The organism is Maricaulis maris MCS10, from assembly GCF_000014745.1.
GTDB classification, from domain to species: Bacteria; Pseudomonadota; Alphaproteobacteria; order Caulobacterales; family Maricaulaceae; genus Maricaulis; species Maricaulis maris_A.
In genome coordinates this window covers 2170755-2282703 of the sequence record NC_008347.1, presented here as the reverse complement: position 1 = coordinate 2282703, position 111949 = coordinate 2170755, and the positions used below count along the sequence as shown (strand labels likewise).

Annotated in this window: 111 protein-coding genes, 1 tRNA gene and 2 other RNA genes (2 of these 114 only partly in view); 75 read left to right on the top strand and 39 right to left on the bottom strand. The window is 63.7% G+C overall.

Features of this window, described 5'->3' with window-relative positions:
- A protein-coding gene (locus MMAR10_RS10875; protein ID WP_011644034.1) for a succinylglutamate desuccinylase/aspartoacylase family protein crosses the window boundary here: on the top strand, positions 1-248 show its end. 790 nt of this gene lie to the left of the window's left edge; only the last 248 of its 1038 coding nucleotides appear in the window; its start codon lies beyond the left edge, outside the window; it ends in the stop codon at positions 246-248.
- Positions 249-628: 380 nt separating this feature from the next.
- Here MMAR10_RS10875 and MMAR10_RS10865 read toward each other — a convergent pair whose 3' ends face one another.
- The 3 genes from MMAR10_RS10865 to MMAR10_RS10855 all read right to left on the bottom strand — a co-directional run bounded on the left by MMAR10_RS10865 (position 629) and on the right by MMAR10_RS10855 (position 1970).
- A complete protein-coding gene (locus tag MMAR10_RS10865) occupies positions 629-1165 on the bottom strand; it encodes a fasciclin domain-containing protein (protein WP_011644033.1) in 537 nt (178 codons plus the stop codon).
- Between the two features lie 193 nt (positions 1166-1358).
- Positions 1359-1763 (bottom strand): type II toxin-antitoxin system HicB family antitoxin, encoded by a 405-nt coding sequence (locus MMAR10_RS10860; RefSeq protein WP_011644032.1) that lies wholly within the window; start codon positions 1761-1763, stop codon positions 1359-1361.
- A gap of 15 nt (positions 1764-1778) precedes the next feature.
- On the bottom strand, positions 1779-1970 hold the full coding sequence (locus tag MMAR10_RS10855) for a type II toxin-antitoxin system HicA family toxin (RefSeq protein WP_011644031.1): 192 nt from the start codon (positions 1968-1970) through the stop codon (positions 1779-1781).
- Positions 1971-2465: 495 nt separating this feature from the next.
- Between MMAR10_RS10855 and MMAR10_RS17065 the strand changes: the two genes are divergently transcribed.
- Positions 2466-2612: a hypothetical protein gene (locus MMAR10_RS17065; protein ID WP_190273915.1), complete on the top strand. Its 147-nt coding sequence runs from the start codon at positions 2466-2468 to the stop codon at positions 2610-2612.
- A 40-nt stretch (positions 2613-2652) separates the two neighbouring features.
- Here the strand turns inward: MMAR10_RS17065 and MMAR10_RS10850 are convergent, their stop codons facing one another.
- Positions 2653-6225: a hydantoinase B/oxoprolinase family protein gene (locus MMAR10_RS10850; RefSeq protein WP_011644030.1), complete on the bottom strand. Its 3573-nt coding sequence runs from the start codon at positions 6223-6225 to the stop codon at positions 2653-2655.
- A 152-nt stretch (positions 6226-6377) separates the two neighbouring features.
- Between MMAR10_RS10850 and MMAR10_RS10845 the strand changes: the two genes are divergently transcribed.
- The 28 genes from MMAR10_RS10845 (at position 6378) to ligA (ending at position 36844) form a co-directional block, all read left to right on the top strand.
- Positions 6378-7079: a molecular chaperone DjiA gene (locus tag MMAR10_RS10845; protein WP_011644029.1), complete on the top strand. Its 702-nt coding sequence runs from the start codon at positions 6378-6380 to the stop codon at positions 7077-7079.
- 58 nt (positions 7080-7137) lie between these two features.
- Complete coding sequence (locus MMAR10_RS10840) at positions 7138-7464, top strand: hypothetical protein (protein ID WP_011644028.1); 327 nt, start codon at positions 7138-7140, stop codon at positions 7462-7464.
- A gap of 109 nt (positions 7465-7573) precedes the next feature.
- Complete coding sequence (locus MMAR10_RS16310; RefSeq protein WP_049755719.1) at positions 7574-8809, top strand: hypothetical protein; 1236 nt, start codon at positions 7574-7576, stop codon at positions 8807-8809.
- A gap of 39 nt (positions 8810-8848) precedes the next feature.
- Positions 8849-9763 carry a DMT family transporter gene (locus tag MMAR10_RS10830; RefSeq protein WP_011644026.1) on the top strand — a complete coding sequence of 305 codons (915 nt, stop codon included), beginning with the start codon at positions 8849-8851 and terminating at the stop codon, positions 9761-9763.
- On the top strand, positions 9760-10434 hold the full coding sequence (locus tag MMAR10_RS10825; protein WP_011644025.1) for an N-acetylmuramoyl-L-alanine amidase: 675 nt from the start codon (positions 9760-9762) through the stop codon (positions 10432-10434). Before MMAR10_RS10830 ends, MMAR10_RS10825 begins: the two co-directional genes overlap by 4 nt.
- A 51-nt stretch (positions 10435-10485) precedes the next feature.
- An RNA gene (gene rnpB / locus MMAR10_RS16565) (RNase P RNA component class A) lies at positions 10486-10874 on the top strand.
- 319 nt (positions 10875-11193) lie between these two features.
- Positions 11194-11652, top strand: a complete 459-nt coding sequence (locus MMAR10_RS10820; RefSeq protein ID WP_041636939.1) for a division/cell wall cluster transcriptional repressor MraZ — start codon at positions 11194-11196, stop codon at positions 11650-11652.
- Entirely contained in the window at positions 11652-12656 is a 1005-nt protein-coding gene (rsmH, locus tag MMAR10_RS10815) for a 16S rRNA (cytosine(1402)-N(4))-methyltransferase RsmH (protein WP_011644023.1), read from the top strand. Before MMAR10_RS10820 ends, rsmH begins: the two co-directional genes overlap by 1 nt.
- The gene (ftsL, locus tag MMAR10_RS10810; RefSeq protein WP_011644022.1) at positions 12653-13036 is read left to right on the top strand and encodes a cell division protein FtsL; all 384 of its coding nucleotides are present in this window, start codon (positions 12653-12655) and stop codon (positions 13034-13036) included. Before rsmH ends, ftsL begins: the two co-directional genes overlap by 4 nt.
- Complete coding sequence (locus tag MMAR10_RS10805; RefSeq protein ID WP_011644021.1) at positions 13036-14790, top strand: peptidoglycan D,D-transpeptidase FtsI family protein; 1755 nt, start codon at positions 13036-13038, stop codon at positions 14788-14790. Before ftsL ends, MMAR10_RS10805 begins: the two co-directional genes overlap by 1 nt.
- The gene (locus tag MMAR10_RS10800) at positions 14787-16238 is read left to right on the top strand and encodes a UDP-N-acetylmuramoyl-L-alanyl-D-glutamate--2,6-diaminopimelate ligase (RefSeq protein WP_011644020.1); all 1452 of its coding nucleotides are present in this window, start codon (positions 14787-14789) and stop codon (positions 16236-16238) included. Before MMAR10_RS10805 ends, MMAR10_RS10800 begins: the two co-directional genes overlap by 4 nt.
- Positions 16231-17655 carry a UDP-N-acetylmuramoyl-tripeptide--D-alanyl-D-alanine ligase gene (locus tag MMAR10_RS10795; protein WP_011644019.1) on the top strand — a complete coding sequence of 475 codons (1425 nt, stop codon included), beginning with the start codon at positions 16231-16233 and terminating at the stop codon, positions 17653-17655. Before MMAR10_RS10800 ends, MMAR10_RS10795 begins: the two co-directional genes overlap by 8 nt.
- A gap of 7 nt (positions 17656-17662) precedes the next feature.
- Complete coding sequence (gene mraY, locus MMAR10_RS10790) at positions 17663-18766, top strand: phospho-N-acetylmuramoyl-pentapeptide-transferase (RefSeq protein WP_011644018.1); 1104 nt, start codon at positions 17663-17665, stop codon at positions 18764-18766.
- Between the two features lie 11 nt (positions 18767-18777).
- Entirely contained in the window at positions 18778-20202 is a 1425-nt protein-coding gene (murD, locus tag MMAR10_RS10785) for a UDP-N-acetylmuramoyl-L-alanine--D-glutamate ligase (protein WP_011644017.1), read from the top strand.
- Positions 20203-20228: 26 nt separating this feature from the next.
- Positions 20229-21326 (top strand): putative lipid II flippase FtsW, encoded by a 1098-nt coding sequence (gene ftsW / locus MMAR10_RS10780; protein WP_049755804.1) that lies wholly within the window; start codon positions 20229-20231, stop codon positions 21324-21326.
- The gene (gene murG / locus MMAR10_RS10775) at positions 21323-22429 is read left to right on the top strand and encodes an undecaprenyldiphospho-muramoylpentapeptide beta-N-acetylglucosaminyltransferase (RefSeq protein WP_011644015.1); all 1107 of its coding nucleotides are present in this window, start codon (positions 21323-21325) and stop codon (positions 22427-22429) included. The genes ftsW and murG overlap by 4 nt, the downstream gene beginning before the upstream one ends.
- Positions 22426-23832 (top strand): UDP-N-acetylmuramate--L-alanine ligase, encoded by a 1407-nt coding sequence (murC, locus tag MMAR10_RS10770; RefSeq protein WP_011644014.1) that lies wholly within the window; start codon positions 22426-22428, stop codon positions 23830-23832. Before murG ends, murC begins: the two co-directional genes overlap by 4 nt.
- A complete protein-coding gene (gene murB, locus MMAR10_RS10765; RefSeq protein ID WP_011644013.1) occupies positions 23829-24776 on the top strand; it encodes a UDP-N-acetylmuramate dehydrogenase in 948 nt (315 codons plus the stop codon). The genes murC and murB overlap by 4 nt, the downstream gene beginning before the upstream one ends.
- Positions 24773-25363: a hypothetical protein gene (locus MMAR10_RS10760; RefSeq protein ID WP_011644012.1), complete on the top strand. Its 591-nt coding sequence runs from the start codon at positions 24773-24775 to the stop codon at positions 25361-25363. The genes murB and MMAR10_RS10760 overlap by 4 nt, the downstream gene beginning before the upstream one ends.
- 17 nt (positions 25364-25380) lie before the next feature.
- Entirely contained in the window at positions 25381-26328 is a 948-nt protein-coding gene (locus tag MMAR10_RS10755; RefSeq protein ID WP_041636936.1) for a D-alanine--D-alanine ligase, read from the top strand.
- Positions 26329-26447: 119 nt separating this feature from the next.
- Positions 26448-27224 carry a cell division protein FtsQ/DivIB gene (locus MMAR10_RS16305; RefSeq protein ID WP_049755717.1) on the top strand — a complete coding sequence of 259 codons (777 nt, stop codon included), beginning with the start codon at positions 26448-26450 and terminating at the stop codon, positions 27222-27224.
- Positions 27221-28552 (top strand): cell division protein FtsA, encoded by a 1332-nt coding sequence (gene ftsA, locus MMAR10_RS10745; protein ID WP_011644009.1) that lies wholly within the window; start codon positions 27221-27223, stop codon positions 28550-28552. Before MMAR10_RS16305 ends, ftsA begins: the two co-directional genes overlap by 4 nt.
- A 104-nt stretch (positions 28553-28656) precedes the next feature.
- Positions 28657-29052 (top strand): hypothetical protein, encoded by a 396-nt coding sequence (locus MMAR10_RS10740; RefSeq protein WP_011644008.1) that lies wholly within the window; start codon positions 28657-28659, stop codon positions 29050-29052.
- Between the two features lie 140 nt (positions 29053-29192).
- Positions 29193-30824 (top strand): cell division protein FtsZ, encoded by a 1632-nt coding sequence (gene ftsZ / locus MMAR10_RS10735; protein ID WP_011644007.1) that lies wholly within the window; start codon positions 29193-29195, stop codon positions 30822-30824.
- A gap of 192 nt (positions 30825-31016) precedes the next feature.
- Positions 31017-31913, top strand: coding sequence for a UDP-3-O-acyl-N-acetylglucosamine deacetylase (gene lpxC, locus MMAR10_RS10730; protein ID WP_011644006.1), 897 nt, complete (start codon positions 31017-31019; stop codon positions 31911-31913).
- A gap of 232 nt (positions 31914-32145) precedes the next feature.
- On the top strand, positions 32146-32976 hold the full coding sequence (locus MMAR10_RS10725; RefSeq protein WP_011644005.1) for an outer membrane protein assembly factor BamD: 831 nt from the start codon (positions 32146-32148) through the stop codon (positions 32974-32976).
- A gap of 27 nt (positions 32977-33003) precedes the next feature.
- Complete coding sequence (gene recN, locus MMAR10_RS10720; RefSeq protein WP_011644004.1) at positions 33004-34701, top strand: DNA repair protein RecN; 1698 nt, start codon at positions 33004-33006, stop codon at positions 34699-34701.
- 37 nt (positions 34702-34738) lie between these two features.
- Positions 34739-36844 carry an NAD-dependent DNA ligase LigA gene (ligA, locus tag MMAR10_RS10715; protein ID WP_011644003.1) on the top strand — a complete coding sequence of 702 codons (2106 nt, stop codon included), beginning with the start codon at positions 34739-34741 and terminating at the stop codon, positions 36842-36844.
- A gap of 14 nt (positions 36845-36858) precedes the next feature.
- Here ligA and MMAR10_RS16300 read toward each other — a convergent pair whose 3' ends face one another.
- The 3 genes from MMAR10_RS16300 to MMAR10_RS10700 form a co-directional block, all read right to left on the bottom strand.
- Complete coding sequence (locus MMAR10_RS16300) at positions 36859-38577, bottom strand: ATP-binding protein (protein ID WP_011644002.1); 1719 nt, start codon at positions 38575-38577, stop codon at positions 36859-36861.
- A 156-nt stretch (positions 38578-38733) separates the two neighbouring features.
- A complete protein-coding gene (locus MMAR10_RS10705) occupies positions 38734-39264 on the bottom strand; it encodes a hypothetical protein (RefSeq protein ID WP_011644001.1) in 531 nt (176 codons plus the stop codon).
- Complete coding sequence (locus MMAR10_RS10700; protein ID WP_011644000.1) at positions 39264-41102, bottom strand: aminopeptidase P family protein; 1839 nt, start codon at positions 41100-41102, stop codon at positions 39264-39266. Before MMAR10_RS10700 ends, MMAR10_RS10705 begins: the two co-directional genes overlap by 1 nt.
- A gap of 188 nt (positions 41103-41290) precedes the next feature.
- Here MMAR10_RS10700 and MMAR10_RS17060 point away from each other — a divergent pair, with 188 nt between their 5' ends.
- Entirely contained in the window at positions 41291-41452 is a 162-nt protein-coding gene (locus tag MMAR10_RS17060) for a hypothetical protein (RefSeq protein WP_190273914.1), read from the top strand.
- Here MMAR10_RS17060 and MMAR10_RS16295 read toward each other — a convergent pair whose 3' ends face one another.
- Positions 41453-42922: a LytTR family DNA-binding domain-containing protein gene (locus MMAR10_RS16295; RefSeq protein ID WP_011643999.1), complete on the bottom strand. Its 1470-nt coding sequence runs from the start codon at positions 42920-42922 to the stop codon at positions 41453-41455. It lies immediately after the preceding gene.
- Positions 42923-43013: 91 nt separating this feature from the next.
- Here MMAR10_RS16295 and MMAR10_RS10690 point away from each other — a divergent pair, with 91 nt between their 5' ends.
- Positions 43014-44048 (top strand): serine hydrolase domain-containing protein, encoded by a 1035-nt coding sequence (locus MMAR10_RS10690; protein ID WP_011643998.1) that lies wholly within the window; start codon positions 43014-43016, stop codon positions 44046-44048.
- Positions 44049-44051: 3 nt separating this feature from the next.
- On the opposite strand, the gene MMAR10_RS10685 is transcribed toward MMAR10_RS10690, so the two are convergent.
- Together MMAR10_RS10685 and MMAR10_RS10680 are read right to left on the bottom strand one after the other, a co-directional pair.
- A complete protein-coding gene (locus MMAR10_RS10685; protein WP_011643997.1) occupies positions 44052-44912 on the bottom strand; it encodes a 50S ribosomal protein L11 methyltransferase in 861 nt (286 codons plus the stop codon).
- Positions 44913-45194: 282 nt separating this feature from the next.
- The gene (locus tag MMAR10_RS10680) at positions 45195-47486 is read right to left on the bottom strand and encodes an ATP-dependent helicase (RefSeq protein WP_011643996.1); all 2292 of its coding nucleotides are present in this window, start codon (positions 47484-47486) and stop codon (positions 45195-45197) included.
- Between the two features lie 102 nt (positions 47487-47588).
- On the opposite strand from MMAR10_RS10680, the gene MMAR10_RS10675 reads away from it, so the two are divergent.
- On the top strand, positions 47589-48335 hold the full coding sequence (locus MMAR10_RS10675; protein ID WP_150099759.1) for a hypothetical protein: 747 nt from the start codon (positions 47589-47591) through the stop codon (positions 48333-48335).
- 1173 nt (positions 48336-49508) lie between these two features.
- Here MMAR10_RS10675 and MMAR10_RS10670 read toward each other — a convergent pair.
- The 4 genes from MMAR10_RS10670 to MMAR10_RS10655 form a co-directional block, all read right to left on the bottom strand.
- The gene (locus MMAR10_RS10670) at positions 49509-49844 is read right to left on the bottom strand and encodes a GIY-YIG nuclease family protein (RefSeq protein WP_049755803.1); all 336 of its coding nucleotides are present in this window, start codon (positions 49842-49844) and stop codon (positions 49509-49511) included.
- Between the two features lie 297 nt (positions 49845-50141).
- A complete protein-coding gene (locus MMAR10_RS10665) occupies positions 50142-50495 on the bottom strand; it encodes a hypothetical protein (protein WP_011643993.1) in 354 nt (117 codons plus the stop codon).
- Between the two features lie 108 nt (positions 50496-50603).
- Positions 50604-51134 carry a hypothetical protein gene (locus MMAR10_RS10660; RefSeq protein WP_011643992.1) on the bottom strand — a complete coding sequence of 177 codons (531 nt, stop codon included), beginning with the start codon at positions 51132-51134 and terminating at the stop codon, positions 50604-50606.
- Between the two features lie 65 nt (positions 51135-51199).
- Complete coding sequence (locus MMAR10_RS10655) at positions 51200-52807, bottom strand: chloride channel protein (RefSeq protein WP_233353823.1); 1608 nt, start codon at positions 52805-52807, stop codon at positions 51200-51202.
- Between the two features lie 135 nt (positions 52808-52942).
- Between MMAR10_RS10655 and MMAR10_RS10650 the strand changes: the two genes are divergently transcribed.
- The 3 genes from MMAR10_RS10650 to MMAR10_RS16290 are packed head-to-tail and all read left to right on the top strand — an operon-like array spanning position 52943 to position 54379.
- Positions 52943-53257: an ArsR/SmtB family transcription factor gene (locus tag MMAR10_RS10650; RefSeq protein ID WP_011643990.1), complete on the top strand. Its 315-nt coding sequence runs from the start codon at positions 52943-52945 to the stop codon at positions 53255-53257.
- Entirely contained in the window at positions 53250-53687 is a 438-nt protein-coding gene (locus MMAR10_RS10645) for an SRPBCC family protein (protein ID WP_011643989.1), read from the top strand. The genes MMAR10_RS10650 and MMAR10_RS10645 overlap by 8 nt, the downstream gene beginning before the upstream one ends.
- 59 nt (positions 53688-53746) lie before the next feature.
- Complete coding sequence (locus tag MMAR10_RS16290) at positions 53747-54379, top strand: hypothetical protein (RefSeq protein WP_011643988.1); 633 nt, start codon at positions 53747-53749, stop codon at positions 54377-54379.
- On the opposite strand, the gene MMAR10_RS10635 is transcribed toward MMAR10_RS16290, so the two are convergent.
- Positions 54376-54639, bottom strand: coding sequence for a ribbon-helix-helix domain-containing protein (locus MMAR10_RS10635; protein WP_011643987.1), 264 nt, complete (start codon positions 54637-54639; stop codon positions 54376-54378). The two genes, MMAR10_RS16290 and MMAR10_RS10635, sit on opposite strands and share 4 nt — an antisense overlap.
- Before the next feature lie 69 nt (positions 54640-54708).
- Between MMAR10_RS10635 and MMAR10_RS10630 the strand changes: the two genes are divergently transcribed.
- Complete coding sequence (locus tag MMAR10_RS10630) at positions 54709-55377, top strand: DNA-3-methyladenine glycosylase I (RefSeq protein WP_011643986.1); 669 nt, start codon at positions 54709-54711, stop codon at positions 55375-55377.
- 132 nt (positions 55378-55509) lie between these two features.
- A complete protein-coding gene (locus MMAR10_RS10625) occupies positions 55510-55773 on the top strand; it encodes a hypothetical protein (protein ID WP_041636934.1) in 264 nt (87 codons plus the stop codon).
- Positions 55774-55799: 26 nt separating this feature from the next.
- Here the strand turns inward: MMAR10_RS10625 and MMAR10_RS10620 are convergent, their stop codons facing one another.
- Positions 55800-55979, bottom strand: a complete 180-nt coding sequence (locus tag MMAR10_RS10620; RefSeq protein WP_011643984.1) for a DUF4169 family protein — start codon at positions 55977-55979, stop codon at positions 55800-55802.
- A 63-nt stretch (positions 55980-56042) separates the two neighbouring features.
- Positions 56043-57437: a class II fumarate hydratase gene (gene fumC / locus MMAR10_RS10615; protein ID WP_011643983.1), complete on the bottom strand. Its 1395-nt coding sequence runs from the start codon at positions 57435-57437 to the stop codon at positions 56043-56045.
- Between the two features lie 171 nt (positions 57438-57608).
- On the opposite strand from fumC, the gene MMAR10_RS10610 reads away from it, so the two are divergent.
- Positions 57609-57947: a RusA family crossover junction endodeoxyribonuclease gene (locus MMAR10_RS10610; protein ID WP_011643982.1), complete on the top strand. Its 339-nt coding sequence runs from the start codon at positions 57609-57611 to the stop codon at positions 57945-57947.
- 52 nt (positions 57948-57999) lie between these two features.
- Positions 58000-58701, top strand: a complete 702-nt coding sequence (locus MMAR10_RS16285; RefSeq protein ID WP_011643981.1) for a hypothetical protein — start codon at positions 58000-58002, stop codon at positions 58699-58701.
- On the opposite strand, the gene MMAR10_RS10600 is transcribed toward MMAR10_RS16285, so the two are convergent.
- The 5 genes from MMAR10_RS10600 to ssrA all read right to left on the bottom strand — a co-directional run bounded on the left by MMAR10_RS10600 (position 58702) and on the right by ssrA (position 61922).
- Positions 58702-59919, bottom strand: coding sequence for an MFS transporter (locus MMAR10_RS10600; RefSeq protein WP_011643980.1), 1218 nt, complete (start codon positions 59917-59919; stop codon positions 58702-58704).
- Positions 59916-60413, bottom strand: a complete 498-nt coding sequence (locus MMAR10_RS10595; RefSeq protein ID WP_011643979.1) for a PaaI family thioesterase — start codon at positions 60411-60413, stop codon at positions 59916-59918. The genes MMAR10_RS10600 and MMAR10_RS10595 overlap by 4 nt, the downstream gene beginning before the upstream one ends.
- A complete protein-coding gene (locus MMAR10_RS10590; protein ID WP_011643978.1) occupies positions 60410-60907 on the bottom strand; it encodes an SspB family protein in 498 nt (165 codons plus the stop codon). The genes MMAR10_RS10595 and MMAR10_RS10590 overlap by 4 nt, the downstream gene beginning before the upstream one ends.
- A gap of 152 nt (positions 60908-61059) precedes the next feature.
- A complete protein-coding gene (locus tag MMAR10_RS10585) occupies positions 61060-61383 on the bottom strand; it encodes a hypothetical protein (protein ID WP_011643977.1) in 324 nt (107 codons plus the stop codon).
- A gap of 181 nt (positions 61384-61564) precedes the next feature.
- Positions 61565-61922: a transfer-messenger RNA gene (gene ssrA / locus MMAR10_RS16690) on the bottom strand.
- Between the two features lie 339 nt (positions 61923-62261).
- Here ssrA and MMAR10_RS10580 point away from each other — a divergent pair.
- Entirely contained in the window at positions 62262-63740 is a 1479-nt protein-coding gene (locus tag MMAR10_RS10580; RefSeq protein WP_041636933.1) for a methyl-accepting chemotaxis protein, read from the top strand.
- A 56-nt stretch (positions 63741-63796) separates the two neighbouring features.
- Here MMAR10_RS10580 and MMAR10_RS16280 read toward each other — a convergent pair whose 3' ends face one another.
- Positions 63797-64852: a DUF3667 domain-containing protein gene (locus MMAR10_RS16280; protein WP_011643975.1), complete on the bottom strand. Its 1056-nt coding sequence runs from the start codon at positions 64850-64852 to the stop codon at positions 63797-63799.
- 308 nt (positions 64853-65160) lie between these two features.
- Here MMAR10_RS16280 and MMAR10_RS10570 point away from each other — a divergent pair, with 308 nt between their 5' ends.
- Both MMAR10_RS10570 and MMAR10_RS10565 read left to right on the top strand, forming a co-directional pair.
- Positions 65161-65745, top strand: a complete 585-nt coding sequence (locus tag MMAR10_RS10570; protein ID WP_011643974.1) for a thymidine kinase — start codon at positions 65161-65163, stop codon at positions 65743-65745.
- Positions 65746-65908: 163 nt separating this feature from the next.
- Entirely contained in the window at positions 65909-66277 is a 369-nt protein-coding gene (locus MMAR10_RS10565; protein ID WP_011643973.1) for a VOC family protein, read from the top strand.
- Positions 66278-66460: 183 nt separating this feature from the next.
- On the opposite strand, the gene MMAR10_RS16275 is transcribed toward MMAR10_RS10565, so the two are convergent.
- Positions 66461-67105, bottom strand: a complete 645-nt coding sequence (locus tag MMAR10_RS16275; RefSeq protein WP_011643972.1) for an NrsF family protein — start codon at positions 67103-67105, stop codon at positions 66461-66463.
- 1 nt (position 67106) lies between these two features.
- Positions 67107-67649 (bottom strand): sigma-70 family RNA polymerase sigma factor, encoded by a 543-nt coding sequence (locus MMAR10_RS10555; protein WP_011643971.1) that lies wholly within the window; start codon positions 67647-67649, stop codon positions 67107-67109.
- Between the two features lie 169 nt (positions 67650-67818).
- Here MMAR10_RS10555 and MMAR10_RS10550 point away from each other — a divergent pair, with 169 nt between their 5' ends.
- From MMAR10_RS10550 to MMAR10_RS10535, 4 genes are all read left to right on the top strand, one after another.
- The gene (locus MMAR10_RS10550; protein ID WP_011643970.1) at positions 67819-68112 is read left to right on the top strand and encodes a DUF2282 domain-containing protein; all 294 of its coding nucleotides are present in this window, start codon (positions 67819-67821) and stop codon (positions 68110-68112) included.
- Between the two features lie 70 nt (positions 68113-68182).
- Entirely contained in the window at positions 68183-69040 is an 858-nt protein-coding gene (locus MMAR10_RS10545; protein WP_011643969.1) for a DUF692 domain-containing protein, read from the top strand.
- Positions 69030-69788, top strand: coding sequence for a DNA-binding domain-containing protein (locus MMAR10_RS10540; RefSeq protein ID WP_011643968.1), 759 nt, complete (start codon positions 69030-69032; stop codon positions 69786-69788). Before MMAR10_RS10545 ends, MMAR10_RS10540 begins: the two co-directional genes overlap by 11 nt.
- Positions 69785-70354, top strand: coding sequence for a DoxX family protein (locus tag MMAR10_RS10535; RefSeq protein WP_011643967.1), 570 nt, complete (start codon positions 69785-69787; stop codon positions 70352-70354). The genes MMAR10_RS10540 and MMAR10_RS10535 overlap by 4 nt, the downstream gene beginning before the upstream one ends.
- Positions 70355-70612: 258 nt before the next feature.
- Here the strand turns inward: MMAR10_RS10535 and MMAR10_RS10530 are convergent, their stop codons facing one another.
- Both MMAR10_RS10530 and MMAR10_RS10525 read right to left on the bottom strand, forming a co-directional pair.
- On the bottom strand, positions 70613-71467 hold the full coding sequence (locus MMAR10_RS10530; protein WP_011643966.1) for a MipA/OmpV family protein: 855 nt from the start codon (positions 71465-71467) through the stop codon (positions 70613-70615).
- 142 nt (positions 71468-71609) lie between these two features.
- Complete coding sequence (locus tag MMAR10_RS10525) at positions 71610-72452, bottom strand: LytTR family DNA-binding domain-containing protein (RefSeq protein ID WP_011643965.1); 843 nt, start codon at positions 72450-72452, stop codon at positions 71610-71612.
- A 540-nt stretch (positions 72453-72992) separates the two neighbouring features.
- Between MMAR10_RS10525 and MMAR10_RS10520 the strand changes: the two genes are divergently transcribed.
- From MMAR10_RS10520 to MMAR10_RS10445, 16 genes are all read left to right on the top strand, one after another.
- Positions 72993-73850 carry a thymidylate synthase gene (locus MMAR10_RS10520; protein ID WP_011643964.1) on the top strand — a complete coding sequence of 286 codons (858 nt, stop codon included), beginning with the start codon at positions 72993-72995 and terminating at the stop codon, positions 73848-73850.
- 11 nt (positions 73851-73861) lie between these two features.
- A complete protein-coding gene (locus MMAR10_RS10515) occupies positions 73862-74218 on the top strand; it encodes a phosphoribosyl-ATP pyrophosphohydrolase (protein ID WP_011643963.1) in 357 nt (118 codons plus the stop codon).
- Complete coding sequence (locus MMAR10_RS10510; RefSeq protein WP_011643962.1) at positions 74215-74736, top strand: dihydrofolate reductase; 522 nt, start codon at positions 74215-74217, stop codon at positions 74734-74736. The genes MMAR10_RS10515 and MMAR10_RS10510 overlap by 4 nt, the downstream gene beginning before the upstream one ends.
- 131 nt (positions 74737-74867) lie before the next feature.
- Entirely contained in the window at positions 74868-76007 is a 1140-nt protein-coding gene (gene hflK / locus MMAR10_RS10505; RefSeq protein ID WP_011643961.1) for an FtsH protease activity modulator HflK, read from the top strand.
- Positions 76004-76882 carry a protease modulator HflC gene (gene hflC / locus MMAR10_RS10500; protein WP_011643960.1) on the top strand — a complete coding sequence of 293 codons (879 nt, stop codon included), beginning with the start codon at positions 76004-76006 and terminating at the stop codon, positions 76880-76882. Before hflK ends, hflC begins: the two co-directional genes overlap by 4 nt.
- A gap of 217 nt (positions 76883-77099) precedes the next feature.
- Positions 77100-78479, top strand: coding sequence for a Do family serine endopeptidase (locus MMAR10_RS10495; RefSeq protein ID WP_011643959.1), 1380 nt, complete (start codon positions 77100-77102; stop codon positions 78477-78479).
- A complete protein-coding gene (gene miaA / locus MMAR10_RS10490) occupies positions 78476-79402 on the top strand; it encodes a tRNA (adenosine(37)-N6)-dimethylallyltransferase MiaA (protein ID WP_011643958.1) in 927 nt (308 codons plus the stop codon). The genes MMAR10_RS10495 and miaA overlap by 4 nt, the downstream gene beginning before the upstream one ends.
- Positions 79403-79485: 83 nt before the next feature.
- The gene (gene ilvC, locus MMAR10_RS10485) at positions 79486-80490 is read left to right on the top strand and encodes a ketol-acid reductoisomerase (protein WP_011643957.1); all 1005 of its coding nucleotides are present in this window, start codon (positions 79486-79488) and stop codon (positions 80488-80490) included.
- A 62-nt stretch (positions 80491-80552) separates the two neighbouring features.
- Positions 80553-81077 carry a hypothetical protein gene (locus tag MMAR10_RS10480; RefSeq protein WP_011643956.1) on the top strand — a complete coding sequence of 175 codons (525 nt, stop codon included), beginning with the start codon at positions 80553-80555 and terminating at the stop codon, positions 81075-81077.
- A gap of 63 nt (positions 81078-81140) precedes the next feature.
- Positions 81141-81878, top strand: a complete 738-nt coding sequence (locus MMAR10_RS10475; protein WP_011643955.1) for a TVP38/TMEM64 family protein — start codon at positions 81141-81143, stop codon at positions 81876-81878.
- 169 nt (positions 81879-82047) lie between these two features.
- Positions 82048-83088 carry a rod shape-determining protein gene (locus tag MMAR10_RS10470; RefSeq protein WP_011643954.1) on the top strand — a complete coding sequence of 347 codons (1041 nt, stop codon included), beginning with the start codon at positions 82048-82050 and terminating at the stop codon, positions 83086-83088.
- 36 nt (positions 83089-83124) lie between these two features.
- Positions 83125-84129, top strand: a complete 1005-nt coding sequence (gene mreC, locus MMAR10_RS10465; RefSeq protein ID WP_011643953.1) for a rod shape-determining protein MreC — start codon at positions 83125-83127, stop codon at positions 84127-84129.
- Entirely contained in the window at positions 84126-84647 is a 522-nt protein-coding gene (gene mreD / locus MMAR10_RS10460) for a rod shape-determining protein MreD (protein ID WP_011643952.1), read from the top strand. The genes mreC and mreD overlap by 4 nt, the downstream gene beginning before the upstream one ends.
- Positions 84648-84659: 12 nt before the next feature.
- Positions 84660-86534 (top strand): penicillin-binding protein 2, encoded by a 1875-nt coding sequence (mrdA, locus tag MMAR10_RS10455; protein ID WP_011643951.1) that lies wholly within the window; start codon positions 84660-84662, stop codon positions 86532-86534.
- On the top strand, positions 86534-87691 hold the full coding sequence (rodA, locus tag MMAR10_RS10450; protein ID WP_011643950.1) for a rod shape-determining protein RodA: 1158 nt from the start codon (positions 86534-86536) through the stop codon (positions 87689-87691). The genes mrdA and rodA overlap by 1 nt, the downstream gene beginning before the upstream one ends.
- A 114-nt stretch (positions 87692-87805) precedes the next feature.
- Positions 87806-89158, top strand: coding sequence for a sodium-dependent transporter (locus MMAR10_RS10445; protein WP_011643949.1), 1353 nt, complete (start codon positions 87806-87808; stop codon positions 89156-89158).
- Here the strand turns inward: MMAR10_RS10445 and pip are convergent.
- A complete protein-coding gene (gene pip, locus MMAR10_RS10440; RefSeq protein WP_011643948.1) occupies positions 89155-90120 on the bottom strand; it encodes a prolyl aminopeptidase in 966 nt (321 codons plus the stop codon). The genes MMAR10_RS10445 and pip overlap by 4 nt on opposite strands.
- A gap of 114 nt (positions 90121-90234) precedes the next feature.
- Between pip and MMAR10_RS10435 the strand changes: the two genes are divergently transcribed.
- Together MMAR10_RS10435 and MMAR10_RS10430 are read left to right on the top strand one after the other, a co-directional pair.
- Entirely contained in the window at positions 90235-90894 is a 660-nt protein-coding gene (locus MMAR10_RS10435) for a hypothetical protein (RefSeq protein WP_150099757.1), read from the top strand.
- The gene (locus MMAR10_RS10430; RefSeq protein WP_011643946.1) at positions 90894-91496 is read left to right on the top strand and encodes a class I SAM-dependent methyltransferase; all 603 of its coding nucleotides are present in this window, start codon (positions 90894-90896) and stop codon (positions 91494-91496) included. Before MMAR10_RS10435 ends, MMAR10_RS10430 begins: the two co-directional genes overlap by 1 nt.
- Here MMAR10_RS10430 and MMAR10_RS10425 read toward each other — a convergent pair.
- From MMAR10_RS10425 to MMAR10_RS10415, 3 genes are read right to left on the bottom strand one after another with little or no spacing between them, the layout of a single operon-like run.
- Positions 91456-92553 (bottom strand): hypothetical protein, encoded by a 1098-nt coding sequence (locus MMAR10_RS10425; protein WP_011643945.1) that lies wholly within the window; start codon positions 92551-92553, stop codon positions 91456-91458. The two genes, MMAR10_RS10430 and MMAR10_RS10425, sit on opposite strands and share 41 nt — an antisense overlap.
- Positions 92553-93272, bottom strand: a complete 720-nt coding sequence (locus MMAR10_RS10420) for a class I SAM-dependent methyltransferase (protein WP_011643944.1) — start codon at positions 93270-93272, stop codon at positions 92553-92555. Before MMAR10_RS10420 ends, MMAR10_RS10425 begins: the two co-directional genes overlap by 1 nt.
- A gap of 3 nt (positions 93273-93275) precedes the next feature.
- Complete coding sequence (locus tag MMAR10_RS10415) at positions 93276-94571, bottom strand: glycosyltransferase family 4 protein (protein ID WP_011643943.1); 1296 nt, start codon at positions 94569-94571, stop codon at positions 93276-93278.
- Positions 94572-94717: 146 nt separating this feature from the next.
- Here MMAR10_RS10415 and MMAR10_RS10410 point away from each other — a divergent pair, with 146 nt between their 5' ends.
- From MMAR10_RS10410 to MMAR10_RS10390, 5 genes are read left to right on the top strand one after another with little or no spacing between them, the layout of a single operon-like run.
- The gene (locus tag MMAR10_RS10410) at positions 94718-95890 is read left to right on the top strand and encodes an MFS transporter (protein ID WP_011643942.1); all 1173 of its coding nucleotides are present in this window, start codon (positions 94718-94720) and stop codon (positions 95888-95890) included.
- 19 nt (positions 95891-95909) lie between these two features.
- Entirely contained in the window at positions 95910-97055 is a 1146-nt protein-coding gene (locus tag MMAR10_RS10405; RefSeq protein ID WP_233353822.1) for an ABC transporter permease, read from the top strand.
- Positions 97052-97825 (top strand): ABC transporter ATP-binding protein, encoded by a 774-nt coding sequence (locus MMAR10_RS10400; RefSeq protein WP_011643940.1) that lies wholly within the window; start codon positions 97052-97054, stop codon positions 97823-97825. The genes MMAR10_RS10405 and MMAR10_RS10400 overlap by 4 nt, the downstream gene beginning before the upstream one ends.
- A 2-nt stretch (positions 97826-97827) precedes the next feature.
- The gene (locus tag MMAR10_RS10395; RefSeq protein WP_011643939.1) at positions 97828-98778 is read left to right on the top strand and encodes an MlaD family protein; all 951 of its coding nucleotides are present in this window, start codon (positions 97828-97830) and stop codon (positions 98776-98778) included.
- Positions 98775-99404, top strand: a complete 630-nt coding sequence (locus tag MMAR10_RS10390; protein ID WP_011643938.1) for an ABC-type transport auxiliary lipoprotein family protein — start codon at positions 98775-98777, stop codon at positions 99402-99404. The genes MMAR10_RS10395 and MMAR10_RS10390 overlap by 4 nt, the downstream gene beginning before the upstream one ends.
- Positions 99405-99435: 31 nt before the next feature.
- Here MMAR10_RS10390 and MMAR10_RS16270 read toward each other — a convergent pair whose 3' ends face one another.
- Together MMAR10_RS16270 and MMAR10_RS10380 are read right to left on the bottom strand one after the other, a co-directional pair.
- A complete protein-coding gene (locus MMAR10_RS16270; protein WP_049755713.1) occupies positions 99436-101484 on the bottom strand; it encodes a hypothetical protein in 2049 nt (682 codons plus the stop codon).
- Between the two features lie 172 nt (positions 101485-101656).
- Positions 101657-101926 (bottom strand): hypothetical protein, encoded by a 270-nt coding sequence (locus tag MMAR10_RS10380; RefSeq protein ID WP_011643936.1) that lies wholly within the window; start codon positions 101924-101926, stop codon positions 101657-101659.
- Between the two features lie 168 nt (positions 101927-102094).
- Between MMAR10_RS10380 and MMAR10_RS10375 the strand changes: the two genes are divergently transcribed.
- Positions 102095-103267 carry a DUF418 domain-containing protein gene (locus MMAR10_RS10375; protein WP_041636931.1) on the top strand — a complete coding sequence of 391 codons (1173 nt, stop codon included), beginning with the start codon at positions 102095-102097 and terminating at the stop codon, positions 103265-103267.
- On the opposite strand, the gene maiA is transcribed toward MMAR10_RS10375, so the two are convergent.
- Positions 103264-103911, bottom strand: a complete 648-nt coding sequence (maiA, locus tag MMAR10_RS10370; protein ID WP_011643934.1) for a maleylacetoacetate isomerase — start codon at positions 103909-103911, stop codon at positions 103264-103266. The genes MMAR10_RS10375 and maiA overlap by 4 nt on opposite strands.
- Positions 103912-103914: 3 nt before the next feature.
- A complete protein-coding gene (locus MMAR10_RS10365; RefSeq protein ID WP_011643933.1) occupies positions 103915-104559 on the bottom strand; it encodes a fumarylacetoacetate hydrolase family protein in 645 nt (214 codons plus the stop codon).
- A gap of 84 nt (positions 104560-104643) precedes the next feature.
- Between MMAR10_RS10365 and MMAR10_RS10360 the strand changes: the two genes are divergently transcribed.
- Positions 104644-105120, top strand: coding sequence for a MarR family winged helix-turn-helix transcriptional regulator (locus MMAR10_RS10360; protein ID WP_011643932.1), 477 nt, complete (start codon positions 104644-104646; stop codon positions 105118-105120).
- On the opposite strand, the gene MMAR10_RS10355 is transcribed toward MMAR10_RS10360, so the two are convergent.
- Complete coding sequence (locus MMAR10_RS10355) at positions 105117-105614, bottom strand: paraquat-inducible protein A (protein ID WP_041636930.1); 498 nt, start codon at positions 105612-105614, stop codon at positions 105117-105119. The genes MMAR10_RS10360 and MMAR10_RS10355 overlap by 4 nt on opposite strands.
- A 285-nt stretch (positions 105615-105899) precedes the next feature.
- Between MMAR10_RS10355 and MMAR10_RS10350 the strand changes: the two genes are divergently transcribed.
- The 3 genes from MMAR10_RS10350 (at position 105900) to MMAR10_RS10340 (ending at position 110283) form a co-directional block, all read left to right on the top strand.
- Positions 105900-106409, top strand: coding sequence for a hypothetical protein (locus MMAR10_RS10350; protein WP_011643930.1), 510 nt, complete (start codon positions 105900-105902; stop codon positions 106407-106409).
- A gap of 31 nt (positions 106410-106440) precedes the next feature.
- On the top strand, positions 106441-108456 hold the full coding sequence (locus MMAR10_RS10345; RefSeq protein WP_011643929.1) for a TonB-dependent receptor plug domain-containing protein: 2016 nt from the start codon (positions 106441-106443) through the stop codon (positions 108454-108456).
- A gap of 123 nt (positions 108457-108579) precedes the next feature.
- A complete protein-coding gene (locus MMAR10_RS10340) occupies positions 108580-110283 on the top strand; it encodes a methyl-accepting chemotaxis protein (RefSeq protein WP_011643928.1) in 1704 nt (567 codons plus the stop codon).
- 93 nt (positions 110284-110376) lie between these two features.
- On the opposite strand, the gene MMAR10_RS10335 is transcribed toward MMAR10_RS10340, so the two are convergent.
- From MMAR10_RS10335 to MMAR10_RS10325, 3 genes are all read right to left on the bottom strand, one after another.
- Complete coding sequence (locus MMAR10_RS10335; protein WP_011643927.1) at positions 110377-111495, bottom strand: alpha/beta hydrolase; 1119 nt, start codon at positions 111493-111495, stop codon at positions 110377-110379.
- 213 nt (positions 111496-111708) lie between these two features.
- Positions 111709-111784 (bottom strand) — tRNA-Lys (locus tag MMAR10_RS10330).
- Positions 111785-111938: 154 nt separating this feature from the next.
- Positions 111939-111949, bottom strand: the final stretch of a protein-coding gene (locus tag MMAR10_RS10325) for a streptogramin lyase gluconolactonase family (protein WP_011643926.1). The gene runs 1096 nt beyond the window's last position; 11 of the gene's 1107 nt are visible here — the last part of the coding sequence; its start codon lies beyond the right edge, outside the window; the stop codon is at positions 111939-111941.

The following is a 111949-nucleotide window of genomic DNA, read 5'->3' as shown; positions in this document are numbered from 1 at the left end:
GTGGCGAGCATGTCGAGGAAGGCACGCTGATCGCCACCTTGTCCGACCCGCTGGGGACGACCGAGGTCGAAATCTCTGCCCCGTGTGACGGCCTCATCATCGGCCGTACCGTCCTGCCCATCGTCAATGAGGGCGACGCCGTCGTCCACATCGCCGAGATCATCAAGCGCCGCAATGAAGAGCCGATGGTCCAGCTCGGCGAAGCGCTGAGCAATGATCCGCTGTTTGACGAGGACGAGATTATCTAGCGGGGTGGGTGGGGGTGCCTCGTATATAAACAATGTTTGTCATCCCTGATGGACGCCCGGCGCAGGCCGGGCGAAAGTCAGGGACCTAGCTGGTGGCCGACACATGGGTCCCCGCCCTGCGTCCCGCCTCCGCGGGACTTTCGGCGGGGATGACAAACAGGTGAGCCTTGTCGTGGATCGCGCCAGGCGCGGACTGATCCATAGATCGCTTGTCAGCCAGCGGAGACGGCTTTCTCCCGGCAAGCGGTTTGGGAATAATCAGCGCGTACATGGCAGAAAAACGGTAAGCGTCTTCACTTGTTTCCAGTGACCCCGCTGACTCCCCGGTTCGGGTGAGGCGGGCAGGCCGCGATGGCCTGCCCGGTCTCATCGAGGCGATATCAACCGTTCGGGATGATCACGCGGTCGACGATGTGGATCACACCATTCGACGTGGCAATGTCGGCCTGGATGACCTGGGCATTGCCGACGCGGACGCCGTCAGTTGCATCGATCACCACAGTCGAGCCTGACACGGTCTCAACAGCCAGGATTTGACCGGCCAGCTGGTCGGCGGTGATGGCACCGGAGACCACGTGATAGGTCAGCAGGTCGGTCAGTTCGTGCCGGTTTTCCGGCAGCAGGAGACGCTCGACTTCGCCATGGGGCAGGGCTGCGAAGGCAGCATCAACCGGTGCGAAGACCGTGAACGGGCCGTCGCTCTTGAGTGTATCGACAAGACCGGCGGTCTGGACCGCTGCGACCAGCGTGTTGAACTGGCCGGCAGCCACTGCGGTGTCGACAATATCGGCCTGGGCCATCGCGTGGCCTCCGCCGTGATGATCCATCTTGGACTTGACCGGGGCATGGTGGTCCGACGCGAGGGCCGGGGCGGAAATCAGGGCGGTCGACAGGGCGACCAGAGAGACGAGACGCATGTGTGCGCTCCCTTGTTCGAGTGAGTTGAACCAGTGGTGGCCGCCGCCGGTTCACTTGAGGGTCGTCTCATGCATGTGACAGCCAGAGGTACGGTCAGCGCCCGGTTTCGGATCAAACCTGTCCGAAGCTTAATCTTGCGGCTCGGGGGGCGCCGCGGGCGCCTCTTGTTCACGCGCTCCTGCCATTGGTCGACTATGCCGCGATCTCGCGCCGGGCCAGGTCGGCCAGGAAGGCCGAACGCGTGATGCCACGCTCTCTGGCGGTCTCGTCGATGGCCTGAAGCAGGCCGGCATCCATCGTCAGGTTGGCCTTGACCGTGCGGCCGGTCATCGAGACGACCGGGATGGACATCAAAAACGAGCCGCTTGACATGAGGTCGATATAGCCGAGGTCATTGCGGATTTTCTCGTGCACGTCGGCGAGCGAGCTGGGCGCGATCATCGCCTCGTCCTCGAACCATAGGGATAGCGCCTCACGCGCCTTGGCGGGAACCTCGTCAAGCGTATCGGCTGCCGAGAAGCAGCCAGGGAGATCGGGGAAATGGATGCCATGCGCACTGTCACCCTCCTGGGTCACAATGGCGTAGAAATTGGGCATGGTTGAGCCTCCTTCCTAGTCGATCCAACCGGCTTGCCGGTAGATCGCGCGGACCAGGCCGGTCGGCAGGTCCTTTTTGGGGTGCGGCACGACCAGCGTGATCATGCCCTTGCGATATTTGTGGTGCGATCCCTTCGTGGAGACGAGTTCGAAACCGTCTTTCTCAAGCAGCTTGATGAGCTTGCGGCTATTGGTTTCGAATTCCATCAGGATTGCTCCGCGTATGCGTATTAATATGCGCCTTCTGCGCGCCGTGGTCAATCATGAGTGCGCCTAATAATGCGCCTTCTACTCGGGCGATCCGGGAAGCCGGGAGAAATACGGATCAAGGGCGCTAAGCGCGGATCAGGCCTTAAACCACTTGTCAGCCAGCGGGCCGTATCCGCTTCTTGAGGTCAAGGGCGCCGCAGGCGCCGCTTCGCGGGCATGCCCCTTGAGCTCAAGAAGCGGATACGGCTTTCTCTCGGCAAGCGGTTTATGGTGGGGTGAGCGCGGGGCGCCATCCCTTATAAGGGATGAATTTAGGCTCGGATGCTGCGCGCCTGCCCCTTTGCATGGTCTGGCGCTTCCAGAATACAAGTCTATTCAGCATTTTAAGGTGTCGTGCGGGGGTTTTAGTGGCGAGCGGTTTATTCCTTATAAGGGATGGAATGCCTTATAAGGGGGAGGTGGTCTTGGCGAGCGCTAGGCTCGGCCGGGGGTATGGCTGGCTTTTCCGGCTGTACCGACTTGTGGTGGCTTGCGGCCTGTACGGTCTTCACGGTCTGCACCGGCCTGGAACGGCTTGCGGCCAGCACATCCAGCACATCCAGCACCGCCCTGCACCGGCATGTCCGCGCCCTGTACTGATTGCCGGGCGCTATTGTGGTGATCAGCGTTGTACGGGGTCTCAGCCCATCCCGCCACCGCCCGGCGTCTCGATTTCCACGCTGTCGCCCGGCTCAACATCAATGCGGAAAAGGCCGGGCAGGTCCTCGCTTTCACCGCTCGCCCGGATCACGCGCTGTGTGCCACTGAGGGCCTCGCCGCCGCCATCCAGTCCGAACGGGTGCTCCACCCGGCGCGAGGAGAGGAGGGCGACTTCCATGGGTTCCAGAAAGGTCAGGCGGCGCACAGAACCATCGCCGCCGCGCGCCTGTCCGCTCCCACCCGAGCTTGGCCGGATGCGGTGATGCTCGACGCGGACCGGGAAGCGGCGTTCCAGCACTTCCGGGTCGGTCATGCGTGAATTGGTCATATGGGTGTGGATGGCATCGGTACCGGCAAAGGATTTGCCGTCTGCGTCCTTGCCGGCACCGGACCCGCCGCAGATGGTCTCGTAATACTGGTGCCGGTCATTGCCGAAGGTGAGATTATTCATCGTGCCCTGGCTGGCCGCGAGCCTACCGGTGGCGCCAAACAGTGCGTCGACGACCAGCTGGCTGGTCTCGACATTGCCGGCGACCACGGCGGCGGGCGGTTTCGGATTGAGCAGGCAGCCCTCCGGCAGGATCAGCTCGATCGGCTTGAGACAGCCTTCATTGAGCGGGATCGCGTCGCCGACCAGACAGCGGAAGACGTAAAGCACGGCGGCGCGGGCGACCGAGGCCGGGGCGTTGAAATTGCTGGGACGCTGGGGCGAGGTGCCGGTGAAATCGACCACGGCCGAGCGCGCTTCCCTGTCGACCCGGATGGCGACCTTGATCCGGGCGCCGTCGTCCAGCTTCACCGTGTGTGTCCCGTCCGACAAGGCGTCGATCACCCGGCGCACGGCGCGTTCGGCATTGTCCTGGACATGGCCCATATAGGCTCTGACCACGGCCAGCCCGTTGTCCGCGACCAGCCGGTGCAATTCGCCCGCCCCCTTGGCGCAAGCGGCCAGCTGGGCCTTCATGTCGGCAATGTTCTGGGACGGTTTGCGGGCCGGCAGCGGACCGGAGGTCAGCACGCCCAGAACGACGTTGTCGAGGAAGCGGCCCTTCTCCATCACCTTGATATTGCGGAATTGCACGCCTTCCTCCTCGATCGAGGTCGAGAAGGGCGGCATGGAGCCCGGCGCGATCCCGCCGACATCGGCGTGGTGGCCGCGGGCGGCGACATAGAAGATGCGTGTCCCGGTCTCCGGATCATGCACAGGCGTGACCAGGGTGATGTCCGGCAGATGCGTGCCGCCATCATAGGGCGCGTTGACCGCTACCGCGTCGCCGGGGCCGAGATCGGGATGGGCCTCGGCCGCCGACCGGACCGAGGCCGACATCGAGCCCAGATGGACCGGCATGTGCGGCGCATTGGCGACCAGCCCGCCGTCGGCGTCAAAGACCGCACAAGAGAAGTCGAGCCGCTCCTTGATATTGACCGAGTGGGCGGTGCGTTCGAGCGCCACGCCCATCTGTTCGGCGACCGACATGAAGCGCTTGTTGAACAGCTCCAGCCGGATCGGGTCGAGCCCGGTATCGCCGCCGGTCTCGACTGCCGCTGCAGCGCGTTGCAGGGACAAGGTCCCGTCCGCAAGACGGGTTGCGCTCCATCCCCCATCGACGACGATGGTGGCGTTGGGGTCCATGATCAGCGCCGGTCCGAAAGCTGCGCTGCCATCGCCCATCTCATCCAGCATGTGGACCGGCACGTCCTGCCAGTCGCCTCCATCATAAAGGCGGGCCGTGGCGGTAGCCTGACTGGTGTCGCCGGAACCCCGCGGCATGTCGATGGTCCAGTCTCCTGAGCCCGGCGGGGCGCACTCGGCCTCTGCCGTCACCGACTCGATCACCAGCCCGCCTTCCGGGACAAAGCCGAACAGGCGTTCATGGGCGGCGGTAAAGTCGGCTGTCATGGTCGCTGCCGGTGCCTCGGCGACCGGGATGGAGGTGTCCGATCCGGCCACTTTCAGGCGCCATTCCCGCGACACGCGGACGCCGTGACCGGGCAGGCCCTGCGCGGCAAGCGCTTCGCGCGCTTCGTCGGACAGGCGTTCGGCGATGGCGCTGGCGGTGTCGAAGGTGTCAGCGAAATCGGCCTCGACCGCCGCCATGCGGGTCTCACGGATGTCGGCCAGGCCGATGCCGAGTGCCGAGAGCAGGCCGCCATAGGGATGGATCAGCACCGTCTTCATGCCCAGCGCATCGGCGACCCTGCAGGCATGCTGGGCACCGGCGCCGCCAAAGGCGGCGAGTGCATAGCCGGACGGATTGACACCCTGGCCGATGGAGATCTGCTTGATCGCCTGGGCCATGCTCTCAACCGCGACGGCGAGAAAGCCCTCGGCGGCGGCTTCCGGCGTGTCCAGTCCCATCGCCTCGGCGAGCTCAGCCAGCGCCGCACGCGAGGCGTCGACGTCGAGCGGCTGGTCGGAGGTCTCGCCAAAGACATGCGGGAACCAGTCCGGCTGGACCCGGCCGAGCACGATATTGGCGTCGGTGACGGCGGCCGGTCCACCGCGGCCATAGCCGGCGGGACCCGGCATGGCGCCGGCACTGTCCGGCCCGACCCGGGCCCGTTCACCGTCAAAAGTGAGGATCGAGCCGCCGCCCGCTGCCACCGTGTGGACCGCCATCATCGGTGCGCGCAAGCGGTGACCGGCGACCAGCGTCTCCTGGACCCGGTCGTAGGTGTCGCCATCATAGCGTGAGACATCGGTCGAGGTGCCGCCCATGTCGAAGCCGATCACCCGTCCATGGCCGGCCTGCTTCGCCGTCTTGGCCATGCCGACCACGCCGCCGGCCGGGCCCGAGAGGACCGCGTCGCGGGCATGGAAGGCGCCGGCCGGAGCCAGGCCGCCGGAGGATTGCATGAAGAAGAGCGGCGTCCCCTCCAGCCCGCGATCAACCCGGTCGACATAGTCACGAAGAACCGGGGTGAGATAGGCATCAAGAACGGTGGTCGAGGCGCGCGGTCCGATCTTGACCAGCGGCGAGGCGATGGAGGAGCGGATCACGGTGGCAAATCCGGCTTCGCGGGCGAGCGCCTCCAGGCGCGCTTCGTGAGCGTCATTGCCATAGGCATGCATCAGCGCGATGGCGACCGTGGTCAGCCCGTCGGCCCTGGCGGCTTCCAGCGCAGAGCGGGCGGCATCCTCGTCCAGCGGCTCGAGAACCCGCCCGTCCGCGTCCAGGCGTTCATCGACTTCGACAATCCGGTCATAGAGCGGTCGAGGGCGGGTGAGGTCGAGGGCGAATATGTCCGGACGGGTCTGGTCGCCTATGACGAGCAGGTCGGCAAAGCCCCGGGTGACCAGAAAGAGCGTGCGCGCGCCCTTGCGTTCCAGCAGGGCATTGGTGGCAACCGTCGTGCCCATCTTGACCGCACTCACCGGCGCGCCGGCCGACAGGCGGCGCACGCCCTCGGTCGCCGCATCGGGATAGTCCGGGCTTTCGGAGAGGAGTTTGAGCGCGTGCAGGCGTCCGTCAGGCGCCCGACCGATCACATCGGTGAAGGTGCCGCCGCGGTCGATCCAGAATTCCCAAGCCTCCCGTGTGCGCTCGCTCATATGTGTGACCCCGATTTGCATCGCTGCGGAGGTTAAGCATGGCATGGCAAGGTGCAACCGGCTTAAGCTGAGAGCGAACTGCTCAAGGTCGCCGTCGCCCCCTCGCACACATGGCGCGCGCTTCCTACATGGGCGCCCGGAGGGTGACGCATATGGGATTTTGGCGAAATCTGGCCGACCGTATCAGCGGTCGCGATTGCTTCCTGGAATGTGATGGCTGCGACGAGCGCGCGGCCACACACCAGGTCAATGATGCCGATTTCGCCATGGCGCTGATCGGGCTGGGCGCCAAGATGGCCAAGGCCGATGGTGTCGTTTCACGCAGCGAAATCCGTGCCTTCTACGAGGTGTTCAGGCCGCCGCCGGAAGGCCGCGACGCGCTTGACCGGGCGTTTGAACTGGCCATGCAGACCACGCTCGGTTTTGACGGCTATGCCCGCCGTCTGGCCCGCCGCTTCCGGTGCTATCCGGCCATCCTCGAGGATGTGATCGATGGCCTTTTCCATGTCGCCAAAGCCGATGGCACCATCACGCCCGACGAGATGGATTACCTGCAGCGCGTCGCTGACATTTTCGGTTTCTCGGAGACCGAGTTCCGCCGCATCCTGGCCGGCCATGTCGAACCCGACGACAAGGACCCTTATGTGATCCTGGGAATCGAGGCGGGAATCTCCGATCTCGACCTGCGCAAGGCCTATCGCCGGATTGCCTCACAAAATCACCCTGACCGGTTGATCGCTCGCGGAGCTCCGCTCGAAATCCAGCGGCTGGCCGATGAGAAAATGGCAGCGATCAACGCGGCTTACGGTGAAATCCTGTCGCAACGCGGATTGGTCGCACCTCTGGCCAATTGACCTTTGGGGCATTGATGCCAACATATGGGTCTGCGGGGGCGAACACGGAAAGAGGTTCATGACGGACGCTCGACACACATTCGCATCAGGTTTCTCCGGACGCGCCAGCCGGGTGGTACGCGACATTCTCGCGGCCCTCATTGCGCTCGCCGTGGTCGGACTTGTGATCTTCCTCGCTGCCATGCTGACGGCGGCCTTCCTTGTGGTGGCCGGTATCGCCGTACTCGCTGCAGCCGGTTTCTGGGTCTGGCGCAAATTGCGGGGTGGACGGGTGTCTGCCGCCGGTTCGGACACCCAGGACCGGTCATCCGGACCGGAAATCCTCGTCGCCACCCGCGGACCCGAGGGCTGGACCGTGGACGGCGTTGGCCCGTCTTCACGCTGATTGAGCGTGAGCGACGCGTCAAAGCAGTGACCCACAAGATTGTGATTGGGATGATCCGGGCGTCCGGCTAGGGTCGTTTCATGTCAAATCCGACCCGATATCCCGCCCCGTGATCCGCGCATTCCTTTTCCTTGTCGCCATCACCCTTCCGATGATGCTGATCGGCTGTGTGTCGATGGTGTTGCCTCTGGTGCCGACCGAAAATGACGGGTCGCCGGCCCGTCCGGCAATTGATACCAGCGGCCTGGTGCCGGACGAATGGGAGGCCGGGCGAGCGGCCCTGCGCCGGCGTTTCGAGGTAGAGGTCTATGGCGACTGGCCCGGCGTCGCTCCGGCCTCGGTGTCCGATCAAAGACTGGTGGAGGCGGGAGCCTATGACGGCCTGGGGCGGATCGAGGAATGGGACCTCGATCTCGGCACTGTCCAGGCGCGCCTGGTTGTGATCCTGCCGGAAGCCGCTGCCGCGCCGGCACCCGTCATCGTGATGCAGACATTCTGCGGAACCCGGACGGCGCTGGGTGGTCGTGGTGACCTGTCTGCGCCACTCAATCCGGCAGCGCGTGAGTGCAGTGAGGTCAATGGTTGGCAGGGCCATCTGATGACAGGTGTCTTTGGCCGCCACATTGCCGAACCGCCAATCGAGACCATCCTGGCGCGGGGGTATGCGCTCGCCTTCCTGCATCCCGGCGAGATCGTGCCTGACAATCCGGATGATGCCCCTGCGGCGCTGGATGCCTTGATGCCTGGCCGCGAAAGCGGCGCCATCATTGCCTGGGCCTGGGGGTATTCACGCGCCATTGACGCGCTGGAGAGCGATCCGCGCCTTGATCCGGCACGGATGGCCGTGTGGGGGCATTCGCGCAATGCCAAATCAGCCCTGGTCGCCGCAGCTTTTGATACCCGGATCGACCTTGTTCTGGCGCACCAGGCCGGGACTGGCGGCACGACACTGACCCGCAGCTTCGCAGGTGAGAGCGTGGCGCAGATCACCGGGACCTATCCCTACTGGTTCAATGAGCGCTACGCGTCCTACGGCAATAATGAGGACGGGATCCCGCTCGACCAGCACGAGCTGATCGCCCTGATGGCGCCGCGCCCCTTGCTGATTGGCGGAGCCTGGCGCGATGCCTGGTCGGATCCTCAGGGCAGTTTCCGCGCCGCCTTGGGCGCCAATCCGGTTTATGCGCTTTACGGGTCCGAGGGTTTGCGCCAGCCCAGCCTGGGCGCCTTTGACCCGGAAGCCGACATCGCCGTCTTCATGCGGCGCGGCCTGCACGGCGTCCAACCGTCTGACTGGCACGCCTTCCTGGAATTCCTCGACGCGCATTTCCACCATTCGCAATAAGCGCTTGCGAGCAATGGCCTGGGCGTCCATGAGTGTCTCATGCGTCTCAAGGATTTCCTTCTGCTCGTGGCGGTCTGCGTCGTTTGGGGTTTCAATTTCGTGGTCGCGAAGTTCGCCGTGACCGGCGCACCGGGCTGGATGCCGGGCTTTGACGGCGTGCCGCCGATCTTTTTCGCCTTTCTGCGCTTTGCCCTGCTTTATGCCTTCCTGGCCCCCTGGTTGAGGCCGCGCCCGGCCGACATGAAAACGATGATCGGGGTGGCGCTGTGCATGGGCGCGCTGCAATACGCGCTGATGTTCCTGGGCATGCGCTGGGCAACGCCTTCCGGCATGGCGATCGCAGTGCAGATGGGCGTTCCCTTCGCCACCATACTGTCTGTCATTTTCCTCAAGGAGAGGGTCGGATTGCCGCGGATCGCCGGCATGATGCTGGCCTTTGGCGGGGTAATGCTGGTGATCCTGAACCCGGCGGCAATGGACATGTCGATCGGCATGTTGCTCGGCGTCGGTGCCGCCTTCGTGGCGGCGCTGGGGATGATACTGGTCAAGCGCCTGCCCATGGACTCGATCCGCATGCAGGCGTGGATCGGGCTGCTGTCCTGGCCGCCGCTGCTGTTATTGTCACTCACCTTCGAACAGGGGCAACTGGCCTCGGTCGTGTCGGGCGGATGGGCTTTTGGCGCAGCGCTTTTGATCACCGTGGTGCTGGTCAATATTTTCGGGCATGGGGTCTTCTACAATCTGTTGCAGCGCTATGACGCGACCCTGATCGCGCCGATCACCTTGCTGGCGCCGCTGGTCGGCGTGGTGTCGGGCATTCTGCTGATGGGGGATCCGATGGGCTGGCGCCTGTTTGTCGGTGGTGGCCTGACCCTTGCCGGTGTCGGCATTATCGCCTTGCGCCAGAACCAAAAACTGCCTGCCGCCGCGCTGGCCCGGGAGAAAACGCTGTGACGCTGGACGTGATCGCGGTGCCGTCGCCCAATTTCAATGATCGCAAGACACCGATCAGCCTGATCCTGCTGCACTATACCGGGATGGAAAGCGGCGCTGCGGCGATTGCCCGCCTGTGTGACCGCGAGGCCCAGGTCAGCGCCCATTATGTTGTCGAGGAGAATGGCCGGATCCTGCAGCTGGTCGGCGAAGACAAGCGCGCCTGGCATGCCGGCGTGGCGAGCTGGCAGGGCGAGCGCGACATTAATTCTGCCTCGATCGGCATCGAAATTGTCAATGGCGGCCATGATTTCGGCCTGCCGGCATATCCGGCTGTCCAGATCGAGAGCGTGACCGCCTTGGTGGGCGATCTGATGGCGCGGCACGGGGTTACCGCAGACCGTGTGATCGGGCATTCCGATGTCGCGCCGGGCCGCAAGCAGGACCCGGGCGAGCACTTCCCGTGGGACGTTCTGGCCAGGGCTGGGTGTGCCCTGGGGCGCCCGGAGGGCGGCGACCTTGAACGCGATGCACGGGATGATCTCGCGCGGATCGGCTATTCGTTGGAGGCCGGCATTGAGGCCGTGGTCGAGGCGTTCCAGCGCCGCTGGCGGCCGGCCTGCTGTGACGGTGTTCTCGACGACGAGACACGTGGCCTGATAACCGCCGTCGCGGCGATCGCCAGCCGCTGACCGGTGCGTGACGCTTGACGCTCCGCCCCGTCTGGACGATCTAGATCGCGATCAGGTGGCTGGGCGGTCGCGGCAACTGGGCCGGAAACGGTGTTGTCGAGGAAAGTCCGGGCTCCACGGAGGCAAGGTGCCGGATAGCGTCCGGCGGGGGTGACCCCAGGGAAAGCGCAGCAGAGAACAGACCGCCGGGCCTTCGGGCCAGGCAAGGGTGAAACGGTGCGGTAAGAGCGCACCGCCCCGACCGCAAGGAAGGGGGCTAGGCAAGCCCCACCTGGAGCAAGACCGAATAGGGACAGACCGCAGCCTCGGCTGCACGTGCGCCTCCGCATGCTGTCCGGGTAGGTCGCACCAGGTCGTGCGCAAGCACGATCGCAGATGAATGACCGTCGCCCCGGATCTGATCCGGGGGACAAGACCCGGCTTACAGGCCGCCTGATCACTTATTCCCTGCTGGCACAGACGAAGTGGGCCCCGGTTTTGCGGAGTCGCTCGACCGGTTGCTTCGTGCATCTTTTTCCTGATTGGCACAAATCCACACAATTCGGGATTTCGTGGGAATTCATGGGCGTGGCTGGGACCTGCCTGTGGATATTAACTTAATGTTCCGCGTCTGTTCTTCAGTTTTGCATATTTGAATACTTCGATTGGCCTGTTAATCCATGAAAAACGGCCTTCTCGTCATTGTTTCCCATCCAGTCCCATGTTATCCCATAATTAACCATGCGGGGTAGGTTGCAGGGTTTGGGGAGCCAGCAAGGCGTGTTTCTGTCCACCACCATTAACGGCGTCGATGCCAAGGGACGGGTTTCCGTTCCGGCCGATTTCCGTGCTGTGGTGCGAGGCGGCCCCTTTGACGGCATCATCGTCTGGCCGTCCTTCGATGGTCCCTATCTGGAAGGTGGCGGTCAGGCCCTGCTCGAGCGTTACCAGGCGCTGATCGAGGAAATGGACCCCTATGATGATGCGCGCATCGCTTTCGAGCGCGCCATCTTCGGTGCCGCCCGCCCATTGGCTTTCGACGCCAATGGCCGCGTCACCTTGCCCAAGGAATTCGCCGAACATGCCGGCCTCGATGCCAAGGCGACCTTTGTCGGTCTTGGTTCGCGTTTCGAGATCTGGTCTCCGGAGCGGTTCGAAGAACATAAGTCCAATGCCCAGAGTTTTGCCCGTGACAACAAGCGAGCCCTGAAGCTGCCGACCCGTCCGGGAGGGGTGTGATGAGCGTTGCCCCGCACATCCCGGTCATGATGAGTGAGGTCCTGCATGCGCTCGAGCCGCGCAGCGGGGCTTTGTACATTGACGGGACTTTCGGCGCCGGTGGCTATTCGCGCGGCATCCTTTCGGCGGCCGATTGCAAGCTGATCGGCATTGATCGCGACCCGGCCGTCCAGCCCACCGCGACCCAGCTGGTCCAGGCATCCGGAGGCCGTTTTGCCTTCGCCGAAGCACCGTTCTCGGCGATGGGCGAGGTCCTGGCGTCTCGCGGTATCGACCAGGTCGACGGCATCGTGCTGGATATCGGCGTCTCCTCGATGCAGATCGATCAGGCCGAGCGTGGCTTTTCCTTCATGCGCAAGGGCCCGCTGGACATGCGCATGGCGGCGAGCGGCCCGACCGCGGCCGACGCCGTCAACCGTCTGAAAGAAGCAGAGCTCGCGGACATATTTTATGTGTACGGCGAAGAGCGGCGTTCGCGGCGGATCGCGAAATTCATCTGCACGGCCCGTGCCGAGGCAAAAATCGAGACGACGGATCGGCTCGCTGAAATTGTGACGCGCGCAACTGGCGGAAAACATTCGAAAATTCATCCGGCGACGAAAGTCTTCCAGGCGCTGCGAATTTTCGTCAATGACGAGCTGGGTGAACTGGCCCGTGCGCTGGAGGCGTCCGAGCGTCTGCTGGCGCCGTTGGGCCGGCTTGTCGTGGTTACCTTCCATTCACTGGAAGACCGCATGGTCAAGACCTTCCTGCGGAGCCGTGCCGGTCTCGCAGGGGGAGGCGGCTCGCGTTACGAGCCTGCGGTTGAAGCCGGTCCGGCGCCGAGCTTTTCATTGCTGACCCGTCGCGCCGTGTCGGCCAGCGATGAGGAGGCTGCAGAAAACCCCCGTGCCCGCTCAGCCAAGCTGCGCGCCGCCATTCGAAACGAAGCGCCGGCCTGGTCCGACAGCCCGTCGCTGCACACGAGTATTGTTCCGCTTGCCCGTCTGGAGGCCGCGCTATGATCCGCACGCTCAATGCGATTGCGTTCGTCGTTGCCGCAGCTCTGGCGGTCGCGCTCTACATCGCCAAGGCCGAGGCGAAGAGCTCGCAGGAACGTCTCGAGGATATCCAGGCCCAGCTCGTCGAGGAGCGCCGCCAGATCAATGTGCTCAATGTCGAGATCGCCCATCTGGAAGACCCGGAGCGCCTGCGCGCCCTGGCCCGGCGCTATCTCGGATTCGAGCCGCTTGATCCGTCACGGGAGGTGGCCTTGAGCGATCTGCCACTGCTCTCTGATCCGCGTCCCGATGACAGTGGTGTGCGCCGGGATGGCCAGTTTGTGGCCCAGCCGGACGACGCCCTGGCCATGGCCGAGCCGACACAGGCGGGAGGCCCGGACTGATGCGTCTGTGGCCATTCCGCAAACAGATATCCTCTGAAGCCCGCACGCTTGCGCCGCCACCGCTGGCCGAGGCCGCGCCGGCGGACATGTCCCGCCTGCTGCGGATCGAGAGTGATGAAACCCGCGCGATGGACGCCTCGCGCGGGCGTTTGCGTGTGATGGGCCTGTCGCTGGCACTCGGTTTTGCCGTTCTCGCCGGTCGCGCGGTCGAGCTCGCCATAACCGGACCTGCCGATGCGGCGCCGGCCCGGCAAGTGGCCGAGGCGCATAATCGTGGTGATCTGTTCGATCGCACCGGGCAGGTGCTGGCCACGACGCTGGAAACCCACTCGCTCTATGCCGATCCGGCCCTGGTCTGGGATGCCGCCGAAACAGCTGAAATGCTCGCCACCGTCCTGCCGGACGTTGATGTTGAAGGCCTGACCGAAGATCTGGGCTCCCGCCGCCGCTTTGTCTGGGTCCGCCGCAATCTGACACCGCGCCAGCGCCAGGCCGTGTTTGCCCTTGGCTTGCCAGGACTGGAGTTTCGTACCGAGCCACGCCGCGTCTATCCGCGTGGTCGCCTGGCCTCGCATGTGGTCGGCTACACCAATCGCGACATGGACGGTCTGGCCGGGGCCGAGCGCGCCTTCGACGGGGCGCTGATGGCCGGTGATGGCCGTCCCGTCGCCCTGTCGATCGACATGGCGGTTCAGTTCCATGTCGATGAAGTCCTGCGCGCGACCATGACCGAATACCGCGCCCTGGCAGCGACCGGGATCGTGATGAATGTCCGCACCGGCGAAATCCTCGGCATGGTGTCATTGCCCGACTTCGATCCCAACCGTCCCTCCGATGCCAGTCCGGGTGAACGGCTCAACCGTGCCGCCCAGTCGGTCTACGAAATGGGCTCGACCTTCAAGGCCTTCACGGTCGCCGTCGCGCTGGAGGAACAAACCGCGACGCTGGAAAGCCGTTATGATGCGCGCGCACCGCTTGATGTCGGCGGTTACCGGATCTCCGACTATCATGGCGAGGAGCGCTGGCTGACCGTGCCGGAGATATTCACCCACTCTTCCAATATCGGCTCCGGGCACATGGCCCTTGAAGTCGGTGCCGAGGCCCAGCGCGGTTTCATGGGTGATTTGCGCCTGCTAGAGCGCGCGCCGATCGAGCTGGCCGAAAGCGCTGACCCTTTGCTGCCGCGCAATTGGGGGCCGACCGAAACCGTGACCATTTCCTATGGCCACGGCATCGCGGTCAGCCCGATCGCGACCATTGCGGCTTTTGCCGCCATCGCCAATGACGGCGTTTATGTGCCGCCGACCCTGCTGCCCGTGGCTGCTGACGAGACCATTCTGGGCGAGCGCGTGATGCGCTCGGATGTCGCCCGCGACGTGCTGGCGCTGATGCGTGAGAATGTGGTGGGCGGAACAGGCGGCAATGCCGAGGCCGTCGGCTATCTGGTTGCCGGAAAGACCGGAACGGCCGACAAACCGTCGCGCGGTGGCTATGACACTTCAGCGCTGATTTCCTCATTTTCGGCGGTTTTCCCGGCCAATGATCCGCAATATGCGATCCTTGTGCTGCTGGATGAGCCGCAAATGCCCGAACCGACCTATCTTCGTCCGACCGGTGGTCGCGTTGCAGCTCCAGCGGTGGGAGAGATTGTGGCGCGGATCGCCCCCATCCTTGGCGTCGAACGGTCCAATGAGGATCCGGATGCCCGCACGGCGATGGTCCGCGCTGCGCTGATGCCGGAGTTGATCCCGTGACATTGAATGACCTGTTGCTCGATGAAGGCCTGGTTGTTGAAGGCGGCGAACAGACCGTGCGCGGCCTGACGCTGGACAGTCGCAAGGTCGAGCCGGGTTTCGTCTTTGCGGCCCTGCCGGGCGTCAAGGTGCATGGCCGGGATTTCATCCCCAAAGCGCTGACCGCCGGGGCATCCGTCATCCTGACCGATGAGCCGGTCGAGGCGCCGGTCCCGGTGATCGCCGTTCCCGAACCCGCCGCCTTGCTGGCGCGGATGGCGGCACGCTTCTATCCGCGCCAACCCGGGCACATCGTCGCCATCACGGGTACCAATGGCAAAAGCTCGACCGTGGAATTCCTGCGCCAGATCTGGGCCGGTGCCGGTATCGAGGCGGCCTGCCTCGGCACGCTCGGCGTGACCCGCGGCAATTCGGTCGAGGTGACCGGCTATACGACCCCGGATGCCGTCGCCTTGCAGGCGGCGCTGGACCGGTTGGCCGGTGAGGGCGTGACCCATCTGGGCATGGAGGCGTCCAGCCATGGCCTCAAGCAACACCGGATGGACGGTGTGCGCCTGCAGGTCGGTGCTTTCACCAATCTGACTCAGGACCATCTCGACTATCATCCCGATTTCGCCGACTACTTCGCATCCAAACTGAAACTGTTCACCGAGCGCCTGCCGGCCGATGGTCGGGCCGTGATCAATGTCGATAGCGAGTGGGGTGGCAAGATGGCCGCCTCCGCTCGCGAACGCGGCCTCGAAGTTCTCACCATGGGTTGGCGCGGCAGCGATCTGGCGATCCGGGAAATCACCCCTCGTGCGGCCAGCCAGAGCGTTATCTTTGCCTGGAAGGGGCGCGAGCATGCGCTGGACATCCCGCTGGTCGGTGAGTTCCAGATCCTCAACGCGCTCGGCGCCGCGGCCATTGCCCTGTCGGACGGCGTGGCTGAGGCCAGCGTCCTTGATACCCTCAAGGGTTTGGCCGGTGTGCCGGGGCGTCTCGAGAAAGTCGGGGAAACCGCAGCCGGAGCGCCGGTGCTGGTGGACTATGCCCATACCCCGGACGGGCTCGACAAATTGCTGCGCGCCGCACGCCCCCACACACGCGGGCGCGTGATCGTCATCTTTGGCTGCGGTGGAGATCGCGACGCCTCGAAACGGGCCAAGATGGGCGTCATCGCGGCCAACCAGGCCGATCATGTCATCGTCACCGATGACAATCCGCGTTCCGAAGATCCGGCCGCCATCCGCAAGGCGGTTCTGAAAGGGTGTCCGCGGGCCGAAGAAATCGCCGACCGGGCCCAGGCGATCCGGCACGGGGTCGCGATGCTGAAGGCCGGTGACTGTCTGCTGATTGCCGGCAAGGGGCATGAAACCGGACAGACCGTCGGCGATATCGTGCATCCATTCGACGACCGCGAGCAGGGCCGGGCGGCTCTGGTCGCCAGGGAGGCCGCCAATGTCTGAGGCAAGCGCGAACCCGCTGTGGACGTCCGGGCAGGCCATGGCTGCAACCGGCGGCATGCTGATTGGGGAACCCGGCTGGACCGTCAGCGGAATTTCGATCGATACCCGCACGCTGCAACCCGGCGACCTTTTCGTGGCCCTTCAGGACGCTCGCGACGGGCATGATTTCGTGGCGGCCGCGATGGAGAAGGGCGCTTCGGCCTGCCTGGTCGAGCGCGGTGACACCGGGGTCGAGCCGGCGCTTATGGTCAAGGACGCGCTGGAAGGCCTGCGAGCCCTCGGTGCAGCCGCCCGTGACCGATCCGACGCGATCCGCGTCGCAGTGACCGGCAGTGTCGGCAAGACCAGCGTCAAGGAGGCCCTGGCTGCCGTCTTCCGGTCCTCCGGCCCGGCGCATTGGAGCGTCAAATCCTACAATAATCACTGGGGTGTCCCGCTGACCCTGGCGCGCATGCCGCGCGACACCGGGCGGGCGGTATTCGAGCTGGGCATGAACCATGCCGGCGAAATCCGCGACCTGTCCTCGCTGGTCCGCCCCCATGTGGCGTTGATCACCCGGATCGCCCCGGCCCATCTGGAACATCTCGGCTCTGTGGAGGCCATCGCCGACGCCAAGTCGGAAATTTTCGACGGGTTGGAGCAGGACGGAGTCGCCATCTACCCGTCCGATGATCCGCTGGCCGAACGCATCGCCCGCCATGCCCGACATTCCTGCGCGGCCTTCCTGCTGGATTTCGGCACGTCCGCTTCGGCGGCTATCCGGATCGAGGAGTTTGAAACCGGGCTGGACGGGTCACGGGGTGTCGCCAATGTGCTGGGCGTCCGCGCGCCCTTCCGTCTGGCCGCAACCGGTGCCCACTGGGCCTGGAATGCCGGTGCGATCTTCGCGGCGGCGGCCGGAGCCGGACTGGATGCTCGCGATGTGGCCGAAGCACTGTCTGACGTCGGTGCCGAACCGGGCCGCGGCCGTGCCGCACGGATCGCCTTGCCCGACGGCGGCGCTTTCACGCTGCTCGACGATGCCTACAACGCAAACCCGGTCTCGATGGCCGCGGCGATTGCCGCGCTCGGGGCTGCCGATCCCGGTCCCGACGGTCGCCGTATCGCAGTGCTGGGCGACATGCTCGAGCTCGGCCCGGACGAGGACCGCCTGCACGCGGAGCTGGCCGATCATCTCGCTGCCGCCGGTGTCGACTCGGTTCTGACTTGCGGTCGTCGCATGAAGCATCTGCATGACGCCTTGCCCAAGACTGTTCGCGCGGGCTATGCGCAGGATGCGGCCGGGGGGTTGGAACAGGTCAAATCATTGGTGCGTTCGGGGGATGTGGTGCTCATCAAGGGCTCCAATGGTTCCGGCCTCCACAAGATTGCCTCGGTTCTCCTCGACGGTACCGCACTCGGATTGACGGAGGCCTGATCCGCCCATGCTTTATTTGTTGTTCGCGCCGCTGGCTGACGATTTTCAGCTGGCCAACCTGTTCCGCTACATCACCTTCCGGACGGGCGGTGCCCTGATGACGGCGATGCTGATCGCCTTTGTCTTCGGAAAGCCGATGATTGGCTGGCTGCGTCGCAAGCAGGGCAAGGGCCAACCGATCCGCGCCGAGGGTATCGAGCGCCATGTGGTCGAGAAGGCCGGGACGCCGACCATGGGCGGTTTTCTGATCCTGCTCGGCGTGATGGTCGGGACGTTGCTCTGGGCCGATCTGACCAATGCCTATGTGTGGATCGTGATTTTCGTCACCGCGGGCTTCGGCGTGATCGGTTTCATTGATGACTATCTCAAGGTCACCAAGCAGACGACTGCCGGTTTCGGCGGCCGGTTCAAACTGGTGGGCGAGTTCGCCATTGCGTTGATCGCTGTGGTCTGGGCGACCCATACTGCCCGCTCACTGGGTGTCGAACCGGGCATCGAAACCTCCATCGCCGTGCCTTTCTTCAAGGACCTGATGATCAATATCGGGCCGCTCTTTTTCGTCTTCGGTTGTGTCGTCATCGTCGGGTCGGGCAATGCCGTGAACATGACGGACGGTCTCGACGGTCTGGCCATCGTGCCAGTGATGATCGCTGCCGCGACTTTCGGCGTGATCGCCTATGTCGTCGGACGCGTTGATTTCGCTGAATACCTGCAGGTCCACTACACGGCCGGGGCGGGCGAAATCCTGATCTTCTGCGGCGCCCTGATCGGTGCCGGGATCGGCTTTTTGTGGTGGAATGCGCCGCCAGCCATGGTCTTCATGGGCGATACCGGATCGCTGTCGCTGGGCGGCGCGCTGGGAACGATTGCCGTGGCCATCAAGCACGAGCTCGTCCTCGCCATTGTAGGCGGCCTGTTCGTGCTGGAACTGGTCTCGGTGATGGTTCAGGTCGCCAGTTTCAAACTCTTCGGCAAACGGGTTTTCCGGATGGCGCCGATCCACCACCATTTCGAGAAGAAGGGATGGGCCGAACCGACCATCGTCATCCGCTTCTGGATTATTGCGGTGATCCTCGCATTAATTGGACTCGCCACCCTGAAATTGCGCTAGGATAGGTCTCCATGATCCCGATCCACGCATATGAAGGCCGCCGTGTGGCTGTGTTCGGATTGGGGCGCACAGGCATAGCCACGGCAAAGGCACTGGAGGCAGGCGGCGCAACAGTTTCGTGCTGGGACGATGCCGAGCCCTCGCGTGCGCGCGCGGCTGCCGAAGGCCTGACGCTGGACGATCTCAACCGACGTGACTGGGGCGACATTGCCGCCTTGATCCTGTCGCCGGGAATTCCGCTGACCCATCCGAAACCGCACCACATGGTCGAACTGGCCCGGGCTGTTGAAGCGCCGGTGATCGGTGATATCGAGTTGTTTGCCCAGGCATTGGCGGACCTGCCCGAAAAGCGGCGACCAAAGGTAATCGGCATCACCGGCACCAATGGCAAATCGACCACGACCGCGCTGATCGGGCATATCCTGCGCGCAACCGGTCGCAATGTCGTGGTCGGGGGTAATATCGGTGACGCCATCCTGGCCCAGTCGCCGCCGCGTCCGGGCAGTTATTACGTTCTCGAACTGTCTTCCTACCAGCTCGATCTGACGCATACGCTGGCCTGTGATGTCGCGGTTCTGTTGAATGTTACGCCTGACCATATCGACCGGCACGGTGATTTCGACGGCTATTTTCGCGCCAAGAAGCGCCTGTTCGAGATGCAGAAGCCCGGTGGCCTGGCGGTCGTCGGCATCGATGACAATACGACCTCGGCCTATTATTCGGCCTTGCGCCGGCAGCGCCGTGAGGAGGAAGTCATTCCGATCTCGGCCGGACGGGTGTTCGCACGCGGCGTCTATGCGCTGGGCGACCGGGTTTATGACGCGCTGGACTGCGCCTCCCATCCAATTGTTGATCTGGCGAAAGTGCCAACGCTGCCGGGCCGACACAACGCCCAGAATGCGGCGGCGGCCCTGGCGACGGTTCGGGCCTTGGGCGTCGCCGGTCGTGCCGCGGCCGATGCGATCACCACCTTTCCCGGCCTGCCGCATCGCCAGGAGCGCGTCGCCACGATTAATGGCGTCACTTATGTCAATGATTCCAAGGCCACCAATGCCGAAGCCGCCGTGCAGGCACTGGGTTGTTATGAACGTGTCCGCTGGATCATTGGTGGACGGGCCAAGGCGGGTGGTTTGAGCGCCGCGAAGCCGCAATTCCATCGCGTCGCCAAGGCTTATCTGATCGGCGAGGCCAGTGAGAGTTTCGGCCGCGAACTTGACGGCGAACTGCCGAATGAATCCTGCGGCGACCTGGCCGGCGCTATTGCCGCCGCCACGCGCGATGCCCTGGCCGAAGGTGGAAGCGGACAGGTCATTCTCCTGTCTCCAGCGGCGGCCTCCTTTGACCAGTTCGCCAGCTATGAGGCACGCGGCGACATGTTCCGCACGCTGGTCAATGACCGTGTCGCGCAGGGCCATGCACCGGAGGGCGTTGCGTGATCCAGGCTTTCCCGCGGGCACTGGGCATGTGGTGGCGCGGTATCGACCGTACCCTCTTGTTCGTCGTCATTGCCCTGGTCACGACCGGGCTTGTCCTGTCGATGGCGGCCAGTCCGGCAGCCGCCGAACGGCTTGGCCTCGATGACCCGTTTTACTTCCTGTATCGCCAGAGCGTCTTTGCCGGCCTCAGCCTGATCTCCTTGCTGGCCATCTCGGCGCTGTCGCCCAAGGGCGCGCGACGGTTGGCCGTGATCGCATTGATGGGCGCATTCATCCTGATGGCGGCAACCCTGTTCATCGGTCATGAGGTCAAGGGGGCGACACGCTGGTTGCGTTTCGGACCGTTCTCGCTTCAGCCGTCGGAATTTCTCAAACCGGCCTTGCTGGTCACGGCGGCCTGGTTGTTCTCCGAAGAAAAGCGCGGCGCGCCGGTGCCGGGCCGGATCATCGCCTTCGGCCTGTTCGCCGTCGCGATCGGCCTGTTGATGTTGCAGCCTGACTTTGGTCAGTCCGTCCTGTTGACCCTGTGCTTTGGCGGCATCTTCTTTGCCTCGGGCCTGTCCTGGATCTGGGTGGCGGTGTTGGGCGGTTTGGCGGCGTCAGGATCGACGCTCGCCTATTTCACCTTCCCGCACATCGCTTCGCGGGTGGATCGTTTCCTTAATCCGGAAAGTGGTGACACCTATCAGATCGACCGGGCGACCGAGGCCATCTCGCGCGGCGGCATTGCCGGGGTCGGGCCCGGCGAGGGCGAGGTGAAGCATCTCCTGCCAGACGCTCATACCGATTTCATCTTCTCGGTTGCGGCTGAGGAGTTCGGCCTGATGGCCTCGCTGTCGATCATCGGCCTGTTTGCCATCCTGGTGACGCGGGCCTGGATGCAGGTGATGCGGCTGCAAAACGGGTTCGCGCAGTTGGCGGTCGCTGGACTTGCGCTGCAATTCGGACTGCAAAGCCTGGTCAATATCGCCGTAAACTTGAACCTCATTCCACCCAAGGGCATGACATTGCCTTTCGTCTCCTATGGAGGTTCGTCCATGCTCGCCCTTGCATTCGGTGCCGGCCTCCTGCTGGCCTTCACCCGTCGCCGACCCGGCGCCTACACACCGCGCTTCTCCGCATGACACCGCGCCGTTGCCTGATTGCCGCCGGCGGAACCGGTGGGCACATGTTTCCCGCGCGCGCGGCGGCGGAAGCCCTGATCGCGCGCGGCTGGCAGGTGCGTCTGGTCACCGATGCCCGCGGCCTGCGCCACGCGACCGACTTTCCGGCCGTCGCGGTTGACGAGATCCATGCCGCCAGCCCGTCGACGAAGAACCCGCTCAAGCTGGCCAGGGCCGCGCTCGAACTGACCCAGGGCTTTGCCCAGGCGCGCTCGATTGTCGGCAAGTGGAAGCCGGACGTGATCGCCGGTTTTGGTGGCTATCCGGCCTTTCCGGCCCTGGCGGTCGCCCGTTCGATGGGCATTGCCTTCGCCATCCATGAACAAAACGCCGTGCTGGGCCGGGTCAATCGCGTCTTTGCCGCCAAGGCCGGCTTTGTGGCCTCGGGGTTCGAGCGCCTCGACCGCCTGCCGGCCAAGGCGAAGAAACGTCACATCCTGACCGGCAACCCGCTGCGCGCCCCCATCCTCGCCGCGCGGGATGCCGGCTATCCGGCAATTGACGCCGATGGTCGGCTGAACATCCTTGTCCTTGGCGGATCCCTGGGCGCGCGCATCCTGTCGGAAACCGTGCCGCAGGCACTGGCGATGGTCCCGGAAAAGCTGCGATCCCGCCTTGATGTGGTCCAACAGACCCGCGAGGAATCCCTCCCCATGGCACGCGAAACCTATCAAGCAGCCGGCATAGCCGCGCAATGCGAACCCTTCTTTGAAGATGTCGGTTCGCTCTATGCCGCCAGCCATCTTGTGATCGGCCGGGCCGGCGCCTCGACCGTGTCGGAAGTGGCAGGCGTCGGACGTCCGGCGATCTTCTGCCCGCTGGCGATCGCCGCTGATGACCACCAGTCCGCCAATGTTGATGGTCTCGTCCAGGCCGTCGCCTGCGATGTCGTCCATGAGGGCGAGTTCACGGCACAGAAGATCGCGGCCCTCATCGAAACCCGTCTGTCCAACCCTGACGACCTTGCCAGCCGAGCCCAGTCGGCGCGCGCGCTGGGCCGCCCCGATGCCGCCGATGCGCTGGCGCGGGCGGTCGATGGCCTGGTCACCGGAGCTCTCGTATGAAATTCACCGCCCTGCCGTTTGAAGTCGGTCCTGTCCATTTCGTCGGCATTGGCGGCATTGGCATGTCCGGCATTGCCGAGGTCATGCTCAATCTGGGCTACAAGGTGCAGGGTTCCGACATCAAGGCGAACCCGAATGTCGAACGCCTGACCGGGCTCGGTGCCACGGTCGCCATCGGTCACAAGGCCGCAAATGTCGACGGGGCGGGCGCCATTGTCGTCTCCTCGGCGATCAAGCCGGACAATCCGGAACTCGTCGCCGCCCGTGCCGCCAAGATCCCGGTGGTGCGCCGGGCCGAGATGCTGGCCGAGCTGATGCGCCTGAAATTCGCGGTTGCCGTGGGTGGCACGCACGGCAAGACAACGACGACTTCGCTGGTCGCCGTCCTGATGGACGCCGCCGGTGTCGATCCGACGGTGATCAATGGCGGCATCATTTCCGCCTATGGCTCGAACGCCAAGGTCGGCCTGGGTGACTGGATGGCGGTCGAAGCGGATGAGAGCGACGGCTCCTTTCTCAAACTGCGCTCGACAGTGGCCATCGTCACCAATATCGATCCCGAGCACATGGAGCATTACGGCACCTTCGATGTGCTCCGTCAGGCCTTCTTCCAGTTTGTCGAGAACCTGCCCTTCTACGGGTTTGCGGTCCTGTGCACCGACCATCCCGAAGTGCAGTCGCTGGCCAGCCGGGTCGAGGACCGCCGCGTCATCACCTATGGCCAGAACCCGCAGGCCGATGCCCGTCTGGAAAACCTCAAGATGGATCCATCCGGCGCGACCTTTGATGTCCGCTTCCGCCTGCGCGGTCAGGACGAGACGGTCTGGCGTGACATTTTCCTGCCGATGATGGGCGAGCACAATGTGCTCAATGCTGTTGCTGCGCTGGCGACCGCGCGCGAGCTGGGCCTGACCGAGGCCGGCGCCAAGACGGCGCTGGGCCAGTTTGGCGGGGTCAAGCGTCGCTTCACTCGCACCGGTGAGTGGAAGGGCGCGGCGATCATCGATGATTACGGCCATCACCCGGTCGAAATCGCCGCCGTACTGAAAGCCGCGCGTCAGGCCGCGACCGGCAAGGTGATCGCGGTCATGCAACCACACCGCTACAGTCGCCTGCACGACTTGTTCGACGATTTCTCGACCTGTTTCAACGATGCCGACAGCGTGCTGGTGACCCCGGTCTATACCGCCGGGGAAGACCCGATCGAGGGCGCCGACCAGGCTCATCTTGTCGAGAGCCTGCGCTCGCACGGTCACCGCGATGCCGGTGCCACGACCCGTGATGCTGTGGCTGCCGACGTCGCCAAACGGGCCGGTGAGGGCGATGTCGTCGTCTGCCTCGGCGCCGGTGATATCACGCTATGGGCCTATGCCCTGCCGGGCGAGTTGGAGGCGTTGGGGTGACCCTCCTCGCCCAACTCCCCACCGTTCGCGGCAAATATATCGAGGCCGCGCCGCTGAAGGGCCTGACCTGGTTGCGGGTCGGTGGTCCGGCGGATGTGCTTTACCTCCCGGCCGACGAGTCTGATCTGTGCCGCTTCCTGGCGGAGACGCCGGACGAGATCCCGGTGACCGTGCTGGGTGCCGGGTCGAACACGCTGGTGCGTGATGGCGGGGTGCCGGGTGTGGTGATCCGTCTGGCGGGTGCGTTCGCGAAGACCGAGGCGCTGGACGGGTATCGGCTGCGTGCCGGGGCCGGAGCGCTCGACAAGATGGTCGCCAAGGCGGCGGCCAAGGCCGGGATTGGCGGGCTGGAATACCTGGTAGGTGTGCCCGGCACGATTGGCGGCGCGCTGCGCATGAATGCCGGCTGCTATGATCAGGAGACATCCGACGTGGTCGTCGAGGTCATCGCGCTGGACCGGATGGGACGCCGCATCATCGCCTCGCCGGACGAGTTGGCCTACAGCTACCGCCATTGCGAGGCGCCTGAGGACTGGATCTTTACCGGGGCGGTCTTCCAGGGGCAGGCCGATGATCCGGACGCGATCACCAAGCGGATGAATGCCATCACGGCGCGGCGCGAGACAACGCAGCCGATCCGCGAGAAGACCTCCGGCTCGACCTTCGCCAATCCCGATCCGCCCGGCACGCCGAACCAGCGCAAGTCCTGGGAGTTGATCGACAGTGTCGGCGGGCGCGGTTACCGCGTTGGCGGGGCGCATTTTTCCGAGCAACATTGTAACTTCCTGATCAATGATGGCACGGCAAGCGCGGCTGATCTGGAACAGGTCGGCGAAGACGTGCGGGCGCGGGTTCGCCAACAACATGATATCGAGCTGCGCTGGGAAGTCCGGCGTATCGGCCGGGTCTCCGGCGACCAGAAACAAGAAGGGCAAGCGGGATGACCGATCCAGTCGCCGCGGCGATCGAGCCGATCCGCGAGAAATTCGTACAGGCCTACACCCAGTGGCTGCCGGAAATGCAAAAGCATTTTCCCCAGGGCGTCAGCGAGCATCCGTTCGCGATCCAGCATGACAAATCGCTGATCCGGAACCTGTACCGCATTGATTTCGCGACCCAAATCCAGCCCAAGCCGGAATTCCGCGAGTTTCGCTTGCAGGACATGCTGGCTTTCAAGTCCTGGGACGGACCAGTCGAGGGCGTTCATCTTCATCTCCATCCGTTCCGCTGGGACGCGCTGGTGGTCCAGCTGCAGGGCGCGAAATGGGATGAGGCAGCCGTGACGCGCTGGTTTGATCGCTGGTTCGGGATGATGAAAGACACGCCAGTGGTGACCCCCGGTGTCCAGACCGGTGGCTTCATCCACGCCGCCTCGCTGCAGGACGAGATGTTGCATGTCGATCTGGGCACTGCGCCTGTCGAGGCGCTGACCGAATTGCTGGCCATTGCACGCACAACCGGCGCCAGCGCGATCGCGCTCGTTGATCCGGTGGTCAGGCCGACCACACCCAGCGGTGAAGCACTGAACTAGCCGGTCTGCCCGGGTCGATGACCGGTCAGGGCCTCAGCCAGGATAATCTCATGAGCAAGCGTATCGCGGTTTTGATGGGCGGACTGTCGCCGGAGCGGGATGTGTCTCTGGTCACGGGCGCGGCCTGTGCCAAGGGGTTGCGCGATGCCGGCTACGAGGTGGTCGAGATCGATGCCGGCCGTCATCTGTCGCAACAGCTCGCCGACGCCGACCCGGATGTCGTCTTTAACGCCCTGCATGGCGAGTGGGGCGAGGACGGTCTGGTCCAGGGTGTGCTCGAGCATTTCGGCAAGCCCTACACCCATTCCGGCGTGCTCGCTTCGGCCCTGGCGATGGACAAGCAGAAGGCCAAGGACGTGCTGCGCGCGGCGGGCATCCCCTGTCCTGAGGGCATCATCGCCAACCGTTTCGAGGCGGCCAAGGCCCATGTGATGAAGCCGCCCTATGTCGCCAAACCGAATGCACAAGGCTCATCGGTCGGCGTGCATATCGTGCTGGAAGGTGCCAATCGCCCACCCGCCGAGCTGGGTTCGACGGCCTGGGCGCTGGGTGATGAAATCCTGATCGAGCGCTATGTGCCCGGTCGCGAGCTGACCGTGGCGGTAATGGAAGACAGGGCGCTGTGTGTCACCGAGATCAAGCCCAACACGACCTTTTACGACTATGAAGCGAAATACACGGCAGGCGGGTCGGATCATATTTTACCGGCGCCGATTTCCGCCGAAATCGCTGAACTGGCGATGGATTTGGCTGTCAGGGCACACCGGGCCTTGGGATGCCGGGGCATGACGCGGTCGGATTTCCGCTATGATTCGGCAGCCGATACACCATTATGGTTACTCGAAATTAACACCCAACCGGGCATGACTCCGACATCACTAGCGCCAGAACAGGCGCAGTATTGCGGGATCGAATTTTCCGATCTCGTTGCATGGATGGCGGAGAATGCGTCGTGTCGAAGGTGAGGCGTGCCGGATCGCGTAAAGCGGTCCGTCGCAAGACCAAACCCCAGTCCGCCGCGGTGTCCGCACCGCGGCGTTTGCGTAACTGGGCCGAGGCCCAGGTCCGGGGTGTCAGATATCGTATGGCGAATGCAGCCCGTTTCGGCGGGTTGGTCGTGGCTGGCCTGGCGGCTGTCACGGTGGGCGGACTCGCGCTCTTCGGTCAGCTCGACGATGTCGCTTCCTGGGCCGGTGCCCACGTCGAGCGTCAGCTCGCTGAGTCCGGCTTCGCCGTTCGCGCCATTGATGTCACAGGCGCCCGCGGCGAGATGGCCCATGCCATCGTCCAGGCATCCCTGATCACCGACGGCGAGTCCATTTTCTCGATCGATCCGGAAATTGTTCGAAGCCGGGTCGAGGCCATGCCGATGATCCGTCGGGCCCGTGTTGCCCGTCTGCTGCCCGACCGTATCGCCATTGTCGTCGAGACCCGCGAAGCCTTCGCGCTCTGGCAGGTCGAGGGCGGTCTGCACGTAATCGATCGCGACGGGGTCGTGATCGCTGATGCCGATGTCATGAACCCGCCCGATCTGCCGCTTGTCGTTGCCGACGGCGCCAATGAGGCGGCGACCGAGATCGTCGATGCCCTGGGCCATTTCCCGGACGTGGCCGGTCGGGTGGTCGGTGCGGTGCGCGTCGGTGAAAGGCGCTGGAATCTGCGCCTGGAAAGCGGTGCTGATGTGAAATTGCCGGAGAGCGATGTGATGGCCTCGATCGCCATCCTCGCCCGCCTTCAGGCCGAGCGTGGCGTGCTGCGCCTGGCGGCCGAGAGTTTTGACCTACGCGGTGAGGGCGATCTGATCGTCCGTGCCCTGCCTGACCGGGCAGCGGCGGCCGGTATGCGGGAGCGTGAAGCGTGAGTGTGTTTGATCTGTTCCGGTCCCGTCAGCCCAGCGCTGTCAGCGGCTCCAAGGCCCAGGGTGTCTGTGCCGCCCTTGATGTCGGCTCCTCCAAGATTGCCTGTTTCATCGCCCGCACCGATCAGACCATCTCCGGTCCGCGGCCGCGTGTGATCGGTGTCGGTCACCAGTCCTCGCGCGGCGTCCGCGCCGGCGCGGTGGTTGACATGGATGCAGCCGCCGAAGCCATCCGCACCGCGGTCGAGCAGGCCGAGCGCATGGCCGGGATTGCCGTCAACGCTGTCACCGTGACCCTGTCGGCCGGACAGCCGGCCTCGACCCGCCTGGCTGCCGAGATCGACCTGCCACAACGCGAGATCACCGAGCGCGAGCCGCGCCGCCTGCTGGATGGCGCGCTGGCTGAATTTGCGATTGAAGACCGCGTTGTCCTGCACGCCATTCCGCTGTCCTGGTCAGTCGATGATCATCGCGGGATCAAGGATCCGCGCGGCATGTTCGGCAAGACGCTGGGCGTGGAAGTGCATGTCATTACCGCCGCCATCGGCCCGCTGCGCAATCTGTCGACCTGTATCGAGCGCTGCCATCTCGACCTCAAGGGCGTGGTCGCCACACCTTACGCGTCCGGCCTGTCGGCCCTGGCCGACGATGAAGTCAAGCTGGGTGCGACCCTGATCGACATGGGTGCCGGCGCCACCACCGCAGCCGTGTTCGCGGAAGGTGCGCTGCTGCATATTGATGCCGTCCCGGTCGGTGGCTCGCATGTGACATCGGATGTGGCGCGCGGCCTGTCGACGCCGCTGGCCGCCGCGGAACGCCTCAAGACGCTGTACGGGTCGGCTCTGGACAGTCCCGAGGATGACCAGCAGATGATCGAGGTGCCATCGGTTTCCGGTGAAAATGGTGCGCTTTACGACAGTGCGCCGCGCTCCCTGCTCAACTCGATCATCCGGCCGCGGCTGGAAGAGACCTTCGAACTAATCCGCGACCGCCTCGACGCGGCCGGTGTCGGCAAGACATCCGGCCGTCGCCTGGTTCTGACTGGTGGGGGCGCCCAGCTTCCCGGCGCTGCCGAACTGGCCGCGCGTGTGTTTGGCAAGCAGGTCCGTATCGCGGGACCATGCGGTGTCAGCGGGCTGGGCGATGCGGTGTCCGGTCCGGCTTTCAGTGCCGTGGCCGGTGTGGTCCGCCGCGAGACGCGCGGGGCCGCGGAAGCCATTGCCGGACCGCCGCGCATGAGCGGTCTGCCGACCATGCCGCGCCGGGTTCCTGCGGAAGCTGGTGCCGGTCGGGCGTCGTCCATGTGGCGCTGGTTTGCCGAAAGCTTTTGAGCCTTCGGGATCAACCGCTATTTCATAATCAATTACCGACGCGTTTAAGGACTTTCTCGGGTGCGGCCCTTACTTCTCCGACTCTAGGTCGCAAGAAGAGCGCAATGTCTTTCAATCGAGTCACAATCCTGCCTGACCACGCTTGTGTCGAAACCTTCATTGATGGTTATGAGGACTGGGACAGCGCCACCGACATCATCGTCGAAATGGCCGAAGCGGCGGAATCCCGGGGCTGGCGCCGCATCCTGCTCGATTTCACACGGGTGGACCTTCGCATTGCGCGCTCGGAAGCTCAGGACATCGCGAAGTTCTTCAACTCATTCGTGACCCATTCGATGAGTTTTGGTGTGCGATTGCCGCAAACGCAGCGTGATGCCGAGATCATCATGATCTTTGCAAATACCATGCATGAGCTCGGACACGCGGTGACCCTGCTGCTCGACCGGTCGGACCGCGAAATCTGGCTATCCGGCTCGCTTCCCGAGGCTGCAAGCGGCTGACGACATCAGCGGCGGACCCTGTCGGTCAGAATGTTTTACCACCTGAAATGATCATCAGTTTAACCCCTGCTTAAGCGTCTTGGGGCGAAACTTCATGGTGAATCGTTGTTTAACTTCCAGTGCCGAGAACAGGGTCTGTCATGACGCTCAACCTCTCAATTCCCGAAACGACCGAGTTGCGGCCGCGTATTGTGGTCTTTGGTGTCGGGGGCGCCGGGGGGAATGCCGTCAACAACATGATCGAGGCCAAGCTGGAAGGTGTCGACTTTGTCGTCGCCAACACAGACGCCCAGGCCCTGCAACGTTCGCAGGCCGAAAAGCGCGTCCAGATGGGGGCCGCCATCACTGAAGGTCTGGGCGCGGGTGCGCGACCGGAAGTCGGTGAACAGTCGGCCGAGGACTCGATCGAGGAGATCCGCGAGCATCTGGGCGGGGCCCACATGGTCTTCATCACTGCCGGCATGGGTGGTGGCACGGGAACCGGCGCTGCGCCTGTCGTGGCGCGCGCGGCTCGTGAAATGGGCATTCTCACCGTTGGTGTCGTGACCAAACCCTTCCATTTCGAAGGCTCGCGCCGCATGAAGCTGGCCGATTCCGGGATCGATCAGCTGCAGGATCATGTCGATACGCTGATCGTGATCCCGAACCAGAATCTCTTCCGTATCGCGACCGAGAAAACGACCTTTGCCGAGGCCTTCTCCATGGCTGACCAGGTCCTGCATTCCGGCGTGCGCGGTATCACCGATCTGATGGTCATGCCGGGCCTGATCAATCTCGACTTCGCCGACGTCCGCGCGGTGATGAACGAGATGGGCAAGGCGATGATGGGGACGGGCGAGGCCGGCGGCGAAAAGCGCGCCGTGGAAGCCGCCCAGGCCGCCATTTCAAATCCGCTGCTGGACGATGTTTCGATGAAGGGGGCCACCGGCGTCCTGATCAACATCACCGGCGGCTATGACATGACCCTTTATGAGGTCGACGAGGCCGCGAACGAAATTCGCGCTGAAGTCGATCCGGAAGCCAATATCATTGTCGGTTCGACCTTCGACGAAACCATGGAAGGTTCCATGCGTGTCTCGGTCGTCGCCACCGGTATCGACGCGGAAATCATGGTTCAGACCGATCCGCGTGCCCGTCAGCAACGCGGCGCTGCGTCGGCCCAGCAGTCCAATCCGAATGACGCCATCCTGCCATGGAAACGCTCGAATTCTGACCGTCCGGGCCGTGTGGCCAGTGAGCGCGGTGTCGAGATGCGCGCACCCGAACCCCGTATCGCTGAACCGCGCCGGGAAGCGGAGCCGCAGGCTGCCGCACAAACCGAGACCGAGACCAGCGACGAGTTCCAGGTCGAGCCGATGAAGAGGGCTGTCGGGGCCGAAGATCTCTCCGACGCCATCGCCACGAGCCCGATCAGTTCTGATCGCGACCCTTATGTGTCTGAAGTGCGGACGACCCAGACCGACATGCGGGCCGAAGCGCCGCAAGTTGTCCAGGACCAGGCCCGACTGGCCCAGGAAGCAGAACGTTTGAACGCGCGCTATGAAGAACGCCGCGCCTCGGCGCCGCAAGCCGACAGCAAGGAAGAGAAGCGTGGGTTCTCGCTCTTCGGTCGCCGCAAGAAGCCGGTCGAACCTGCTCCGAAAGCCGCGCCGGTCACCAAGACTGCGCCGGTCCAGTCGGCCCAGCGACCGGCGTCCGGAGACCTGTTCGGTGACAGCCTGGAAGAAGGCGATCTGGAAATCCCGGCCTTCCTGCGTCGCCAGGCAAATTGATCAGATCAACTCACTGATCTGACTGAAGAAACGGGCGGCCCATTGCGGCCGCCCTTTTTGCTGCAGCCGCGTAACAAACCGCAACAATGGTTTAATTGAATGCTGGCACCGCCTGTCGTTCACTGCACAGGTCGATGGCTGTCTGGCCATCAAGCGTTTGGGCGTAAACCGTAAGCAAGATGGCGCGTTACAGTGATTAACCGGCACACATTGGCGGCACCTGTTGTGTTCGCAGGCATTGGTCTCCACACCGGCGACCGGGTTCGCATGGTCCTGCAACCGGCCAGTGCCGGCGCGGGCATTGTCTTTGTGCGCTCAGACATCACCGACCGCAACAACCGGATTGCGGCGCGGGCCACCAATGTCAATGAGGTGCGCCTGGGCACCACTATCACCAATGAGGCCGGCGTTTCGGTCGCAACCATCGAGCATTTGATGGCCGCTCTGGCAGGCCTCGGTGTGGATGATGCAGTGATCGAGGTTGAAGGGTCTGAAGTCCCGGTGATGGACGGATCCTCGGCGCCCTTCGTCAAGCTTATCCGCCAGGTTGGACTGAAATCCCATGCCATGCCGCGTCGCGCGATCCAGGTCCTGCGTCCGGTCATGATCGAAGATGACGAGCGCAGCGCCGGATTCCTTCCGGCCCTCAAGCCGTCGATCGAGATCGAGATCAGCTTCGAGCACGCCTCGGTGGGGCGCCAATCCTGTGCCTTCGAGATCGCTCCCGACATTTTCAGCGATGACATCGCCTCGGCGCGGACTTTCGGTTTCCGCAAGGATTACGAAGCACTGCTGGCCGCTGGTCTGGCGCGTGGTGGTTCCATGGACAATGCCGTGGTGCTGGATGATGACGGCATCGCCAATCCGGAAGGATTGCGCTTCAAGGACGAGTTTGTCCGTCACAAGGCTCTGGACGCGCTGGGCGATATCGCCCTGGCCGGTGCTCCGATCATCGGCTGTTATCGCGCCGCCCGTCCGGGCCACGCGATCAACAATGCTGCCGTGCGCGCCCTGCTGGACGATCCGACCAGCTGGAAATGGGTCAGCATGCGTGACGTCGATGCCGGCGCCATGGCGATGGCGCGTTGAGCCCTACCTGATTTCGAGACATGACGAAAACCCGGGCCGCACGCCCTGGCGGGGCGTGGGGTTTGCCGCCTTTCTATTGCGGCAGATCTGTCATTGCGCCCTGATCCGACGGCTTGAACCGTCAGTTTCGCATTCCTCGATGACAGCGCCCTTTTGCCCGAGGCAATCATCCGCTACAAACTTGTCGGAACGGGTGGCCCTTCGGCCGCCAGAGCTGTTGAGCCGTGCTTTCATGACCTTTATGTCGCGTATCGTTGCCCCGCTTGTCCTGTCCGCCCTCTTGGCATCCTGTGCCAGCGGGCCAGATAATTCAGTCGCTTATGTCGAGCGACCGGCGGAGACGATTTACGCCACCGCGTTCGAATCGCTCGACCGCCAGCAATACCCGCTGGCCGCGGCCCGCTTCGATGAGGTGGAGCGTCAGCACCCGTATTCGGAATGGGCACGCCGGGCCATGCTGATGGCAGCCTATGCCAACTACGAATCCAATAATTACGACGAGGCGATTTCCGACGCCCAGCGCTTCATCTCGCTGCATCCGGGCAATCGCAACGCCGCTTATGCCTACTACCTCATCGCGATCAGCCATTTCGAACAGATCATGGATGTCGGGCGTGACCAGGCGGCCACCCAGCAGGCCCTGCTGTCGCTTGAACAGGTTGTGCGCCGTTTCCCGGACAGCCGCTACGCTACCGACGCGCGCCTGAAGATCGACATGACGCGCGACCATCTGGCTGGCAAGGAAATGAGCGTTGGGCGCTGGTATCTGCGCCGCGGCTACCACCTGGCGGCCATCAACCGTTTCCAGAATGTCTTGCGCGAATACGGCAACACATCGCACGTGCCGGAAGCCCTGCATCGCCTGGTCGAATCCTATGTCTCGCTCGGCATTGACGAGGAAGCCCGTCAGGTCGCATCGGTCCTGGGCTACAATTTCCCGGGCAGTGACTGGTATGAGACCAGCTATGATCTCCTCACCCGTGAGGGGATCTCGATCGGCGAATCGATCGAACAGGCCGACCCGTCCTTTATGCGGCGGGCCATGCAGCGGCTGTTTGGCTGATCTGGCCCGGGGGTGCCTACGCACTGAATGCTGCTCTCCCTTTCCATTCGAAATGTGGTCCTGATCGACGCGCTTGAGGCGACGTTCGACGGTGGATTGTGTGCACTGACCGGCGAGACCGGTGCCGGCAAGTCGATCCTGCTTGGCGCTCTGGGACTGGCTGCTGGCGAGCGTGCCGATCGCGCCCAGGTGCGCAGCGGCGCTGACGAGGCCCAGGCTGTTGCCGCCTTTGACCTGCCCGCCGGCCACCCCGCCTGGGGCTTGCTGGACGAGGCCGGCCTGATGGTCGAGCCGGGTGAGCCGCTGATCCTGCGCCGGCGTCTTGGTGAGGACGGCCGCAGTCGCGCTCATATCAATGACCAGGCAGCCAGCATCGGGCTGTTGCGCGGACTGGGCGATGTACTGGTTGAAGTTCACGGCCAGCATGACGGCCGCGGACTGATGGACCCCAAAAGCCACCGCACCTATCTCGATACCTATGCCGGGCATGATGGCAAGCTGGCGACCTGTCGTGCGGCCTGGCGCGAAGTCAGCGCCGCTCGCAAGCAACTCGATGCCCTGGTGGACGCCAATCAGGCCTCGGATGACGAGCAGGACTATCTGCGTCATGCCATCGAGGAACTCGACCGGCTCGATCCGCGTGCCGGCGAGGAGGCGGAACTGGCTGAGGAACGCCAATTCCTGCAAGGCGCCGAGCGCGCCATCGGGGATTTGCAGGACGCCCAGCAGGCTCTCGCCGGTGAGGGCGGAGGCCTGGAGGCGCGTCTGAATGCGGCGCTGCGTGGGCTGGAACGAGTGCGTGATCATATCGGGTCGGGCGGTGGTGAGGCCGGGCCCGCGCTCGAGCGCGCCTCGACGGCGATCGACCGGGCCTTGATCGAATTTGCCGAGGCGGAAGATGCCCTCTCGGACGCCGCCAAGGCATTCGATGTTGAGCCGGGCCGTCTCAATGATGTGGAGGAGCGGCTGTTCGCCCTGCGTGGCCTGGCCCGCAAGCACCATGTCGCCGCAGACGAGCTGGCGGCCCTGCATGGTCGGCTGACCGACCAGCTCGACGGTATCGAGAACGCGTCGGACCGGATTGCCGAGGCCGAAAAGGCCGTGAAGGCGGCCCAGGCGCGGTATGACGACGCTGCCCATGCCCTGTCACGCAGTCGCATGAAGGCCGGCAAGGCGCTGACCGACGCGGTCGCGGCCGAACTGCCGCCGCTGAAAATGGACCGGGCGCGCTTCCGCGTCGCCATTACCTCGGATGATGACCGGGCCGGACCTGATGGCCGCGACCAGGTCGTTTTCGAGGTTGCCACCAATCCGGGATCGCCTTTCGGAGCACTGGACAAGATCGCGTCGGGGGGTGAGCTGTCGCGCTTCGGCCTGGCCCTGAAAGTGGCGCTGGCTGGCGAGGATGACGGTCTGGTTCTGGTCTTCGACGAAGTTGACCAGGGCGTTGGCGGGGCCGTGGCCGATGCGGTGGGTCGGCGGCTCAAGCGGCTGGCCGCCAAGGGGCAGACACTGGTCGTTACCCACTCACCGCAAGTGGCGGCGCTGGCCGATCATCACTGGCAGATCGTCAAGACCGATGACGGGCAGGGCGGCATGCGCACGACACTGGTCAAGCTGGATGGAGCGGCGCGGCGCGAGGAGATTGCCCGCATGCTGTCCGGCGCTGACATTACTGACGCGGCACGGGCCCAGGCCGATGCACTGATGGCCGTGGACGCCTAGACTGCCGCTCCCGAATTGATTCCGCAGGGCAGGACTGATGAGCGCACTCAAGGATGTCGACCAGCTGACCGAGGCCGAAGCACGCGCCGAGCATGCCCGCCTGGCTCGCGAGATTGCCGGGCATGACAAGGCCTACTACCAGTCCGACGCGCCCAAGATTTCCGACGCCGCCTATGATGCGCTACGCCGCAAGCTTGAGGCGATCGAAGTCCGCTTTCCGCAGTTCATTGACCTGCTCAGCCCGACCCAGCGCGTCGGCGCCGTCCCGTCCGGCAAGTTCGGCGAAATCCGGCATGCAGTACCGATGCTGTCGCTGGGCAATGCGTTCAATGACGAGGATGTCGCCGATTTTGTCGGACGCATCCGCCGCTTTCTGGGTCTGGCCGAGAGCGATGTCGTGGCGGTCACTGCCGAGCCGAAGATTGACGGCCTGTCGGCCAGCCTGCGCTATGTCGGTGGCAAGCTTGTCCATGGCGCCACCCGCGGCGATGGCCAGACCGGCGAGGATGTGACGCAGAACCTGCTCACCCTGGACGATATCCCCGACACCTTGCCACCCGGCGACTGGCCGGACGTGGTCGAGGTGCGCGGTGAGGTCTACATGTCGCACGCCGATTTTGCGGCGCTCAATGAGCGTCAGATCGAGGCAGGCAAGGACGCCTACAAAAATCCGCGCAATGCCGCTGCCGGCTCGCTGCGCCAGATCGACCCGAAGATGACCTCCCAGCGCCCCCTGCGCTTTTTCGCCTATGCCTGGGGCGAGGTCTCCGAGCCGCTTTCCGACACCCAGATGGGAGCCGTGGCCCGGTTCGGCGAAATGGGCTTTCCGGTCAATGACCTCATGGCCCGCTGCGAAACGGTCGAGGCTCTGCTGGCGGTCTATCGCGATATCGAGGCAAGACGGGCCGGGCTCGGCTATGACATTGATGGGGTGGTCTACAAGGCAGACCGGCTGGACTGGCAGGAGCGTCTGGGCTTTGTCGCCCGCGCTCCGCGCTGGGCCATCGCCCACAAATTCCCGGCCGAACAGGCGACCACCATTCTGGAAGCCATCGACATCCAGGTCGGCCGCACCGGCGCCCTGACGCCGGTCGCCCGCTTGACGCCGGTCACGGTCGGCGGTGTGGTGGTCACCAATGCGACGCTGCACAATCAGGACGAAATCGAGCGCAAGGATATCCGCGTCGGTGACACGGTGGTGATCCAGCGCGCCGGCGATGTTATCCCGCAAGTCGTCCGCGTGGTCGACCCGGACAGGCCCGGTCGCGGCGAGGCCTTCGATTTTCCCACCGAGTGCCCCGTGTGCGGCAGCCAGGCCCTGCGTGAGCACGACGCCAAGACCGGCAAGCTGGATGTCGTGCGGCGCTGTACGGGCGGCCTCATCTGTGGCGCCCAGCTGAAGGAGCGGTTGAAGCATTTCGTATCGCGCAAGGCTTTCGATATCGAAGGCCTGGGCATCAAGCAGATCGAGGCCTTCCAGGAAGAAGGCCTGATCACCGAGCCGGCTCATATCTTCACCCTCAAGGCCCGCAATGAGGCCGGCGAGATCAAACCGCCATTGCAGGAGCGTGAGGGTTTCGGCGAGACCTCGATCCGCAATCTCTTCACCTCGATCGAGGACAGGCGGACCATCACCCTGGCGCGCTTTCTCAACGCGCTGGGCATCCGCCATGTCGGTGAAAACACATCGGCCCTGTTTGCCCGCACCTATGGCAGCTGGGCAGCCTTCCACGCCGCGGCGGCCAATCTGTCCGATGAGGCCGTGCGCGCTGAGATGCTGGGCATTGACGGTATTGGCAATGCCGCGGTCGAGGCGCTGGAGCAGTATTTCACCGAGGCCCACAATCGGGACCTCCTTGACCGTCTCGTCGCCCAACTCACCATCGAGGATGCCGAAGCCATTGCCAATGACAGCCCGGTGGCCGGCAAGACCGTGGTCTTCACCGGTGCGCTGGAGCGGATGACCCGCGACGAAGCCAAGGCCAAGGCGCAAGCGCTTGGTGCCAAGGTGGCGGGATCCGTATCGGGCAAGACGGATTATCTGGTCGCCGGGCCGGGGGCCGGATCAAAGGCCAAAAAGGCGGCCGAGCTGGGTGTTGAGACGCTGACCGAAGATGAGTGGTTTGACCTGATCGGGGCCTGAGGGCGCCAGTCGCGTCAATAGGTCACCGGACCGGTCTCGGGCGGGAAGGCGCCGGACAGGCGGGCCCGTTGCCATTCGGACAGGACGCCATGCAAGGCGGCCATGGATGTCGGTTTGGGCAGGACGTTCTGGAACAGGCCGGTCGGCAGGATGCTGGCGCGTTGGGACGCCTCCAGCGCTGACACGGCAATGATCCAGGCAGATTTGCCGAGGGGGGTCTGGCGGATCGCCCCGGTCGCTGTCGCACCGTCCATGTCCGGCATCTGGATATCCATGAAGATCAGATCGAACGCCGTTTCGCTGACAGCCTGGATAGCCTCGGCGCCGGAATTGGCCCTTTCGATCGACAGGGGGGTCTCGGCCAGGGCCTGTTCGAGCAATGCCCTCAGCACAATATGATTGGTCGCTACGTCATCCACGGACAGCACGCGTATTGGCTGGGTGAAGTTCGATAGAGCGCCCGGCATGTTGGTGCCAGCCCGCTCGGCCGTGTCAGCCGGCGCGAGCTCGCCCGCTGCCAATGGCAGGTTGAGGGCAAAACAACTGCCGCGTCCGGGCGTCGAGGTGACATCGAGTGTGCCATCCATCAAATGGGCCAGCTGGCGGCTGATTGACAGGCCCAAGCCTGTGCCGCCATAGCGCCGCGTGATCGAGGCATCGGCCTGGTGGAAGGCTTCGAAGATCGCCTCGAGCTTTTCGCTCGGAATGCCGCTGCCGGTGTCAGTGACCTCGATCCGGGTATTCCAAGTCGTAGCGGTCGCACCGGGTGACTGTTCGACCTTCAGCGCTACATGGCCGGTCTTGGTGAATTTGAGCGCATTCGACACGAGATTGTTGAGGATCTGCCGGATTCGCAAGGGATCCCCCTGAAGGACCGGGTGATGCAAGGCGGCAAGATCAAGGTGAAGGTCGAGACCGCGGCTCTCCGCCTCCGGACGCCAGCTCGAGGCTGCTTTTTCAACCAGTTTCCCGAGGTCGAAATCGATCCGTTCCGCCATGACCTGGCCAGTTTCGATCTTCGACTGGTCAAGAATCTCATTGAGCAATTCCAGCAGAGTGGCACCGGAATCCCGGATCAGTTGCAGCCGTTCATCCTGGTCGGGAGACAGGCCGCCGACTTGATGCATAACGTCGGCCATCCCGAGCATGCCATTGAGCGGGGTTCGAACTTCATGGCCCACATTGGCGAGGAATTCGCTCTTCGCGCGCTGGGCCGCCCGGCTGGACGACAGGGCAGCGGCCTGGTCGGCATTGGCCTGCCGCAATTGCGACTCGGCGAGTTTTTGGACTGATCCGAATACCGCAGCCAGGGATATCAGCCAGATGCAGGCGAGCATGAGAGCGACACTGTGGGTCACCAACGGGTATGCAGCCGGAGTGTCCGCAATGTCGGCCAGAGCAATAACGCCGGCAAAGGCCGCGCCGACCACCGGTAGTGCCGCATACAGGCTGCGCGGCCCCCAGAATTGGTAGAAGCCGAGCAGTATGCAGGGCAGATACGCGAAAGCCGGCGGCACGACGCCGCGATTGCCGTAGATGGCACCGGCATAGACGAGTGTCGTGCTGACAGCGATGAAGACCATGGTGATTGAGGGGCGGCGCAGCCAGATGCCGATCAGCCCGCTGGCGGCGAATGCAGCCGCCGCCGCCGCGCCAAGCAGCGCCATGCCGGGGCGGGCCTGGTCCGACAATACAAGCAATGATGTGTTGGCCAGCGAAATAAGTGTGAGCATGGCCGCAAACACCAGAGCGATGCGCGCCCGCAGGGTCGCCTTCAGATCGTCGGATCCGCTACAGCCTATAAGTCGATCGAGGGGTGTCCAGATGCTCAGCGGCCCAACTCCCGTATGGTCGGTACACTAAGCCTCGCAGGGTTAAAGAAAACCTGCCTATTCGACGCGCCGGTACACACCATCGATCGGCAGGTCAGCACCCATCATATCGACATAGCTCAGCATGACGCCGACCAGCCGGTCCCAATCGTCGACCCGGCAATAGCCGCGTTCTTCCTCGTGCTCGGTCACGTCATAGCGGTCGAGGATGGCGGCCTCGACATTCTGGCATTCGGGCGCGTGATAGGTGGCAACCCCGCCGGGGAAGACCCGGATCAGGCCATAGCTCCAATTGTCCTCATCGCGCCGCATGGCGATGTAGAGCCCGTCGGCAATCTCCTTCAGGCGGGCGCCATCATGGGGAAAGCCCTCATCATCGGAGACATAGCGTCCCCAACTGCGCTCGATTTCGCCGGTCCAGGCCGGGCGGTCGAACGGGGTCACGCCGTCGGCCAGATAAGGCGTGTGGCTGTAGACGCCTTCCTCAAGCGGATAATCGGCCTGGCCGCGCGAGATCAGCGCATCCTCCGAATAGAAGCAGCCGCCCAGAAGGGCGGCTGCCATCGCGATGATCGCGGCGGTGCGCACTAGGGCGTCGCTCCCGCCATGGGCTCGGTGGCCCTGATCAGCCAGTCGGCGACATCTCCGTCGACGAGCGGCATGACCTTGCTCCGCACCAGGGCGTGATAGTTGTCCAGCCAGGCGATCTCATCGGCGGTAAGCAGGTGGGTGTCGATCAGGCCCTTGTGGATCGGGGCGACGGTGACCGTTTCGAAGCCGAGCATGGGACGTTCGCCGCCGGGAATGTCGGCGGCTTCGGTGACAACCTGCAGGTTCTCGATCCGGATGCCGAACCCGTCTTCCTTGTAATAACCCGGCTCGTTCGACAGGATCATGCCCGGTTCCAGCGCCACCGAATTGGGGGCCTTGGAAATTCGCTGCGGGCCCTCATGCACGCCGAGGAAGCTGCCGACGCCATGACCGGTGCCGTGGTCATAGTCAAAGCCGGCCTGCCACAGCGGGAAGCGAGCGAGAATGTCCAGCTGGGTGCCGGTCGTGCCCTTTGGGAAGCGGACCATCGACAGGGCGATATGGCCCTTGAGGACACGGGTGTATTGCGTCTTCATCTCGGCCGTCGGATCACCAATCGGCACCGTGCGCGTGATGTCGGTCGTACCGTCCGGATACTGTCCGCCACTATCGACCAGGAAGAGCGAGCCCTTGGCCAGTTTGAGGTTCGAGGCCTCGGACACACGGTAATGGGCAAAGGCCGCATTGCCCTGGGCGCCCGAGATCGTGTCAAAGGAGAGGTCGCGCAGTTCCGGCAATTCCTTGCGCAGGCTTTCCAGCTTCTGCGCCGCCTGGATTTCATCGACCTCGCCGGACTGGGCTTCGGTGTCGAGCCAGTGCAGGAAGCGGGCAATGGCGCCGCCATCGCGGATATGGGCCTGACGCGAGCCTTCCACTTCGGCCGGGTTCTTGGCAGCCTTGGGACGCATCACCGGGTCTTCCAGCGATTGCACCTCGGCACCGCCGGACTTGAGCGTCTCGAACACCCAGGCCGAGGCCGTGGTCGGGTCAACGCGGACGGTCTTGCCGTCCAGCTCGGCGAGGGCCGGGCCGAATTCGCTTTCCGGCCGCACCGCGATCTCATTGCCCAAGTGTGAGCGGGTCTCGTCGGTCAGCTTGTCCGGGTCGACAAAGAAGGTCGCCGTCCCGTCCTTGTGGATCAGAGCGGCAGACAGCGGCAGCGGCGAGCGGGAGACGTCACCGCCGCGCACATTGAACAGCCAGGCAATCGAGGGCGGTGCGGTGATCACGGCCGCGTCTGCACCGCCACGCTCGATGGCGATGCCGATCCGCTGGCGCTTGGAGCTGTGCTCTTCGCCGGAAAACTCGATCGGGTGCGGGATGATGTCGGCCTTGGGCGCGGCCGGACGGTCGGTCCAGGCGACGTCGATCGGGTTTTGCTCAACCGAGACCAGTTCGACACCGGCCCGCATGGCGGCCGTTTCAAGCAGGTCGAGCGCGGCCGGGCTGTGCAGGCGGGCGTCATAGCCGATCTTCTCGCCCTTGCGGCCATTCTCCTCGATCCAGCCATACAGGCCCTGGCCGACCAGATCGCACTGGTCGAACAGCGCGGTGTCGGTCTGCTGGCGCCCCTGGGCGGTATAGCGGCCATCGACCAGCAGTGCGGCACGGTCGGCCATGACAATCGCGGCACCGGCAGAGCCGGAAAAGCCGGTCGCCCACAGGAGCCGCTCATTGCAGTCCGGCAGGTATTCATTGTCGTACTCATCCTCGTGCGGGATGAGGAAGCCGTCCAGGCCAAGCGTGGTAAGCGCGGCGCGCAGCTTGGGCAGGTTCTCGCGGCCATAATGCGGGCCGCCCTTAACGTCGAAAGTCTGGGAAATCATCTGGGTCATGGCCGCAAGGTATGCCCGTCACGGGAGCGGTTCAATGCCTGTGTCCGGGGCGGTGACAGGGGCGCGGCTGACTCTGTTGCGGGCATATGACACGGGCCATGCATTTGCGCAGGCCGGGCTTGCTGAACCGCGTCTTCGCACGCGCGCACTTCCATGGCTAAAGCGCGGGGAAATCACAGGAGTTTCCCATGTTGTACGGGATCGATGACTGGCGCGCCATGAACGCCAACGACATGCTCACCCGCACGATGGATCGCAACCGGTCTCGCGCCGGTGTGCGCACCCTGCCGCGCACCAACGACGTCAACGCCTTCCTCGCCGCCTTCGGCGTCAAGGGCAGGCGCGCCTGATCAGGCTTTGCGACCGGCGAGGCGTTCGCGCAGGCCAGCGACCTCCCGCCGGCTGACGGGTATCTGCGCGCCGGTGGTGAGAACCAGATGGTAGCGACTGCCCACTTCGCTGGTCAGCGCCTCGACATGATCGAGATTGACCGCGTGCGAGCGGTGAATGCGGATGAAGTCGCCCGGCAGGATCTCGAGCAGGCTACTCAGATTGCGATTGTCCAGATGCGTTACGCCGTCCCGGGTGCGGACCTCGGTGTAATTGCCTGCCGCGGTGAGATGGGCAATCTCGGCGCAGCTCAGCCGGGTCAGGCGCCCGGTGGACTGCAATGCCAGGATGGCGGGCGCCGCCGCGGGTTCTGGCTGAAGCAGGTCGGGCCATCGAATGGCGGGTATTGCCAACAGTCCCAGCACAAGCGCATGGACGCCCCGATCGATCAGGTCTGCCGGCAGAAAGAGCGCATAGACCGGTATGGCTGCCATCCCGATGGCCAGCATCCGGGCCTGTGCGTCGCCCCGCCATGCCATCCACAGGGCGGTCGAACCGGTCAGGCAGGCGGTCACGGCCGCAGACCGGGCGTCATAGCCGGTCATCAAGACAAAGCTGGCCAGGGCGGCGAGGCCGGTCACACCAATCCATGCCCGCGCGACCTGGCCGGGTGCGGGCCAGCGCACTTGGGCAAAGCGCAGCAGGGCGGCCCCGAAGACCGTCAGGCCGAACAGGCTGAGCGCCTGGCGGGGCTGATGCCAGTCATAGGGATAATTGATCATCGCGCGGGAAATCTCGGCCAGGCCAGCCAGCGCCAGCCCTGCCAGTGACAGCGTCAGCCAGAGGCCTCTTCCGTCGCCAGTTCGCCGGGCCCGGAGCGCAAAGGCGATCGCCAGCGCCACCAGGCCGGCGCCGAGACTGACCAGCGGCAGATAATAGCGCACCGGTCGGCGGATTTCGGCACTGTAGGGCAGGACGAAGAGGGACTGGACCAGGCTGTAGGGCGTATAGCCGGCCCGATGGCTGGACAGGCGCATCACGAGCTGGTTGCTGTCGGGCCTGATCAGGTCGGCGGGCACCGCAAACAGGCTGTCAATCGGCCCCGCTGTCTCCTCGGCCGCGTCCGCACCGGGACGGCCTTTTTCACCGATCCTCTCGCCATTGAACCACAAGGTGGCCGAGAAGGGGCCTGACGTGCTGATCGCCGGTGGCGGTCCGTCACGGGAGATCGGCACATCATCCCAGACCAGCCAGCCCGCAGTTGCCGGACGCCCGATTGCGCGATAGGCGACCGGTTCGCCCGCAGCAGGATCAGCGAGCAGGGCCGCCAACCCGACATCCGCATCGACATAGCGTACGGACTGCGGCGTGCGGGCCTCGATCCGGGGCTGGGGCGCGGTCAGCAGAAAGACGAGCGCCAGCAGCATCAGGCTGACACTTTCCAGGCCGGGTCGCCGGTCTGCGATCGCTTTGAGCCATCCAGCCATCATGTGAGCCATTCGTCCTTTTGCGATGGTCGAGCCCGGGAATTCACCGCATGTGCCCCCTTTGCCGGGGGGCAAGTCAACTACAGGATCACAGATGTTCATGATTGGAAGTTTTCTGACCGCAAGCGCCAGTGCCGCATCGCTCTGGCTGGGTATGGCCGGTCAGGTTGCTGCGCCCTCGCTTGCCGAGCAGGCCCAGGCGGCCTTCGACCCGCTGGCGCAAACCTATCCTGCGCTCAACGCCACCGTCATGGTGGATGGCGGGATTGTCTGGGAAGCCGAAGGCGGCTGGCAGCGCGATGATGCGGATGGTGTCGACCGCCCCTACAATGTCTATTCGGTGGCCAAGATGCTGACAGCGCTGGCCTATGTTCGTCTTGAACAGACCGGTGGCCTCGATCTCGACACACCGGTCCGGCAGATCGACCCGGACCTGCCGGCGCATTATGACGCCGTCACCTTGCGCGCGCTGCTCGAGCACCGGGCAGGCGTTCGCCACTACACTTCGCGGGCCGACTGGATCAGCTTCTCGGATCGCCGCTGCGAAACCCCGGCCGACGCGCTGGGTCACTTCATCGACGAACCGCTTTCCCAGTCTTCAACCGGCGAAATGGCCTACTCGACCTATGGCTATGTGTTGCTGAGTCATTTGCTGGTGCAGCTGACGGAGACGACGGGTTTTGATGCCGCCATGCAGGTGGCGCTCGGCGACACCTATCTGGCCAGGCGTGATCTGGAAGGTGCCGACAAGGCCAGCAATTGGGTCGATCTCGGGGAGGGCCCGCAAATCATCGACGGCCTGTCGGCCGAGTGCAAATTCGGTGCGGGTGGTCTGCTGGCCAGCTCACGTGAGCTGGCTGCGATGGGGCAGGCCCTGGCCGCGGGTGAGATGATCGAGCTGGCAGGATGGACCGATCTGCCGGGCCCCTGGGCCGGCTATGCGTCCGACATCGATCTGCGTTATGCGGCGCATTCCGGTGGTTCGCCGGGCGGCCGCTCCTTCCTGCTCGTCTATGTCGAGCCACGCGTGTCAGTGGCGCTGGCCGGCAATGCCGACAGCGAAAACCTCCAGGCGCTGTCGATCGAGCTGGCCGACCTGTTCGCCGGTCTGCAAGAGGCCGAAGAGTAGCGCCTAACCCTTTGTCGCGACCAGGGTTTCCCAACCCTCCAGCGGCGGCTGGCGGTGGACGGTGAGTCCGGCGGCCTCATAGGCGGTCCGGACCATGGCTTCCTGTTCGGTCAGCAGGCCGGACAGGATGACCTTGCCACCGGGTGCCAGGATGTCTGCGACGCCGGGCGCCAGTTCGACCAGCGGGCCGGCGAGGATGTTGGCGAAGACCAGCTCGAACTGACGCCCGGCCAGCTTGGCATGGTCGAGCCCTTCGGCGACGAAACAGTCAATGCCGGGCGTTGCGTTCTTCGTGCAGTTCTCGGTGCTTTCATCGACGGCTTCAGGGTCGATGTCCGATGCCAGCACTTCGGCGGCCGGCAGCGCCTTGGCGGCGGCGATGGCCAGGACAGCGGTGCCGCAGCCCAGATCGAACACCGTCTTCGGATCGGCGCCGGCGTCCAGCATTTCTGAAAAGGCGATCAGGCAGCCACGTGTGGTGCCGTGATGGCCGGTCCCGAAAGCCGGTCCGGCTTCGATCTCGATGCCGATCTGGCCGGCGGCAACGGCGTCGCGGTCATGGGCACCGAACAGGGTGAAACGCCCGCCTTCGACCGGCTTGAGGCCTTGCAGTGACAGGCGAACCCAATCCTCTTCCGGCAGTGGCCCGAACTCGACCAGGATATCCTCGGCGAGGCCCGAGGCGCGGCGGAAGGCCGCTTCGTCCGGCATGGACTGAAACAGCACGTCCAGCCGCGCCCCATCGCTCTCCTCGAAGATCGCCCAGCTGAGCGCGACGGCCGGATGGGCCTCGTCGAGCCGTTCGACAACATCGGCAAGGGTGGCAAAATCGGACAGGGCCGTCAGGCGCCAAAGCGTGGTCATGGGCAAGGTCTCCGGATCAGGCGGCGGGTGTGGACGCTGACGGACGGGAAATCAAGCGGGGAGGGGTGTGGGGCGCGGGACCCTGTTCCGCTTTCTGCCCCCGCTCGCGGGGGAAGTGGGCCGGCGCGTCGCGCCGGGTCGAAGGGGGCGAGCGCAGCGAGGAGCGGCCCATGCCGCCTGCGGCGTCACCCCTCCGTCTCGCCCTGCGGGCGATCCACCTCCCCACGCGTGGGGAGGAAAATACCGGCAGGCCTTTCCCCATCAAGGGCGAGGACCTCCCCCCTATGGCAATTCCCGCAAGAAATTCTCCACCACCTTTTTCTCGCCGGCCTTGTCGAATTTCACGGTGTATTTCGAGCCATCGGCCTTTTTCACCGTGCCGTAGCCGAACTTGTCGTGGAAGACGCGGTCGCCGGCGCGCCAGGTGCCTTGGGTGTCGGACCCGCCGCTCTCAATGAGCGTGGCCTTGGCATTGATGGTGGGCGGGGCGGAGCGGCGGCCGGATTGCTGGTTGGCCTGATAGCGTTTCCAGCCCGGGCTGGAATAACTGGACGCCATGGCGTCGGGTTGCTGGCTGACGCTTTCAAAGCCCGGACCGCTGTCATAATAGCCGGTTTCCGAGCGCGCCTCGACATGGTCGACGGGCATTTCATCGATGAAGCGCGACGGGATGACCGTCTGCCAGCGGCCATAGATCATGCGGTTGGCGGTGAAGGTGATGATGGCGCGTTCGCGGGCGCGGGTAATGCCGACATAGGCGAGACGGCGTTCTTCCTCGAGCGAGCGCGTGCCGCCCTCATCCAGCGAGCGCTGCGAGGGGAAGACGGTCTCTTCCCAACCGGGCAGGAAGACGAGCGGGAATTCCAGGCCCTTGGCGCCGTGCAGCGTCATCAGCGAGATCTCGTCCTCGTCCGGCTTGCGATCGGCATCGGTCAACAAGGCGACGTGTTCGAGATAGGCTTCCAGCGTGTCGTACTCGCCCATGGAGCGGACAAGCTCCTTGAGGTTTTCCAGCTTGCCGGCGGCCTGGGGCGTCTTGTCCTCGCGCCACATGGCGGTATAGCCGCTCTCGTCGAGAATGATCTCGGCCAGCTCGTCCAGACGGCTCTGTTCGGACTGTTCGCGCCAGCGTTCCACATCGCGCAGGAAGACGCCCAGCGCCGTGCGGGCCTTGCCGCGGATCTCGTCGGTTCCCAGCATGACCCGGGTTGCCTCGGTCATCGGCACGCCCATGGCGCGGGCGGTGACGGCGATCTTCTGGACGGTGGTGTCGCCAATGCCGCGCTTGGGCGTGTTGACGATGCGCTCGAAGGCGAGATCATCTTCCGGCGAGCGCACCAGGCGCAGATAGGCGTGGGCGTCGCGGACCTCGGCGCGCTCGAAAAAGCGCGGCCCGCCGATCACCTTGTAGGGCAGGCCCAGCATGATGAAGCGGTCTTCAAAGGCGCGCATCTGCCAGGCGGCGCGGACCAGCACGGCGCTGTCGGAATAGGCGCGCTGACCGGAGACCCAGTTCTCGATCTCCTCGGCGACAAAACGGGCCTCGGCCTCGCCATCCCAGATGCCGCGCACCTGGACCTTCTCGCCCTCGGCATCATCGGTCCACAGCGTCTTGCCCAGGCGGGAGCGGTTGGCGGCGATCAGGCCCGAGGCGGCGCCCAGGATATGCGCGGTCGAGCGGTAATTGCGTTCCAGCCGGATCACGGTGGCGCCGGAAAAGTCCTTTTCAAAGCGGAGGATGTTGTCGACCTCGGCGCCACGCCAGCCATAGATCGACTGGTCGTCATCACCCACACAGCAGATGTTTCCCGTCCCCTGGGCCAAAAGCCGCAGCCAGAGATACTGGGCGATATTGGTGTCCTGATACTCGTCGACGAGGAGATAGCGGAACTTGTCGTGATAGAATTTCAGGACGTCGGGATTGTCCTTGAAAATGTGCAGCGTGTGCAGCAAGAGATCGCCGAAATCACAGGCGTTCAGTGTCTTCAGGCGCGACTGGTAGATGCGGTAGAGGTCCTGCCCGCGCCCCTCGGCGAAGGCCCATTTGTCGTCCTCGCCCAGCTGGTCCGGCATCAGCCCGCGATTCTTCCAGCCATCAATCAGGCTGGCGAGATGGCGCGGCGTCCAGCGTTTCTCGTCGATATTTTCGGCCTGGATGATTTGCTTCATCAGGCGCAGCTGGTCGTCAGTGTCGAGAATGGTGAAGGAGGATTTCAGATCCACCAGCTCGGCATGGCGGCGCAGGATCTGGGCCGACACCGAGTGGAATGTGCCCAACCAGGGCACGCCCTCGACCGCCTCGCCAATGATCTTGCCGACCCGCTCCTTCATCTCCCGCGCCGCCTTGTTGGTGAAGGTGACAGCAAGGATCTCCCACGGCCGGGCGCGACCGGTGGCAAGGATATGGGCAAGTCGTGTGGTCAAAACGCGGGTCTTGCCGGTGCCGGCGCCCGCCAGAACCAGGACCGGACCATCCATGGCTTCCACGGCCGCGCGCTGCTCGGCATTCAGCCCGTCAAGATAGGGCGTCGGCGGCGCGGGCCGCGCCATGTCGGAGATGGAAAGACCGGACATGCAATTCCCTGCTGCTTGGACGGCGGGGGCAACCCCTGTTTGTCGAACCGATTCAATCCGTCATACTGACCTGATTGGCGCCCGATCCCAAGGGAGGGATGTGTGATTGTTCGTTTTTTGTTCGCATGGGTGATGCTGGCCTCAGTGGCAGGGCAGGTCGGCGCTCAGGATGCGCCGACTATTGAGATACTCACGGTGCCGGCGGGTTCTGGTGCCGCCCTGAACCCGTTTCACTGCCTTGTCGGGCCGCGCTCCTTTCAGCTGGATGATGAGACGGAATTGATCGTCAGTGCCCAGCGTGTCGCTGGCGATGTGCGTGTGCTGCTGTATGCAAGGCGCGATGGTGAGGTCCGACTGGAGCCGGTCTGGAACGGGTCTGTGGCTACGACCTATGAGACGATGGGCGGTTTGCTCCGCCTGGGGGTCCGGGATTTCAATGCCGACGGGCAGGACGAGTTGGTGATAGCCAATCTCCGCTGGCATGGGGCCGAGCACTGGCTGCTCAGTCAGAGTGAGGATGGCCGGTGGCGGACAATCCTGTCTGCGACCGGCTTCACAGTGCTCGGGGTAGAGAGCCGGGTCGGTCTTGTACAAGAAGGTGGAGTTACCAGCGTCTGGGGGCGAGATGCCTCGGGCGAGGAAACCTGCTGGCATTGGCGCGATGGCGCTTCGATCGATGGGGCGACGCGAACACCGGGGCGTTGCGGTCATGGTGCCGGGCAGGGCGATCTGATTGGCCGACCGCTCGGCACTGTCTTTCTCGCCAGCCCGTCAGGCTGGGAGGAGGCCCTGGCCCGCCTGGCATCAAGACTGGCGGACGCAGGTGCATCCGCAATCTGTGACGGATAGGGCCGCCGCCCCTTTTTGTCGAACCGATTCAATGCGACATACTGGACCGATTGGCGCCCGATCCCAAGGGAGGGATGTGTGATTGTTCGGTTTTTGTTCGCGTGGGGTGGGTGTTGAACAGGCGAGTGGTTGACCCGCTCGTCGGCCCCGGATCTGCGCCCGGCTTTTGCCGGGCTTCGTCCGGGGGAAAAGAGCCGGGTTGTTAGACGCGTCACACACATATTTTTCCCGGACGCGCGCAGCGCGATCCGGGACCAACGGTCGGCACAATGATTGGCAATCCCGGTACTCGAACGATTAGCGGGCAGCTTTCGCCAGGGGGACTTTCGCATGAACTCGGGAACAAAAGTTAGTCTCACCCGAGACAGTATTTGTGCCGCGGAGGAGGCTGGGCTTCCCCATGCGGAGCGGTTGTCGCTCGGGACTGTGAATTCGACCGAAGAGCTGCTTGTGGGGTTGGGACAAGCGTTTGAACGACCGATTTATGGAATTTGGATCGTGATGGCAGGGCAAAGTGAAATTGGCATCCTGCTCGGTCAAAAGGAGCCGTGCTACTTTGTGCAGACTGTTCAGTTGTCCGATTTGCCGAGAGCCGCAGATGGTGCCCTGCAGGTGCATCTTAGATTGGAAACATACAGTCGTTGTGGACTTGAGCAGGAATGTGCTCGCACCGGGGCCGTTCCGGCTAGATGGGCGTCTTGAAGACACGCACCGGGTGACTGCCAAGTTTATGGCGTTGAATTGGCTGCTGCACATCCCGTCGGCCCCGGAACTGCGCCCGGCTTTTGCCGGGCTTCGTCCGGGGGAAATGAGCTGGGTTGATAGACGCGTCACACACAAATTTTTCCCGGACGCGCGCAGCGCGATCCGGGACCGACGTTTAGCTCATCATTGCAGACGAGTCTCAGTGCTCGATGGGTGAGATGATTGGCACCTGCTCGTCGAATTTACCCCGGTTGTCGAATTGAAGGCTCACCTGGCGGAGGTGCCGTCGACCGCCTTGGGTCGGAGCGACTGCTGCACATCCCGTCGGCCCCGGATCTGCGCCCGGCTTTCGCCGGGCTTCGTCCGGGGGAAATGAGCTGGGATGTTGGAAGTTTTGTACACACATTTTTCCCGGACGCGCGAAGCGCGATCCGGGACCGACGTTGAGCTCATCGACTCAGAAAACGCTCAATCTTCGAGGCGGGTCACAATCGGCACCTGTTCGTCGAAATCACCGCGGATGTCGAACCAGAGGTCTTTCCAGCCGGGGTTCATCGCTTCGATCAGGGCGATCTTCCAGGCGCGTCGCCAGCGCTTGATCAGGTATTCGCGGTGGGCGGCGGATTCGAAGCCGTCATGCCATTCGTACCAGCCGAGTTGCTTGATGCCATGGCGCTTGGTGTGACCGGGAATTGCGCCGGTACGATGCTGCCAGGTTCGCCAGATCAGGTCCTTCGTGCGGCCGACATAGAGCGCGCCGTGCGGGCGGCTGAACAAGAGATAGACGGCTTCCGGCGCGAGCATCGTCATGCAATCTATAATTGCTTAATGCGTGATTTATCGCAATGGGAGAGTTTTGCTGCTCGTCCCGTCGGCCCCGGATCTGCGCCCGGCTTTAGCCGGGCTTCGTCCGGGGGAAATGAGCCGGGTTGTTTGACGCGTCACACACAAATTTTTCCCGGACGCGCGAAGCGCGATCCGGGACCGACGTTTAGCTCATCATTGCAGAAAATTCTCAGTCTTTGAGGCGGGTCACGATCGGCACCTGCTCGTCGAATTCACCCCGGTTGTCGAACCAGCCGAGTTGCTTCTTGATTTCGATCAGGCCGCCCGGCGAGGGGCTTCGATTGGCATGTGCTGGATGAAATCGATGAAGCGGGAGCCGAAGGCGCCATTGGCGGCGCGGATGGCTTCGGCGTGTTCGATCAGCCCGGCCATGAAGTGTTCGGCCTCGGCGCAGCAAGCGCGCGCCTTGCCGGCTTCGCCACAGCTGTCCGTGAAGTCGAGGATTTCTTCGGTCACGATGACCAGCTCATTGACCAGCGACAGGATTTCGGGACCGCTGGCGAGGCGCTGGCGCGCCGCGACCAAGGCTTCGACGAGTGCTGTGTATTCACGGATCCGATAGGCGGTGAAGTCGCGGGGTTTGGTGGAGGGCTTTTGTAACTCGATCATCACGCTCACTCGGTCGACGCCCTCTCCGGCGACCATGCAGGTGCGGCGGGACGCTATCGCTCATTTTAGGTCATATAATATGACTCAAAGGCGCGCCAAAGTCACGGCTCAGCCGAACAGCGCGTCCACATTGGCCTGGGCGGCTTCGTCATCGAGTTCATCCTCGGTGTCGGCATGGCCGTTGATGGTTCCCGAAGCGGCGGCAATGAGCGGTTTGATCTCTTCGCTGGCCAGCCGTGAGATATGGGCGCAGGCTTCCGGGCTGGTGGTTTCGCGCAGCACCGCCTGGGCCTTGAGCACCTCGTCATCGATCTGCAGGATCAGGGTTTCCAGATGCGCGCGCACGGCATTCGGGGCCGAACGATAGGCGAGGATGGCCAATTCCTTGTCCTTGAAGGTGGAATTGGCGAAGTGTGTCGGATAGTCGGCCGGCGCCCACTCCAGCACGTCTTCGGCGCAATCGGGCATGTCCGGCAGCATTTCCATCAGCATTACCACCTCGTTGAAGTGGTTGAGATAATCGGTCGCCAGCCCGGTTACAGGGTTGATGTTGGCCGCACGCAGGGCTTCCGCCGTCAGCGGGGATTCCCCGAGGACAGCGCGGCCAGAATCCAGATTTTCATCCCCGGTCAGTCTCATGCCGCGACCATATCTTGGACATTCTTTCCAGTTGGATAACCGTTCTGTCGTCCCGGAGTTGACAGTCAGCGGTGCTCTTCTTCGCTGATTTCTGCCAGGCGCCGGGCATAGGCAGCTTGCGCGTCGGCCTTGGTGATGACGCCGGTGATCGTCTGGGCATCCGATCGCTCACGAACGATGGCGTTGTCCAGCTGTTCCGCGTCGAGAACCGCTAAAGCGCGGCCCAGCGTGTCGTCTTCATAGACGCAAGTGCCATCGGGGCTGGCGGATTCCCCCCAGCTGCCCAGCGGTTCCATGACATCGCGCACACGCACCATCTGCAGGACAAGGCGGCTGGCGCCTCCAGCGATGTCATAACCGCGCCGGCGCATCTGCAGCTGGAAGAGGGAACCGCCCAAGGCCGACTGGGATAATACGGTCGCAAGCGAGACCGCTACGAGCACGGCCACGGAGGCCTCGTAGCTGGCGGTCAACTCGAACACGATCAGCGTGGTCGACAGCGGTGCGCCCAGCACGGCGCCGGCCACTGCCCCCATGCCGATCACGGCGAAAAACCCTGGCCCTGCAGTCTGGTCTCCCGCCAGTACCGCCAGCGACAGCCCGAAGGCTGATCCCAGCATGGCGCCCAGATAGAGGGAGGGCGAGAAAACTCCTCCGGGAAAGCGGCAGGCCAGCGTGATGATGGTGGCGACGGTCTTGAGGACCAGCAACAGCACAACCAGGCTGAATGTGTACTGGCTGGTCAGTGCGTTCGAGGTGGCTTCATAGCCGACGCCGAGGATTTCCGGCGCCATCAGCGCGATCAGGCCGACCGCCAGACCGCCGGGTATGGGCAAGAGCCAGTTGGGCAGGTTGAGCTTGTCGGTCCAGCTGGCGAACAGGGGCGGTAAATGGATGACGCCGCGATTGAAGATGATGACCAGGCCTGCCGCCGCGACGCCGAGAAGGGCCGCCGCCGGGAAGTCCCACAGGCTGGCCGCGGCCATTTCCGGCACACCGAAGACCGGCGCCTGTCCGAAATGGTGTCGCACGATGAGGGCGCCGACGACGCTGGAAGTGGCGACCGGCGCGATCGAGCGCAGGGCGTAATGGCCAAGGACAATTTCGAAGGCGAACAATGCGCCGGCGACCGGGGCGTTAAAGCTGGCCGAGACTGCCGCCGCTGCGCCGCAGGCCAGCAGGATGCGTGAGCCGCGTGCCGCCATGCCCAACCGGCTGCCGAAGAAGGCGGCGAGGGTGGCGCCCAGATGGACTGCCGGACCTTCCCGCCCGGCGCTGGCGCCGCCGCCCAGCGAGATCGCTGACATGACCGCCGAATAGAGTCCGGCTTTCAGATCGATCCGGCCCGATTTCACGGCGCGCGCTTCCAGCACGTCGGCGACGCCAAGGCCGCGCCCGTCGGGCGACAGGCCGAACCGGCGTCCCAGCCCCAGCATGACAGCGATGATGCAGCCAGTGACGAGCGGGATGATCACGATCCGCCAGGCCGGCAGGTCGGAGGCGGCACTGGCGAGCTGCTCCTCGGTCGCACCGAAGGCGAATTGCTCGACGAAGCCGATCCCGAGACGCAGGCCCAGCGTGGCGTAGCCGGCACAGATGCCGACCAGGATGGCCAGCCCCCAAAGGGCTGGTCCGCGGCCGTCGCGAAAGGCCTGTCCGATCTGGTTAATCACTTCATTCCGCCCGAAAGACTCAGCTCGTCTCCCGGTGTGGCGCGGGTTGGCAGATGCGGTCAAGCCGCGGCGGGCTTGACGTGAAACCATTTGGTACCATATAAGCGAAACCAGTTGGTTTCATGAGGGGTGATGATGATTCCCGATCCCGTATTCAAGGCGCTCGCCGATCCGACCCGGCGCTCCATTCTTCTGCTGCTGGCAGACGGAGATCTCACGGTCGGTGAGGTGGCGAGCCGTTTCGACATGACCCGGCCGGCCGTGGCCAAGCATCTCAAAGTGCTTGGCGATGGCGGTCTGGTGACGGTCGAGGCTCGCGGCCGGGAGCGCATCAATCGTCTCAATCCGGAGCCGCTGGCGCAGGTGGCCGACTGGGTCGCCCGGTTCGAGGTGTTCTGGGATCAGCGCCTCGCAGCTCTCAAGAAAGAAGTGGAGACGACACATGACTGAAGCCCGCATTGAAAAATCGGTCTTCCTGAAAGCCAGCCCGCAGCGGGTCTGGGATCATCTGACCCGGCCGGAATTGCTGGCCCGATGGTTCCATCCGTCCGACACCGAGTTGACGGTGGGCAAGGCTTACGCCTTGCTCAGCAATAGCGGCGACGGGTCGAAGGTGTGCTGGGGCGAGGTGCTGGAAGCAGAGCCGCCAACCCGGCTGGTCTACAGTTTCACGCACAATTGGCTGGAGGGGCATGAGACCCGGGTCGAATGGACCTTGTCGGCAGTCGCCAATGGCACCTTGCTGAAACTTGTCCATGACGGGTTCGCCGGCGCAAAAGTCGATGTCTTCGACAGCCTGTGTGACCATGATGCCGGCTGGGACGAGCATTTCGCCAAGCTGCGTGAACGGGTCATGGAAGCAGAAACCGCCACGGCCTGAGTTGGCGCTTGTCCCCCCACATCGAGCCGGTAAGCTGGCGGTTCAATGTGGGGGGTATCATGCGTCAATCACAGATCGTTTCAGCCAGTCTGCTGGCACTCTCCATGGTCGGTGGCGGCGCAATTGCCGCGCAGGACGAAGCGCTCAATAGCCAATACACGCAGATCGACGAGGCCTGCGTGCAAAGCCAACTCCCCGATGAACCGGTCTATGAGGCGGTCTGCCCCGGACTCGGCGGCTGGATGGTCCACATCCTGTCGGGTGAGCATGGGTCGGCCTCTGCCTACGCCCGCCCTGGCAGCGCCCGTACGGAGTATATCAATGCGCCGACGCGCGGCCTGTTCGGCGGTTTCCATGATGTCATCGAGTGGCGCCTTGATGCGGACGGGGCCTTCGCCACGATCCACCGCTATGTCCATTACAACACACCGGATGTCGTGGAATTCTATGAGGGTATCGAAGAACCCAATACGCTGATCGTCACGGCGCTGGCGGCGGAAGGGGGCTATATGGTCTGTCCGGTCGCCTTCGTTGACGCCTCGGTTTTGCCCGACGCCAATCTGATCGCCCGAGCGGTCGCCGATGAGCTGGCGCGCGGCTGGGATTGCGGCAATGAGCCGGTTCTCTTCAACGACGCCATGCCTGATGTGGAATCCTATTTCGTCTCGCTGGGCCGCAAGCGGGCCGGCTAGGCGCCGTCCAATTCGCGGCGCAGGGCCTGCAGCACCCAGATCCGGACCGATGAGGCCAGCGGCTCGCCCTCGCGTGCCGCGTCAATCTCGCCGATCAGGCTGGCCAGAGACTGGCCCTGGTCGCGGGCCAACCGGTCCAGCTCGGCCCAGAAGTCAGGTTCCAGCGAAATCGAGGTCCGGTGGCCGGCGAGGGAGAGGGAGCGTTTGAGCAAGGGCATGGCCGGACACTTGGCGGTCAGCCCGGAAATGGCAAGGGGCATTGGCTGGCCAGTTCGCGCGACTTGCACCCGCCGCCAGACTGGCCATCTATGGAAAGAGGAGTTTCAGTCATGACCCCATTCGACGAGATCCACGCCCGGGCCCTGCAACATCATCCCGACCTCGACGAGCGTCTGGCGGCCCACCCGTCACCAAAACCAGCCGACCAGCTGAGGGCGGTTCCGGACGATCGCTGGCTGGCGCAAATGACACGCTGCGTGTTTCAGGCCGGCTTTGTCTGGAAGGTGATCGAGGCCAAGTGGGAGGGGTTCGAGGCGGCTTTCGAAGGGTTCGATCCCAGCCGGATCAGCTTCTGGTCTGATGATGATATCGCCCGCCTCGTGTCGGATGAGCGGATTGTTCGCAATGGCCAGAAGATCACGGCGACCGTGGCCAATGCCCGCATGGTCGCCGACCTGTCGGCAGAGCATGGCGGTTTCGGAGCCTTCATGGCCGATTGGCCGCGCGAGGACCAGGCCGGCTTGCTCGCCCTCCTCAAGTCCCGGGGATCGCGCGTATCCGGCATGACCGGCCAGTATTTCCTGCGCTTTTCCGGCTGGGATGCCTGGATCCTGTCCGGAGATGTCGGTGCGGCCCTGGTGCGCGAGGGCATTGTCGACAAGGCGCCGACTTCAAAGTCTGCCATTGCCAGATCAGCCGAGGCCATTGCGGCCTGGGCCAGGGAAAGTGGGCGCTCACACAGCGAGGTCAGCCGTATCCTGGCGCTGAGCGTCGGTTAGATAATTGTGCCGCACTGACCTTTCCCTCTGGTATTGGAAGGCAACCTGGCTCATTTCCCGTCAGGTCGGATCCGTCGAGCGAGTCGCTGAATGCTGCGTTGGTACAAACCTGTCCATCTGTCGAAATTGCGTATGACAGACGTGCCGGACATGCCGGGCGTTTATGTGCTCCTGCGTGAACCGGACGACATTTCCAGCGTTCTCAAAATTGGTCCGGCGCGCTCCTTGCGCGCCATGTTCGAGCGTGAATTGGCCATCCCGGACAAGGGGCGGGGCCTGCATCCGAAAGCCATGATGTTTGCCGAGACCTGGGCCGATGCCGAAGAGGCCCAGCGCCTGATCGTGGCCTACAAGCGCAAGCACGGGCGCCCGCCGCCGATGAACTCACAATACTAGGGGCGGGTCCCGGGGTGCGCGCTGGCTCAGCTGTCGTCGCGCTTCTTGCCATCCAGCTCAGCCAGCCGGCGCAGGCGCTCGGCCTCAGCCGCATCGCGCAGGGCTTTCGGCGTGCCATGGGCGACGCGATTAGTCTCGGCCACAGCCGCCCTGTCCTTGCGGGCCTTTTGCTTGCGGTACTGGCGAAGATTGACGGGTTTGGTCACGGCGCGGGGTCCCGGTGGATGTCGGCGGGGCGACCTCTCTGCGGCCGCCCCGTCAGTACGGAATCAGGCCTTCGGGCCGATCATCTTTTCCGGACGCACAATCTCGTCGAACTGCTCGCCGGTCACAAAGCCCAGCTTGACCGCTTCCTCGCGCAGTGTGGTGCCGTTCTTGTGGGCGGTCTTGGCGACGATGGTGGCGTTGTCATAGCCGATGGTCGAGTTGAGCGCGGTCACCAGCATCAGCGAGCGTTCCATCAGCGCGGTGATGTTGTCCTCACGCGCCGTGATGCCGACCACACATTTGTCGGTGAAGGTGTTGGCGGCGTCGGCCAGCAGGCGGATCGACTGCAGCACGTTGAAGATGATCACCGGCTTGAAGACATTGAGCTCGAAATGGCCTTGGCTGCCGGCAAAGCTCACCGTGGTGTTATTGCCCATCACCTGGGCGCAGACCATGGTCATCGCCTCGCACTGGGTCGGGTTGACCTTGCCCGGCATGATCGACGAGCCCGGCTCGTTCTCCGGCAGGGCAATCTCGCCCAGGCCTGAGCGCGGGCCGGAGCCCAGCAGGCGGATATCATTGGCGATCTTGAACAGGGAGACGGCGGCCGAATTGAGCGTGCCGTGCGCCTCGACCAGCGCGTCCTTGGTCGCCAGCGCCTCGAACTTGTTCGGCGCGGTGACGAATTTCAGCTTGGTCAGGGCCGCGACTTCATCGGCGAAGGTTTCGGCAAAGGCCGGCAGCGTGTTGAGGCCGGTGCCGACGGCGGTCCCGCCCTGGGCCAGTTCCAGCAGGGCCGGCAGGGCCGCCTCGATGCGGCGGATGGCATTGCCGACCATGGCGACATAGCCGGAGAATTCCTGGCCCAGCGTCAGCGGCGTTGCATCCTGCAAATGGGTCCGGCCGATCTTGATGATGTCCTTGAAGGCATTCGCCTTGTCGTTGAGTGCATTGTGCAGCTTCTGCAAGGCCGGCAGCAGGGCGTGGGTGATCTCTTCGGCGGCGGCGATATGCATCGCGGTCGGGAAGGTGTCGTTGGACGATTGCGAGCGGTTCACATGGTCGTTGGGGTGGATCGGATCCTTTGAACCGACCACGCCGCCGAGCATCTGGATGGCGCGGTTGGAGACCACTTCATTGGTGTTCATGTTGGACTGGGTGCCGGAGCCGGTTTGCCAGACAGACAAGGGGAAATGGTCATTCCACTTGCCTTCGGCGACTTCCAGCGCCGCTGCCGCAATGGCGTCGGCTTCGCGGGCCTCCATATTGCCCAGCTTCTTGTTGGCGAGGGCGGCCGAGCGCTTGACGATGCCCAGGGCCCGGATCAGCGGAACCGGCATGGTTTCGACGCCGATCGGGAAGTTGATCAGCGAGCGCGCCGTCTGCGCACCAAAGAGTTTTTCGGACGGGACTTCCAGCGGTCCAAAGCTGTCGGTTTCGGTGCGCATCTCGCTCATCAGGGGAGGCTCCTTGCAGCGCCATGGGCGCGGGTCGATGATGGTAACGGTTGATTCGAACGTGTATCACTCGCACATGGGCGATCAAGATGATGATGCGCATCGCCGGGGGCATGACGCAAAAACCGGTTGGGCAAGGCCGAGATCGGCCAAGGGAAGGTTCAGGCGCACATGTCTGGCGATGAACTCAATTTGCGCGTTGACGCGGTGACGACCCAGACACGGCGATTCAAATCGCTGATCGGGGAGTTCTTCCGTCTCGAGTTCAAGCGGACCCAGCCCAAATGGGGCCCTTATGAGGTCTGTATCGAGGTTGCGCGCGATCCGGCTAGTCCGGACCATGACGTCGATGGCGTCGCCAAGGCGGTTCTCGACGCTCTGACCGGTGTGGTCTTCCATGACGACAGCCAGGTGGAGCGTTTGCTGGTCACCAGGGTTGAGGGCGACCGGCCGCGCATCGCTGTTACTGCCCGCCCGATGCAAGAGGTGCGCATCCTGGAGGATGCATGACGCCGGGCGGTGTTGCTGTGTAGTTATTGTTGGGTGTTTAGGGGGAAGTCAGATGAAACAGATGTTTGTATCGGCGCTGGTCGTCGCGGCTGCGGGAGTGGCCGGTGTTTATTTCATGCCGGGCGGTGCGCCCGATGAGGGGCCAGCTGCGGGCCCGGTCGATGGGCCGGCGGATAGCGGCGGCGTCACACCGGCGGCCGCACCGGAGACGTTGCTCTCCTACACCGACGAACGCGGCACATGCAGCGGCGAAGAGCAGGTCTCCGAGGATGAGCGTGTGACCTATGTCCAGGCCTGTGACGGCGTGGCCGGCTGGCGCTGGTATGCCGAGGCGAGCGAGCATGGCCAGACCAGCCGCTTCAGCGACCGCAATGATCCGGAAGTCCAAGGCCAGTATGGCGGCTATCTCGGTAATTTTGGCCAGTTTCACACGGTGATCGAGTGGCGCGTTCTTGATGGAGCGCCCTACGCCACCATACATCGCTATGTCTCGGCCACCTTCGAGACCGGGGATGCCGTGCGGCAGGAAACCCTGATTGTCACCGCATTGCGGCCGGGCGGTTCTCCGACCTCCTGCCATGTCGGTTTGGTTGACGCGACGGCCGTGTCGGGCGCCAATGAAATCGCTCGTGAGATGGCCGATCGGCTGGCGGCCGATCATGATTGTGCCAGCGGCACGGTGTGGGTGGTCGATGCCGCTTCGCCGTCTGTTGATGCGGCCCTGGCCAGCGGATCAACCCGGCCTGCCAACTGATCAGCGATTGCCGCCTGCGAGCCTGGCCGCTTCCGGTCGGGCGCGCAGGCGGGCCATCGCCCAAACTCCGACAGCCGGTCCGATCGCCAACGGCGTGAAGGCCCATGCCCAACCGACAAGTTCGATCCAATAGCCCAAGGCCTGGATCATGATCACGGTCAGGGTAAAGCCCATCGCCGTCTGGATGGTCAGCAAGGTGCCGGTCCGTTCCGGCGGCGCCAGCTCGGTGATGGCGGCGGAGAACTGGGCGCTGTCGGCGATCACCGCCATGCCCCAGACAATCAAAAGCGGGATCATCAGCCAGGGCGCCAGCGCGAAGGCGGGGCCGACCAGCAGGGCGCAACTGCCGGAAATGCCCAGGGCGATGATGGTGATGCGTGTGCGGCCGAACCGGTCAGCCAGGCGGCCGGCGGCGAGACAGGCGATGGCGCCGCTGGCGACGACCGCAAAGGCGGTCAGGTCACCCAGTCGGGCATCACCGCCCAGCCGCGTCCAATAGGCGTGAGCAAACGGGCCGATCCAGGCCCACATGGCGTACAGCTCCCACATGTGACCGAGATAGCCCAGATTGACGAGACGCAAGGCCGGGTCGCGGACAGACAGTGTGAATGCGCCGGGGTCCAGCCGGGCGGCCGGGCGCAGGCCCGGCCCGCCGCGGGCCAGCAGGATCAGGCTGGCCGCGATCAGGGCGGCCATCGCTGACGCCATGAAGGGCAGGCGCCAGTCGGCGATGTCGCCAGCCAGGTTGAACATGAAGGGCAGGGCCGAGCCCAGGGTCAGCGCACCGACCAGCAACCCGACCAGAAAGCCCGCATCGCCTCGTGCCCAGCTGGCCGCCAGCTTCATGCCGACCGGATAGACCAGGGCCAGAGCGGCACCGGCCAGAGCCCGACTGGCGATCAGGCTCCAGCCGCCTGGTTCCAGCTGCAGGGCGGCGATATTGGCCAGGGCGGCAATGATACTGCCGAGTGCGAACAGGCGCTGCGGCGGCAAGCGGTCGGCAAGCCCGGTCACGGCGCTGAGCACGGCGCCGATGACAAAGCCGAGCTGGACCGAACTGGTCAGGGCGGCCTGTCGCATGGGCCCGATATCGGTAGCGGCCATCAAGGCGGGCAGGGCGGCGGCTCCGGCGAACCAGATGGACAGGGCGAGGACTTGCGATGTGGCGATCAGGGCAAGTGCGGTCGCCTTGCCGGGAAGGCTGGCGCTGCCACTCACGGCTTGGCGGCTGGCTTGACCCGGCGAACCTGGCAGGTGGCGCTGGCCTTGGCGGCGATCTCGCCGGCCGGTGTCCAGACCGTGCCTTCCATGAAGGCGACCCGGCCGCCGATCCGCATCGCCTCGCCGCGGGCCCGGCAGGGCTCGACCGGCAGGGGATTGTAATAGCTGGTCTTGATTTCCAGCGTCGGTACGCCGCAGGTAAAGCGCTCGGCCACCAGCACGGAGAGCGACATCACCTCGTCGAGCATGGCGGTGATGATCCCGCCCTGCACGCTGCCCCGCAGATTGGCGAGTTGCGGTGTCGGATTGAAACGGGCCTCGATCCAGCGCCCCTCGATGGAGAGGTCAACCAGTTCGAAACCGAGCAGGGTGGAGACATTGGTCCGGACGCCGCGAACCACGAGGCGGTCGCGGATCTCGTCCTCGCTCAACGGGTCCGGTGGCGGACCGTCAACCAGATCCGGTGCCAGCAAAAACGGGTGTTCGCTCACTTCTTGCGGAAGCTGTCGAGGCTGACCACCTGGGCACCATCGCCGCCATCACCAGATGAGGCAGACCCGGAACCGGACTTGTTGCCCTTTTTGGGCTTGGGGTCGTCGTCCGGAAAACCGGCTTCGTCCTCGGCGCCATCATGCTCGAACTGGAGGTGAAAGCCGACGCTGGGGTCGTGGAAGCGGGAAATCGCGGAATAGGGCATTTTGAGGTATTTCGGCACGCCGGAGAATTTCAGCGTCACCTCGAAACCGGTTTCGGTGACATTGAGGTCCCAGAACTGGTGCTCCAGCACGATCGTCATCTCTTCCGGGTATTTTTCCAGCAGGGTCGGGTCGATATCGACGCCGGGAGCCGTGGTGCGGAAGGTGATGTAGAAATGGTGCGGGCCGGGCAGGCCTTCCGGGGCGCCGGCCTTGAGCAAGGCCTGTCGCACGACGCCGCGAAGTGCGTCCTGCGCCATCAGATCATAGCGCATCAGGTCTTTGGCCATGTTTCAACTCCCCCGGTAACGCTGTGAAGGGTACTCCAAGCGCTAGGCAGGTCAACGAGCAAGGGCGGTACGACTGCATATGGCGTGGCCAAACGAAAAAGGGCGCGCCCCTTGCCGGCGCGCGCCCTTGGTGTCGGTGAATTTCCGAAGGCTTAGCCGTCGCAATTCTTTTCGGTGTAGATGTCCATCAGATGGTCCTGGCGCTCTTCAGCCAGATCCATGGCGCGGTCAGCTTCCATGTAATTGCCGACGGCGGCCGGCCAGAAGAAAACAACGGCCGCAACATTTGCGGTGTTCACACCTTGATTGTTCTCGGCTTCTTCCTGGATGTCATCCAGGGCTTCCATTTCAGCTTCCAGCTGGGCGCAGCTCATGTTGCGGTCGCCGGGCTGGCGGACGTCGACTTTGGGTGTGGACGTACAGGCAGAAGCGAACAGCGCCGCCAGGCCGGCGGCGAAAAGTGCAGACGTTTTCATATTTCCCCCAATAGGCCCCTCCATGGGGCGGTCGGGAGATTGGGTTCAATGAATTTTCCGGTCAACCGTAAAGTTATTTCCTGGCTGTGGCACGTCAGAGATGTTGCGTGTCGCAACGGGCGTGCCGGCCCGGCCAAACTTCCGTGGCGGCTATCAGGGCGGTCCATTGGGAGGGGAGATAAGTGGAGGCTTCTGTTGCCAGGCGCCTCCGGGCCCCGCCTATTCCGGCTAAAGGGAATAGGAGTTTAGTGCGAGATTACCCGCGCTGACTACGCAGCGAGAGCGACCTCTTCAGCAAAGTTGTCGTTGGCAACTCTGAAAATGAGCCTGTAAGGGGCCTCACCCCGGCGAAAGCCATCCCCTTTACCCGTCCGTCGATCCTGTTTCGGCCCCAAGCATGTCCGCCAACGCAGAACAGTTATGGTGGAGCCGCCGGGTACTGCCCCCGGGTCCGGTCCGGTTATTACGAGCGCGTTTATCGCCATAGTCGGCAAGCCGACCCCCTCAATATAGGGGATCGCGGGTGTGCATTGAAGGGGTGTGTCCAGTTTGGACGGAAATGATCGTGGCGGGGCTTGGGCATTGTCCCGTTTGACCGTCCCCACGACCGGACTGGTTACGCGCTACTGTTTGATCCGGTTTCGTGAAAATTATGCAAGGTTGTGCTTCGGGCTCGAATTTTCACGTCAGAAATTCCGGCGAACATGTCCCGATTTGCGTTCTGTAGCGTCTGTTTCGTAATACAATATGACCAATGACGCTATCGCGTCGATTAACGACTCATTCGCGAATACCCGCTTAGGTTATGGTTAATGCCCCGTTTCAATCGGACATACGCCGGGCCAGTCAGCACTGGTCCCTTTGCAAGGACGTCGCACATGAAAATTTTCCCGTCTCAGGATCGCACCGTGCTCGACGCGCTGCACAAGTCCTACGCCATCATCAGCTTCAAGCCGGATGCCACCATCCTCGAGGCCAACGAAAATTTCTGCCGGGTGATGGGCTATGAGCCCAAGGAGATCGTTGGCCGCAAGCACCGCATGTTCGTGCTGGAGGGCGAGGCTGACACGCCGGACTACGCGGCCTTCTGGGATGATCTGCGACGCGGGAAGTTCCACTCGGAGGAGTTTCGGCGGGTGCGCAAGGATGGTGAAACCGTGTGGATCCAGGCGTCCTACAATCCTGTTCTCGATGCTTCGGGCAAGGTGGTCCGTATCGTCAAGCTGGCTTCCGACATCACCGAAAGCCGGGTGCGGCGCTACATGTACCAGAGCACGATGGAAGCAATCGAGCGGTCTCAGGCGATGATCCGTTTCGACATGCAGGGCCATGTGCTGGCCGCCAATGACGTGTTCGGAGAGGCCATGGGCTATTCCCCTGACAGCGTCATCGGCCAACATCACTCAATGTTCTGCGATCCGGAATTCGCCAAATCGCAGACCTACCGGGATTTCTGGGACAATCTGCGGCAGGGCCGGTTCCAGGCCGGTGAGTATCAGCGTTTCCGCAAGGATGGCAGCGAGATCTGGCTGCAGGCCACCTATAATCCGGTCTTCGATCTGGCCGGGACTCCGGTCAGCGTCATCAAGCTGGCGATCGACGTGACGGCGTCGGTCAATGCCCGCCTGCACCGCAACAAGGTGCGTGAGGAGGTCGGGCGAGGTCTGGTGACCGTGACCCGGAATATCGCCGAGGCTGGACACAAGACCGGCGAGGCGTCGAGCGCCTCCGGCAAGGCTGCCCAGATGGTGCAGAGCGTTGCCGCCGCGGCAGAGGAATTGTCGGCCTCTTTCCAGGAAGTCGGTCAGCAGGTGTCGGGCGCGCTCGATGTCGCCAAGGAGGCCGTGTCCGAGACCCGGCAGACGGCGGGTGTCATGAATACGCTCTCAACGGCGGCCCAGTCGATCGGCCAGGTTGTCGAGCTGATCAATTCGATCGCCGAGCAGACCAATCTCCTCGCGCTCAACGCCACCATCGAGGCGGCCCGTGCCGGCGAGGCTGGCAAAGGCTTTGCGGTCGTCGCCTCCGAGGTCAAGAATCTCGCCGGCCAGACGGCCAATGCCATCGAGAGCATCACCAGGCAGATCGCAGCAGTGCAGGACAATACCGCCGGGGCAGTCGATGCGATCACCCGGATCGGCAGCGTGATCGGACAGATCGAGGAAATCGCGTCGGGCATATCCGCGGCGGTCGAGGAGCAGGTTGCCGTCACCCAGGATATCAGCCGCAATATGGGCGAGGCCGCCACCGATGTGTCGCATGTGTCCGAAGCCGTCGGCGACATTGCCCGCGGCAATGAGGCGCTGAAGACCTCCGCCGATGAAATCTCCCGGGCGGCCCAGTCTCTGGCCGGTTGATCGGCCATCTGATGGCAAGTCTCGTTGGCTGATGCCAGGACAGGCGGGCTGACCGACTAAAGGGCAGGCAGCAGGATGAGGCCCAGTGCGGCGGCTGTGAGAGCGGCTGCATAGCCGGTTATCTGCACGGGCAGTCGCAGCAGGGCGCCATACCAGCTCGACCCGTAGAATTGCCGGTCGCACAACCAGGTCAGGGCAAACTGCCCGGCCAGGGCGAGAATCGCGACCCCCACAGAGGCACCGATACTGCCGGCCACAAGATTTGCCAGCAGCAGGACAATCGCAAAGCCCGGCAACAAGGCGGCGTGGAAATAGAGCGACAGGATCACATGCTCGATCACCGTGCGCTTGGGATGGAGCAGCAGGTTGATCAGGGCCATGGCCAGGACCATCAGGATCAACGCCTGGGCCGCCGCGGCCGATGAACTCGCCTCGAAACCGGCCGGGTCACGGATCGCGCCAATGGTCAGCTCGGCGATGATCGCAGGCACCTGCGCATCCGCCATGACAGCCCGCAGGCAGTCGGCGGTCGCCCGGTCGATCCGTCGAGGTTCGGGGCTGGCGCCGCGTTGCATCATGGTGACATTGACGCCGCCATCGGCCGCGTAGACGAGCTGGCCGTCGGCGTTGATCTCGTCGGGGCCAGGCATCACACCGCAGGAGATTGACGCCACATCCGTGCCGCCGCGCGCGCGGGCTGTCTCAATCGACGCCATGCGGCGCTGGATGTCGTCCTCGTCCTGGGCGCGAACAGTCTCGGCTGCAGGATAGGGGGCCACGGCAATGACCCGCACGCCAGCCAGGCCCATGGCCGCGAAGAAAGCGAGGCTGACCAGCAGGTAAAGCCGGATTGGCGGTGTCCAGCGAGCCCGCTGCCCGTCGGCATAGGACCGTGCCAACGTGCCCGGGCCGGCGAAAAGGGCCCGCAGGGTCGTCAGAAACCGACCGTCCCAGACGAGAACATCGCCGACCGTATCGGTGACCAGCATCCAGGCCGGGCGGCGAATTTCCTCGCGCGACTGGCCGCATTGTCCGCAAAAGGGTCCGTCGAGCGCGGCGCCGCAATTGGCGCACGTCCCCGACGGGAGGTTTGCCGAAGATTGATTTGTCATGCCAAGCCCCTGTCTGGCGCACTAAGCGTCACGCATTGTTCGAGGTCAACGTCCGGTGATCGGGGGGGGGGCGACGGCGAGTGAAACTCCGATCAGGCATTCATGCCGGGCCACAACGCTGTCCGATCAGGATCGGGATGGATCGTGCGCTGAGACCGGCGCAATCCGGCACTCTGGCCTGGCAGCCGCCGGGCGGCACAAACCTTTTGCGCGCGGCCTTGTTGCCGACGCGGCGGCACAGCTTTCGCTCCTGGCACGACTGCAACTTCTGCCCTGCCACCTGACCGGAATCGTCCTAGCAAGCTGACATGTCCAAGCTCTATTTTACCTACAGCGCCATGAATGCCGGAAAATCGGCGATCCTGCTCCAGGCGGCCCACAATTACGGCGAACGCGGCATGTCTGCCATGCTGTGGACCTCGGTCCACCACGCCGCTGACCCGGGCGCCCGGACAGGCCAGATCGAGTCCCGGATCGGCTTGAAAGCCCCCGCCCGGATCTTCGCGCCTGAGACCGACCTTTTTGCAGCGATCAAGGCGCAGGCCGGGGCTGCGGCGCTCGACGCTGTTTTCTTCGATGAAGCCCAATTCCTCACCGCCAGCCAGGTCCGTGACCTGGCCCGCGTAGTCGACGTGCTCGGGCTGCCTGTCCTGTGCTACGGCCTGCGCACGGATTTTCGCGGCGCGCTCTTCCCCGGATCGGCAGAGCTTCTGGCCCTGGCCGATCATCTGCGCGAGGTTCGCACCGTCTGCCATTGCGGTCGCAAGGCAACCATGAACCTGCGCCGCCAGCCCGATGGCCGCGCCGTCGCCGAGGGCGAGCAGGTCGCGGTGGAAAAGGCCGACTATGTCTCGCTCTGCCGCAAGCATTTTTTTGAAGCGCTGGCAGGCTAGGGGGCGGCGTCGCCGGCCGTCCTGCCCGGCGCGAACCGAACCGTCTGGCGTCACAAAAGCTTGAACGTCCGATCCGCGATTTCGGGCTTGTCTTGTCGGGGGAAGCCGGTAGGCTGCTTACTGGAACAAAGACAGAACTTCAAACCCATAAGCGGAGGACAATATGCTTGGATATGTGACACTGGGGACCAATGATCTCGAAAAGGCCGCCGCCTTTTACGACCGGCTTTGTGCCGAATTCGGCGTCGGCCGGATGATGGGCGACGACAATTTCATCGCCTGGGGCAAGCCCGATGGCGGCGCCGGCATCGGGCTGACCAAACCCTTCAATGGCGAGCCGGCCACCATCGGCAATGGCGTCATGGCCGCCTTCCAGGCCGACAGCAAGGAACAGGTCGACAAGGTCTACAAGATGGCCGTCGAAGAACTCGGCGCCCCCTGCGAAGGCCCGGCCGGCCCCCGCGGCGAAGGCTTCTACGCCGGCTATTTCCGCGATCCGGACGGGAACAAGTTGAACGTATTTTGCATGTAATTCCCGTCGTCTTGTTGGGAAGGGACATATTGAAGGTGAAGCGCTGTGTCTCTTCCCCCTGTTACAATGTGGTCGGTGATCGCTTCGATCACCGACCATTTTTGTTCGAAGATGGGTTCGTCCAGGCGGTCGTAAAGCGTACGCGCTTCTGCAACCACCTGCTCACTCGCGTCCGATGAAACCTTACCAGCGCAACAGGTACCGACCGCCAAGCGCGCCGGCGGCACCCGCCAAGGCAATGCCGAGAGCGTACCAGACGATCAAGAAGACGGGAGAGGCCTCCGGGCACCCCAAGGCATAAATCGTCGCCGACATCCCGCCGGCTGCCAGCCCCAATGCCCATCCGGCCTGAGTCAGCTCGGTCGGTGCGCCGCGGCGCACCACCAGCGTGAGCACGGCGAGGATCGGCACTGAAATCAGGGCGATATAGGTGACGCAGCGAAGCGCGGTCTCCCCGAGGATGCGGGCGCCCCAGAGATCGACCGGATGCGTGGCCAGGTCTCGCGCGGCCATCAAAGCAAAAACCGCCCATATTGCGGGCGGGATCCAGATCAAGGCTTTCGATCGGCCACTGGGGCGAACAAGCCGCAGCAGGCCAAAACTTCCGACGATGGCGATCGTCAGCGTAAATGCGACCTTCATCCAGAACGGGATGTCGAGGATAGCGGTGCCGATGTCGGGCCTCACAGCGAGATCCGGAGCGAGCCAGAAAGCCAGGGCTCCAACAGCCAGGCCGGCACCGACGCCGGTGGCGATCCAGTAGCTGAACCGGCGACGCCTCACAGGCTCAAGACCGGCAGCGAGCGTATCGATGAGCGGGTCGTTCATGTCAGTCTTTCTGCGCTCCGCGCTTTGCCATGAGCGCCTTCATGCCGCGATGAACACTCACCTTTATCGCAGAAATTCCGCTATGGCTCTTCTCGGCTGCTTCAGCGACAGAGAGCTGGTCCAACTTGGTCAGCCGCAGGGCCTGAGCCTGACCTTCCGGCAGTGTTTCCATAAGGCGGCCGACGTCCATCCGGGCCTCCGCCTCTGCAAATCCGGTATCGGTTTCGCCGAGGAATTCGGCCTCATCGAGCGGCACATGCGTTCGCAACCGGTTGCGGCGGAAATGATCGATGAGCTTGTAACGCGCGATGGCATAGGCCCAAGCGGTGAACGGCTGAGCCGGGTCATAGGTGTCGCGCTTGACATGGATGGCCATCAACGCCTCCTGCACCAGGTCCTCGGCGGCCGCCCGGTCGGCGAGCCGTCGCCGGAAATAGACCTCGAGTCGGGTTTTTAACGCGGTCAGCAGGCGCCGGTATTCCGTCGCGCCGCCAGACTGGCCGGCGATCATCAGTTCGCGCAGGACAGCTTCCGTCTCGATCATGATTGCCCTTGCCCAAACGAGTTCGTCGCTTGACCGGGAAAAGTTACAGATCCGGCGGCGCAAAGTTTTTGCATCACCCCCGTAACCTTTCGCTGATCTGGCGCGAAGTTGATCATGTGACCCGAGCGGGAGCAACGGTCCTGACACAGACTTCAAGCAAAGGTGAAACATGAAACCGCAAATCAAGATCGCTACCTTCGCCGCCTCGGCCCTGGCCATCTCATTGGCAGCCGCTGCGGCCCATGCCGCCACGACGACAAGTTCAACGGCTTCCGATGAGCAATGCTACGGCATTGCGCTGGCCGGCGAGAACGACTGCGCCGCCGGTCCGGGCACCAGCTGTGCCGGCACGTCCACGGTCGACTATCAGGGCAATGCCTGGACCTATGTTCCCGAGGGCACCTGCACCTCGATCGAGACGCCCTACGGTCCCGGTTCCCTGACCCCGATCGAACGCCCGTAAGCCCATTCGAACAGCCGAGCGAGCATCTCTGTCCCCCTTTATGCGCGCTCGGCAGGAGGCCATCCGCACCATGACTGTCTGTCCCCCCAGCCTGACAGCGGGTCTCGGTCTGAAGCCCGAGCACTATCGTCCTGCCCTGGACGTGCGCGCGGATGGCCTCTGGTTCGAAATCCATCCGGAGAACTACATGGTCGACGGCGGGCCGCGTCTTGCCTGGCTCGATGCCATTCGCTCCGAACACCCTCTCTCATTTCACGGTGTCGGCCTGTCGCTCGGCGGCCCCGGGCCGCTCGACCGCGATCACTTGGCACGATGGAAGGCGCTTGTCCGGCGCTTCGAGCCGGCGCTGGTCTCCGAACATCTCGCTTGGTCCGTTCATTCCGGACAGTATTTCAACGATCTCCTGCCTGTGCCAATGACACGCGATGCGCTCGACCGCTTCTGCGATCATGTCGATCAGATGCAGGAGGCGCTGGGTCGGCAAGTCCTTGTCGAAAACCCGTCGCGCTATCTCGCGATGCGCGACGAGATTCCCGAAGCCTGTTTTCTGGCCGAAACGGTCCAGCGTACCGGGTGCGGCCTCCTCGTCGACATCAACAATATTCACGTCAGTGCCCATAATCTCGGCTTCGATGCGCTGGACTATCTTGACGCCATACCCGGCGAGGCCGTGGGAGAATTTCACCTGGCCGGCCACGAGGCCGACACCGAGCTCGGCGACGCGCTTCTCATCGACACCCATGGCGCGCCGGTGGTGCAGCCTGTCTGGGACTTGTACGCCAAGGCGGTCGAGCGGATCGGCCCGCGCCCGACACTGATCGAACGCGACAACAATATCCCTCCCTTCGCAAGCCTGCTCGCCGAACGCGACCTTGCCCGGACCGTGCTGGACACGGCCACGCGCCCGGAGGCCATCCATGCGGACTGACTCATTCTTCGACGATTTTGCCGCGGCGCTGCGTGGCGGCGACGCGCAGATCGTGTTGCCGCATCTGGCATCGGCTGCATCGGCGTCAAGAATTGCCGTCTACCGAAACACTGTCGTGCGCGGTGCGATCGACGCCCTACGCGCCGCCTATCCGGCCGTGGAACGCCTTGTAGGTGCCGATTTTTTCTCGCCGATGGCAAAGGCATACTGGGCAACACACCCGCCTCGCGAACCCAGCTTGTCACTTTACGGTGCCGGCTTTGCCGACTTCATCCGGTCCTATGCCCCTGCGTCCAGCCTGCCCTGGCTGGCCGATGTGGCTCGGCACGACCGGGCCTGGCTGGAAGCGCACCATGCCAAGGAACACGCAATCCTGGGCGCCGCCGCTGCCGCTGCCCACGATCCTGAAAGCCTGGCCATCCTTGCCCCTGGCCTGCACCCCTCCGTCCGCCTCCTCATGTCCGGCTGGCCGGCCTGCGAGATCTGGCGGCGCAACCGTTTCGAGTCCGAGCCGGCCTCGCTGATGGCCGTCCCCGGCGCCTCGTTCGCGATCATCTGGCGCCGCCGCGGCGAGGTGTGCCATTGCGCGCTTGATGCTGCCGGCTACGCCTTCCTGCTGGCGCTCGGCGACGGCCACATGATCGGCGAGGCCGCAAATACAGTCCTGGCCGCGCATGAAAACTTCGACCCCGGTGCGGCCTTCGCGGCCGCCCTGTCCGACGGGATTCTGAAAGGAACAACCCCATGACCGCATCGCCTGCAAACCGTGCGCTCGACCACGCCCGCGACCTTCACAATCAGCTGATCGCACTCGCCAGTCGTCCCTGGATGGCCGACACATTGGCTGCACTGGCACGTTTGACCCTGGCCGGAATCTTCTGGCGCTCCATGCTGACCAAAGTCGAGACGGTCCGGGCGCTGGCCTACACAGATACGGTGAACGGGCACGAGGTCATCCGGCATCATCTGCGACTCCCCGCCTTCCCGCTGGAGATGAAGCCCTCGACCCATACCCTGTTCAGCCAGGACTACGCCCTTCCGCTCCTGCCACCGGAGCTGGCCGCATGGCTGGCAACGCTGGCAGAATTTTCCCTGCCGATTGCGCTGGTACTGGGCGTGTTCACGCGCTTGTCGGCCCTCGCGCTGGTTGGCATGACGCTGGTGATCCAGATATTCGTCTATCCCGAAGCATGGTGGTCCACCCATGCGCTCTGGATGACGATCGCGCTCGGCCTTGCCGCGCACGGGCCCGGCCGCTTCAGCCTGGATACCCTGCTGGGCGCCAGGTTCGGCGCTCCCCGGTCAGCGGCGTGACGAAAAAATGGTGACAGGCACTATTTTCGGGCAGATTTGGCGCTTCTGTACAAACTGAAATTGGTGTCTGTCCCCATTTATTCCACAAACTGAAATTGGTGTCTGTCCCCATTTATTCCTGCTGGCCTGATGGCTGGAAAAAAGCCGCAGCGTCTCCCGGTTTCTCCCCCGTCTTTTGGCTTGGGTTCCGGGGGATCAGGAGAGACTCTGCGACCTCCAACGGGGTCGGCCGCTGGTCCAGTGCTCGCGGGGTGGGGATCAGAACGTGTAGGCGATGCCCAGGAAGGCCTCTACCTCATAATCCTCGCGCACCAGCGGGCTGCTGGTGGCTTCCGAGCCGAAGAATTCGCCGCTCACATTGCCCAAGAGGATCCAGTTTTCGGCGAAGCGATAGCGCGCGCCGGCGCCGATGCCAAAGGACTTGAGGCCGGCGGACGGTGTGTAGGCGGTGTAACGGTACTGCGGATCGATATCGGCGAGGCTGGCCAGGGCTTCATTCTCGGTGATGCCGAACTCGGTGCGCAGATGTTCCTCGTCGGCGAAACTGATGTCGCCATAGGCGGTGAGCGTCCAGGCATTGTCGGCGAAATGCCAGTCATAGGAACCGCCGATGAAGGTCACCACGCCCTTGCCCTCGCCGCCGATATCGGCCTCGAAACCGACACCGATGGCAGAGGTGCCGAACTGTCGATAGAGCCCGCCGGCAAACACGGCCGTGTTTTCGATCGTGTTCAAATTGGCCAGCGCCGCATGATCGCCAGGATCGCGGCCGGGCTCATATCCCAGCCCGGCCTTTATACGCCAGTCCGAACCATTGACCGGCCAGTAGACGCCGATCTCGCCGGGCGTGAGGTAGAAGAGGTCGTGATACATGCCGTAAAGCACCGGGGCGGCCCCGCTCTCTCGGGTGTCGCTGCCGGCATAGGCGGTGCCTGAATCGACGCCGATACCGATCATGCCGCTCAGCCCGGTACCGTTCGTGTTAAGCGCGGCTTCCTTGCGGGCCTCGACAGGGGCCAGCGCCTGACCGCTCGCCATGGGGGCGAGAAGGACGCTGGGCACAAGCGCCAGACCCAAGACGACGAATAGATTGCGACCGGGATGTAAGTTCATCTGACAAGCCTCTCTGGTTACTGAACTGGCCTGAAAGTTCGGTTCCAAAGGCTTGTTTGCAATGCTGATTTCTTGAGTGCATGCGATCGCGTCCGTTCAGCGAACGAATGAATGAACGCGACGGGCAATCGCCGAGGCGGACCTAGTCCGGAGGCGGCGCGGCGGCGCTGTCATGCCAGGCGAGGAAGGCTTTGAACCGCCGCTGGCTGACCGGCACTTCGGTACCGTTCTTGAGGATGATGGAAATCTGCTTGGCACCGGTCTCCACGCGCTCGATCCCCTCTCGCGCGACCCACCAGGAACGGTGTACCTGCATGCCCGCAATCTCCCCGACCTGGGCGATGGCGTCCTTCAACCGCCCTAGCACTTGTTGCGCCGAGCGCGGCCCGTGCACCAGCACATAATGTTCGTCGGCCTGGAGCGCCCAGACGATACGGGTTTTGAGATTGGGAATGGTCTCACCGGCCTGTCCCGTCTGGTCTCCATCGCCGGCGGTTTCCCGGATCAACCGGCCCGGCCCGAACTGGAGCCCGCCAAAGAGATAGGCGCCGCCGCTCGCTACCAGGTAGAAGAGGGCAGCGGTCGGGCTGATATCGATCGCCTCGACAAACCAGGTGTGCGTGAACTGGGCTACCGCGCCGGCACCTGCGGCCGTTTGCACCGGATCGAGCTCGCCCTGAAAACTTTCGATCGAAACGCTCATGAACGACACGCCCGGCAGCGACAGTATCAGGGCGGCGAGCCAGGCCAGACCGGCTTTAGCCAAGCGCGACGTACGCAGGGACGCGAACGCCTTGTAGGTCAGGAGAAAGACCGCCGTGAAAATGATCGAGGAATAACCGAACAGGGCGGTCCATACCGCCAGCAGGGCGAAATCGCTGCCGGCTCTGGGGATTTCGATGCCCTGCTCGAAGAACAGCAGCGCGAAGATCGCCGCCGCAAGCGCATTGGCACCGGCAAGCCGTGAAATATTGATGTGAACCATCTGTACGCCCTGGCACGTTGGGGAAAAGGCATATTCTTAACAAGCCGATCCAGCTTGTTAAGTCGCGATCGCGCAGCTTGGGAACAATTGGGGACACTCGCCATAATCGGCGCCGAAAACTGGGTGACCAATCGGGGGTAAGCACGTATTTTCGCGCTTGGCGCGGTTTCACCCTTCAGCTCAAGAACCGGATACGGCTTTCTCTCGGCAAGGGATTTATGGTTTAGCGGGCGCCCGTGCGCCTGGTGAAAGGCCTCTTTCGTCCCACACACCCCGTCCCACACACTCCCTTTTCCCCGGGCGAAGACCCGGGGCCTATGAGACCATCCGCAAAGTGATGGGTCTCCGGGCGAGTGGCGGCATTTACGACAGGCAGGTGGGCCAATACCCACACCCGATTCACCGCAACGTCACCAGATACTTGCCGCGCCTTTCCCCGACTGATCTGGAACCCTCGGTTCATCCCGTTCGCCTTCCCTGCCATGATAGGGATCCGAGAATCACGCGGGGCTGATTGGCCCTTGGCAGGAGGAGTGCGACATGGCGGTCATCGACAATGAAAGCTTCGCGCAGGTGCGTGCCGGGGCGAATGGTTCGGATGTCGAAAACGCCTATCTGGCGCTGCTTCGCGACATTCTCGAGAATGGGGCCGAACAGGCCGACCGGACCGGCGTCGGGACGATGTCGGTATTTGGTCGCCAGCTGCGCTGTGACCTGTCCAAGGGCTTCCCGCTTCTGACCACCAAGAAGGTGCATTTCAAGTCGATCGCGATCGAGCTTTTATGGTTCCTGCGCGGCGAGACCAATGTGCGCTGGCTGCAGGAGCGCGGCGTCAAGATTTGGGACGAGTGGGCCGATGAAAACGGTGATCTTGGTCCGGTCTATGGAAAGCAGTGGCGGCGCTGGGAGGGTCCGGACGGCACCGAGATCGACCAGCTCTCGAACATCCTCGAGCAGATCAGGAATAATCCGGCCTCGCGCCGGCTGATCGTGTCGGGCTGGAACCCGGCCGATGTGCCCAATATGGCGCTGCCGCCCTGTCACACGCTGTACCAGTTCAATGTTGCGGGCGGGAAACTGAGCTGCCAGCTCTACCAGCGCTCGGCCGACATGTTCCTGGGCGTGCCCTTCAATATCGCCTCCTACGCCTTGCTGACCGCGATGGTGGCGCAGGTGTGCGGGCTGGAGCCGGGCGAATACATCCACACTTTCGGCGACGCCCATATCTATTCCAACCATATGGACCAGGTCCGCGAGCAGCTCTCGCGCGCGCCGCGCGCCTTGCCGCAGCTGAAGCTCAATCCGGATGCGACCGACCTGTTCGGTTTCGAGTATGAGGACATCGCGCTGGAGGGCTATGACCCCCATCCGCGCATCACCGCGCCGGTCGCCGTCTAGGAGCCGGGGGCATGTCCGGACCGCTTGATGAGCTCGCCGAGAAGATCGTCCGCGTGTCCGACATCTATGCCGCGCATTTCGACATTGATCGCTCGGGCGACTGGCCGCTCCTGAAACTCCAGGAAGAGGTCGGCGAGCTGACCCAGGCCTATCTGACCACGACCGGCCGCACCCGGCGTCCCGCCGACGAGGCGGCGCGCAAGCAGCTGGCTCTGGAAATGGCCGACGCACTGGGCATGCTGTTGATCATGGCGAAGGCCGAAGGCATCGATATCGACCAGGCCATGCAGGACAAATGGCTGCACTGGCTCGATCGCGACAGCGCCGTGATGGAGCCGAGCGCGGTCGGGGAGGCAGGTCAGTCATGACCACCACCATTCCCAAACTCGTCCTCGTCGTCGCGCGCGGCATGAATGGCGTCATCGGCGTGGATGGCGACCTGCCCTGGCGATTGTCGTCGGACCTCAGGAATTTCAAGGCGATCACCTCCGGCAAACCGATCATCATGGGGCGCAAGACCTGGGAGAGCCTGCCGCGGCGGCCGCTGCCGGGACGTCTGAATATCGTGGTCACGCGTCAGGACGGCTATGTCGCCGAAGGCGGGCATGTCGCCGGCGATCTCGGCGAGGCGATGGACGCGGCCTTCATGCGGGCTGACGCGGACGGTGTCGACGAAGTCTGTGTCATCGGCGGTGCGCAAATCTATGCCGCGACGCTGGAGCGCGCCGACCGGCTCTATCTGACCGAGGTCGAGGCCGCGCCCGAGGGCGAGACCTGCCTGCCGGAGATCGACGAAGCGCTGTGGCGCGAAACCCGTCGCGAGCTCTATCCGGCCGGACCGGGCGATGATCACGCCTTCATGCTGCGCGTGCTGGACCGTATCTGAACCGGTCGCCGCCCCGTGAAGGGGACGGGAGGGGAATGGGCTGCTGCCTTGTCCCTCCCGATTACCCTTGAACCGCAAGCCGCATACGTTCATTTATGCGGCAAGGTTAATTGAGAGGATCGATCCAGCACATGTCATGGAACGACAATCAGGGCGGAGGCGGCGGAGGCCCATGGGGCTCCGGCGGCAACAATAACAACGGGCAAAACCCCTGGGGCCAGCGCCCGCAGGGCGGAGGCGGGCCGGATGGCCCCGATCTCGACGAGGTTGTCCGCGACATGCAGCGCAAGATTCGCGGCATGTTCGGTGGCGGCGGTTCCGGCAAGGGCGGCTCCGGCAGCTCTGGCGGCGCCGGTGCCTTCGGCTTCGGCCTGATCGTCCTGATCCTGGTGGGGATCTGGTTCGCGACCACAGGCTGGTATCAGGTCGGCGCCAACCAGGCCGGCGTCGTGCTGCGCTTTGGCGAATATACCCGCACGACCTCACCGGGTTTCCACTTCAAGCTGCCCAGCCCGATCGAAACTGTCGAGCTGCCGGAAGTGACCACGACCAACTCGATCACGATTGGTCAGGGTCCGGCCGGCCAGATGCTGACCCGTGACGAGAATATCGTCGACATCGATTTTGCCGTGCAGTGGCGCGTCGACCTGGGTTACCAGGAAGGTGTCCGCGATTTCCTGTTCAATGTCCGTAATCCGGAAGGAACGGTCGCGGCCGTTGCTGAAAGTGCCATGCGGGAAGTCGTCGGCACATCGGACCTGCAATTCATCATCACGGAAGGTCGCGCCGAAGTCTCTCGCCGCACCCGTGAGATCCTGCAGGCAACGCTGAACGAATATGATGCCGGCATCGAGATCCTGCAGGTCAACCTGCGTAATGCCGAGCCGCCGGAACGGGTCATCGACGCCTTCCGCGGCGTTGATATCGCCCAGCAGGAAGCCGAGCGGGCCCAGCTGGACGCCACCGCCCACGCCAACCGGGTCATCCCGGAAGCACGCGGTGTGGCCGCCCAGCTGACCCAGGAAGCGCAAGCCTATCGGGACAATGTCATCGCAGAAGCCCAGGGTGATGCCGACCGCTTCGTCGCGATCTACGAGGAATATGTCCAGGCGCCCGATGTCACGCGTCGCCGGATGTATCTGGAAACGATGGAGCGCGTGCTCGGCGAATCCGATCTCATGATCCTGGATGGTGACGCCGGTGCCTTGCCATATCTGCCGCTGGACCAGCTCGGTCAGAACCGGGGCCGTGCCCAAGGAGGCAACCAATGATCCGCACACTTGGAATCATCATTCTGGTCGTTGCCGTCTTCATCGGTCTCCAGAGTGTCTACATCGTCTCGGAAACCCAACAGGCGCTTATCCTGCGTCTCGGCGAGCCGGTTGATGCCGTCAATGAAACTTCGGAACCCGATCCGGGCCTGCATTTCAAGACACCCTTCATCATGGATGTCCTGATCTTCGACAAGCGCAATCTGGAACTGGATCTGGATGCCGAGGAAATCCTCGCTTCCGACCAGGAGCGACTGATCGTCGACGCCTTCCTGCGCTACCGGATCACCGATCCGCTGCGCTTTTACCAGACCTTCCGCGACGAGCGCGGCGCAGTAGTGCGCCTTGAGCAGATCATGGATGACAGCCTGCGCGGCGTGATCGCCTCCATCCCGTCCTCCGACGTCATCTCCGGCCAGCGCGCCGACCTGATGACGCGGGTCCAGGCCGCGGTGGAAGCCCAGGTCCTGACCGGTCGTTTCGGCATTGAGGTCATTGATGTCCGCATCCTGGCCGCAGACCTGCCGCCGCAGATTGCCGACAATGTCTTCGAACGGATGCGGTCCGAGCGTCAGCAGGAAGCCGCGCAATACCGGGCCGAAGGTGAGCAGCGGGCAACGGAGATTCGCGCCGATGCGGATCGCCAGGCCTCGATCATCCGGGCCCAGGCCCGGGCTGATGCCCAGCGTTTGCGTGGTGAAGGGGATGCCCGTCAGAACCAGATCTACGCTGAAGCCTATAATCGCGACCCGGAATTCTTCGCCTTCTACCGCTCCATGCTCGCCTATGAGCAGGCGGTTCAGAGCGGGACGCCGATCGTGATCCCGCCGGATTCGGAGTTCTTCCGCTACTTCCGTAGCGAGACCGGCGAATAGCGGCCGACATCGGAATGACAGGGGCCCGGCTCCGCGATAGCGGGCCGGGCCCTTTTCGTTTCGGTCCGCGATAGGCGTGACAGGCCGGTCATTCGCATGACGATTGTGTCAGTGCGGTTGCCGCCGACCCGCGCAAGGCGGTATTCACGTTGACGGACCAGAATTTGCACACAGCCCGACCCATGACAGGGCCACTCTTTCAAGACGGCGGATTTCGATGCAGCGTTTCCTAGTTCTCATCCTCTTCCTGGTGGCGACACCGGTCAGCCAGGCTCATCCGGATGGTTTCGCCGATCTGGCCGAGCGCCTGTCGCCGGCTGTGGTGAATATTTCGGCCGCCCAGCGGCTCGACAGCGAGGACGGTCTGCCGGAATTCCCGGAGGGTTCGCCGCTGGAACGCTTCAACGATATTTTCGGCTCGGCGCCGCGGATCGCCAACTCGCTTGGTTCGGGCTTCATCATCGACGCCTCCGGCCTGGTGGTGACCAATAATCACGTCATCGACGGGGCTGACGAGGTTGAGGTGTCGCTGCCGGATGGTCGCGTCTTCCGCGCCGAAGTGGTCGGCATCGACAGTGTCACTGACCTCGCCGTCCTGCGCATGGAGGTCAATGAGCCCATGCCCTTCGTCGCCTTTGGCGACAGCGATGCGGCACGGGTCGGCGACTGGGTGATTGCGATCGGCAATCCGTTCGGACTGGGCGGCACGCTGACCGCCGGCGTCGTCTCAGCCCGGGGCCGCGAGGCGGGTGGTCGCTATGACGACTATATCCAGACCGATGTTGCCATCAATACCGGCAATTCCGGCGGTCCGTTGTTCAACATGGATGGCGAAGTGGTCGGCGTGAACACGCTGATCCTGTCACCGACCGGGGCCAGTGTCGGCATTTCGCTCTCCATCCCGTCCAACCTGGCCAATGTGGTCGTCAACCAGCTGGTCGAGTTCGGTGAGACCCGTCGCGGCTGGCTTGGCGTGTCGGTCCAGCGCGTGACGCCGGAACTGGCCGAAAGCTTTGAACTGGCGACGCCCTATGGCGCCATTGTCTCGCGCATCGAGGAGGATGGTCCGGCGGCGGATAGTGGTATCCGGACCGGGGATCTGGTGCTGGCCTTTGATGGCCGCCGGGTCCGTGACAGCCGTTCCTTCCCGCGCATGGTCGCCGAAACCGAGATCGGCCGCGAGATCGAGCTCGACATCATCCGCCGTGACCGGCCGATGACGATTAATATCACCGTTGGCAACCTGGCCGAGGACGATGCCGACGGCGAAGGCGAGACAGCCAATGCCGCAGTGGTCGCACCGGTGACGGGCAGCGGCAATACCGTGATGGGCATGACATTCGGCACGCTGGACGCCGCCTCCCGCCGCCGTTTCCGGGTCCATCCGGATGCCGAGGGGGTTCTGGTGACCGAGGTTGACCAGACCAGTGACGCGTCCGGCAAGGTTCGTCCGGGTGATGTCATCGAGGAAGTCGAGTTCACGCGCGTCGACAGCATTGCCGCCATCCGGGAGATCGTTGAGGGGCAGGGCAATGGGCCGGTGCGCTTCCAGATCAATCGCGGCGGCCAGTATGTGCTGCAATCGATCCGGTCGTGACGCCCTGCCTGCTGATTGCAGGCCCGACGGCCGCCGGCAAGACCGCGCTCTCACTGGCGGCAGCGGAGCGCGTCGGTGGAGAGATCATCAATGCCGACTCGATGCAGGTCTATGCCGGTCTGCCGCTGATCACCGCGCAGCCTGACGCCGCCGAGCGCGCCCGGGCGCCGCACCATCTGTTTGGCAGTATTGATCCGGCCATCCGCTATTCGGTCGGCCAGTGGACCAGCGATGTGCTGGCCCTGATTTCCGACATTCGGGGTCGCGGGAATGTGCCCATCCTGGTTGGTGGAACGGGGTTGTATTTCAATGCCCTGACGCGCGGTCTGGCACCGGTTCCCGAGATCGGTGACGCGGCCCGGGCCCGCGCGGCGGCCTTGCTCGACGCCGACGGTCTGGCCGGCCTGCGCGCTGAAGCCTTGCGCTTGGACCCGGTCGCGACCAATCGCGTCGACGCGGCAGACCGCCAACGTCTGTTACGGATCGTCGAAGTGGGTTTTGAAACCGGGACCGCCTTGAGTGTTTTCCAGGCCGACACCGTGCCGCCGCTCGAACCTGCAGCGTGGCGCGGCATTGTCATCGAGCCCGATCGGGAGGCCCTCTATCGCCGGATCGATCAGCGCTTCGAGCACATGCTGGAGGCCGGCGCGCTTGATGAGGTGGCGGCTTTCATGCAGCGCGATCTCGATCCGGACCTGCCGGCCAGCAAGGCGCTCGGCGTGCCGCCCCTGATCGCCCACCTGCGCGGTGAGATGTCGCTGGACGAGGCCAGGGACAACGCCAAGCGTGACAGCCGCCGCTATGCCAAGCGGCAGGGGACCTGGTTTCGCAATCAGGCGGCCAGCTGGTCGCGTATCGGAACGCTCGACAGCGAGGCGGCGATCAGCGCCCTGGCCGATATCCTTGATCAGCCGCCTGGTTAGGGCATTGACCTGCCCGATGGCTGGACAGGCCCGTTGATGATCCGCCTTATCACCCCCAATCCAGCCCGGGAGCGAGTCGCGAAATGACGGATGAAATGGACGAACCACTTTACACACGGGACATTGATCTCGCGCCGATCCGGTCATGCCGCCTGGCGATCGTCGGATATGGCAATCATGGCCGCTCCCATGCCTTGTGCCTTCGCGATAGCGGGGTTGCCCATATCCGTATCGCTCTGCGCGAGACTTCGCCCTCGCGCATCAAGGCCGAGGCGGACGGGTTCGAGGTGGTGTCACTGCCCGAGGCGGCGGCCTGGGCCGATGCGATCTCCCTGCTGGCCGCTGACGAGGCGCATCGGCTGATCTGGGAGGAGGCGATCCTGCCCCACAGAAAGCCGGGGCAGGCCCTGATCGTCTGTCATGGGTTTTCCATCCATTACGACCTGATCAGGCCACCCGCCGATGCCGATGTGATCCTGGCGGCCGCCAAGGGGCCGGGCGGCGCGGTGCGCGAGGAGTTCGAGAAGGGCCGGGGATTGATCGGTTTCTGGGCCGTGCACCAGGACGCGTCGGGGCAGGCGCGGGAGCTGGCCCTGGCCTATCTGGCGGCGATCGGATCCGGCGAAGTCGGGATCTTCCCGACCAGTTTTCGCGAGGAAACCGTGTCTGACCTGTTTGGCGAGCAGGTCGTTCTGGTCGGCGGGATGGTCGCCCTGGCCAAGGCCAGTTTCGAGCGCCTGGTGGCCGCCGGTGTCAGTGAGCGCATGGCCTATATCGACTGCGTTCACGAGATCAAATATCTCGCGGACCTGATCCAGGCGCGCGGTATTGCCGGCATGTATGAGGCAATATCCGACACGGCGGAATTCGGTGCCCGCCAGATCGAGGACAAGATTGCCGGTCCGGAACTGAAGCGCGTTTTCGATGAGGCCATGGCGGATATTGAGAGTGACCGCTTCGCCCGGAAATGGGTCGAAACATATGAGGCTGGCGACGCGATGGTCGCTGACCGCGCCGCAGATCGGGCCTTGCGCATCGAAACCGTCGGCGCTGAATTGCGCGACCGGATTTACGGTGCCACGAAATAGCCAACTTGCCGCGCCACCTGTAATAGACATATTCAATCGAGAATCGCGTGCGGGGGCGTGGAATGTCATTCAATCCGGTCAAAGTTCGGCGCTACGGCGAACCCAAGGAAGTTGTTGCGCGGGTATTCGAGGAAGCGGGCGGCATTCCGACGGTCATGGAATTGCTCGATCTGAGCCGCACCCGCGTCTATGCGCTGGCCGATCCGGATTCGACCAATGAGATATCCTACGCCCGGATCGCCAAGCTGACCGAGTCCGGAGCGACCGCTGCTGCCCAGCATCTGGCCGCCCTGGCCGGGGGACTTTTCCTGCCGATCGAGAAAGCCGACGATGCCAACTGGCTGGCCCTGGCTGGCGAGGCCAGCCGTCGCAATGCCCGCAATATTTCCGCGATCATGGAGAGCCTGAGCGAGACCGAGAAGTCGCCCGGCCGCATCGACCAGGATGAAGCACGCGATATTCTCAAGGTGCTCGACGAACAATTGGGTGTTCTTGCAATCCAGCGCGCGAAACTGGCCGCCATCGCGTCCGGTGAAGCGGTCGACATGGCTGGCCATCCGGTCGTCGATGAAAACGGCGCTGCGTGATTGCCCGTCGTGCAAAGCGTGCTTAGTTAGGCGCCCTGACGCTTTGATCGAGCCTGCTTCGCAATGAACCGATTGACCGACTTCTTCCTGAAAATGGACGCGCGCGCCGCGCGGGCCGTGCTGGTCTCTGTCGGGCTGTTTTTCGTCGTCGCGCTGGTCTTCCTGCTTGGCCGTTTTGTGCTCGAGATCGAGCCGGGAGAGGCCGGCAGCTGGTTCGAGGCCTCGGCCAGCCAGTGGTATGCCTTGCCGCTGACCATCCTGATCTTTACCGCCCTGTCATTCCTGGGCGCACCGCAATTCGGATTGATGGCTGCTGCCCTTGTCGCCTTCGGGCCGACCACCGGGGCGATCTATGCTTTCGTGGCGACGCAATGTTCGGCGGCCGTGAACTATTTCGTCGGTCGCTATTTCGGTGCCGACATCTTCAAGCGCTATGCCGGCGACTGGGCCAACCGGATCTCCGATTTCATCGGCCGTAACGGACTATTGGCCTCAATGGTTGTGCGGTGGGTGCCATCCGGACCATTCATCGTGGTGAATATGGGATTTGGCGTGGCACGGACGCCCTATTGGGCGTTCGCGCTCGGGACCGCACTCGGGTCGGCACCGAAGATCTTCATTGTGGCCCTGATGGGCGAGAGCATTCGTTCCATGCTGACCGAAGGCAATGTCCTGTTGGGTATTGCCTTTGCTGCCGCGGCCTTTGCCTGGATCGGTATCATGTTGCTGGCGCGGATCTGGTTGCGGCGCAATCGCTCGCCCGTCGGCGCCGATGATACCGGGGACGGGGAAAACCCGTAATCCGGTCACGGGGCGCCGATTGCGACCTGTCGGTGCAACGACTGACTCACACCGACCCGCTTTCAGCGTGAATCCCCGTCCGGCCCTTGCAATCTTGCGCGGAGCATCGCACAACGAAAACAGTTGCACCGCGGCTTTGCCGCCACACATTTTGAGACTCAGCGCCCCCATGCTCAACAGCCTTTTCGGTTTGCTCTCTGCGGATATCGCCATCGACCTGGGAACCGCAAACACGCTCGTCTATGTGAAAGGGCGCGGTGTCGTGCTCAACGAGCCGTCCGTCGTCGCGTACAAGGTCGAAAAAGGCCGCAAACACGTGCAGGCAGTGGGCGCGGAAGCCAAGCTGATGCTTGGCAAGACACCGGGCAATGTTGAAGCGATCCGGCCGATGCGCGATGGCGTCATCGCCGACTTCGATGTCGCCGAGGAAATGATCAAGCATTTCATCCAGAAAGTGCACAACCGCCGGGCCATGGTCAGTCCGCAAGTGGTGATCTGCGTGCCATCTGGAGCAACGGCGGTCGAACGTCGCGCCATTCACGAAAGTGCTCTCGGCGCCGGCGCCCGCAAGGTCTACCTGATTGACGAGCCGATGGCTGCCGCCGTCGGTGCCGGCCTGCCGATCGACGAGCCGACCGGCTCGATGATTGTCGATATTGGTGGTGGCACCACCGAAGTCGCCGTCATGTCGCTGTCCGGTATCGTCTATTCGCGTTCGGTCCGCGTTGGTGGCGACAAGATGGACGAGGCGATCATCAACTATATCCGTCGTTCCGCGAACCTTCTGATCGGTGAGACGTCAGCCGAGCGGATCAAGAAGGAAATCGGCTCTGCCATGCCGCCGGTGAAGGGCGAGGGCCTGTCCTTGAACATCAAGGGCCGTGATTTGATGAATGGTGTCCCGCGCGAGATCGCGGTGACCGAAGCCATGATCGCCGACAGCCTGTCCGAGCCGGTCGAGCAGATCGTTGAGGCGGTCAAGCAGGCCCTTGAGGCGACCCCGCCGGAACTGGCCGCGGACATTGTCGACAAGGGCATTGTGCTGACCGGTGGCGGGGCCCTGCTGCGCAATCTCGATACCGAGCTGCGCGAACGGACCGGCCTGCCCGTGAGCCTGGCCGATGAAGCCCTGTCCTGCGTGGTGCTGGGCTGTGGCAAGGCGGTGGAAGACCTTCGGATCTGGCGTCCCATTCTCTCCGAAGCTGTGTAATCTCCACCATCGCAACGGTGGAGAAGGAGTGAGGCGTTGGCGTCGCGACGCTCAACACGACAGGATGGTGAGCACGGCGTACGCTTTTCGCGGACGCTGTTCATTGCCCTTCTGGTCGTTTCCGGCGCGCTGATCGCCTTCGACCGGCCGGGGTCCCGATCCGCGCCCTTCGCCAGTTTTCGCGCCGGCTTCACCGATGTGTCGGCGCCTTTGCTCGACCTCGCTGCCCAGCCCCTGCGCGGCATCAAGAATATCGGTCCCTATTGGCGCCGCCAGGGCGAGCTCGCGGAAGAAAATGCCAGCTTGCGCCAGCAATTGATCGAGGCGCGTTACTGGGAAGACCTCGCCTATCGCCAACGTGACCGGATCGAAGTTTATGAAGAGGCGCTCGATATCGAGAGCGCGGCGATCGAAGACCGCATCGGGGCTTGGACCGTGGCCGATCCTCGCGGCCCCTTCGTGCGCGCCCGGCTGATCGGTCGCGGCAGCGATGCCGGTATCAGCGACGGCTATCCGGTGATCAACCTCTATGGCCTGGTCGGCCGGGTCTATGAAACCGGGCGGCGGTCAGCGCGCGTCCTCTTGCTGACAGATCTCAATTCCCGCGTTCCGGTCATGGCCGACCGGTCGAATGCCCGCGCCATCCTGGTGGGCGACAATTCCGAGTTTCCGCGACTGGACTATGTTGGCCGGGCGCCTGACATCGAAGCCGGTGACCGCATCGTCTCGTCCGGTGATGACGGCATCCTTCCCCGGGGCCTGCCGATCGGCGAGGCGGTTGCGACCCGCGATGGTGGCTGGCGTGTGCGGCTCTATTCCGACCAGGCGCCGGTCGATTTCGTCTGGGTCTGGCCCTATCGCCGTGTAACACCGCCCGATCAGGAGGCTGCCGAAGACCCTGTCGGGCCGGATCCTGCTATTGTCGATAATGCTGTCGCGCCTGTCCCTGCCGTCGACACGCCTGTCGAAGGGGCCGAAGTCGATGATGTCGCAACCGATGATGTCGCTACCGAAGACGATGAGCCGGAGGCAGGGCAATGAGAAAACCGACCGACCGAAGCTCGCCCTGGCTTGCGGCGTCCGGCTGTATTGCCTCTGTCTTGGTGGCGTTGATCGTCCAGGCCTCGCCGACGCGTCTGGTTGACGGGCTGACCATCATGCCGACCTGGACGCTGATGGCGATTTTCCTGTGGTCCGGTGTCCGGCCGCAATTCATGCCGCCGATTGCCGTCTTCGCGATCGGCCTGACCCAGGACTTGCTGACCGGCGCGCCCATGGGTGTGTGGGCCCTGTCCTATCTGGTCGCGATCTCGGTCTTCCGGTTCCGCGGTGAAGACGGCATGCCGCGCGATCTGCCGCCGGTTCTGCTCCGCTTCGGTGCGACCTTGCTGCTGGCCCACGCGATCGCCTTTGCGGCTGGCAGTTTTGCGCTCGAACAACTGGCAGACTTCCAGCCCTTGGCGATCGAGGTTGTGGCCTCCATCCTGATGTTCCCCCTTCCGGCCTATCTGGTCTTGCGGCGCCGCCGCTCCCGAAGTTCCGGCTTTATCGGGGGGTGATGACAGGTTTCCATGCGTGCTGACCGACAGGAACAGGATCTGAAATTCACCCGGCGCGCCCTGCTGATGGCAGGGGCGGGCGGGCTTGCATTCCTGTGTCTGGGCGCGCGCCTTTACTCCCTGCAGGTGCTGGAGACCGAGCGCTACCGGCTGATGTCCGAGGACAATCAGTTCAATTTCAATCTCCTGCCGCCGTCCCGTGGTCGGATCCTCGATCGGTTCGGGGTCGCCGTTGCCGACAACCGCGACAGCTATCGCGTCCTGTTGGTGCCCGAGCAGGCGGGCGATGTCGCCTCGGCGCTCGACCGGCTCCAGCCCTTCCTGCCGCTGGGCGATTATGAGCGCGAACGAATCCTGCGCACGGCCCGCAGCCAGCGCAGTTTCCACGCCATCACCGTGGCGGATGACCTCGACTGGCACACCTTCGCCTCGATCAATCTCAATGCGCCCGATCTGGCCGGGGTGACACCGGATGTGGGCGAAGTGCGGTCCTATGCCTATGGGCCATCTTTCGCCCATGTGATCGGCTATGTGCAGCCGCCCAATGACGAAGACATCGCCAATAATCCGCGCGATGCAGAACGCCTGTTGCGCCATCCCGGTTTCCGGGTCGGCAAGACCGGGGTCGAAGTGGCGCGCGAGATGGACTTGCGTGGACAGGCTGGGGCCCTGAAAACAGAGGTCAATGCCCGCGGCCGGGTCATCCGCGAACTGCCGGAACAATCCACCGAACCTGTCTCGGGTCGTGATGTCGTGCTGACCCTTGATGCGGATATCCAGCGCTACGCGCATGAGCGTCTCGGACAGGAAAGCGGGTCGGCAGTCGTGATGGACGTCAATACCGGTGAACTGATCGCCATGGTGTCGACGCCCAGTTTCGATCCGAATCTGTTTGTCGGCGGCATCTCCACGGCCGACTACGCCGCCTTGCGCGAGAATGACCGCAATCCGCTGTTCCAGAAATCGATCCAGGGGACCTATCCGCCCGGCTCGACCTTCAAGGCGGTCGTCGCGGCAGCGGCGCTGGAACATGAGGTCATTCCTCCGACCGAGCGTATCAACTGCACGGGCTCGGTGCGCCTGGGCAATCGCGAATTCCATTGCTGGCGCCGCCGTGGGCATGGCCCCGTCAATCTGCGCGATGCAGTGAAGACCTCCTGTGACATCTATTTCTACGAGATCGCCGAACGCCTCGGCATTGACCGCCTGCACGCGATGGCGACGCGGTTTGGCATCGGCGAGCAATTCGATATCGGAATTTCCGGTGTTCGCCGCGGCACGATGCCCGACGCGGCCTGGAAGCGCGCACGCTATAACGAAGGCTGGTCGACCGGTGACACTTACAATACCGGGATCGGCCAGGGTTATGTGACGGCGTCGCCCTTGCAGCTGGCCGTGATGACGGCCCGTGTGGCGTCCGGTCGTGCGGTATCTCCGACGCTCTACCGCAATGCCATGATGCCACCGGCATCGCATATCGGCGTCAGCGATGCGGCTCTGGCCAGCGTTCGCGACGGTTTGCGGGCGGTGGTCGAGGAACCCGGTGGCACGTCCTATTCGCTGGGCGGATTGGGGCTGGGCGATATCGAGATGGCGGGCAAGACCGGTACGGCCCAGGTCTATTCGATCACGGCGGCGGAACGCGAAAGCGGCGTGCGTGATCAGGCGGACCTGCCCTGGCGGCTGCGCGATCATGGTCTTTTCATGTGCTACGCTCCGGCCGACCAGCCCAAATATGCCTGTGTGGTTGTCATTGAACACGGGGGTGGCTCGTCCGCCGCGACCCGTCCGGCGCGGGACATTCTCCAGCGCGTCGTTGCCCGGGATCCGTCCAGCCGTGCCGGTGTATTCGCCGATGTCGGCCGCGCCCGTTCCGGAGGCGCCTGATGGCTGTCTTCCGTGAAAGCGTCCCGCGCGGTTTGCCGGACAAGATGATGGAGCTCAACTGGACGCTGGTCCTGTTGCTGGTCCTGCTCGGCGCCGCCGGTGTCGGCATGCTGTATTCGGTGGGTGGTGGCAGTTGGGAGCCGTGGGCGATCAATCACGCCATCCGCTTTGCGCTCGGCTTTGTCGGCATGATCGTCATCGCGATGTTCCCGCCACGCTTCTGGATGGGACTGGCCTATCCGGTCTATGTCGGGGCGCTGGTCCTGCTGGTACTGGTGGAGATCGGCGGCGTCACCATCAATGGCGCCCAGCGCTGGATCGATCTGGGGCCGATCCGCCTGCAGCCGGCAGAGATCATGAAATTGGCCCTGGTACTGGCACTGGCTCGCTTCTACCACGACCTGCCCGACGAGAAGGTCACCACGATTTCGGGCCTGTTGCCGCCGCTGATGATCATCGGTCTGCCGGCGATCCTGATTGTCAGCCAGCCTGACCTCGGCACAACCTTGCTGCTGGCGGCGACCGGCGTCATGGTCATCTTCATGGCTGGCTTGAGCTGGTGGTTCATCCTGGCCGTTGCCGGGGTCGGACTGGCCGGGGTGATCGGGATCGGGTTTTATGGCCTCGAAAACATCCTGGCCGAATACCAGATGGACCGGGTCCATGCCTTCCTGAACCCGGACTTTGACCCGCTCGGCATCAACTATCACCCCAATCAGGCAATGATCACGCTGGGGTCCGGCGGGATGACAGGGAAGGGATTTCTCGAAGGGACACAGTCGAAGCTTGGCTATCTGCCGGAGATGCAGACCGACTATATCTTCACCGCACTGGGTGAGGAGTTCGGGTTCGTTGGTGGTATCGCCGTGCTGGCGGTCAATGCGCTGATCATGGCCCAGGGCGTGATCATCGCGATCAGCTGCAAAAGCCCCTTCCTGCGCCTGATGACGATCGGGATCATCACAACCTATGCCTCCTATGTCTTCATCAATATCGGCATGGTGTCGCGTCTTCTGCCGGTGGTTGGCGTGCCCTTGCCGCTGATTTCCTATGGTGGCACGGTCGTGCTGGCAGTCATGGCCGGGTTCGGTCTGATCCTGGGTGCCCATATCCATCGCAATGCCGAGCCGGCGCGCGGGGCCGGGCTGTTCGGCTGACACCGCAGTGCAGCAACGTCGCGCGCTTGACCGGAAAGTCCGGTTGGGGAAGTGTGCGCGGCAATTCAGTAAGGGGTGGACGCGCCTTCGCGTCCTGTTTCAGGGGAGAATCTCATGGCGGCAGTACCAGCCGGTCAGCACGCGCATTGGTCATCGCGCTTCGCATTCATTCTTGCCGCGGTTGGCTCCGCGGTCGGTCTCGGCAATCTCTGGCGTTTCCCGTTCCAGACGGGTGAAAATGGCGGTTCGGCGTTTGTCCTGATTTATATTGGCTGCGTGGTCTTGTTCGCCCTGCCGGTCCTGATTGCGGAAATCGCGATTGGCCGGCACGCGCAACAATCAGCCATCTCTTCGACCCGGAAAATGGCCCAGGAGGCCGGCAAATCGGCCAATTGGGCGATCGTCGGCTGGGTCTGTACGGCAGGTGGTTTCCTTGTGCTGACCACCTATTCGGTGATCGCGGGCCAGGTCATGGCCTATGCGGCATCGGGTTTTGCCGGTGGTTTTGCCCAGCCGGATGGCGCCAATCTCTTCTATCAGGGTGAGTTCATTCAGCTGGCCTGGCATGCCGGCTTCATGCTGATCACCATCCTGATCGTGGCGCGTGGCCTGAAAGGCGGGATCGAGCAGGTTGCGACCTTCCTGATGCCGCTCTTCTTCGTCATGCTCATCGGCCTGACGATCTACTCCCTTATCTCCGGCGCGGCCGGCGAAGCCATAACCTACCTGTTCACGCCTGACTTCACCGCGGTGACCGGCAATACCTTCGTCGCAGCGCTTGGTCAGGCCTTCTTCTCGGTCTCGGTCGCGTCTGCCATCATGATCACCTATGGCTCCTATCTGTCCAAGGACACGAATATCGGATCGTCCTCGATCCTGATCGCCAGCGCTGATACTGCGGTGGCGCTGATCGCGGGCCTGATGATCTTCCCGATCGTGTTCATGGTGGGTATCGACCCGGGCGCAGGCATGGGCCTGATCTTTACGGCGCTCCCGGCTGTCTTCGCCGACATGCCGGCCGGCAATATCATCGGTGGCGCCTTCTTCGCGCTGGCCTTTATCGCCGCAATCACCTCGTCGATCTCCCTGCTGGAAGGCACAGTGGCGTTCGTTGAAGAGCACTCCGATTTCTCTCGCCCGACCGCAGCCTGGCTGCTGGGCTTCTTCGCCTTCATGATCGGCGCCGGAGCGGTGTGGTCATCGGAGTTCGGTGGCGTCTTCGTCGACTGGCTGTCCGGAAGCTTCCTGTTGCCGCTTGGTGGCCTGCTGGTCGCCGTGTTCACCGGCTGGGTCATTCCCAAAGCCTTGATGCGGGACGAATTGAGCCATGCCTCCAATGGCCTGTTCGCCTTCTTCCACTTCAGTGTGAAGTTCATCGTGCCGCCGGCCATCGGCTTCATCCTGTTGCTGGGCCTCGATGCCAAGTTCAACGGCGGCAATATCGGTTCGCTGCTCGGCCTCGGCTAGGCGAACTTGTCGGCAAAGGCGTCGGTCGCGCGCACCAGCGCGTCGACCACGCCCGGCTCGCCGGCCGCATGGCCGGCATCGCCAATCATGTGGAGCCTCGCTCGCGGCCAAGCCCGGGCGAGGCTCCATGCTGTTTGGGGCGGAGTCACGACGTCATAGCGTCCCTGCACGATCACGCCGGGCAGGTGATTGTAGCGCTCGGCATCCTCGATCAGCTCTCCATCTCGCTGGAAGAAACCCTTGTGGAAGAAGTAGTGGCTTTCCAGCCGGGCGAGGGCGTCCGAGCGGACCGGATCGGCCAGCGGTGCCGACGGGTCGCCGGTCATCGAGATCAGGGCGCTTTCCCATCGCGCCCAGGCCAGCGCATCCGGCCGGCGGCGGATGATGTCCGGCTCGGCGAGGCGTTCGTAATAGGCGCGGATGATGTCGCCGCGCTCTTCCGGGCTGAGCGGGTCGACAAGTCGTTCCCAGGCATCCGGGAACAACATGTTGGCGCCGTCCTTGTAAAACCAGTCCAGCTCGCGCTGGGAGCAGGTGAAGATGCCGCGCAGGATCAGGCCGATGCAACGGTCCGGATGGGCACGGGCATAGGCAAGAGCGAGTGTCGCTCCCCAGGAGCCGCCGAAGACGACCCATTTGTCGATCCCCATCACCTCGCGGATGCGCTCGATGTCGTCGATCAGGTCCTGCGTGGTGTTGTGCTCGAGCCCGCCATGCGGTGTCGAACGACCACAACCGCGCTGGTCAAACAGGATGACACGATAGCGCCGGGGGTCGAAAAACCGTCTGAGCGCCGGCGATACGCCGCCACCGGGACCGCCGTGAAGGGTCACGACTGGCAGGCCATCCGGCCGGCCGCACTCCTCAATGTAGAGGTCATGTCCGTTGCCGACCGCCAATCGCGAGGCCTGCAAGGGCCGGATCGGCGGATAGAGCAGGCGGCGTGAGTAGGAAGCATCCATGTCGAATACTGTGCCGTTAGCCAGTGATAAACACAATAAACCATAGCCTAGCGACCCTTCAGCCTATATCGTCATCAACGGTTTGGGCAGACTATTGATCTTGGGAAACGCTGTGTGATGATCGCATTCGGGCGAGCCGTGCTAGCCATCTGTTTTTGCAGTCTTGCGTCCGCTTGTGCCAGCGCGCCGATTTCGATTGCCGGATCCAGTTTTTCCGCCCCGGGCGCGCCGGGTAGCGATGTCCATCGTCGACTTGACGAGGCAGTTGATCACTTCAATGACGACCTCGAAATGCGCGGCCTAATTCGCGAAGCCAGTTCGATGCAACAGGCGATGCGCTGGATGAACCAGTTGTCCGGCCAGTCCGACGTCGATGAACCGGATGCCTTGACGGTCTATCTGGACACACAGGCGATCACGCTATCCGATGCGGGTGCACCGGACCGGGTGCGGGCGGACGTCATTCATGTCTGGCAGGGTGCCGTTGGCATAGATGCCGCGTCACGCACATTGCTGGAGGCGACGATCGGCCTGTCCCGTGGTGACGTGACCGATGCTCTGGGCTCGGTAGAACAAGCCATGGCGAACGCCCTGACGGCGCAATCGGTGTTCGAGACTGTTATTCTTGAAATGACATCTCTTCACGATGCAGACGCTTTGGCGGGTCTGCGCGTTGAACGCGACCTGCTGGCGCTCCGCGTCAATGATCTGCGCGACCGGGCGGATGAACTCGCCGAGCTGCGTCGCCAGATGCGCAATCCGTCGATTTCCTGATGATCCATCCGGATGAGGTAAAGGGCTTCCTCGACCCCGGGGAAGGGCAGGAGCTGGCGCAGCTGGCCGCCGAGGCCGGACGCCTGGGCCCGGTGCTGGAAATCGGTTCCTATTGCGGAAAGTCGGCGCTCTATCTCGGCCCGGCCGCTCGCCAGGCCGGGACGGTTCTCTACACGCTCGATCATCACCGTGGCTCCGAAGAACACCAGCCGGGCGAAGAGTATCACGACCCCGATCTGTTCAACACCAAGCTTGGTGCTGTCGAAACCCTGCCGGCCCTGCGCGAAACCCTGTTTCGCGGTGAGCTGGAAGACTGCGTGATTCCGCTGGTCGGTCGTTCGGCCGTCATCGCCGCCAACTGGACGACGCCGCTCGGCATGGTCTTCATAGATGGCGGGCATTCGATGGAAGCGGCGCTGGCCGATTACCGCGGCTGGGCCGGACGCGTGGTCGCTGGCGGCATCCTGGCCATCCATGACGTTTTCCCCAATCCGGAAGATGGGGGGCGGCCGCCTTATGAAATCTGGAAACTGGCCTGCGCATCCGGCCTGTTCGAACCGGTCAGGCGTACAGGAACGCTGGAAGTTTTGCGGCGCTTTTAGCGGCCGGGTATTCCGGCAGGTGGTTCTTGACCAGCAGGTCGCTGCCCTTGGTCAGATTGTCGATCGCATCCGCGGCCATGATCAGCGCGCCTGATGTCCAGGAGGGTCGCTCGCGTGGCCAGATGATCGACTCTTCGAACTGCCATCCCATCCAGTAGCCGCCGTCGCGGGCGACGAGTGGCGCCAGGTTGGCAATCAGTTCATGGGCCTGCCGTGTCTGGCCGACCGCCTGACAGGCGAGGGCCAGCTCGGCGGTTTCCGCGGCAGTGACCCAGGGCTGATCGGAGACGCAGCGGCAGCCCAGACCGGGTTCGACGAACTCGGTCCAGCGTGCATAGAGGCGGGCGCGTCCGACATCGGTCGGCAGGACGCCGGCCAGCACCGGATAATACCAGTCCATGGCAAAGCCGCGCCGGTCCGTGCCCTTGCGGTCGAAGCGGGCATCATTCTCGCGCAGGGCCGCGCCGATGCGCCGGCGGGCTTCGACCCAGGCATCGATCGGTTTGCCCAACCGCCGGCCGATCAGGCAGGCGCACTCAAGTGCCTTGTAGAGACTGGCATTGCCGGCGCGCAGACTGTCGATTTCGGTCAGCGTCTGCTCGTCGCCGCGGGCCCGCCACACCACATCGCCGTGCGGGGTCTGGTGCTCGAGGATGAAGGCCATCGCCCGTTCGATCATCGGCCAATAGCGCGGCAGGGTGTCGAGCCTGTTCAGGGACGACAGGCTGCGCAGCACGGTGACCGCGACATAGCCGGTGAAATTGGTGTCGCGGGCGGTTTTCGGGGTTCCCGGGACAAGGTGCCTGTTGGCATCATCGAGCGGCACCGAGGCGCCAAGGTCGCCGGTCCAGCCGCCATCACCTTCCTGCCGGTCCATCAGCGCGGTGAGGGCTTTGAGCGTTTCCGCCTCGCGCCCGGCAATGGCCAGTCCCATGGTCGCTTCACCATGGTTCCAGGCGTCCCAGACTCCGGCCTCGATCCACGGGATGGTGCCGTCACTGCGTTGCAGGGAGGTGATGTGGTCGGCGCAGGCCTTGATGTCGACGGAGGGGCTCATCAGCTCGTCTTCCTGAAATACATCACGACCGATTTGCCCATGACCGGATCAAGGAGCCATTCCATTGCCCGTGTCAGCCAGGGGCGCTTGATCAGGTCCCATTCCAGGAAGCGGCGATAGAGCGCGACCAGGCGGTTCTCTTCCTGTGTTTCCCAGAACGCGCAGCGCAGCCACCAATATGGGCTGTGCAGGGCATGGGCCCAGTGGCGGCGGAAGCGGCGGAACCCCTGCTTTTCGACATCATGCCGCAAGGCATGAGGCTTGAAGATGCGGACATGGCCGCCTGGTGAGTTCTGGTAGCCGAAGGACAGCCACCAGCAGATTGTTTCGGGCCAGTAGCGAGGCACGGAGGCGGCGAATATGCCGTCGGGCTTCAACACCCGTCTGATTTCGGTCAGGAATCGCTCGGGATCCGGCACATGTTCCAGGACTTCCGAGCAGATGACCCGGTCAAATGTATTGTCGGGGAAAGGAAGGTGTTCGCCGGTCCCCGCCGTCAGGACCGCGCCGCGCTGGTCCGAGGCTGGCTCGGGCGGCGGCAGTTCGAAGAATTTGTCGAGCGCGATGCAGACGTCCTCATAACTCAGGTCCAGGCCAACCGCCGTGACCGGTGTCTCGTTCCAGTAGAGACCATGCAAGTGCCGGCCCTGGCCGCAGCCCAGGTCGAGGACGCGCATGCCGGGCTCCAGCGCCAGGCTGTCGATCTGGATGGTTTGCATCGATCAGGTCCTGCCCTGTTCCGAGAGCGCTTCGACATAGAGGTGGGAGGCGGCCAGCGCGTGTTTGGACCAGCAAAACTCGGCCCGGGCCCGTTCGGCGGCCCTTTCGCCCAGCCGCGCAGCGACGTCCGGGCTATCGAGGAGGCGGGCAATATTCCCGGCCATGGCGTCGGCATCTCCGGCCGGAGAGACCAGACCGGCATCGCCAACCACTTCCGGCAGGGCACCGCCATCGCTGGCAACCACGGCCGCGCCGCAGGCCATGGCCTCGGCGGCGGGAAAGCCGAAGCCTTCAAAGCGAGCCGGGCAGGCAACGATATGGGCGCGACGGTATAGGTTCGCGACTTCATCACGGCTGAGATCAGATGAGGTCGTCACCCGGTCGGACAGTCCATGCGAGGCCAGCATGCGCTTGGCCGGGCCGTCACGCAGGGTGCCGATGATGTGCAGGCGGGCGGCGGGTCTGGCTGCCGCGACACGGCCAAGGGCTTCGATGAGAACGTCCAGGCCTTTGATCGGAACGTCAGCACTGGCTGTGGTCACGATCAGGCCCGCTTCGCGCTGTATCGACGAGTCTGGCCGGAAGGTGTCGTGGTCGAGGCCGTTGAAAGCAACCCGGACGCGGCCCGCATCGACGCCATAGCGTTCGGCATGGGTCCGGCGAGCGGCGTCAGAAACCGCAAGATGCCGTGGAAGAGCGCGAGCGGTCTTCGCCTGCATGCCGATGAAGCGATACCAGCGCCGGGTCAAAAGGCGCTCCCACCATTTGCGACCGGCAGCAATGGCATAGTCGCGATCAATGGCAATGGGGTGGTGAAGGGTGGTGATCACCGGAATGCGCGCATTGATGCGGACCATCGGCGCCGCCAGTGTCTGATTGTCGTGGATGACATCGAAGTCGCCCTCATGCCGGGTCAGGAAACGGTCGAGACGGCGCCCGAAAGCGTACAACTCCCCGAAGGCCCCGGAATTGTGGGCCAGCCATTCCGACAGGTCCGACCAGGATTTCAGATAACGCGGACGGAAGGCCAGAAAGGCATTGTCCTCGGCAAACAGGTCGAGAGATGGCAGTTCATGCAGGGGGATGCCATCGTCCAGCTCGGGATAGGGCGGGCCGGATGCGACCGAGACATCATGCCCCAGAGCCTTCAGCGCCCGTGTGAGCTCGCGCAGATAAACGCCCTGTCCACCGACATGGGGGTGCGAGCGATAGCCTGTGACGAGCACGCGCAGCGGCCGCACCGGCGTAACGTCACTCTCCTTTTCCATCCTTGTGGAAACAAGGGTATGTCCGTCCATGACGCGTGATTCCGGCGGTGGCAATTGAGTGGCGAACCTATAGAAGTGAACATTGTTCGCCAAGCGGGTCGTGTCGCGAAATTACGGCGATGCGGAGATGCGTCGGGTCGGCAATTTCCACGCGCCCGGAGCGACAGGATTGAGTGATGGTCAAACCGACAGCCCTGCGCTTTGCGACTTATTATGGCGCCTTCTATCTGATGTTCGGGGCGTTTCTGCCCTATTTTCCGCGTTGGCTCGACGGGCGCGGCCTGTCGCCGGAATGGATTGGCTGGATACTGGCGGCCGGAATGATCGGGCGAACGCTGGTCTCGCCGATCGGTGCGCGCTGGGCCGATCGTGCGGTGCGTCACCGCGACCCGATCCTGGCTTTCGCTATCGGCAGCGTGATCGTCTTCGCCTTGCATCTGCCTGTCTCGACACCGTGGATCCTGCTGGTCCTGTCCTTTGCGGCCGGGGCGCTGGTCTTTGGCCAGATCCCCGTCACCGACGCCTTCGCGATCCGGGCCGCGCGCGACCACACTTTCGAGTTCGGACCGGTGCGGGCCTTCGGTTCGGCCCTTTTCATCGTCGCCAATTTCAGCGCCGGCGCTCTGATCGACCGGCTCGGCACGGAAAGCGTGCTGGCCTGGATGATTATCGCCGGCGGTCTGATGGCCCTTGCGGCGGCCTGGCTGCCGCCGGGACACCGCCCGACTGCCCATATTCCCCGGCCCGACGAGTGGTCGCGTCTGGCGCGCATGCTGGCGGGGCCGCTTGGTCTGGCACTGGCCGCCTCGGCCCTGATCCAGGCCGGCCATGGATTTTACTATGTCGTTTCCGCCAATGCCTGGACCGCTCAGGGGATCAGTGGCGCCATGGTCGGCACGCTCTGGGCCTTCGCGGTCGCTTTCGAGATCGCCTTTCTGTGGCTGTCAGGTCGTGGTTGGCTGGGGCGGCTCAGCCCCGCAAACCTGATGATCATCGGTGGCCTGGCATCATTGCTGCGCTGGGGGCTGACAGCCCTGTCCCCGCCCTTGTGGGCACTCTTCCCCCTGCAGGCATTGCACGCCCTGACCTTTGCCGCGACCTATGTCGGCTTCCTGCGCTTTACGGCCAATGACATGCCGGACGATCAGACGGCCTTGTCGCAAGGCCTCAATTCAGCCCTTTCGGGCGGCATTGTACTGGCAGCGGTGTCGACCCTGTCCGGCTATGCCTATGCCCGGTTTGGCGTTGGCGGCTTCGCTTTCATGATGGTGCCGGGCCTGCTCGGGCTCGCTGCAGCCGTCTTGTTGCGTCGTGTTTCTTTACTCCCGCGTCGGGAAAATATCGATTAGGATCGAAGCGATGAGGGGAATGCGGGACGAATCGCCGGCGAGAGCGGAGCTGGTTGTGCGCGAGGAAGGCGAGCGCACGATCCTTGAGCCCCATGGTGATTGGGTCATCGATACGATCGGCCGTCACGACAACGCCATACGCGCCGTCGAGGCCAGCGCCGACCCGTGCAGTATCGTCGTGGATGTCAGCCATCTGGGACGTGTCGATACAGCGGGCGCCTACTTGCTGGGCCGGGCAACCCGCAAGTGCCCCACGCCAGATGCGGATTTCCATTTTGTCGGCCAACATCGCACGGTCAGGCGTCTGATCGAGGAAGTCCGGATGCGGACCCAGGTCTGCGGTCCGGACGAAGTCCCGACCTTCGGCTTTATCAAGGCGCTCGCCAGGCTAGGGGCAGGGATTGAAGTCGCCTATCAGGAAGCCGTCGACACCTTCGCCTTCTTTGGCAAAACTCTGACCACCGGCTTGAGTTGCTTCATCCAGCCCTGGCGTTTTCGTCTGACCCCGACGGTCTGGGCCATGGAAGAGGTGGGCGTGAATGCGCTGCCGATTGTGGCCACCCTGACCTTCTTCATCGGCGCTGTGGTTGCCTATATGGGTGCCACATTGTTGCAGAGCTTCGGCGCGTCCGTGTTTACGGTCGACCTGGTCGGCCTCGCCGTCCTGCGCGAGTTCGGTGTCTTGATTACCGCGATCATGCTGGCGGCCCGTTCCGACAGTGCCTTCACCGCCTCGATCGGGGCGATGAAGATGCAACAGGAAATCGACGCCATGCGTGTGCTCGGCCTCGACCCCTATGAAGCGCTGGTATTACCGCGTGTTGTCGCCTGTGTGCTCATGGCGCCGCTTCTGACTTTCGGCGCCATGGTCGCCGGCATCTTTGGCGGCATGCTGGTGGCCTGGACGGCACAGGATATTTCGCCGGCCCTGTTCTTTACGCGCCTGCATTCGGAGATCGACATCAGCCATTTCTGGGTCGGCATGTCGAAGGCGCCCGTATTCGGGATGGTGGTCGCGATTATCGGCTGCCGTCAGGGCATGCAGGTGCAGGGCGATGTCGAGTCGCTGGGACGGCGGGTGACGGCTTCGGTGGTTCAGTCGATCTTCGCCATCATCGTGCTCGAGGCGCTGTTCGCGATGATGTATCTGGAGCTGGAGATTTGACCGACGACATCCTCATCTCGGTGCGCAACCTGCGCAGCGCATTCGGGCGCCATGTGGTTCATGAGCACCTGGATCTGGACGTCCGTCGTGGGGAAATACTGGGCATTGTCGGCGGTTCGGGGACCGGCAAGACGGTATTGCTGAACACCATTCTCGGCCTCAAACAGCCCGAGGGCGGCGAAATCCTCCTGAACGGGCAGCGCCTGGCTGACATGACGGCGCGCGAGCGGCGCCAGATTGACAGCCGGTTGGGCGTGTTGTTCCAGAACGGGGCCCTGTTCACGTCACTTTCGGTGCTGGAAAACGTGATGGCCCCGCTGCGCGAGCATATCGACATGTCGATCCCCCTGATGGAGGAAATCGCCGGCATGAAGATCGGCCTCGCCGGGCTTGATCCCAGCGCTGCAGACCGCTTTCCCTCGGAGCTGTCCGGCGGGATGCGCAAGCGGGCGGCACTGGCCCGGGCGCTGGCACTGGATCCGGAAATCCTGTTCCTCGACGAACCGACGGCCGGCCTCGACCCGATCGGCGCAGCGGCCTTCGACAATCTCATCCGCGAATTGTCTGACGCGCTCGGCCTGACTGTGGTCATGATCACACACGACCTCGACAGTCTGTACGCGATTTGTGACCGGGTGGCTGTTTTGGCCGACAAACGGGTTGAAGCTGTGGCACCAATCAGCGAGTTGTTGGCCAATTCGCATCCCTGGATCCAGGAATATTTCCACGGACCGCGCGGGCGCGCAGCGCTGGCGGGCAAGGAGAGTTAGATATGGAAACCAAAGCCCATCATGCTCTGGTCGGCCTGTTTGCCGTCCTGCTGCTGGCGGCGGGCGGATTCTTTGCGCTCTGGCTCGGCAAGGTTTCCTTCGACGAGGACTACGCCTTTTATGACATCGTCTTTGACGGGCCGGTGCGTGGATTGCGGGAAAGCGGAGAAGTCCGCTTCAACGGGATCCAGGTCGGCGAGGTTACCGAACTCGAGCTGGATGATCAGAGCCGCGTCATTGCCCGTATACGCGTGCTGGCGCAAACCCCGGTGCGCACCAATAGCGAAGCCCAGCTTGAGCCGCAGGGCCTGACTGGCCTGTCCTATGTCCTGATCACCGGTGGTACGCCGGATGCCCAGCGTCTCGAGAGCCCGGCCAACCGGCCGGTCCCCCGCATTTTTGCCCGGCGGGCCCAGCTGGAAGGTCTGGTTGAAGGTTCCGAGGATGTGCTTGACGCTGCCCAGACGGCCCTGTTCCGCCTGACCGCCCTGCTGAGCGAACAGAATGTCGGCGAAGTTTCGGCAACCCTGACCAACCTGCGCGAAATCACGGACCGCCTGTCCGAGGAAGAGGCCTTGATTGCCGATATGCGCAACACGCTCGCCGGGATCGACACAGCCGCCAGCGACATGTCAGCTGCCGCGATGTCCTTGCAGGAATTTGGCGTCACAGCGACAGCCTTCCTCGACAATGAAATGACCCTGGCCACCAATGAGACAACGCTGGCCGCAATGGCGGTCAACCAGGCCGCGGCGGATACCAACCAGATTGTGCTGACCCTGCAGCCAGCCATTGAGAGCCTGGCCGACAGCGGCGTCGAGGACCTCAACAGGACCCTGTCAGATTTGCGTCGAGTGGTGGCGTCTCTGGAGCGGATCACGTCCGAAGTGGAAAGCAATCCCGGGGGCTTCATTGCCGGAGCGCCCCGCGAAACCGTGGAGGTGCCGCAATGAGCCGGTCCCGCTATCTCCGTGCCGCCCTTGTCGGGGTGAGCGCGTTGTCTGTCTCGGCCTGTGTGTCGCTCTTGCCGGAGTCCGAGCCGGTTTCGGTCTATCGCCTGTCCTCACCCGAGCCGGTCGAGTTGCAGGGGGAGAGCTGGACGGTCATCGAGATCGACGTGCCCAACGCACCGCGTGGACTGTCCGGCGACCAGATTGCCATCATGCAGGATGGTTCCAGTCTCGCTTATATCCAAGGAGCGCGCTGGATATCGCCGACGCCGCGCCTGCTGCAGAGCCTGTTGGTTGAGTCCTTCAACGCCCATGGTGGCCGTCTTGCGCCGATCCGGTCGGATGACGGGATAAGGGCGGATTACGAGCTGCGCCTCGACATGCAGGAGTTTGAGGCGGTTTATGATCGTGGCGCCGACATTGCGCCACTTGTTCGTGTGCGTATATCGGTCCGCCTGGTCGCCGAGCATGGGCGCCGTTTCGCCGGTGCCCGCGTGGTGACTGCGGAAGTCCGGGCCAGTGCCAACCGGACCAGCGCCATTGTGGCAGCTTTCGATCAGGCGTCACAAACTGCCAGTCGCGAGATCGCGGACTGGACCGCCGGCCGGACCGCCCAACAGGGTCGCTGAGGCGGCCGGGCAGGTTTTCTGACGCGCTGGGTCAGCCCTCGCCGGAGCTGTCATCATCCTTGCGTCCGCGACGGCCGGGCTTTGCTGCCGGTGTGTCGTCCTCGTCCGGCATGGATGACAGCAGATCCTTCCAGCGCCAACCCGGCTCGCCGCCGGAGGCATTGCTGCGACGACCGCCGCGTTCCGGAAACCCGACGGCATTGTCGGCGCGCGGCTGGGTGGACGCCTCGGAATGACCGAGCGGCTGTTTCATGTCTTCATCCGCCGGGGTTTCCGCCGGGTCTTCTTTGGTGTCGGTCGCGGGAGTTGGTGCCGCCGAGGGACGACGCGACTTGCGGCCGGCAAGCGGGTCCGGCAGCTCGTTGCTGGCCAGCTCCGGGGCGCGGCGGCCACCAGCGACAGACCCCATGCGAAGCATGAAGTCAGACAGCAATTCGTAATTCTGGCGGATGCGGGCCTGGAAGGCCGCATCGATTTCCTGGGCTTCCTCGGCAGCCGCCATGGCGGCGGCGTTGAGGCCTTCCAGTCCCCGGCGCAGCGTATCGGCGGTTTCCTGGGCGCGGTCACGCGCGACGCCGGGAAGCTCATCCAGGCGTGCCGTCATGGTCTCGATGTGACGTTCGACCGTCTGGGTCTCCGAGCGCGCTGAGGCCAGGACGGCCTCCAGGCGTTTGCGAACGGACTCGGCAGCCTCGTCGGCCGCGACAGAGGCGCGCTTGGTCAGCTTGTCAGCTTCGGCCAGCCGCTGGTCGAAGGCTTCGTCGGAACGACGGGCGGCGGCATAGGCGGCCTCATTTGTCTGCTCGACCTTGCTGGCGACAATATCGGCCTGGGCCTCAATGGCTTCGATCGCCGCGTCGGACACGGCCTTGGCTTCATGTGCGGAGGCAATCAGGCGCGCCAGGGCAGATTCGTGTTCCTGGGCCGCGCTTTCGGTTTCGGCCCGGACCCGTCCGGCCATGCCGTCGGCGCGCTCGATGGCGGATTCAACCGCCTCGCGGAAGGCGACGGCCCCGTTGGACGCGGCCGAATTGAGGGCATCGGCGCCGTCACGGGCCGTCGAGGCCATCACTTCAAGCTCGGCCTTGTGGAAATCGAGCGCCGCAGCGATCTTTTCCTGCTCCTGGCGCAGGGCTTCACCGGCATCAGCGAGGCGCTGGCGATGTTTGACATAGGCAGCGTCGAGATTTTCCGAACGTTCCTTGAGCCCGTCGGACAGTTCGCGCAGATGGCCGGTCCGTTCGGCAATGATCAGCGCGGCCGCATCACTGCGCTCGGTTACAGCGCTGCCGGCCTCGTTGAGGTCCTGGACGCTGGCCCGGATCCGCTTTTCGCTGTCGGTTGCCTGGCTGGCCGCGAGTTCGGCTGCAGCGGCGACCATCTTGGACTGGTCAGAGATGGCGGCGGCGATGAGTGCTGCCTTGTCGTCGAGGGATTCCGAGACCTCGCCCAGGCGCAGACGCTCGGTGCGCAGCCCCTTGAGCAGGTGCTCGGTGCGGTCACGGGCATCGGTCGCCGACTGTTCCAGCGATTCAGCATGATGGCTGATCACTTCTTCCATGGCGGCAAGGCGGGCCAGGGCGCTTTCCAGTGCCGAGTTGATGCGTTCGACCTCGCCGGACACCGCGTCCGACAGGGTCTGGACTTCGTGCCGGGCATATTGGGCCGGCTCGGCCAGCTTGCGGATGGCCAGCTCGACACGGCGCGTATTGGCGGAACTGCGCACGATTTCGCGCGCCATCATGCCGGCAATTATGAAGATCAGCGCGGGCAGGAGGGCAAATACCGAAAGGCCGGTCAGCTGACCGAAACCGTATCGGCCCAGCGCTTCGAGAGACTGGATGCCCAAATATCCCCAGAGAAAGGCACTGGCACCGCCGACCCAGAACAGAGCGAAACAATTGCCCAGCCAGACCAGCCAATTGCCGCCGCGCGGCCGGGCATCGCCGTCTGCGGACTGCGGTGCGGCTGGCGCGGTCAACGCGTTCGGGCCTGCTTGCGTCAACGGTGTGCCCTTGTCCTCGTCGGCCATGGTCATCTCCGCCAGTTCGATCGTGTGGTCTTGGTTCGTCTCGGTCATTTGGGGCCTGGTGGCTGCGATCAGCATTGCGCGGGCCCGCCTGCACGAGCCTGTCGGTGCTTGATATTATGACAGAGAATAGGACCAGATGCGCGTCAGGCACACAGATAATCTATGCAAATTCAATATTTGCAGCGGAAAGGTCGCGTGATCAGGTGTGCCGGCTGGTTGATCAGCTGCTGTAAATGAGAGGCGGCGAGAGCAATTCCGGCACTTCGCTGGGCGCGCTGATCGGCAGCCATTGCTGGCAAGGATCGGAGAGCAGGTTGACCTGTGTCGCCTTCACAAGAGGGGCTTCGGTCCCCATGACGGCCTCACGATATTCGGCGGGGCGGGTGTTCGGGTTTGACGCGCAGCCTCTGGCCGCGTCTGCCTCAATGCCGATTGAGGACAGGGCGACGACAGCAAACCATTCGATGATGGAGATGAGAAACTGGATCATGTCAGGTGTGCGTCCCGGACCCTGTTGGTATTGAACATGTGCCTGTGACCTGCATACGGTGAAGGTAATTCACGAAACATGGGAGGTTCGTGAAGAGTTGGTAACAAGATGGCCAAATTGGGGCGCGCCCCGGTCAGAACGCCCACTGAAACACCGATTGGATCACCCATGAACGAGCCAGATGAGGCGGAGGAGGCCGGCATCCTGATCATGTTCGGCGTGACGGTCTTCGGGCTGTTGTCGGCCAACCTGTCTGGCTTCGCCCACGTTTGGGCCGCCGCCGACATCCTTCCCCTTCAGTCGCCTGCCGCCGGAGCGCTCGACAAGCTGGCCTGGTGGCTGGGACAGACATTCGTGTCCTGGACTTTCAATATCCTGCTGATGGTCCTGTTCGGATCGAGCCTGGCCTTGCGCCGGGCCGGGGACGGTGCGCGGGGGCTGGGCTGGATGGGCTTTGGCGGGCTGGTGCTCGCATACGTCTTCTGGCACGGCGAATTGCTGACAGTGCTGGCTCTGGCCGGGATGATCGCGGTGCCGATGCGGGCGTTGCAGCCGGCGACCCGGTGGATGACGCTCGCGGGTCTGATCGGCGGGACCTATCTGATCCTGCTTGCCGGTGCCGGTATCACGGCGTTGGTGCCGGACAGCATGGCCCTTTCTGACCTGCTCGGCCTGGATGCCGCACGTATCACGGCCATTGAAGCGGCTCACCAGTCCGGGTTCTGGGCGAGGCTGCCAGACAATATGGCGATTGCGCTGCAATTCCATCTCGTCGAAATATTCTTCCTGGGTGGCGGTGCGCTGGGCCTGGTCCTGCTCGGAATGGAATTGGTCGAACGTCGTTTCTGGAGCGGTGCCTGGCCTGTCATGCCCCTTGTTTTCAGTGCCGCGGCAGCGCTCGGCATCGGTCTTCCGCTCAACGGCTGGAGCGCGGTGCATGCCATGAGTGCCGGGTTCGCGCCGTCGCAGGCCTGGGGCGGTGTCGCGGCGCACGCGGCGGGTGCACTCCTGTCGGCCTATGGCTATGCAGCCCTGGTTGTACTGGCGGTTCGCTATCGGGTGGCCGAACGGTTCCAGCTCTTCCTGATCCGGGCAGGCAATACCTGGCTCAGTCTTCATGTCGGCCAGATCGTGGTGTTGACGGTGGTCTTCTCCGGTATTCCTGGCCTTGCCCTGTATGGCCAACTGGCTCCGGCGAGCCTGTTTGCGTTGGGCCTGGTCCTCGTCATGGTCCAGGCGGGTGCGGTCTTGGCGATTGACCGCTGGCTGCGGGTTGGTCCGGTCGAATGGTTGCTGGACGGCGTGTCGAGCCGGCATTTCGCGCGGCTGCGCCGAGGCTAGGCGTCCGCGTCGGGCTGGTTTTCCGGGAGTGCATCCTGGAAAGCCGGCAAAGCCTGGCAGGCCGCGTCGGCCGCCTCAAGGGCCGGCCAAGCGGTCGCATCGAGACCCCAGCGACGGGCGTTGTAGAGCTGGGGAACCAGATAGATGTCGGCCAGGCCCGGCGCCTGACCGCCCAGAAAGGCACCGGTGCGGGGTGCGGCCTCAACGAGGGTTTCAAGCGCATCCAGGCCGCTGCGCATCCAGCGCTGGGCCCAGGCCTTCATGCCGTCCGGCCCCTGTCCGAGATCACCCGCAACGGTTTTCAGGACGCGCAGGTTTTGCAGCGGGTGGATGTCACAGCCAATGATCGACGCCCAGCCGCGCACGCGGCACCGCTCGACCGGGTCACGTGGCAGAAAACCCGGCTCCGGCCATGTCTCGTCAATCCATTCCAGAATGGCCGGCGATTGCAGCAAACGTTCACCATCATGTTCCAGAACCGGCACCAGGCCCTGCGGCTGGATAGCGAGCCAGTCGGCTCCGGACTGCTCGCCCTCTTTCAGGTTCACGGCGACCTGGTCGTAGGCCACGCCCTTCAGGTTGAGGGCAATCCGAAGGCGGTAGGCGGCGCTGGAGCGCCAGTAGCCAAAGAGTGTCGTGGTCATGGATCAGCGCCTTTCGGTCAGGGTGAAGTCCAGCGGAGGCAGGCCGTCAATTCGGGCGGCAACCGTGTCGCATGGTTCAAGTGCACCGACGCCCGACGGGGTTCCCGTGAAAACCAGGTCACCGGGCTTGAGCACAAAATAACGCCCCAGCTGGCCCAATAATTCCTGCGGAGGCAGGATCATTTGCTCCAGCTCGCCGGACTGCCGCATGGCACCATTGACGCTGAGGCTGATCGAACCGTTTGCTGGCGGCGGCCCGAGGCGCAGGGCGCCCATCGGCGCCGACGCGTCGAACCCCTTGGCAATCTCCCACGGTGCCGACTTGGCCTTGAGGTCGGACTGCAGGTCGCGCTTGGTCAGGTCGACGCCGGTACCGGACGCAATGATGGCACCGCCTTCGCCCAGCGCCAGAACCAGCTCGACCTCGTGATGCAGGTCATTGGTCTCGGTTGGATAGGGCAGGGTGGTCGCGCTGGTGATGGCGCTGGCCGGTTTGGCAAAGAAGATCGCTTCGGCCGTCGCCCCCATTTCCCGGGCATGGTCGGCATAATTGCGCCCGATGCAGAAAATCCGGCTGACCGGGAATGTGCGGCTGTCGCCGTCAATGGCGAGGCGCGGCGGGGCGGGGAGGGGGAAGATATCGCTCATGCCCTATCGATAGCCGAGCGCCGGGCGCTTCGTCGAGCCAACAAACGCCTTGCAGCTGTTGCCCGCATCCGGCACCTGTGACGCATGACCGATCCGACCGACACGCCGCCAGCCCTGAGCTTGCACGACTATCTGCCCTACCGGCTGGCGGTGACGTCCAACCAGGTCAGCCGCGTGGTCGCGCGCGCCTATCAGGCCCGTTTCGGGCTGACGGTCTGGGAATGGCGTGTGATTGCGTTATTGGGCGAGGCCGAGCCGATGACTGCCCAATCCCTGTCCGACATCGCGGCCATGGACAAGGTTTCCGTGAGCCGGGCGGTCAAGGCTCTGGTGGAACGGGGACTGGTCGTTCGGGCCGAGCGCGCGAGCGACCGAAGATCACGTGACCTCCGTCTGACGAATCCGGGCCGGTCCCTGTATCTGGAAATCATGCCGGTTGCGCTCGGGGCGGAGGCGGACCTCCTTGACGGGCTGGATGCCGAGGAAGTGGCAATCCTGGTTCGTTTGCTTGAGGCTGTTCGGTCGCGCGCCGCTGAGCTTCTGGACGGCGCGGACACCTAGTCGGCCTGCTCGGCAACAATGCGTCCGGCTGCCCACATGGCGATGAGGGTGGACAGTGCGAAACAACCGGCGCCGAACAAGGGTCGGGCTTCGAGCAAAAGGTTTCCGCGCAGACTGAAAACGATCAACGCGATGACCAGAACGTCGGCCATGGACCATTTTCCCAGGCGTTCGAGCCATTTCAGCGAGCCTTTGCGCCGGACGGCTCCGCTGTCCGTCGCCATCCCGCCCGGAAAAACCTGGATCCGCCACATCCAGATCAGCTTTGTGAGCGGGAAGCCGATCGAGAATAGCGAGACCGTGGCGGCCAAAAGCCAATCACCCTCTGTCGCGAGCGTGATGGCCAGGCCGAGGATGGAATGATCGTCCCCCCACAGGCCCAAATGCCGCGTTTCAATCGCCGACAGGGTTAATCCAGGCACGAACAGGACGCTGGCGATGAGCAAGATTCCGGTCGTCAACGAGGTCGGTTTTCGTGTCTCTGTCAAATTCATGCGCGCATTCAGTCCGACAAAAAGGGCCGAATGGCGGCGGCAACAGCAGAATATGCGGTAGCCGGATACCCATTGCCGAGCATGGCCCTGCCTGGAAATCATGGCCCTGCGGGCAGCGGTGCGCCGGCCTGGTGATCGATTTAAGGTTGCTATTCTCCCCGTAACCCCTTGTACCTATTGTAATATCCAATTACCCCGAAGAAGTGCATGGTTAATATCCGTCGTCTAGTTCCACCCCATACGCCGCACTGCGGTGAAATGTGGAACAGGACGGGGTGTCCCCAAATGCGCAAATTCATTCTGCCGGCTCTGGCTGGCCTTCTCATCTCAACACCGGCGATGGCCGAAACAACCCAGCGCGATCTGGAAGTGATCGGTCGCGCGCTCGGGTTTGTCGAAGGCGCCAGCGGCTCGGACCGCACGGTTGCCATCGTTTATGACGCCGGTAGCGAAGCCGAGGCTCAAGCGCTCGCATCAGCCATGGCAGGGGGCCTCTCGGCCGGCCGTGTCACGCTGAATGCCCGCCTGGTCCCGATGGCCGATACCGGTTCGATCAGCGGTGCAGACGCGGCTGTACTGCTTGGAGGTGCCGCCGGCGATGCCGGCGTTTTTGGCGCTGCCAGCTCGGCCGGCGTCATGACCGTTTCCACTGATATGGGTTGCGTCGAAAGCGCCCAGTGCGTGATGGGCGTGCAGAGCGCGCCGTCGGTCCGGATCGTGGTCAATCGCGGCGCCGCCGACAGCTCGTCTGTCTCCTTCGCCGCCGCCTTCGCCATGATGATCGAAGAAATCTAAGCGTAAACAGAGATTTGAGAGAGTAACTACCATGAAGACCCAATTCCTCACAACGTCGATCTCCGTGCTTGCGCTGAGCGTCGGTTTCTCCGCCGCGGCTACTGCTCAGTCGCTCGACTACACCGCGATGAGCGATCTGTTCGGCGAAGCCGTGACCGCCGGCGCCACTGGCGCCCCGCAACGGGCTTCGGATGTTCCGGCCACCATGGTGATCATCACCCAGGCCGATATCGAACGCTTCCCGGAATACGACATCCCGGGCATCCTGCGTCACTATGCCGGCATCAATCACAACCGCTATGGTTATGGCGACGGCCAGATTTCGATCCGTGGTGCTGCCACGCCTTACTCGCCACGCCTGCTGGTGCTGATAAATGGACGTGAAGTCTATCTCGACAGCTATGGCTACACCGCCTGGTCGACCCTTCCGGTCCAGCTGGAAGAGATCCAGCAGATTGAAGTCGTCAAGGGTGCCCAGTCGGCCCTCTACGGCTTCAACGCCGTGTCCGGCGTGGTCAACATCATCACTCGCAATCCGCACCACGGCGACTACGCCACGGCGCGCGTGAATGTTGAAGCTGATGGTGGTTTCGACGCAGCTTTCGTTGCGGCGCGCCAGTTCGGGGATCGTGCGGCTTTCCGCGTCAGCTACGGCAATGCGGAGACATCCGAAATGCCAGCGGGTGCCAACGCTATCCAGGCGGCAACGCTCGCCCTGCAGGACTATCATCGCGAGACCGGTGCCGTCGAAGGTCGCTTTTCTCTGACGGACAATGTCAGCCTCACCGCGGAAGCGACCTTCACCAATGTCGACCAGTCTGAAATGACATCGGTTTATTCTTCCGCCCGAGCCCTGTACGAGCTGCGCTCCTACAAGGCGGAGCTGGAAGCCGACACGGATTATGGCGTCATCACGGCGCTGGCCTATCGCAATGAGAGCGAAATCGTTTACAGCTTCGGCCCGCTGAGCGCAGAGCTGACAACCTTCCGCGTCCAGGACCTGTTCAAGGTTGGCACCAATGACACCATCCGCATCGGTGCCGAATACCGTGACGGCCAGACCGCGTCCTTCCCGGACCCGGGCAATGGTGATTTCGGCTATGAGTCGATGGCCATCTCGGCGATGTGGAATCACAAGTTCTCGAACACCTGGGACCTGACCCTTGCCGGTCGCTATGATGTTGTTGACTGGAGCCGTGACAGCGCGCCCGGCGCCTTCTATTCCTTCACTCAGGAGGATTACTCCGTCTCCTTTGAGGAGTTTTCCTATAATGCGGCTCTCGTCTGGCGCCCGACCTTCGGCGGCACGATGCGCTTCATGGCGGGACGCGGTGTCCAGGCACCGACCTCCTTCGATATCGGCTTCACCCTGCAGACCGTTGTTGGCGGAAACCCGCTCATCCTGTCGGGCAACCCGGACATGGTCCCGTCCATCGTGGACAGCTATGAAGTCGCTTATGACCGAGCTGTTACGCCGACGATCAACATGCGGGCGGCGATCTTCCTGCAGGACACGTCCGACGTTCGTGGGCAGATTGGCCTGTTCCCGGACCTGCTACCGCCGGCCGTGACCATTCCGACGCTGCTGTTCAATAATCGCGGGGACACCTCGACCGCCGGTTTCGAACTGGGTTTCTCGGGCGATCCAGACGGTCCGGTCTCCTGGGATGCCAACTACACATTCCAGGAAACCGAGGATGATCTGACCGGCATTTTCGGACTTAATCATCTCCAGGATTTCGAGAATGCTACCCCGTCTCACCTGTTTAACGCCCATGTGGGCTGGACCGGCGAAAAGCTGAGCGTTGATGGCTACGTGAACTACGTCTCTGAGACGACGACTCCGCTGCAGCCGGTATTCGGCCTGCCGACTCAGGTTGCAATCGACGACTATGTCGCCATTTCCTTCCGCGCCGGCTATCGCATCAATGACCATATCGCTGTGTCGCTGAATGCCCAGAACGCCAATTTCGGTGACGGCGAGGCGACCACTGCCAACGCCCAGTCGGACTCACGCGTCTGGTTCGGTCTGTCGAGCAACTTCTAAATCGAAATGAACGCCCCGGCGCGCCGAAACGCGCCGGGGCGTTAACCCTGACTTCAGCGATTCAGGCGGACAATTCGTCGGGTGACAATACCGCCAACCGGTGATGTCAATTGGGAGACTAAAATGGGCAAGGCGACTTCAATCTTCAGGCTGACCATCGCGCAATCCTTCGCGGTCGCGCCGATTGCCGCTATTATCGCATTGATTGCGGTTGCCGGGCTCGGCGCCTGGTCGCTGCAGGACGGCTCGGCGAGCCAGCAGCGTGCGATGCGGGAAATGAATGCGGCGCTCGAGCTGACGGACCTGAAGTCCGAACTGCAATCGATCAACAGCGAAGTCCTTGCCGTCGTAACCTCCCAGGCCGCGGGCAACCCGATTGACGTGATGGCCGCATTTGATGCGGTTGGCATCCGCGTCGACGGCCTCTCGGTCCGCATCAGCGAACTGCAGACTTCCGGCGCCGACATCGCGATGGGGGCCGCTACCTTCGACAGCCTGGTCGAGCAGTTGGCGCTCTACAAGGATGCGCTCGACTTTGTCGGGCAGATGCTCGAACTCGATTTTGCCAGCTCGGTCGCTTTCCTGCAGCCGTTTGACGCTGTGTTCGCCGAGATCAGCGCCGACCTGGACGGTCTTGCCATGGAAGGGGCTTCGCTGGCCCGTATGGATGCGGCTGCCACCGAGGTCGCCGTCCGTAACTCGATCATCCTGTTCGTCGGCCTGACCATAGGTGTCGGCGTCGCCCTGATTGCCCTGGCCGTCCTGTTCGGTCGCCAGATCTCGACCTCGGTCCGCAAGATCGCTGCGGCGACTGAAACGCTGGCAGATGGTGACTACACGCTCGACATCGCCGCGCTGGAACGTTCTGACGAGCTTGGCGCCGTGGTCCAGAGTCTCAGCCGTTTCCGCGAAAAGGGCCTGCAGGCCGAAGAGCTGGAAAAAGAACAGCGCGTCCAGGCCGAAGCCAATGAGCGTCGCGCTGCCAAGCTCAACGATCTGGCGCAGACCTTTGACGCTGAAGTCATGTCCATGCTGGGCGAGGTGAATGATGCCTGCTCGTCCATGTCTGCCATTGCTGAGCAGCTGTCCCAGGCCGCAACCGAAGGATCCGAGCAGTCTGGCCAGATGGCATCGTCTGCCGCGCAGGCGTCCGCCAATGTCGAATCCGTTGCCGCGGCCTCCGAAGAGCTCACCGCGTCCATCGCCGAAGTGACCCAACAGATCCAGGGCTCGTCGGATATGGCCAGCCAGGCCGATGAGCGGGCCAAATCGGTCCGCGCCGTGGTCGACAATCTGGGCGCTGCTGCCCAGGAGATCGGCAATGTGGTCCAGCTGATCAATGACATTTCCGAGCAGACCAACCTGCTTGCCCTGAACGCCACCATTGAGGCGGCGCGTGCCGGGGAAGCCGGCAAGGGCTTCGCGGTTGTGGCTTCCGAGGTCAAATCGCTCGCCGCCCAGACGGCCAAGGCCACCGATGATATCCGTGACCAGATCCAGGCCATCCAGGAAGCGGCCGCTTCGTCTTCGGCGTCCATCGAGGACGTGACCCGCGCTGTTGGCGAGATTTCCCGGTCGGCCTCGGCGATTGCCGCCGCGGCAGAAGAGCAAAGCGCGTCAACCCGCGAAATCTCGAGTTCTGTCTCTCATGCGGCGACCAGCGCCCGGGCTGTTTCCGACAATGTCGATGTCGTATCCCGCTCGGCCCGCCAGACCGGCGATGCATCACAGGATGTGTTGCGGGCCGTGCGGACAGTGTCCGAACGCGCCGAAAAACTGAATTCCACCGTGGAAACATTCCTCACCGAGGTTCGCGAGGCCGGCTGATCTCTCCCCCCAGATGTCGCCTTGCAACACAAGCGCCCGGACCCTCTCCCCCTCGGTCCGGGCGCTTTCTTGTCTGGGCGCGGGGCCGGATGATCAGTTGTCGCCGAAAGCCCGGGCCGGCAGGCGGATGATCTGCGCCGCTATGGCCGCCAGGGGGGCGGGCAGCAGGCTTCCCGACGATTGAGCTTCGGCATTGAAGGCATGGTCGAGCGCACCGCTCGCCGCGAGTTGCATCAATGTTGTCGAGGCTGCGAAATCGGTGTGGCCGATCACGGTGCCGTCGCGCAACCCGGTCAGATCCAGAACGGCTATCCCGTGCGCGGTCAGCGCGTCCTGCTGGGCGCCGATTCCGATCCGGGCCAGACCACCGCCGCTGAGCGAGTCGGAGACGCGAAGGGCCTGGTCGCGGCCGGAGACCAGCACGGTCATGTTCTCCGGGCGTGGCTCGATCGCATCGAGTTGGCTGAAAAACACGTCAAAAGCGATGTCCGGCATGGCGAGAATGACCGGATCGATCTTGGCCAGCACCTCGCTGCGACCCTCAAGACTTAGCTGTCGCAACGCCTCCATCGTCACATGTGCCCCCATTGAGTGGGCGAGAATCGTGACCGAGATCGATGGACTATCTGCGACAGTCACCAGCAAGTCTGCCAGACCGTCCCGGGCAAACAGGGCGCTGTCCCGGTCCTGGAGATAGGCCGTCACCTGGCCTGCCGACGGCCAGGCATAATGAACCGCGACCGTGTTGACGCCGAAGTCATTGAGAATCTGGGCATTCAGATAGAGCCCGTCGGAAAATGGTGTGTTGAAGCCGTGCACGAATACCAGCACCTGCCGTTCGGTCAGAGGCAGGGCCGATAGCTGGCGGTCCAGATCATCATACCAGTCTGCGGAGCTCATACCCTCCTGATAGCCGGTCAGGCCGAATTCGCGTGACGGGTCCGGCTGGCGGGATGGATGATTGATCTCACCGGCGTGCCGGTTTGATGGCACCCAGACATCCGCCCGCGCGAAGGACAGGTCGCCACGCAGGCTTGAGAGGCGCAGGGCGGGATCCTCGCTGGGCACCCGGGTCGTGGCGATCAGGATCGTTTCGCTGCGTCCGTCTGCAGCCGACGTGTCGAGGATGGGCAGGCGGGCAGGGACATGCGTGCAGGCCGACAGGCCAGCCAGCACAGTCGCCAGGGCAATCAAGCGATACAGTCGGATCATGAATGAGGTCGCTCCGCCTAGTTGCAGGGATGGGGACAGGCTTTTGACTTGTCATGCCCTTCCACTGTCGGTCAATCCTGAAGCCTGATGGGCCGGACCAATGGCGTCGAGCCGCCTGCCCCGGGGCAACAGGCCGATCATGATCACGGTGCCGACCCAATGGTTCGCGCGGGTAATCATGGCCCGGCGGTTGACGACAGATTTCAGGAAAAATGGTGCGCCCACTAGGATTCGAACCTAGGACCCGCTGATTAAGAGTCAGCTGCTCTACCAACTGAGCTATAGGCGCGCCGGTTGGGAAGCGGCGGAAAATACGCGGACGCGGCGTAAAAGCAAGCCATTCCTTCGGCCGATTGCACATGCCTGCCATGCGTGGACGCTTGGCCGGCAAGCGGTGCCTGGATGGCGGGCGGAACCGGCGTGCCGGTTCTGCCACCCGCCGGCTATTCGACCT

Coding starts and splice junctions, on each gene's coding strand:
- ligA (WP_011644003.1), top strand. CDS start 34,739: ATGAGCGCACTCAAGGATGTCGACCAGCTGACCGAGGCCGAAGCACGC.
- MMAR10_RS10665 (WP_011643993.1), bottom strand. CDS start 50,495: ATGATCGAGTTACAAAAGCCCTCCACCAAACCCCGCGACTTCACCGCC.
- MMAR10_RS10415 (WP_011643943.1), bottom strand. CDS start 94,571: ATGGACGGACATACCCTTGTTTCCACAAGGATGGAAAAGGAGAGTGAC.
- MMAR10_RS10590 (WP_011643978.1), bottom strand. CDS start 60,907: ATGGCCAAAGACCTGATGCGCTATGATCTGATGGCGCAGGACGCACTT.
- MMAR10_RS16300 (WP_011644002.1), bottom strand. CDS start 38,577: ATGCTCACACTTATTTCGCTGGCCAACACATCATTGCTTGTATTGTCG.
- MMAR10_RS10470 (WP_011643954.1), top strand. CDS start 82,048: ATGCTCAACAGCCTTTTCGGTTTGCTCTCTGCGGATATCGCCATCGAC.
- MMAR10_RS10445 (WP_011643949.1), top strand. CDS start 87,806: ATGGCGGCAGTACCAGCCGGTCAGCACGCGCATTGGTCATCGCGCTTC.
- MMAR10_RS10530 (WP_011643966.1), bottom strand. CDS start 71,467: ATGAACTTACATCCCGGTCGCAATCTATTCGTCGTCTTGGGTCTGGCG.
- ftsZ (WP_011644007.1), top strand. CDS start 29,193: ATGACGCTCAACCTCTCAATTCCCGAAACGACCGAGTTGCGGCCGCGT.
- fumC (WP_011643983.1), bottom strand. CDS start 57,437: ATGAGCGAGATGCGCACCGAAACCGACAGCTTTGGACCGCTGGAAGTC.
- pip (WP_011643948.1), bottom strand. CDS start 90,120: ATGGATGCTTCCTACTCACGCCGCCTGCTCTATCCGCCGATCCGGCCC.
- mrdA (WP_011643951.1), top strand. CDS start 84,660: ATGCGTGCTGACCGACAGGAACAGGATCTGAAATTCACCCGGCGCGCC.
- MMAR10_RS16305 (WP_049755717.1), top strand. CDS start 26,448: ATGGCGAATGCAGCCCGTTTCGGCGGGTTGGTCGTGGCTGGCCTGGCG.
- MMAR10_RS10430 (WP_011643946.1), top strand. CDS start 90,894: ATGATCCATCCGGATGAGGTAAAGGGCTTCCTCGACCCCGGGGAAGGG.
- hflC (WP_011643960.1), top strand. CDS start 76,004: ATGATCCGCACACTTGGAATCATCATTCTGGTCGTTGCCGTCTTCATC.
- MMAR10_RS10865 (WP_011644033.1), bottom strand. CDS start 1,165: ATGCGTCTCGTCTCTCTGGTCGCCCTGTCGACCGCCCTGATTTCCGCC.
- mraY (WP_011644018.1), top strand. CDS start 17,663: ATGCTTTATTTGTTGTTCGCGCCGCTGGCTGACGATTTTCAGCTGGCC.
- MMAR10_RS10405 (WP_233353822.1), top strand. CDS start 95,910: ATGCGGGACGAATCGCCGGCGAGAGCGGAGCTGGTTGTGCGCGAGGAA.
- MMAR10_RS17060 (WP_190273914.1), top strand. CDS start 41,291: ATGTTGTACGGGATCGATGACTGGCGCGCCATGAACGCCAACGACATG.
- ftsW (WP_049755804.1), top strand. CDS start 20,229: ATGTGGTGGCGCGGTATCGACCGTACCCTCTTGTTCGTCGTCATTGCC.
- MMAR10_RS10420 (WP_011643944.1), bottom strand. CDS start 93,272: ATGCAAACCATCCAGATCGACAGCCTGGCGCTGGAGCCCGGCATGCGC.
- MMAR10_RS10425 (WP_011643945.1), bottom strand. CDS start 92,553: ATGAGCCCCTCCGTCGACATCAAGGCCTGCGCCGACCACATCACCTCC.
- MMAR10_RS10740 (WP_011644008.1), top strand. CDS start 28,657: ATGTCTTTCAATCGAGTCACAATCCTGCCTGACCACGCTTGTGTCGAA.
- MMAR10_RS10645 (WP_011643989.1), top strand. CDS start 53,250: ATGACTGAAGCCCGCATTGAAAAATCGGTCTTCCTGAAAGCCAGCCCG.
- MMAR10_RS10355 (WP_041636930.1), bottom strand. CDS start 105,614: ATGAATTTGACAGAGACACGAAAACCGACCTCGTTGACGACCGGAATC.
- MMAR10_RS10565 (WP_011643973.1), top strand. CDS start 65,909: ATGCTTGGATATGTGACACTGGGGACCAATGATCTCGAAAAGGCCGCC.
- MMAR10_RS10495 (WP_011643959.1), top strand. CDS start 77,100: ATGCAGCGTTTCCTAGTTCTCATCCTCTTCCTGGTGGCGACACCGGTC.
- MMAR10_RS10550 (WP_011643970.1), top strand. CDS start 67,819: ATGAAACCGCAAATCAAGATCGCTACCTTCGCCGCCTCGGCCCTGGCC.
- MMAR10_RS10365 (WP_011643933.1), bottom strand. CDS start 104,559: ATGAGCGATATCTTCCCCCTCCCCGCCCCGCCGCGCCTCGCCATTGAC.
- MMAR10_RS10860 (WP_011644032.1), bottom strand. CDS start 1,763: ATGCCCAATTTCTACGCCATTGTGACCCAGGAGGGTGACAGTGCGCAT.
- MMAR10_RS10850 (WP_011644030.1), bottom strand. CDS start 6,225: ATGAGCGAGCGCACACGGGAGGCTTGGGAATTCTGGATCGACCGCGGC.
- MMAR10_RS10680 (WP_011643996.1), bottom strand. CDS start 47,486: ATGTCCGGTCTTTCCATCTCCGACATGGCGCGGCCCGCGCCGCCGACG.
- MMAR10_RS10855 (WP_011644031.1), bottom strand. CDS start 1,970: ATGGAATTCGAAACCAATAGCCGCAAGCTCATCAAGCTGCTTGAGAAA.
- maiA (WP_011643934.1), bottom strand. CDS start 103,911: ATGACCACGACACTCTTTGGCTACTGGCGCTCCAGCGCCGCCTACCGC.
- MMAR10_RS10345 (WP_011643929.1), top strand. CDS start 106,441: ATGAAGACCCAATTCCTCACAACGTCGATCTCCGTGCTTGCGCTGAGC.
- MMAR10_RS10840 (WP_011644028.1), top strand. CDS start 7,138: ATGACGGACGCTCGACACACATTCGCATCAGGTTTCTCCGGACGCGCC.
- MMAR10_RS10685 (WP_011643997.1), bottom strand. CDS start 44,912: ATGACCACGCTTTGGCGCCTGACGGCCCTGTCCGATTTTGCCACCCTT.
- MMAR10_RS10830 (WP_011644026.1), top strand. CDS start 8,849: ATGCGTCTCAAGGATTTCCTTCTGCTCGTGGCGGTCTGCGTCGTTTGG.
- MMAR10_RS16295 (WP_011643999.1), bottom strand. CDS start 42,922: ATGATGGCTGGATGGCTCAAAGCGATCGCAGACCGGCGACCCGGCCTG.
- MMAR10_RS10480 (WP_011643956.1), top strand. CDS start 80,553: ATGTCATTCAATCCGGTCAAAGTTCGGCGCTACGGCGAACCCAAGGAA.
- MMAR10_RS10520 (WP_011643964.1), top strand. CDS start 72,993: ATGGCGGTCATCGACAATGAAAGCTTCGCGCAGGTGCGTGCCGGGGCG.
- MMAR10_RS10635 (WP_011643987.1), bottom strand. CDS start 54,639: ATGCCCCTTGCCATTTCCGGGCTGACCGCCAAGTGTCCGGCCATGCCC.
- rsmH (WP_011644023.1), top strand. CDS start 11,652: ATGAGCGTTGCCCCGCACATCCCGGTCATGATGAGTGAGGTCCTGCAT.
- MMAR10_RS10545 (WP_011643969.1), top strand. CDS start 68,183: ATGACTGTCTGTCCCCCCAGCCTGACAGCGGGTCTCGGTCTGAAGCCC.
- rodA (WP_011643950.1), top strand. CDS start 86,534: ATGGCTGTCTTCCGTGAAAGCGTCCCGCGCGGTTTGCCGGACAAGATG.
- MMAR10_RS10650 (WP_011643990.1), top strand. CDS start 52,943: ATGATTCCCGATCCCGTATTCAAGGCGCTCGCCGATCCGACCCGGCGC.
- MMAR10_RS16270 (WP_049755713.1), bottom strand. CDS start 101,484: ATGACCGAGACGAACCAAGACCACACGATCGAACTGGCGGAGATGACC.
- MMAR10_RS10795 (WP_011644019.1), top strand. CDS start 16,231: ATGTCTGAGGCAAGCGCGAACCCGCTGTGGACGTCCGGGCAGGCCATG.
- MMAR10_RS10335 (WP_011643927.1), bottom strand. CDS start 111,495: ATGATCCGACTGTATCGCTTGATTGCCCTGGCGACTGTGCTGGCTGGC.
- MMAR10_RS10340 (WP_011643928.1), top strand. CDS start 108,580: ATGGGCAAGGCGACTTCAATCTTCAGGCTGACCATCGCGCAATCCTTC.
- MMAR10_RS10670 (WP_049755803.1), bottom strand. CDS start 49,844: ATGCTCGCGCCGGAAGCCGTCTATCTCTTGTTCAGCCGCCCGCACGGC.
- MMAR10_RS10375 (WP_041636931.1), top strand. CDS start 102,095: ATGAACGAGCCAGATGAGGCGGAGGAGGCCGGCATCCTGATCATGTTC.
- hflK (WP_011643961.1), top strand. CDS start 74,868: ATGTCATGGAACGACAATCAGGGCGGAGGCGGCGGAGGCCCATGGGGC.
- MMAR10_RS10535 (WP_011643967.1), top strand. CDS start 69,785: ATGACCGCATCGCCTGCAAACCGTGCGCTCGACCACGCCCGCGACCTT.
- MMAR10_RS10580 (WP_041636933.1), top strand. CDS start 62,262: ATGAAAATTTTCCCGTCTCAGGATCGCACCGTGCTCGACGCGCTGCAC.
- MMAR10_RS10760 (WP_011644012.1), top strand. CDS start 24,773: ATGACCGATCCAGTCGCCGCGGCGATCGAGCCGATCCGCGAGAAATTC.
- MMAR10_RS10725 (WP_011644005.1), top strand. CDS start 32,146: ATGACCTTTATGTCGCGTATCGTTGCCCCGCTTGTCCTGTCCGCCCTC.
- MMAR10_RS10700 (WP_011644000.1), bottom strand. CDS start 41,102: ATGACCCAGATGATTTCCCAGACTTTCGACGTTAAGGGCGGCCCGCAT.
- MMAR10_RS10630 (WP_011643986.1), top strand. CDS start 54,709: ATGACCCCATTCGACGAGATCCACGCCCGGGCCCTGCAACATCATCCC.
- MMAR10_RS16275 (WP_011643972.1), bottom strand. CDS start 67,105: ATGAACGACCCGCTCATCGATACGCTCGCTGCCGGTCTTGAGCCTGTG.
- MMAR10_RS10475 (WP_011643955.1), top strand. CDS start 81,141: ATGAACCGATTGACCGACTTCTTCCTGAAAATGGACGCGCGCGCCGCG.
- MMAR10_RS10360 (WP_011643932.1), top strand. CDS start 104,644: ATGACCGATCCGACCGACACGCCGCCAGCCCTGAGCTTGCACGACTAT.
- MMAR10_RS10690 (WP_011643998.1), top strand. CDS start 43,014: ATGTTCATGATTGGAAGTTTTCTGACCGCAAGCGCCAGTGCCGCATCG.
- MMAR10_RS16290 (WP_011643988.1), top strand. CDS start 53,747: ATGCGTCAATCACAGATCGTTTCAGCCAGTCTGCTGGCACTCTCCATG.
- MMAR10_RS10610 (WP_011643982.1), top strand. CDS start 57,609: ATGTCTGGCGATGAACTCAATTTGCGCGTTGACGCGGTGACGACCCAG.
- MMAR10_RS10540 (WP_011643968.1), top strand. CDS start 69,030: ATGCGGACTGACTCATTCTTCGACGATTTTGCCGCGGCGCTGCGTGGC.
- MMAR10_RS10625 (WP_041636934.1), top strand. CDS start 55,510: ATGACAGACGTGCCGGACATGCCGGGCGTTTATGTGCTCCTGCGTGAA.
- mreD (WP_011643952.1), top strand. CDS start 84,126: ATGAGAAAACCGACCGACCGAAGCTCGCCCTGGCTTGCGGCGTCCGGC.
- MMAR10_RS10510 (WP_011643962.1), top strand. CDS start 74,215: ATGACCACCACCATTCCCAAACTCGTCCTCGTCGTCGCGCGCGGCATG.
- MMAR10_RS10845 (WP_011644029.1), top strand. CDS start 6,378: ATGGGATTTTGGCGAAATCTGGCCGACCGTATCAGCGGTCGCGATTGC.
- MMAR10_RS10390 (WP_011643938.1), top strand. CDS start 98,775: ATGAGCCGGTCCCGCTATCTCCGTGCCGCCCTTGTCGGGGTGAGCGCG.
- ftsL (WP_011644022.1), top strand. CDS start 12,653: ATGATCCGCACGCTCAATGCGATTGCGTTCGTCGTTGCCGCAGCTCTG.
- murG (WP_011644015.1), top strand. CDS start 21,323: ATGACACCGCGCCGTTGCCTGATTGCCGCCGGCGGAACCGGTGGGCAC.
- MMAR10_RS10525 (WP_011643965.1), bottom strand. CDS start 72,452: ATGGTTCACATCAATATTTCACGGCTTGCCGGTGCCAATGCGCTTGCG.
- MMAR10_RS16280 (WP_011643975.1), bottom strand. CDS start 64,852: ATGACAAATCAATCTTCGGCAAACCTCCCGTCGGGGACGTGCGCCAAT.
- MMAR10_RS16285 (WP_011643981.1), top strand. CDS start 58,000: ATGAAACAGATGTTTGTATCGGCGCTGGTCGTCGCGGCTGCGGGAGTG.
- murD (WP_011644017.1), top strand. CDS start 18,778: ATGATCCCGATCCACGCATATGAAGGCCGCCGTGTGGCTGTGTTCGGA.
- MMAR10_RS10570 (WP_011643974.1), top strand. CDS start 65,161: ATGTCCAAGCTCTATTTTACCTACAGCGCCATGAATGCCGGAAAATCG.
- MMAR10_RS10350 (WP_011643930.1), top strand. CDS start 105,900: ATGCGCAAATTCATTCTGCCGGCTCTGGCTGGCCTTCTCATCTCAACA.
- MMAR10_RS17065 (WP_190273915.1), top strand. CDS start 2,466: ATGGCTGGCTTTTCCGGCTGTACCGACTTGTGGTGGCTTGCGGCCTGT.
- MMAR10_RS10805 (WP_011644021.1), top strand. CDS start 13,036: ATGCGTCTGTGGCCATTCCGCAAACAGATATCCTCTGAAGCCCGCACG.
- MMAR10_RS10755 (WP_041636936.1), top strand. CDS start 25,381: ATGACCGGTCAGGGCCTCAGCCAGGATAATCTCATGAGCAAGCGTATC.
- MMAR10_RS10380 (WP_011643936.1), bottom strand. CDS start 101,926: ATGATCCAGTTTCTCATCTCCATCATCGAATGGTTTGCTGTCGTCGCC.
- MMAR10_RS10395 (WP_011643939.1), top strand. CDS start 97,828: ATGGAAACCAAAGCCCATCATGCTCTGGTCGGCCTGTTTGCCGTCCTG.
- murC (WP_011644014.1), top strand. CDS start 22,426: ATGAAATTCACCGCCCTGCCGTTTGAAGTCGGTCCTGTCCATTTCGTC.
- ilvC (WP_011643957.1), top strand. CDS start 79,486: ATGACGGATGAAATGGACGAACCACTTTACACACGGGACATTGATCTC.
- MMAR10_RS10660 (WP_011643992.1), bottom strand. CDS start 51,134: ATGAGACTGACCGGGGATGAAAATCTGGATTCTGGCCGCGCTGTCCTC.
- MMAR10_RS10410 (WP_011643942.1), top strand. CDS start 94,718: ATGGTCAAACCGACAGCCCTGCGCTTTGCGACTTATTATGGCGCCTTC.
- MMAR10_RS10555 (WP_011643971.1), bottom strand. CDS start 67,649: ATGATCGAGACGGAAGCTGTCCTGCGCGAACTGATGATCGCCGGCCAG.
- MMAR10_RS10515 (WP_011643963.1), top strand. CDS start 73,862: ATGTCCGGACCGCTTGATGAGCTCGCCGAGAAGATCGTCCGCGTGTCC.
- MMAR10_RS10585 (WP_011643977.1), bottom strand. CDS start 61,383: ATGAAAACGTCTGCACTTTTCGCCGCCGGCCTGGCGGCGCTGTTCGCT.
- recN (WP_011644004.1), top strand. CDS start 33,004: ATGCTGCTCTCCCTTTCCATTCGAAATGTGGTCCTGATCGACGCGCTT.